Below are 101,991 nucleotides of genomic sequence, written 5' to 3' on the forward strand. Positions count from 1 at the left end.
GCCCCCCGCCCCCGACGCCGTCACCGCCGCGTCCCCGGCGCGGCCCGACGGGGCACGTCCGGGCGCCCTCGACGTGACGACGCTCGATACCGCCGCCGCCGCCCAAGCGGCCGCCGCCCAAGCGGCCGCCGCCCAAGCGGCCGCCGCCCAAGCCGCCGCCACCCAAGCCGCCCCCGCCCAAGCCGCCGCCGCCCAAGCGGCCGCCGCCCCGGTCGTCGGGCCGCGCGCGCTCCCCGCCGTCTTCGCGGGGCTGGAGCAGGGGGGGGCGCTGGTGGCGCTGCTCGCGGACGCCGACGGCCTCGTGCTCGCCGGGGAGGCCCGCGACGCGTTCGGGCGCGACCGGTCGGAGGAGCTGGCGGCGGAGCTCGCGGCGCTGTCCGGCGACGCGGCGCGAGCCCTTCGCCAGCTGCACCTCGGGGAGTGGGAGCGCGTGCAGGTGGAGTGCGAGGGGGCGACCCTGGCGCTGGCGCCGGGGGGAGGGGAGACCGTGACCCTCGTCGTGACCGACGCCCGCACGCCGGCAGGGGTCCCGCGGCGCCTCCTCGACCGGGCGCAACGCCAGGCGGCCGCATGGCTGGAGTCGCTGTGAGCACGCGCCCGCTCGCGCCCTCGGTGGCGAGTCTCGCCCGCTTGCGCGGGGTGCGGGGTGTCCTGCTCACCTCGCTCGACGACGCCATCCCGATCGAGGCGAGCGTGCACGTCGACGTGGATCCCGACGCGCTGGCCGCCTTCGCGGCGGCGCTCTATCGGCGCGCGCACGCGGTGGCGGAGAGCTCCGGCGCGGGAGCGGTGAAACTCGTGTCGCTCGAGGCGTTCGCCGGCCGCCTGGCGGCCGCGGCGCGGGGGACGCTGTTGCTCGTCGTTCTCGCCGAGCGCGAGACCAACTCGGGATTGTTGCGCGTGTCGCTTCAGCGCGCCCTGGAGGAGCTGGCCTGACGGGGGCCCCGTCACCAGCACGGAACCGATGCCGATCATCAACTACGCCTCGCGCGAGATCACCTGCAAGATCGTCTACTACGGCCCGGGGCGGTCGGGGAAGACGACCAACCTGCACTACGTCTACGACCGCGTCCCCGACGCCCGGCGCGGGGCGATGGTGTCGCTGGCGACCCAGAACGAGCGCACCCTGTTCTTCGACTTCCTCCCCCTCGACCTGGGATCGATCGCCGGATTCCAGACGCGGTTCCAGCTCTACACGGTCCCCGGGCAGATCTACTACCGCAGCACGCGCAAGCTCGTGCTGTCGGGCGCCGACGGCGTCGTCTTCGTGGCCGACTCGCAGCGACGCCAGCTGGACGAGAACCTGGAGAGCCTCCGCGACCTGCACGAGGTGCTGGCGGAGCAGGGCGTTGACGCGCGCGGGCTCCCACTCGTCCTCCAGTACAACAAGCAGGACCTGCCGCGGGAACTCGTGTATCCGGCGGACGAGCTCGATGACGCCCTCAACTTTCGCGGGGTTCCGAGCTTCGCCGCCGATGCCCTGGTGGGAAAGGGAGTCTTCGAAACGCTGCGCAAGGCGTCGGAGCTCGTGCTCCGCCGGCTGGGCGCGGGCGCCGGCGCGGGCGCTGGGAGATAGGACGTGCTCGACGGACGCTTTCGGTTCGACAACTTCGTGGTCGGCGCCGCCAATCGCCTCGCGGCGACGGCGGCGCGCGCCGTGGCCGAGGCCCCGGGAGCCGCCTACAACCCGCTCTTCATCTACAGTTCGTCCGGGCTCGGCAAGACGCACCTGCTCGGCGCCGTCGGGTACCATGCCCGTCAGCTGCATCCCGAGCTCGTCGTGGAGTACCTGACGCTCGACGACTTCGTGGCGCAGCTCCACCAGGCGATCGGGACGGGGCGCGCCGACACCTTCAAGCGGCGGTATTCGGGGGTCGGGCTCCTGCTGCTCGACGACGTCCAGTTCCTCACGGGCCGGGTGGAGACGCAGAGCGAGATCCTGCGGGTCTTCAATGCCCTGCAGGGGAGCGGGCGCCAGATCGTGATGACGTGCGACCGCGCCCCGACCGAGATCGCCGACGTGGACGAGCGCCTGGTCTCGCGCCTGGCCGGCGGCCTGATCGTCGACGTCGGCCCGCCCGATTACGAGACCCGCGTCGCGATCCTCCGGAACAAGTGCGCCGAGGGCGAGGTGCGCTTCGCGCCCGGCGTGCTCGAGGAGCTGGCTCGCAGCCCGGCAGGCAATGTCCGTGAGCTGCAAGGCGCGCTCAACCGGCTGATGGCGCACCAGTCGCTCCTCGATTCCCCGGTGGGCGTGAGCGACGTGTGGCAGGTGCTGGGCAAGGTGCGCGGCGCCGAGCCGCCGCCGGCCGACGAGTTCGAGCACTTCGTCAGCGACCTGGCCACCACCGTGGCCGCGTCGGTCGAGACGTGGCGCGTGCGCCTGGGCGAGCGCATCGCGCGCTGGTCGGGCGAGGGGTTCCGCACCGACCGGCTGGAGCGCGAGCTGGCGCGCGCCACGCCCCCCGACGTCGAGGCGCTGGAAGGGGCGTTCGCCACCGACGTGGAGCGCTTGCGCGCCCTCGAGTCGGAGGCCATTCGCCTCGACCCGCGCCATGCCGGGCTCGCGCTCTTCCGCGACCCGGCCCGCCTGGCCGAGGCCGAGGACTTCGTCGCACGCGCCCTGGCGACGCACGAGCCGCTCCCGGCCCCGCGCAAGGGATATCGCCTGCAGGACCTGGTGCGCACCTCGCGCAATCGCATGGCCATCCAGGCGGCGACGCTGGTCACCGAGGCGCCCGGCAGCCGGTACAACCCGCTCGTGATCCACGGCCCTTCCGGGTCGGGCAAGACGCACCTCGCGCACGCCATCGGGAATGCGCTGCGCCTCCGCGAGGGGGAGGGGCTGCGGGTCGCGTGCCTCAGCGGCGCCGACTTCGTGGACGGGTTGATCGACGCGCTGCAGCAGGGGACGGTCGAGCGCTGGCGCGCGCGCTACCGCGGCACCGATGTCCTCATCGTCGACGACATCCACGCCTTCGACGGCAAGGAGCGGACGCAGGACGAGTTCTTCCACCTCTTCAACGTGTTGCAGCAGGCGGGGAAGCAGGTGGTGCTCACGCTCGATCGGCCGCTCGGCGCGCTGGGCGCGTTGCAGCCGCGGTTGCGCTCGCGCTTCGAGGGCGGGTTGGTCGCGGAGCTGGGGGTCGTCGACGGGGTGGATCGCTGGGGGCGGGGGACCCCGGTCCCCGAAGGCGACGAAGCGGCGGCACCCACCATCGACGCCATGCTCGACGAGGCGCTCGCGCCCGACCCGGCGCTGGCCGCCGACGCGCACGAGGCCGGCCTCGCCCCCCTGACCCAGCCGCCCCCGCCGCTCGACTCCTTCTTCTTCGACGCCGAGAAGATCGTGGCCGAGTGGCCGGGGACCGAGGGGCTGGTCGTGGAGGAGCTCCGCTGATGGCGATCCGCGGCTCCCTGCGCGAGGCCTCGCTCCCCGACGTCCTGCAGCTGCTGGCCATGGGGAAGAAGAGCGGCTGCCTGAGCGTCACGCACAAGCACTCGTTCGGCAACATCTACTTCGACCAGGGGCGCATCAGCTTCGCCTCGATCGTGAACCGGCGCGACCGGCTGGGCGACCTGCTGGTCAAGAACGGGCTCATCTCCCCGGCGCAGCTCGAGGCGGCCATCGCCCTCCAGGGACGCGCGCCCGAGCGCAAGCTGGGCGAGATCCTCATCGCCGAGCACATGCTCGCGCGCGAGGAGCTGCATCAGTACATCAAGCACCAGATCGAGGAGGCGGTCTACTTCCTCTTCACCTGGACGCAGGGGACGTTCTCGTTCGAGGCCGACGTGCGCCCCGACGCGCAGGACATCGTGGTCTCGATCAACCCGGAGTCGCTCCTGCTGGAGGGGGCACGCCGGGTGGACGAGTGGAGCCTGATCGAGAAGAAGATCCCCACCTTCGACCTGATCTTCGCCCTCGACCGCGAGCACCTGGGCGGGAGCGAGGTGGTCCTCACCCCGGAGCAGGAGCTGCTCGTGCCGCTGCTCGACGGGCGCCGCGACGTGAGCGCGATGGTCGACGAGTCGGGGCTGGGCGAATTCGAGGTGGGCAAGGCGATCTTCGGCCTCATCACCGCCGGATTCGTGCACCGGGTGGGACGGACGCGCGCCCCCGCGCAGGTCAGCAACGAGGCGCGGGTGGCCGAGCACCGCAACCTGGGGGTCGCGTTCTACAAGACCGGGATGCTCGACGAGGCGGTGCGCGAGTTCCGCCGTGTCACCGAGCTCAGTCCCGGTGACGAGCACGGGGAGTTCCTCCTGGGGCTGCTCGCCCTGCGGCAGGGGCACCTCGACGAGGCGGTACGCACGCTGCGCGCCGCTGCCGCGCGCCCCGGGCCGCCCCGCGGTGCCACGTTCCTGAACCTCGCGCATGCGCTCGCGCGGTCCGGGCGCCTCGACGAGGCCCGGCAGGCGCTCGCGCGCGCCGAGCAGCTCCTCCCGCAGGATCCCGCCGTGCAGCTGGCGGTGGCGGTCCTGGCGCTGCGGCGGCACGACGTGGCCGGGGCCGATGCGGCGCTGCGCCAAGCGGCAGGGCTGGCCGGGACGCGGGGGCGCCCGGCCGCCTGGTTCCACTACGCCGGACTCGTGGCCGCCATCCTCGGCGACATCGATCGGGCCGTCGCCCTCCTCAGCGAAGGGGTCACCGTGCATCCGCATTCGGCGGTCCTGCTCAACAACCTCGCCGCCGCGCTCGAGCGCCGCGGGCGCTACGCCGAGGCGGCCGCCATCGTGGAGCGCGGGCAGCTCGAGGACCCGACGCTCCCGCAGCTGCACAAGAATGCGGGCGACCTGCACTACCGCGCCGGCCGCTACGACGAAGCCCTGGAGTGCTACCAGCGCGCGGTGCGCGTGGCGCCCGACCTCGGCGGCGACGTCTGGCTCAAGCTGGGCAACATCCGGTTCCGGCGACGGGAGCGCGACGAGGCGCTGAAGTGCTGGGAACGATCGCTCGCCCTCGCTCCCGACAACCCGATGGCGCGGAACAACATCGATACGGCGCGGCGGCTCGCCTGACGATGAGCGACATCTCGCCTTCCCCGCTCGAACTCCACGTCAACGTGGGGCAGGCGGCCGTGCGCCGTGACCACGGCGTCCTGTCGTGCATCGGGCTCGGCTCGTGCGTGGCGCTGATCCTCTACGATCGCGCGGCCCGCGTCGGGGCCGTCGCCCACATCCTGCTGCCCAACGAGGCCCTCTCGCGCGCGCGCGGGGGGCCGGCCAAGTACGCGAGCACCGCCGTCTCCTACCTGCTGGACGAGATGCGCGCGATCGGGGCCGTCGAGGCGCCCGACGCCCGGCTGGTGGGCGGCGCGAGCATGTTCACCGGCATCCTCAACGGCGCCGGGGTCAACATGGGCGAGCGCAACGTGCAGGCGACGCGGCGCGCGCTCGCCGCCGTGGGCGTGCCGATCATCGGCGAGGAGGTCGGCGGGAACCATGGACGCAGCGTCTTCCTCGACGTGGCCACGGGCGTGGTGCGCGTGACGTCGATCCGCCATGCCGAACGCATCCTGTAGTCCGTACCGCGTGCTGGTCGTGGACGACTCGCCGTTCATCCGGCGCGTCGTGCGTGACGTGATCGCCGGGGCCCCCGACTTCCAGGTGGTCGGGGAGGCCGGCGATGGGCACGAGGCGATCGGCCAGGTGCACGCCCTCGCGCCGGACATCGTGACCCTGGACGTGCGGATGCCCGGACTGGACGGGCTGTCGGCGTTAGGCTACCTGATGAGCGAGGCGCCCTGCCCGGTCGTGATGCTGTCGGCCCTGGACGACGGGGGGGACACGACGATGCGCGCGCTCGAACTCGGCGCCGTCGACTTCGTCCGCAAGCCCTCGCAGGGGGACTCCCTCGACCTGGCGACGCTGCGCGAACGGCTGCTGGGGGCGCTGCGCACCGCGATGCTCGCGCGCTACCGTTCGGTCCCCGTGCTGGCACGCGCGCGCGGGGCGCCGCCCCGCCCCCCCGCCGCTGGGGAGGGGAAGGGGGCGACGCACGTCGTGGTGGTGGCGGCCTCCACCGGCGGGCCGCGCGCGCTTGCCGAGATCATCCCCTCGCTCCCCCCCATCCGGGCGGCCGTCGTGGTGGCGCAGCACATGCCCTCCGGCTTCACCGAGAGCCTCGCCCGCCGTCTCGACACCCTCGCGGCGATGCCGGTTCGCGAAGCGCGAGACGAGGAGGCGCTGGTGGGCGGGTGCATCTATGTCGCGCCGGGGGGGCGCCACACGACGATCGAGGGACCGCCGTCGGCCCCGCGCCTCCGCGTGCGGTCCGGCTTCCCGGTGCACGGCGTGGCCCCGGCCGCCGATCTCCTGTTCGCCAGTGCGGCCGACGTCTTCGCCGCCCGGAGCGTGGCCGTCGTCCTCACCGGGATGGGGCATGATGGCGCGGCGGGGGCGCGACGCGTGCGCGACGCGGGGGGCATCGTCGTCGTGCAGGACGAATCGACCTCCATCGTCTTCGGGATGCCCCAAGCCGCGCTGGCCGCCGCCCACGAGGTCGCGTCCCTCTCCGGGCTGGCGGCGGCCATCAGCCGCGCCCTCCGCTCGCGGGGGTGCGAGATGAGCGACGCATGAGGGTGCGCCGGAACCGCCGGTGCGCCGGAACCGCCGGTGCCACGGAGTCCGCCAGCTGCCGCGCGGTCCGTGACGAGTCGAACGCCAGAGCGGTCTAGTTGGTGACCATGCCTGCCACCCTACCCCCTCCCAGCGACCGTGCGACGGACGCCGCCTCCGATGGCGCCGGCGTCGCGCCATCCCTGGTGCGGTTCCGCGATCGCGTCCGCGCGCGCAGCGGGATGGCCGAGCTGCTCGCCTTCCGGGTGGGCGCGGAGCGATATGCCTTCGACGTGCGGGCGCTCGACGAGGCGCTCGACGCGCCGCCGATCGATCGCGTCGCGGCACACGAGACGTCGATCCTCGCCGGGCTCTTGCGCCTGTCGGGGGTGACCATTCCCGTCTTCGATGCGGGGCGCCTGCTCGGCGCCGGTGCGTCGCAGGGAGGGCAGGTGCTGGTGTTGCGCGGCGCGTCTCGCCGCATGGCGCTCCTCGTGGACGACGTGGACGACGTCGTGGCCCTCGACCTCGGGGGCGTGAGGCCGCCGCCGTTCGAGGCCTCGGACGACCTCCTCCTCGGCGTCGTCTGGGACGGCGCGTCGCTGACGTCGATCCTCGACGCACGCGCCATCGTCAGCGCCTGCCAGCAGCGCCCAACCGGAGGGAGCGCATGAACACGAACGAGCAGGTGCTGCGGCTCGTGACGTTCGGAGTGGGGAACGCCTCGTATGCCGCCGACATCGCGTGCGTGGAGCGGGTCCTCCGCCACGAAGGGGTGCATGCGATTCCCGGCATGCCGTCGTGGATGGAAGGGGTGATCGCGTACCAGGGGCGCGTCGTGCCGGTGGTGGACTTGCGCCGGCGCTTCGGCCTCGCGGAGCGATCCGGGGGCGCCGGTGGGCGTCTCCTCGTCTTCACGTGGGGCGACGACGCGATCGCGGCGGCCGTCGACCGGGTCGTCGACGTGCGGACCATCGCCCCCGGGGAGCTAGCCCCCCCGCCGCGCCTGGCCAGCGGCCCGTCCGCTGCCTTCCTGCGCGGCATGGTGCGGCAGGGCGAGGCGATGGTGGTAGTCCTCGACCCCATGCGCCTCCTCTCGGATGAGGAGCAGGCGTCGCTTCACGACTGCATCGATGCACCCGCGGTCGAGGCGGCGGACGGTCGTGCGCCCGATGCCTGAGGCGCCCTCCTCCCTCGCGACCGCCGGCCCCTTGCGCGAGCAGTTCGACGAGCTGCGCTCGTCGCTGGGTGCGCCGGACGCGGCGGAGCGCCGCGAGGCGCTCAAGGCGGACATCATCGCCCTCTACAGGGCGATCGAGTGTGAGCTGACCGACCTGGCTGCGCTCAAGGACGACGTGAAGGGGCTCGTGCAGCAGTGGAAATCGCTCGACGCCCTCGATGCGTCGCCCGCACCCGCTTCCGTGGTCCACGCACCCTCGGCCGCCACCACCGCTCCCGACGCGCCCCACGCCGCGCCGCCGACTCGCGCCGACCACCTCAATGCGTCCACGTTCCTCGAGAAGGGGTGGAGCCTCCTCTCGCTCGGGGACCACGCGGGCGCCGAGCAGGCGTTGCTCCGCGCGCTGGAGCTCTCGCCGAACGACCCGCAGGGAATATCGCTCCTGGGGTGGGCGCAGATGCTCCAGGCCAAGTACGACGACGCGCTGCTGAATTTCCAGAAGGTCCTGATGCGCGAGCCGCAGAACTCGCTCGCGCGCATCAATGTCGGCTACATCTGCCTCAAGAAGCAGATCTTCGGCGAGGCCATCGAGCACCTCTCGAAGGCGATCCGGCTCGACAACGACCGCAAGGCGACGCTCTACGCCCACTACTACCTCGGGCTCCTGTACCTGGAGCGGGAGATGTACGAGGACGCACAGAACTTCCTGAAGAAGGCGCTCGCGCTGGGTCCCAACCTGATCGAGGCGTACTACGAGCTGGGGCGCGCCATGTACTTTGCGGGTGACCGCGAGGGTGCGATGGCCGCGTGGCGCGACGGTGCGCGCGCCAACAAGTTCAGTCCATGGGGGAAGCGCTGCGCCGAATTGCTGAGCGAGGTAGAAGGTGGAGGTTCGCCGCCGCGCTCGTCGTAGCCGCGGCCCTCGTCCCCGCCAGCGCCGCCACGGCACAGGGCCAGCCGCTCCGCCTGCAGGGCGGGCGATTCACCGTCGAGGCGAGCCGGGGCGATGAGACGCTCGCCCGATCCATCCTCGCCGCCTCGGTCCGCGGCGACACCTTTCCCGGGCTCCCCCGGCCGCGCGCCCCGCTGGTGATCCAGGTGGCCCCCGATGCGGCGACCTTCCGCGCCTGGGCGGGCGATGGGGCACCGGAGTGGGGGGCGGCGTTCGCCATCCCGGAGGAGGGGCGGATCCTGATGCAGGGGCGGCGTGCCTCGTCGCAGGCCGGGGACCCCATGCACGTCCTCCGGCACGAGCTGGCCCACCTGGCGCTCCACGAATACCTGGGCGACCTCCCGCCGCGCTGGTTCGACGAGGGGTACGCGAGCTACGCGGCGGGTGAGTGGGACCGCGAGCAGGTGATCGCGACCAACCTGGCCCTCGCCGTGCGTGGGGTCCCCTCGCTGGCGGCCCTCGATTCGGGGTTCTACGCCGGCGCGTCGAGGGCCGACGCGTCGTACGCCTTCGCCTTCCGCGCGGTGGCCGAGCTGGCGGAGCTGGACCCGCAGCGCGGGCTGACGCTCCTGCTGGGGTACTGGCGCGAGGAGGGCGACTTCGAACGGGCGCTCCGCCGGGCGTACGGGCTCACGCAGGGCGAGTTCGAGCGGCGCTTTCGCGACCGGACGCGCCGGCGCTACGGGGCACTCGCCCTCTTCGCCGACGTCACGATCGCCGCGCTGCTGATCGTCTTCGTGGCGGGCCCCTTCTATGTAATCCGGCGGCGGCGCGACAAGGCTCGCCTCGCGGCGATGCGGGCGGCCGACGCCGAGGCCGAGCGGCGCGAGCGGGCGAGCACGATCGACCTGCTCCTGCGGCAGGACGTCCCCGGGGGGGACGGAACCCCGTCCTCGCTCGACGCGCCCCCCGACGCGCCCCCTGATGCAGCCCCTGGCGGCGAGCGAGAGGAGCCAACATTGCGGGATGATTAAGCGTAAGCGCCGCAGAGATATTCGCTTGACACTCCCCGTCGAGCATCCGTATCCTTCCGCACATATGGCACAACCCAGCCCGTCGCCGCGCTCGCGGCCACTTTTGTTTTGGGGACTCGCGCTCGCCACGATCCTCGCCGGATTCGCGGACCTTTGGCGTGGTGGCGAGACGATCGCGCCGATCCTCCTCGTGATCGGCTATTGCGTCCTGGTGCCGATCGCGATCCTCAAGTAGCGCAGACCCACAGCACGCCGTCGGCGGGCGAATAGCTCAGTTGGTCAGAGCGCCTGCCTTACACGCAGGATGTCGGGGGTTCGAGTCCCTCTTCGCCCATTCGAGCAGGTTTCGCGGACCCCGGTTTTCGGGGAGGTGTATGCAATGAACAACCCGTTGGAGGACATGAACGTGAAGGCTCGGCAGCGCCCCGGTCGCCTCGTTGCGGCATTCCTCGTTGGGCTTGCACTGCAGGGCTCCGTGTCGGAGCTCGGCGCCCAGCAGCAGACGTTGCAGCGTGGCCAGACGCCTGGCCCCCGCTTCATGGTCCCGGTACTGCGGAGCAACGAACGCAGCCTCGGCGCCCAGGTGGCCGACCAGCTCCGTGAGCGCATGGGGGGCGACTTCATGATGCGCACGCTCTGGATCATCCCCAAGAGCGACATCGACAACGCGCTCGAGCAGTCCGGCTACTCCAAGACGGAGCCGCTCAACGCGAACGACGCCAAGCAGCTCGCGAACCTCATCCGCGCCGAGGAGTACGTGGAGGGGACGGTCACGAAGAGCGACGCCGGGTACGAGTTCGATGGCTTCCTCCTGCTGGTCCGCGGGGACGGCATGGTGCAGCCGCTCCCCAAGGTGACGGCGCCGAAGATGGGCGACATCGCCAAGGGGGTGTCGAAGGCCATCGAGGATGCGCGCAAGCCGCTGGACGACATCAAGAAGTGCACGCTCAACGCGCGCCAGAGCAAATACGCCGATGCCATCGCCGACGCGAACAAGGGCATCAAGGACTACCCGAACTCGGTGATGTCGCGCGTCTGCCTCCTCGAGATCGCGAACTCCCAGAAGTGGGGCGCCGACTCGATCATCAAGTACTCCGAGGACGTGCTGCGCCTGCACCCGCAGAACCGTCGCGCCCTGGCGCTCGTCGCCGACGCGTACGGTGAGAAGAAGATGGATGAGCAGCAGATCCGGGCGCTCACCACGCTCCTCGCGCTCGACCCCACCAACGCCCGCCTCACCGAGTCGGTCGTGAACATCATCGCGGCCAGCGGCAAGCCGGAGGTCGCGCGCCCGATCATCGACGAGGCGGTCAAGCAGAACCCGGGCGACCCGTCGCTCATCCGCCTGCAGTGGCGCATCTACCTGGCGCTGCGCGAGTACCAGCAGGCGGTGGCGATCGGTGAGGAGATGGCCAGGGCGGACACCGCGGCGGCCGACACGAGCTTCTTCACGCGCATCGCATCGGCCTACCTGCTGTCGGGCGACACCGTCAAGGCCGCCGAGGCCGCCGCGCGCGGGACGGCGAAGTTCCCGAACAACGTGGCCCTGTGGATGCTGCAGGGGCAGTTGGCCCGCCAGGCGGGGCAGGGGCCGCAGGCGCTGGTCGCGCTGCGCAAGGCGCTCGCCCTCGACCCGAAGGCCGAGGGGGCCAACATGCTGGTGGCCCAGACGTTCGTGGAGATGAACCAGCTCGACAGCGTGGTGCCGGCCCTCGAGGCGGCGCTCGCCGCCGGTGACGACAAGGCGACGGTGGCCGGGATGGCGAACACGGTGGCCAACCGCATTCGCCAGTCCTATGCGACGTCGAAGAATGCCGACGAAGCCAGGAAGGGGCTCGCGGTCCTCGACTTCGCCGAGAAGGCGAGCCCGACGCCGCAGACCTCCTTCCTGAAGGGCGTCTTCAACCTGCTCCTCGCGCAGAACCTCCTGCAGGAGGCCAACTCGGAGAAGAGCTGCGCCAAGACGAAGGAGGTCGGGGCGTACCTCACCGAGGCGCAGATCAACCTCCCGAAGGGGGCCGCCGCCTTCCCCGACCAGGCCAAGACGCTGCTCGAGGGGATGATGCAGTTGGCGCAGTATCAGGGGCAGATGGAGAAGGCCTACTGCAAGTAGGACGCTTCGCCGTGCCGCACGAGGAGAAGCCCGCCACCGGCATGCGGTGGCGGGCTTTTCGCATCCGGCCGCGTAGTCTTTCGCGCCCGTCGATCCCCTCGCGCGACGTGATGCGGGGCAATGTACGGGATGTGCATAACCGTGTTAGGCGTATGTACTTGACGCATCGTTCAGGGCGCGGCTAGTATGACGCGTCCATCCACTGGCCGCATGTCCTGGGAAAGCGCCTACCATGCGCCGGTTCTCGCGCGCGAGGTTGCTGAGTTGTTAGGCGACGCACGGCACGTCCTCGATGGCACGCTGGGCGGTGGCGGCCATGCGCTGGCGCTGCTCGAGCGTGGCACGCGGGTGACCGGCATCGATCGCGATCCGGAAGCCGTCCGAGAGGCGCACCAGCGACTGGCGCCGTACATCGCCGACGGTCGGCTCGCCGTGTTCCAGGGGAACTATGCCGACCTGGAGGCGATCCCCGAGCTGGCGGCGGCGCGCTTCGACGGGATCCTGCTCGATCTCGGGGTCTCGTCGCACCAGCTGGACGATGAGCGTCGCGGCTTCACCTTCCGCCCGGGGGCGATCCTCGACATGCGCATGGGCGAGGATGCCACGATGACGGCCGGCGAGTTCCTGAACACGGCGCCGGAGAGCGAGCTGGCGTGGGTCTTCCGCGAGTACGGGGACGAGCGCCGCGCCCCGCGCCTGGCGCGCGAGGTGGGGCGGCGCCGCGAGACGCGCCCCTTCGTCACGAGCGATGACCTGGTCGGGGCGATCCGCGGGGCGCTGGGTCCCACGACCGGGCCGGCCGACTTCGCGCGGCTGTTCCAGGCGGTGCGCATCGCGGTCAACCACGAGCTCTCGGGGCTCGAGCGCGCCCTGCCGGCCCTGCGCGCCCACCTCAACCCGGGCGGGACCCTCGCCGTCATCGCCTATCACTCGGGCGAGGACCGCCTGGTCAAGCACGCCTTTCGCGAGTGGAGCACGGCGTGCACCTGCCCGCCGCGGCAGCCGGTCTGCACGTGCCGGGGCGTGGCGTTAGGCACGCTGGTCACGCGCCGGGCGGTGACGGCGGCCGACGATGAAGTGGCGGTGAACCCTCGCGCGCGGAGCGCGCGGCTGCGGGCATGGCGAAGCGCCGCGTAGCGCGGCGCGGCCGCGTGCAGGTGGCGATCGGGCTCGCCGTCTTCGTCGTCGTGATGACCGGCGTCGTGTGGCGCCGCACGGTCGGCTACGCGCGCGCCGTCGCGATGCGGCAGCTCGAGGGCCAGGTGAAGGAACTCGAGGCGGAGCGCGCGAAGCTCATCACCGACATCCGGAGCGCCATGAGCATCGGGCGTCTCGGGCCCGTCGTCCAGGCCCGTCTCGGGATGCGGCAGGCGAGCGATTCCCAGACCATCCGGCTCCCGATGCCGGCGCCGCGCGCGAAGGACTGACGCATGCGGATCCCCTCGCGCCTCACCATCGTCCACGGCGTCCTGGTCGCGTTCTCCATCGCCCTCGTGGCCCGGGCCGGGCAGGTGCAACTCCTCCAGCACCAGCGGTGGGAGCAACGGGCGGCCCGCCAGCACACGGCCGAGGCGTCGCTCCCGGCACCGCGCGGCGAGATCGAGGACGCCACCGGCACCACGCTGGCGCGGAGCCGCGAACTGGTGCGCCTGAGCTTCGACCTCGACAACATGAAGGATCGGCGAGGCCTGTACCGGATGCTGCTCAAGGTCGGGGTCCCGCCGCTCCGCGCGCGCCCCGTCCTCGACCGCCGGCGCAAGTGGTACGACCTGCGCGAGCGCTTCCAGCCCTCCGACGTCGCCGCCCTCCTCAAGATGCCGGGGGTGCGTTCGGCGCCCGCGGGGGAGCGCGTCTACGTGCAGTCCGAGGGGACGCGCGAACTGCTCGGGCGCGTGAATCCCGACGGGGCCGCGATCGAGGGGCTCGAGCTGTTCCTGGATTCGCTGCTGCGCGGCGAACCCGGGCGCGCCCGGACCATGAAGTCGCCCAGCGGGCGGCGATTCGGGGCGCCGCAGACGCTGACCGAGCCGCCGCAACCCGGCCATACGGTGCGGCTGACGGTGAACCAGGTGCTGCAGGACATCTGCGACCAGGCGCTGGCCGACGCCACGCGGCGTCTCAATGCCGACGGCGGGGACATCGTCATCCTCGACCCGCACACGGGAGAGATCCGGTGCCTGACGAGCCACCGGCGCGGCGTCCCGGGAACCACTCCGTCGACCATCGTCGAGCCGTTCGAACCGGGGTCGACGCTCAAGCCGTTCCTCGTCGCCCGCCTCCTGGAAGCGGGAAGGGCGACACCCGACGAGATGATCCAGACCTACAACGGCGTGTACCAGGCGTTCGGGCGCCGCATCACCGACGTCCACAAGGCCCAGGCGATGACCGTCGCCGACGTCATCCGGTATTCGTCGAACGTCGGGATCGCGCGGCTGAGCGAACGGGTGAGCGACGCCGAGCTCTTCATGCTGTACCGCGACCTGGGATTCGGGACACCGACCGGCGTCTCCTATCCGTCGGAAGCGGCGGGGGTGCTGTACGAGCCGCGGCGCTGGTCCCGGCAGTCGCATCACTCGCTCGCCATCGGCTATGAGCTCAGCGTGACGGCACTCCAACTGGCGCTTGCATACGGCGCCATCGCCAACGGCGGGGAGTTGATGGCGCCGGCGCTGGTGAAGGAGATCCGCGACGCCGCGGGAACGGTGGTGTACCGGCACGCGCCGCGTCCCGTGCGGCGCGTCTTCCGCGAGGAGACGACGCGGGCCGTGATGGCGATGCTGGAGAGCGTCGTCGACAGCGGGACGGCGCAGGACGCCGGGCTCGCCACCTTCGACCTGGCGGGGAAGAGCGGGACGGCGCGCCGCGTGGTGGGCGGTCGGTACGGGCGCGGCGGGACCCTGGCGTACAATTCATCCTTCGTGGGGCTCTTTCCCGCGCGCAAGCCGCAGTATGTCGTCCTGGTGAAGTTCGACAACCCGCGCGGCACGTACTACGGCGGCAAGACGGCGGCGCCCGTCAGCAAGGCGGTGATCACGGCCGCCCTCGCGGCGCGCGATGCCTCGCTGGACTGGGCCAACCTTCCGCCGCAGCGCGTCTCGTACATCCCCCCGGCCGCGGAAGCGGCGCCGGCGGCCCTCGACGTCCTCCCCGACCGGGAGGTGGCCGATGGCGCCGTCGCGGGCGCCGGCGCGCGCGGAGCGGACGCCGCCCCGTGGACGGCGTCGGTCCCGCTCGTCGACACGGTGCCCGAGCCGGGGCCCCGAGCCCCGGCGCGCTTCGACATCTCGCACCCGCTCCGCGAGCAGGTGCCGCCGTCGCGGGTCGTCTCCGTCCCCGACGTCCGCGGGCTGCCGCTCCGGGTGGCGGTGCGGGAGCTGCACCGGGCCGGCTTCCGCGTGCAGCTGACGGCGGGGGGACGCGGGGGCACGTCGCCGGTGGCCGGCGCGGCGGTGCGCACCGGCTCCCTGGTGCGGCTGGGGCGGCCGTGACGTCGCTCGCATCCCTCGCGGCCATCGTCGACGCGCTCCGCGATGCCGGGGTCCTGGTCGAAACCCTCGGCACGCTGCCGCTCACGGCGCGGTCCGTCACCGATGATTCCCGCCACGTCGCCCCTGGCGCCCTGTTCATCGCCGTGCGCGGGAGCGTGCACGATGGGCACGACTTCCTCGCCGCGGCCGAGGGGGGAGGGGCGGCCGCCGCGATCGTGGAGGATCCGGGGCGCACGACGCTCCCGCGCATCGTGGTGCGCGACGGACGGCGGGCGGCGGCCGTGGCCGCCGCCGCTGCCCATGGATTTCCCGGACGCTCGCTGTCGTTCGTTGGGGTGACGGGAACGAGCGGCAAGACGACGACCGTCTCGATGCTGCGCCACCTGCTCGATGCCCCCGGGACCCCGGCGGCCTCGATCGGGACGCTGGGGGTCCTGGTGGGGAGCGAGGGGGCGCCGCTCCCCGGCGGGGCCGGCCTCACCACCCCCGGGCCGGTGGAGCTCCAGCGCCTGCTGCGCCTCCTGGTCGACGCCGGCATCCGGCGGGTGGCCATGGAAGTGTCCTCGCACGCGCTCGACCAGCGGCGCGTGGAGGGGGTCCGGTTCGACGCGGCGGTGTTCACCAACCTCTCGCGCGATCACCTCGACTACCACCCCAGCATGGAGGCGTACCTCGCCGCCAAGGCCCGGCTGGTGTCGCACATTGCGCCTGGCGGCATCGCGGTCGTCAACGACGACGTGGACACGTGGCGCAGCCTCCCCCCCGCGCCACGCGTGGTGCGCTACGGCGTCTCCAGCGCGCGCGCGGACGTCCGGGCGGCCGGCGTGACGTACACACCGGCCGGGAGTGCCTGGCGCCTCGTGACCCCCGCGGGCGAGGCACCGGTCACCCTCCCGCTCATCGGCGACTTCAACGTCGCCAATGCGTTGGGCGCGGCCGCCGCCGCATGGGCCCTCGGCCTGTCGCCCGCCGGCGTCGCGGCGCGCCTGTCGTCGCTCCCGCAGGTCCCGGGGCGCCTGGAGAAGATCCTCGACCGGCCGACGGTGCTGCGCGACTACGCGCACAAGCCCGATGCGATGGAGCGCGCGCTCGCGGCGGTGCGCCCGTTCACCACCGGACGGCTCATCGTCGTCTTCGGGTGCGGGGGCGACCGCGACCGGGGGAAGCGCCCGATCATGGGAGCGATCGCCGAGCGGCTGGCGGATGTCGTGATCGTCACCAGCGACAACCCGCGCACGGAAGATCCGGAACGCATCCTCGACGAGATCGAGGCCGGGATGCAGCGTCCGCACGAGCGCCTCGAGGACCGCCGCGCCGCGATCGCCCGGGCCCTGGCCATCGCCGCCCCGGGTGACGTGGTCGTCCTGGCGGGGAAGGGGCACGAGACGTACCAGATCCGCGGCACGACCTCGCATCCGTTCGACGAGAAGCGCATCGTGCACGAACTCGCCACGTCGGTCGCCGACGGAACGCCATGAATTTCTGGACACTGGATCGCCTGGCCCAGGCGCTGGCCGATGAACTGGACGGGGCACGCCCGGAGGGGCGGATCGCCCTCGGGCGCGTCGTCACCGACACGCGGATCGTCGCACCCGGCGACGTGTTCGTGGCGCTCATCGGCGAGCGTTTCGACGGCCACGACTTCTGCGCCGAGGCCGTGCAGCGCGGCGCCGTGGCCCTCGTCGTGTCGGAGCCCCGCCAGGTGCATGGCCTGGGGGTCCCGGCCTTCACCGTCGGGGACACCACGCGCGCGCTCGGCGCGTTAGGCAGCTACCGGCGCAGGGCGTGGCGCGGGCCAGTGGTCGCCGTCGCCGGCTCCAACGGCAAGACCAGCACCAAGGAGCTGGTGGCCGCCGCGCTGTCGAGCGTCCTGTCGGTGCATGCCACCCGCGGGAACCTCAACAACCAGGTGGGCGTACCGCTGACGCTCCTGGCCATTCCCGACGACGCCGACATCGCGGTGGTGGAAATCGGGACCAATCACCCGGGCGAGGTCGCCGCCCTCCGCGCGATCGTCGAGCCCGACATCGCCGTCGTCACCTCGATCGGCGAGGAGCACCTGGAAGGGTTCGGCGACATCGAGGGGGTGCTGCGCGAGGAGTGCTCGGTGTTCGACGGCGTGGCGCTCGCCATCACGCCGTCGGCCCAGCCGGAGGTGGCGCGCGAGGCCCGGACGCGCGCCGGACGCGTCGTCGAGGCGGGATGCGACCGTGGCGACGTGTACCCCGCGTCGTGGGGGGTCTCGGAGGACGGGCACGGGTGGGCGACGTTGGGCGACGTGACGCTCCGCGTCCCGCTCCTTGGCGCCCACAACGTGCGCAACGCGATGCTGGCCATCGCGGTGGCGCGCTCGTGCGGCATCGCCGACGCCGATGCCGTCCGCGGGATCGAGTCCATGCCCCCCCTCCGCATGCGGAGCGCGCTCGAGGCGCTGGGGAGCATGCGCCTGCTGAACGACGCCTACAATGCGAATCCCGCGTCGGCACGCGAGGCGCTCGCCATGCTCGACGCGATCGGGGGCGAGCGCCCGCGCGTGGCCGTGCTCGGCTCGATGCTGGAGCTCGGGCCCCAGGGCGTGGCGCTCCACGAGGAGATCGCGGCCCGGGCGCTGGCCTCGCGCGCCTCGGTGGTGGCCGGCATCGGGGAGTTTGTCGCGGCACTCCAGAAGCTCGCGCCAGGCGACCCGCGCGTCATCGTCGCTCCCGATGCCGAGGCGCTCTGGCCGTTGCTGGCCCCACGGCTCGCCCCCGACGCCATCGTCCTCCTGAAGGGCTCGCGCGGCACCCGGCTCGAGCGCCTCGTCCCGTTCCTTCGTGCGTTCGCTGGCGTTCCGGAGCCGGACTCGGCGCCCGCCAACGCTCACTGACCCCCGCTCCCCGCCTTCCGACCCCAGGGCATCGCGTGCTGCACTTCCTCCTCAGTCGCTTCGTCGCCGACTTCCCGCCGCTCCGGCTGATCAACTACATCTCGGTGCGGGCGGCGGCGGCGGCGGTCACCGCGCTCCTCCTCTCGTTCCTGATCGGCCCGGCAATCGTCCGACGGCTGCGCGCCATGCGCGTGCGCCAGGTGATTCGCGAGGGGACGCCGGAGACGCACCAACAGAAGGCGACGACGCCGACGATGGGCGGGCTCATCATCCTGGCGTGCTCGATCATCCCCACGCTCCTCTGGACGAGGCTCGACAATCGCTACGTCCTCCTCGCGCTGCTGGTGACCGTCTGGATGGGCGCGATCGGCTTCCTCGACGACTACCTCAAGCTCAAGCAGAAGCGGGAAGGGAAGAAGAACGAGGGGTTGGTCGAACGCTACAAGCTCGCGGGGCAGGTCTCGATCGGCCTCATCTTCGGCTTCATCCTCTGGAAGTTCCCGGTGTCGACGCTCCCCGGCGCCTCGACGACGCTCCCGTTCGTGAAGTACGTCCTCATCGTCCCCGCGACCGTCGGGCTGTCGTGGCTGTACGTCCCCTTCACGACGTTCATCCTGACGGGGACGAGCAACTCGGTGAACCTGACCGACGGACTCGACGGGCTGGCGGCGGGGCTGGCCGCGATCGCCATCGTCACCTTCGCCCTCTTCGCGTACGTGATGGGGCGCGTCGATGCCAGCGCGTACCTCCAGCTCTTCTACCTGCGTGGAGCGGGAGAGCTGACGGTCTTCTGCCTCGCGCTCGCCGGCGCCTGCATCGGCTTCCTCTGGTACAACACGCACCCGGCCCAGGTGTTCATGGGCGACACGGGGTCGTTGGCGCTGGGCGGCGCCATCGGCGCGATCGCGATCCTGCTCAAGAGCGAGTTCCTCCTCGTCTTCGTCGGCGGGGTGTTCGTCGCCGAGACGCTCTCCGTGATCATCCAGCGCGGCGTGTTCAAGTGGCGTCGCCGGCGGCATGGCATCGAGTACGCGCGGGAGCATCGGGTCTTCCTGCGCGCCCCGTTGCACCATCACTTCGAGCTCAAGGGGTGGAAGGAGTCGCAGGTCGTGGTGCGCTTCTGGATCCTCGGGATCCTGTGCGCCTTCGTCGCCCTCACCACCCTCAAGTTGCGCTGACCCGTATCCCCCCTCGTGATGACCGTACCCTACGACTGGACGCGCGGCGAGATCGCCGTGGTGGGACTGGGACGCAGCGGCGTCTCGGCGACGATGCTGCTGCGCCGGCTTGGCGCGCAGGTCTACGCCTCCGATGCCGGCACAACGCCGGCCGGGACGGATGCGTCGCTCCGGGCCATCGGGGCGAGCGTCCAGTCGGGTGCGCACGACCTGGCGCGCGTCGCCGGGGCCGCGCTCGTCGTCACGAGCCCGGGCGTCCCGCCGGATGCCGAGGCGCTGGTGGCCGCCCGCACGGCCGGCGTGCCGATCATCAGCGAGGTCGAGCTGGCGCTGGCCGCGATGCCGGGGCTCCGGTACGTCGCCATCACCGGGACGAACGGCAAGTCGACCGTCACCGCCCTCGTCGCCCACCTGCTGCGGAGCGTTGGGGTGGCGGCCGAGGCCGCGGGAAACATCGGCACGCCGCTCAGCGAGCTTGCCCTCCGGCCGACGCCCCCCTCGTGGGTGGCACTGGAGGTGTCCTCGTTCCAGCTCCACGACACGCCGTCGATGGCGCCCGCGGTCGGCGTCCTGACCAACCTTGCCCCCGACCACCTCGATCGCTACCCGAGCGTCGACGCGTATTATGCCGACAAGGAGCTCCTGTTCCGGCACGCGACGCCGGCGTCGCAGTGGGTGGTCAACGCCGACGACGAGGGCGTGATGGCGATGGTCAAGCGTCATCCGGGCGTCCAGCACCGGTTTGCCACGTCCGGCCGCCTCTGCGATGCGTTCCTCGGGGGGAAGGGGAAGCAGCAGCTGATCGTGCGCGACGAGACGCTCATGCTGCGTCGCGAGCTCCCGCTCCTCGGCGACCACAACGTCGCGAACGCCCTCGCGGCGGCGCTGGCCGTGATGGCGACCGACGACGCGCACGAGAGCCTCGACGATCGTGCCCGGCTCGCCGCGGCGCTGCGGGCGTTCCGGGCGCTCCCGCATCGACTGGAGCCGGTGGCCGAGGTGGGCGGTGTCCTGTGGATCGACGATTCCAAGGCGACCAACGTGGAGTCGGCGCGCGTGGCCATCGAGAGCATGACCCGGCCGGCCGTGCTGCTGCTCGGCGGGCGGCACAAGGGCGAGCCGTATACCGCGCTGATCGGCGCCATTGCGCGTCACTGCCGGATCGTCTTGGCGTATGGTGAGGCGGCGCCGCTCATCGAGGGCGACCTGGCCGGGCGCGCGGCCGTGCAGCGCGTCGACGGGGGCTTCGACGCCGTGGTGCAGCGCGCGCGCGAGCTGGCGCGCCCCGGTGACACGGTGCTCCTCGCCCCGGCCTGCTCGAGCTTCGACATGTTCCGGAACTACGAGGAGCGGGGACGCACCTTTGCGGCGGCCGCCCGCGGCGAGGGGTGATGCACGATCCGACGCAGGTGCGCGAGCGGTGGGCGATGAGCGTCGAGGCGCGCGCGCTCGTGCTGGTGACGGCGTTGCTCACCGCCTTCGGACTCGCGACCCTGTACAGTGCGAGCGCGTTCGTGGCGATGCAGGCGGACCACGCCTCGACGTACTACTTGTTCCGGCAGCTGGCGGGAGTCGGCGTGGGCATCGTCGCCTTCGCCTTCGCCGCCAAGTACGATGCCGACCGCTTCCAGAAGCTGGCATGGCCGCTCATGGCGGTCACGCTCTTCCTCATGCTCCTGACCGTCCTGCCGTTCACCAAGTCGATCGCCCCGTCCGTCAACGGCTCCAGGCGGTTCGTCTTCGGCGCGTCGGTGCAGCCGTCGGAGCTGGGCAAGCTGGCGGTGGTGATCTGGACGGCGATGCTGGTGCTCAAGAAGGGGGACCAGATGCGGCGCCTCACCAAGGGGTTGCTCCCGTTCCTCATGGTGGTCGGCGTGCTCGACCTGCTCGCCTTCTTCCAGCCCGATCTCTCGGTGGCGATGATGTTCACCCTCCTCATGGGAATCGTCCTGTTCGCCGCCGGGGTGCGGATCGGGCACTTCATCCTGCTGGGGATGATGGGCGCGCCGCTCCTCTGGCACGAGGTCGAGAAGCGGCAGTACGCCATGTCGCGCCTCCTCTCCTTCATGGGGTCGGGCGACGCGCCGGAGGCCATCAACTTCCAGCTGCGCCAATCGCTGATCGCGGTCGGCTCGGGCGGCTTCCTGGGGAAGGGGTTCGGGGAAGGGATGCAGCAGTACGGCTGGGTCCCGTTCGGGTACAATGACTTCATCGCCAGCAACATCGGCGAGGAGCTGGGCTTCCTCGGGATGACGTTCATCGTGATCGTGTTCGGGCTCTACACCTGGCTGGGGTTCCGCATCGCGCACCAGGCCCGCTCCCGCTTTCTCCAGTTGGTCGCCATCGGGCTCACCTGCACGACGTCGATCACGGCCTACCTGCACATCGGCGTGGTGATCGGGCTCCTGCCGACGACGGGGCTCACCCTGCCGTTCGTCTCGTTCGGCCGCTCGAACCTCCTGCTCAGCTTCGTCCTCACCGGGATCCTGGTGAACATCGGGAGCACGAGGGAGCGGGTCTACGGCGCGACGGCGACGTCGCCGGGGTAGGGGCGCGCGTGCGGGTACTCTTCACTGGAGGGGGGACGGGAGGGCACCTGTACCCGGCGCTGGCCATCGCCCGCGCCCTGGTGCGCTTGCGCCCGGACGTGCGCCCGCACTTCGTCGGGGCGACGCGCGGCATCGAGCGGGTGATCCTTCCCGACACCGAGTTCCCGCACACGCTGCTCGACCTGCACCCGGTGTATCGCTCGGCGCCCTGGCGCAACTGGCGCACGATGGCGGGGCTGGTGCAGGGATGGCGCCGCCTCGCGGCACTGGAACAGGACGCGCCGGCGCGGCTCGTGGTGGCGACGGGGGGGTACGCGGCCTCCGGCGCCCTGGCCTTCGCCGCGGCACACCGCATCCCGTACGTGCTGCAGGAGCAGAACTCGTTTCCGGGGAAGACCGTGGCGCTCTTCGCCCGCTGGGCGCGCGAAGTCTATCTCGGCTTTCCCGAGGCCGCCGGCGGGCTGCCGCCGGCGGCGCGCGCGCGGGCCATCGACACCGGGAATCCGATCGAGCCTCCCCCGGCCGTGCGTCCGGACCGGGAGATGCAACGTACGGTTTGGGGGTTCGACGCCTCGGTGCGCTTCGTGGTGCTGGCGTTCGGGGGGAGCCAGGGGTCGGCGGCGCTGAACGGGCTGGTGGATGGCTGGATCGCGCACGGGCTCCCGCCGGGGGTGGGCGTGATCTGGGGGACGGGGCGCGATCATTTCCAGCGGCACGCCGCTCGCGCCGGGCGGCACGTCGTCGTGCACCCGTACCTGGCGCCGATCGCCGAGGCGTACGCGTGCGCGGACCTCGCGATCGCGCGCGCCGGCGCCATGACCACCGCCGAGCTGTGCGCCTGGGGGATCCCGATGTTCCTCGTCCCGCTCCCGACCGCCGCCGCCGACCACCAGACGGCGAATGCCCGTGCGCTGGCCGAGGCGGGGGCGGCGCGGTGGATCGCGCAGCGCGAGGCGACACCGGCGCACCTGGCGGCGGTGGTGGCCGAGGTGGCCCGCGATGCGGCGCTGCGCGAGCGGTGGGGGATGGCGGCGGCGCAACGCGGGCGTCCCGATGCCTCGGCGCGCATCGCCGAGCGCCTCTCGGTGCTGCTGGACGCCACGGGGCGCTCGGCTTGAGCGGTGTTTTCGTGTCCCGCTAGATTCCGCACACGATGCGCCTCCTCGACACGACCGATCCCCGGCCGGTGCACTTCGTCGGCATCGCCGGCGCCGGCATGAGCGCCCTGGCCGAGCTGTTCGTTAGGCGCGGGATCGCGGTGAGCGGGTGCGATACCGCCGTCGAGGGAGCCGACGACCTGCGGCGCCTTGGCGTCGCCCTGCACGGGGGCCATGCCCCGGCGCACGTGGCCGAGGCGCGTGCCCTGGTCGTCACCTCGGCGCTGCGGCGGGACCACCCCGAGCTCGAGGCGGCGCGCGCCGCCGGCCTCCCCATCATCCGGCGCGCCGAGGCGCTGGGCGAGGCCGTGGCCGGCGGGACGCTCGTGGCCGTGGCGGGGACCCATGGCAAGACGACCACCACCGTCATGACGACCGAGGCGCTGGCGGCGGCGGGGTTGCACCCGACGGGAATCGCCGGCGGGCGCGTAAAGGCCTGGGGCGGGAACCTCCGCTACGACGGCGACACCCTGTTCGTCGTCGAGGCCGACGAGTACGACCGGTCCTTCCTCGCCCTGACGCCCACGGTGGCGGTGGTCACGAACGTGGAGGCGGACCACCTCGACATCTACCGCGACCTGGCCGACATCCGGGCGGCGTTCGAGTCGTTCCTGGCGCCGGCACGCACGATCGTGGTGTGCGGCGATGACGCGGGCGCGGCGTCGCTCGACGTGGCCACCGGTGCGCAGGTCCTGCGCTACGGCACGGACGACCGGCACGCCCGCGTGGTGGGTGCCCCGGTGTCGCGCGCGGACGGGCGCACCGTGGTGCGCGTGTCCTTCGACGGAGAGCCGGTCGGCGAGCTGCGCCTCCGGGTCCCCGGGCTGCACAACGTCCGCAACGCCCTGGCGGCGATCGCGAGCGGCTTGGCGTTAGGCGCCACGGTCGAGGCGATGCGCCCGGGGCTCGAGGCGTTCGGCGGCGTGGAGCGACGCTTCGAGCGCCTGGGGACGGCGGCGGGTGTGGAGATCGTGGACGACTATGCGCACCACCCGACCGAAGTGGCGGCGACGATCGCGGCCGCCCGGGTGGCCTTTCCGGGCCGGCGCCTCGTCGTCGCCTTCCAGCCCCACCTGTACTCCCGCACGCGCGACTTCGCCGATGGGTTCGCGCAGGCCCTCGCCACGGCCGACGCGACCTTCCTCACGGCGCTGTATCCGGCGCGCGAGCAGCCCATTCCGGGCGTGTCGTCGGCGCTGATCGCCGATCGCATGGCGGCGGGGGGGAGCGCCCCCGAGTGGCAAGGGGGGCGTGACGACGCCGCGGCGGCGCTCGCCGCGTTCGTCCGCGACGGGGACGTCGTGCTCACGATGGGGGCTGGTGACATCACGCGCACCGGGGCGGAGCTCCTGCACCGCCTGGCCGGACGAGGCGGGGCGTGAGGGACGTCACGCCGGCGGAGGGGATGGCGGCGGCGCCGCCCCGGCGCATCCGGCTGCGCTGGTACCTCCTGGGGATCGTGCTCGCGGCCCTCGCCGTCGGGACCATGCCCTGGTGGGGACATGATCTCGCGTTCTTTAGGGTACAGCAGGTCGAGGTGCGGGGGACGCGATATGCGCGCCCCGCCGACATCGCCGCCCGCCTCGAGGTGGACACGACCTTCTCCATCTGGGGCAACCTCGACTCGCTCCGGGTGCGCGCGGAGGCGCACCCGCAGGTGCGGAGCGCGCGCATCTCACGGCGCCTGCCCAGCACGCTCGTCGTCACGGTGGAAGAGAACCTCCCCATCGCCCTCGTCCCGGGGCCCAGCGGATTCAAGGTGTACGACGATAGCGGACGCCCCCTCCCGCTCGACCCGGCCCGCTGGGGGGTGGACCTGCCGATCGTCCCGCGAGCCGACACCGCGCTCTTCCGCCTGCTCGCGGACGTGCGCGCCGAATGGCCGGAGTACTATGCCCGTGTCAGCGAGGCGCGGCGCGTGGGCAAGGACGAAGTGTACCTGCAGCTCGTGGATGTCGGGGTGCGGGCGATGCTGGACCTGAGCACCGATCGCCTCCTCCAGCTATCTTCCGTCGAGGCCGACCTCGCGAAGCGCCGCCTGCGTCCCGTGGAGCTCGACCTGCGCTACAAGGACCTCGTCATCGCCCGACTTCCATGAACGTCGAACGACTGGTTGCAGGACTCGACATCGGATCCGCCAAGACGACGGCGATCATCGCCGAGGTCGTGGGTGACCTCCCGCGCCACCCCGGCATCAAGGTGCTCGGCGTTGGGCAGTCGCGCACGACCGGGTTGCGACGTGGCGTGGTGGCGGACATCGAGGAGACCACGCAGTCCATCCGCAAGGCAGTGAGCGACGCCGAGCAGATGGCCGGGGCCAAGGTCGACGCCTGCTACGTGGGGATCGCGGGCGAGCACGTCCAGGCGATGATCTCCAAGGGGATCGTGGCCGTGAGTGGCGACGAGATCACCCGGGGTGACGTGGAGCGGGCCAACGCCGTGGCGCGGGCCCAGGCGATTCCTCCCGAGCGCGAACTCCTGCACAGCATCCCGCAGGAGTACACGGTGGACAAGAACGAGGGGATCCGCGATCCGGTCGGGATGGTGGGGACGCGCCTCGAGACCGAGATGTACCTGGTCACGATCGGGAGTTCGCCGGCGCTCAACCTGCGCAAGGCGGTCGAACGCGCGGGCTACAAGCCGCTGCTGCTGGTGCTGGAGCCGCTGGCGTCGGCGCTCGCCGTCCTGACGGAGGACGAGAAGGAGCTGGGGGTCGCCCTCATCGAGATGGGGGCGGGGACGACCGACATCGCCGTCTTCCACGAGGCGAAGATCCGCCACCTCGGGACCGTGCCGTTCGGCGGGAACAACGTGACCAACGACATCGTGCACGGGCTCGGGGTGACGCAGGCCGACGCCGAGCGGCTCAAGGAGCGGTATGGCTGTGCGTACGAGCCGATGGTCGACCCGTCGGAGGTCATCACGCTGCCGAGCACGGTGGCGCAGGGCGATCGGCAGATTCCGCGCGAGTTGCTGGCGCACATCATCCACCAGCGCATGGATGAGATCTACGACCTGGTGATGCGCGACATCGAGGCCGCTGGCTACGTGGGGAAGCTCAGCGCCGGCGTCGTGCTCACGGGAGGGGCGGCGACGCTCCCCGGTGTGAGCGAACTCGCGGCCGAGGTGTTCGGGACCGGGGTACGGGTGGGGATCCCGTCGGAAAATATCAGCGGACTCGTCGATGCGGTGGAGGCGCCGCGCTTTGCGACGGCGGTGGGGCTTGCGCTGTATGCGGCGAGCCGCGTGGCGCTGGGCGCGGAGTCGCCGAGCGGGCGCAAGCTGCAGCTCAATGCACCCAATGTGGACAAGTTGGCGCAGCGCGTGAAGACGTGGTTGCAGGACTTCTTCTAGGACGCGAAGACGAGAAGACGAGAAGACGAGGGGGGCATCGTTAGGATGGGAGGGGCGGCGACCGGAAAGTGGGCCGCCCGTTGTGTTACAAAGATGATCTTCTCCCGGTGATTGTGGAGAAACATTGGTCGCACTCGCGACGCGAACGCGGCGCAGAACTTTGTCTTGCGTCACACGTAGCCGGAATGCGCGAACGCATTATATTCTGCCGCGAATCGAGGAGGCCGATGACGTGAGGTCGGCGTGATGTTCCGCGGTCGCGCTTGTGACGCCACGAGGCGACGCGACGTCGGCTCTTCGAACGGTGTCCCCATCGCTGTCCGACCATCCTCGCGAAAAGAGGAGCTGCGCGCGCCATGATCTTCGAATTCGAGGACAACGCATCACAGAACGCCCGCATGAAGGTCGTGGGGGTCGGGGGCGGCGGCGGGAACGCCGTGAACCGGATGATCGAGGAGCACCTCGAGAGCGTCGAGTTCATCTCGATCAACACGGATTCGCAGGCGTTGCTGGCGTCGAAGTCCGACGTGAAGATCCAGATCGGGAAGAAGCTGACGCGTGGCCTGGGGGCCGGCGCCCGTCCCGAGATCGGGCGCCAGGCCATCGACGAGAATCGTGACGAGGTCGGCCGCGTGCTGCAGAGCGCCGACCTCGTCTTCGTCACGTGCGGCATGGGCGGGGGGACCGGCACCGGCGCGGCGCCCGTGGTCGCCGAGCTCGCCAAGGAGGCGGGGGCGCTCACCGTCGGCATCGTCACCAAGCCGTTCCTGTTCGAGGGGCGCAAGCGGATGCGCCAGGCGGACATGGGAATTGCCGAGATGCGCAAGCACGTGGACACGATGATCATCGTGCCTAACGAACGCCTCCTGGCGGTCGTCGGCAAGGGGATCCCGTTCCAGGACGCGCTCAAGAAGGCGGACGAGGTCCTGCTCCACGCCACGCAGGGCATCTCGACCCTCATCTCCAAGACCGGCCTCGTCAACGTCGACTTCGCCGACGTGCGCACGGTGATGCAGAACGGCGGCTCGGCCCTCATGGGGACGGGGATCGGGCGCGGCGAGAACCGGGCGATGGAGGCGGCGCAGCAGGCCATCTCGTCGCCGCTGCTCGACAACATCTCCATCGGCGGCTCCACCGGCGTGCTGCTGAACATCACCGGCGGCGGCGACCTGACCCTCGGCGAGGTGACGCAGATCTCCGAGATCGTGCACGACGCAGCGGGCGATGAGGCCGAGATCATCTTTGGCGCGGTGTCCGAGCCGGCGATGCAGGGGGAGATCCGGGTGACGGTCATCGCCACCGGGTTCGACAAGGCGCTGGGGCAGACGGGAACGGTCGTGAACGTCCCACTCAGCCTGGGGCACGGCGCTGCGGCGAATGGGGAACGTGTGGCGGCGCAGGGGGGTATCCCGATGCCGAGGCCGGTCCCGGCAGCGGCGGCCGCCGCCGCGGCGTCCAACGTGATCCCGATCACGCAGCGGACGGGGCAGGGAGCGCGTTCCGTGGTTGGCGGGCAGACGACGCGCGCCGCCATTCCGAACGATCCCAATCGGCGTTTCGCGCCGCCCAGCTCACGCGTCAACGAGGAGATCGACCCGATGGACATCCCGACCTTCATTCGGAGGCAGATGGATTGAGCGGCTGGCGCGCTCGACTCGTGGTCTTCACGGCGATGGCGCTCCTGGCGGGGGGCGCCATCGCCGTCATGCGTCCGATTCCGGAGAAGCGGCCGGGGGAGGTGCTGACGGGGACACGCACCCCCACCTGGCTGGAGCAGGTCGACTCGCTGGCGCGCGGGGAGACGCTGGGGAGGCTGCTGGCGCGTGGCGGGCTCACCGACCAGGAAGCGGCGCAGGCGCTCGATGCCGCGACGACCATCGACCCGCGCCGCGTCCCGGCGGGGATGCGGGTGACGCTGGGGCGCGTGGAGGGGAGTGCGCCCAGCCGGATCGTCTTCCAGCTGGCGGTCGACCGCTTGTTGCACCTGACGAGAACCGACAGCGGCTGGGTGGGGCGCGAGGAGCGCCTGCCGTGGAAGGTCGACACGCTCGTGGTGCGCGGCGAGATTGCCCGCACGCTGTACGACGCCTTCAATGCGGGCGCCGCCACCGAGCTCCCCGCGGGCGCACGGGCCGAGCTGGCGTGGAACGTCGCCGACATCTTCGAGTATCGCCTCGACATGAGCCGCGACCTCCAGCCCGGTGACGAGTTCCGCGTCCTGTTCGAGCGCGAGCAGGGGCCCCAGGGCGCCGTGCGCGTCGGCCGCGTCCTCGCCGCCGGCTACAGCTCGGGCAACGCGTCGATCGACGCCATCCGCTTCGACGCGGGGAACGGGCGGGGGCGCTATTACGACGCGACGGGCAAGTCGTTGCAGGCGATGTTCCTCCGCGCCCCGCTCGAGTTCCGGCGGATCTCCTCGGTCTTCGGGATGCGGAAGCACCCCATCCTCGGCGTCTGGCGCGCCCACCGCGGCACCGACTACGCGGCCTCGTCGGGGACGCCGGTGCGGAGCATCGGCGATGGCGTGGTGGTGCGCGCCGGGCGCATGAGCGGCTACGGCAACGTGGTCGACGTTAGGCACGCCAATGGCTTCGTGTCGCGCTACGGCCACCTGCGCGGCTTCGCCCAGGGGGTGCGAAGCGGGAGCCGCGTCGGCATCGGCCAGACGGTGGGATACGTCGGGATGACCGGTCTCGCGACCGCGCCGCACCTGCACTTCGAGGTCCTGGTGGGGGGCGTGCAGCGCAACCCGCGCTCGGCGCTGGCCAGCACGGGAGGGGTCCCCCTGGCTGCGGCCGAACGCCCGGCGTTCGATCGGGCGCGCCAGACGTACCTGGCGATGCTGCAGCGTGCGTCGACGCAGGTGGCCGACTCCAACTGACCGGTTCACAGCGTCCGGCGTTCCCCGGGCGTAATTTCCCGTCATGATCTCCTGGTTGATCGCCCTCGCCGCCGGTGCGGCGGGCGCCGGCGCGGCGTACGCACGCGTCCGCGCCCACGGACGCCTCGTCCCCGCGCTCCTGCGCGCCCTCTCGGTCACGAGCCTGGCGGCGCTCGCCCTCAACGCCGTGGTCGGCGCGCGCCGCGTACCGCCCCCGCTGGTGGCGCTCGACGTCTCGGCGTCGTGGGGGCGGGGGAGGGACGCCGCCGCCTTCACCACGCTCGCGCGCCGGGCGCGGGAGGAGGGCGGGGATTCCCTCTACCTGTTCGGCGATTCGCTGCGGCTGGCGGGCGACAGCCTAACGACCACGGACCGCGCCTCGCGCGTGCGCCCCGCCGCGGAGCGGGCAATGGCGGCCGGGCGCCCGCTCGTCGTGTTCACCGACGGCGAGATCGACGATCCCGAGGCGTTGCGCGCGGTCCCGGCCGGGTCGCGGGTGGTGATCGGCCCGGCGGGATCCGGGGCCGATGCCGCGGTCGTGGACGTGCGGGCCCCTCGCGTGGCGTCGGCCGGCGATACCGTCGCGGTGCGAGTGACGGTGGGGGCGGGGACGGGCGCGGCGCCGGGCGGGACGTTGCGCCTGGAACTCGCCGGGCGGCGCGTCGCCTCGCTCCCGTTCGAGGCGCTCCCCGCACTCGGCGAGCGCACGGTCACGATGACGTTCGTCGTCCCCGCCGGGAATGGCCCGGCCGAACTGCGCGCCGTGATCGAGGTGGCGGGCGATGCCGAGCCGGGGAACGACGCCGCGTCGGCCGTGCTCGACCTCACGGCGGGGGCGGCGGCGGTCCTGGTGTCGACCTCCCCCGACCTGGACTCGCGCGAGCTGGCGGCGCTCCTGCGCGGGACGGTCCTCCTGCCGACCCGCGCGTACTTTCGCGTGGCCCCCGGGCAGTGGCGCGAGGACCAGGCGTTGCAGCCGGTGGGCGAGGAGGTGGTGCGGCGGGCGGTGCGCGAGGCGCCGGTGGTGGTGCTGCATGGGGACACCGCGCTCTTCGGCCCGCCGCGCGAGGTGACACGGGGGGCGCTGGCCCTGGTGGCGCCGCCGGCCGCCCCGCAGGGCGAGTGGTTCGCCACCGGCGCCCCGCTGTCGCCGATGAGCACGCCGCTCAGCGGGACGATGTGGGATTCCCTCCCGCCCCTCGACGTGTCCCCGGCGCTCCCGCCTAACGCGCAGTTCGACGTGCTGGAGACGCGTCGCGCGCGGCGGCTCGACCAGCGGGTGGCGATCGTCGGCTGGGAGCGCCCGCGCCGCGTGCTGGTGGCGGGCGCCTCCGGCTTCTGGCGGTGGCGCTTCGGCGGCGGCGTGGGGAGCGACGCCTTCACCGCCGTCTGGGGGAGCATCCTCGACTGGCTGGCCGGGGAGAGTGCCGACGCGCGCGCGGCCTACCCGGTGCCGGGGGCGGTGCGCGCCGGCGAGGTGATCCAGTGGCGGCGCGGCGCGGGGGGGGACAGCGTGGTGCGGGCCGCGATCGTTAGGCGCGACGGCGGGGGACGGGAGGATTCGCTCGTCCTGCGCTTCGGGAGCGGCAACGGGGTCACGCAGCAGCCGGCCCCGCCGCCGGGGCGCTACGAGGTCCGCACGCCCGGTGGGAGCTCGCTCCTCGTCGTGAATCCCTCGGCGGAGCTCCTCCCGAGACGCCCGACCGTCGCGGATGGTGCGATCGGGAGCGGGACGACGATGGGGGAGGCCCCTCGGGCGCGCGACGTCCCCTGGCTCTTCGCCGTGGCGCTCCTCGCGCTCTGCGCCGAGTGGCTCGCGCGGCGCCGCGTCGGGCTTAGGTAAGCCGCCCCGACCCCTTACCTTTGGGGGCATGGCCAGGCTCTTTCGGCGCTCGGGCGACCTCCCCAGGCGGTCGCTGTGGCAGCGCATCAAGGATATCGCCCTCACCGACGTGGGGGCGCTCGTGCGGAAGGGGGCGCGCGAAGGCTCCCTCGAACAGATCGAGGAGCTCCTCCTCGAGGCGGACTTCGGCGTCGCGACGACCCTGAAGCTGGTGGAGGAGGTCGACCGCCAGGCGCAACGCGGCAAGATCCGGACGCACGACGAGTTCCTGGCCGCGCTGCGCGCCGGGGTCGAGGCGGCCCTGCGAACGGGGAACGCGCACCCCGCGCTGGCGGCCGCCCCCACCCCGCCGACGGTGATCCTCGTCATCGGCGTCAATGGGGCGGGCAAGACCACCTTCATCGGCAAGCTCGCCCACCGCTTCCGCCAGGAGGGGAAGCGGGTGATCGTGGCCGCGGGCGACACCTTCCGCGCCGGCGCCATCGACCAGCTGCGGGTCTGGGCCGAGCGGACGGGGGCCGACTTCGTCGGCGGGAAGGCCGGCGGCGACCCCGCCGCCGTGGCTTTCGACGCGATCGACGCCGGCGTGACGCGCGGGGCCGATGTTGTCATCATCGACACGGCGGGCCGCCTGCACACCAGCGACAACCTCATGGACGAGCTGCGGAAGGTCGCGCGCGTCATCAAGCGGCGCATGCCCGAGGCCCCCCACGAGACGCTCCTCGTCCTGGACGGGACCATCGGGCAGAACGCGGTGGTGCAGGCCCGGACCTTCTCGGACGCGGTCCCGGTGACCGGCCTGGTGGTGACGAAGCTCGACGGGACGGCGCGCGGCGGGATCGTCGTGGCGGTGCACGAGGCCCTCGATGTCCCCGTGAAGTTCATCGGGGTCGGCGAGCAGCTGGCCGACCTCGAGCCGTTCGACGCCGCCCAGTTCGCGCAGGAACTGCTGGAAGAATAGGCGCGCCCCCTGGCGAGGGACGCCGGGGGGCGATCTCGACATCCGGTGGGAGTGACCAGTGGCCGTTCGACGCGACGATCGACTCGCCAGCACGCCGCGCATCACGCTGGACATGCCGGTGCAGTTCCTCAAGGGCGTGGGGGAGCGTCGCGCGCAGCTCCTGCGCAAGCTGAGGATCGACACCGCGCGCGACCTGCTGCTGCACGTCCCCCACCGCTACGAGGACGCCAGCACCATCACCCCGATCTCGGCCGTCGCTCCCGGGATGGACGTGACGGTCATGGGACGGGTCATCTCCAAGGGGATCCTCCCCACCCGCAAGGGGCTACGCATCTTCCAGGCCGTGGTGCGCGATGCCAGCGGGATGCTGGAGGTCTCGTGGCCCGGACAGGCGTTCCTCGACCGCACGATCGACAAGGACGACGTCCTCCTGCTCAGCGGCCCGGTCCGCTTCTACCACGGCCGGCAGCTGCAACCGAGGGAGTTCGTGAACCTCGGCGCCGAGGATTCGGGGAACGCCCACGGGCGCGTCCTCTCGGTGTATCCGGCCACCGAGGGCCTCACCGCCCGGCAGTTGCGCTCCCTCATCGACCAGCACCTCCCCTCGCTCCTCCCGCTGGTGCAGGAGCACCTCCCGGCCACGGTGGTGCAGGCGGCGGGCGTGCCGCCCCTGGCCGAGGCGCTGCGCATGGTGCACCGCCCCGAGTCGGTGGCCGAGGCGGCGCGGGGGCGCGACCGGCTCGCCTTCGACGAGCTCCTCTTCGTGCAGCTGCTCCACCGGCGCGCCAACGCGCTGGCCCGCGCGCCGCGCCAGGGGATCGTCTTCTCCCCCCGCCGCACCCTCACCACGCAGCTGCGCGAGTCGCTCCCGTTCACCCTCACCGGGGCGCAGGCGCGCGCGCTGCGCGAGATCGTCGCCGACATGTGCTCCCCCCGGCGCATGCACCGTCTCCTGCAGGGCGATGTGGGAAGCGGCAAGACGGTCGTCGCGCTCTTCGCGGCGCTCCTCGCGGTGGAGAACGGCTACCAGGCGGCGCTGATGGCGCCGACGGAGCTCCTGGCCGAACAGCATGCGCGCACCTTCGAGCGGCTGCTGGCCCCGCTGGGGATGCGGCCGGAGCTGGTCACCGGGAGCCTGGCGGCCGCCGAGCGCCGGCGCATCGACGAGCGCCTGGGCTCGGCCGCGCCGCTCATCGCCGTCGGGACCCACGCCCTCGTGCAGGAGCGGACGCACTTCGGCCGACTGGGGTTCGTCGCGATCGACGAGCAGCACCGCTTCGGCGTCGAGCAGCGCGCCGCGTTAGGCGCCAAGGGCGAGTCGCCCGACGTCCTGCTGATGAGCGCCACGCCCATCCCGCGCTCGCTGGCGCTGACGCTCCATGGCGACCTGGACGTCTCCATCCTCGACGAGCGCCCGCCCGGGCGCAAGCCGATCACCACCGCGCTGCGGCCGGAGTCGGCGCGCGCGCGCGTCCTCCAGTTCGTCGACGCGCAGGTGGCCAAGGGGCGGCAGGCCTACATCGTCTATCCCGTCATCGAGGAATCGGAGAAGACCGACCTCAAGGCGGCGACCACGATGGCCGGCGAGCTGTCGAGCGGTCCGTTCGCGGCGCGCCGCGTGGCGCTGCTGCACGGGCGCCTCCCCAACGACGAGCGCGACGCGATCATGCGCCGCTTTCGCGACGGCGCCATCGACGTCCTCGTCGCCACCACCGTCATCGAGGTCGGCATCGACGTCGCCAATGCGACGGTGATGCTCATCGAGCATCCCGAGCGCTTCGGCCTCTCGCAGCTGCACCAGCTGCGCGGACGGGTGGGGCGCGGGGCGGAGGAGTCGTTCTGCATCCTCCTGGGCGACGTGGGGCAGGAGGCGCACGAGCGATTGGTCCTCTTCGCGTCCACCGAGGATGGCTTCGAGATCGCCCGCGCCGACCTGCGCCTGCGCGGAATGGGGGACCTCTTCGGCGAGAAGCAGAGCGGCGACGTCCCGTTCCGCGTGGCCGACCTGCTGCGGGACGAGGCGCTCAACGACCGGGCGCGCGCCATCGCCGAGCGCCTCCTGGCCGACGATCCCGGGCTGACGCGCGCCGAGCACGCCGGGATGCGCGGGACGCTCACCTCGCGCTACGCGCGCGCGCTGGAGCTGTTTCGCGTCGGGTGACGGCGGGCGCGGGCGTCGTTTCGCGTCGGGAGACGGGGTGTGCGGGCGTCACTTCGCGTCGGGAGACGGGGTGTGCGGAAGTCACTTCGCGTCGGGAGACGGGGTGCGCGGAAGTCACTTCGCGTCGGGAGACGGGGTGCGTCGCCCCGCCGATGCGCGTCACGGCTGCCGGGCGGCGAGTCGCCGCTTGATGCGCTCCAGCTCGGCCGTCGTGCGATCGACGATGTCGTTGAGCCGGCGGATCTCCTCGTCACGCGCCTTCTCGCGCGCATCGGCCGACGTGCGCACCGTGGCGAGCAGCGACCGCGTGGAGTCGAGCGATTCCACCACGCGACGGAGGATGAGCGCCTCCGCATGACGAGGGAGGGCGGCGCCGCCGCTCAGGTACGCGTCGTAGAGCGCCATGGACTCGCGCGGCGTGACGTCGCGATTGGCCGGATCGGTCCTGAGGAGGGCGCGCCAGAAATCGCTCTCGGCGCCATCCGGCGTCCCGGCGTGCGCGACGCTGAACGCCGTCAGGAGCCGCTCGGCCTCGTCGAAGCGCCCGCCCTCGGCGGCGCGGAGGGCGCTGGAGAGCGTGCCGGGCCAGGGGGAGAGTGGGGCCGGGACGACGACTTCGGGGATCACCGGGGGGGGCATCGCGGGCGCCGGGCGCTGGCAGGCGAGGATCGCCGCGGCGATCGGGAGTGCGGCAATCCCGATCCCACGGTGCGCGCGTCCCGGCCGGTGCTGAGCGAACTGGGGACGGCTCATGCGACAGTCGACTCCTCGGGCTGGTGAAACGGCATCAGGCGAGTGGCGGCCGACGTGATGGGGAGGTGCAGGGTGAAGGTCGTCCCCACGCCGACGGTGCTCTCGACCCCGATATTACCCCCGTGAGCGGTCACGATCCCCTTGGCGATCGCCAGTCCCAGCCCCGTCCCCTTGATCCCCGTGGTCTGGTTGCTGGCCTGGTAGAACTTCTCGAAGACGTATGCCAGCTCGGTGGCCGGGATCCCGGCCCCGGTGTCGCGCACGCGCATCCGGACCAGCTCGCCGTCGCGTTCCACCTCGAGGTCCACGCGACCGCCGCTGGGGGTGAACTTGAAGGCGTTGGAGAGGAGGTTGCCGAGGACCTCGTTGATGCGCTCGGGGTCCCACCGCACGTCGGCGGGGAGGTCGATGGAGCGGGTGACGGTGAAGCCGACGTTCCGCTGGATGGCGAGGACGCGGAAGGTGCGTTCGAGGTCGCCGAGGAAGGCGGGGAGGGGGAAGGTGCGGGGTTCGACCTTGCCGCCGCCGGCCTCGAAGCGGGAGACGTCGAGGAGCTGGCGGACGAGGCGCGCGAGCGACTTGCTCTGGGCGGTGAGGGTGCTGACGATCTCGAGCTGCCGGGGATTGAGCTCGCCGTAGACGTTGTCCTGCAGCAGCTGCAAGTAGCCCATGACGACGTTGATGGGCGTCTTGAGCTCGTGGGAGGCGACCGAGATGAATTCGGCCTTGAGGCGGTCGAGCTCGCGTAGCTGGGTGGCCATGGAGTTGTACGAGGCGGCGAGGCGGCCGAACTCGTCGCGGCGCTGCGGCGCCAGCTGCAACGGGTGGCCGAAGTCGCCCTCGGCCACGGCGCGCATCCCGGCGTCGAGCTCGTCGATGGGGCGGCTCACCGACTGCGTGAGCCAGAGGCCCATGAGGACGGCGAGGAGGGCGGCGGCCGCGAGGAGGCGCAGGGAGGTGTTGCGTGACCGCACCGACTCGAGCGCGATCTCGTTGACGCGCTCGCGCGTGCGGTCCTGCAAGGACTGCTCGGAGAAGGCGAGGATGCGCTCGATGTCGTCGATGGCCGGGGAGATGGTCTTGTCGAGCACCGAGTCGGCCAGCGCGCCCCGCCCGGCCGCGGCGAGCTGGTAGGTGCGCGCCGACTCGTCGGCGATCAGCTGCAACGAGGCGTGCACCCGGCTGATCCCCGCCAGGCCGTTGAGCGCCCCGAGCGAGTCCACCAGCGACCGCACGGCCGCCAGCTTCTCCGTCACCTGCTGGCGCGTCGCCTCCTCGGGGAGGATCGACAGGTACTCCTTGGCCTGGTCGAGCTCCTGCACCGCCGTGCGCACCTTGCCCAGCACCACCGCCGCCTGGAACTCGACGTCGCGAATGCGCTCCGTGTCGGTGCGCAGCTGCCGCATGGACGCGAGGGAGAGCATCACCGGGACCAGCATCAGCGTGACGATGCTGCCGATGCCCAGCGCGAGACGCGTGCGCAGCATCATGGGCACACCCTCAGCCGGCGCGCCGTCCGCGGCGCGCATGCCGCGCCCGCGCATGCCGCGCCCGCGCATGCGGCACCCGCGCATGCGGCACCCGCGCATGCGGCACCCGCGCATGCCGCGCGCGCGTCCGTTGCACGCCCCCCGGTGCGTTCATAGCTTACGCCGATCATCGACCCCTTGAATCCGGCTCGTGTCCACTCCGTACGCTACCATATCCGCGCTTCCCGGGCACGTGGGGAGCACCGTCACCGTCCGCGGCTGGGCGACCCACCTGCGCTCGTCCGGCAAGATCGCCTTCATCGTGATGCGCGATGGGACGGGCGTCCTGCAGTGCGTCCTCGTCAAGAACCAGCTCCCCGCGGAGGCCTGGGCACGCTTTGCCGACCTGACGCAGGAAAGCTGCATCGCCGTGACCGGGGAGGTTCGTGCCGAGCCTCGTGCCCCTGGCGGGCACGAGATGGGGGTGACGGAACTCACGATCCTCGGCCGCTCGCCCGTCGACTACCCGATCCAGCCCAAGGAGCACGGGATCGACTTCCTGCTGGATCACCGCCACCTCTGGCTCCGCTCGCCGCGGCAGGTGGCGATCATGCGCATCCGGCACGAGGTGGAGCAGGCCATCCATGACTTCTTCTACGAGCGGGAGTTCATCCACGTCGACACGCCGATCCTGACCGCGGCCATCGGGGAGCGGTCCGGGCTCTTCTCGACCGAGTACTTCGATGAGGGGCACGCGTACCTGGCGCAAACGGGTCAGCTGTATGGGGAAGCGGCGGCGGCGGCCCTGGGGCGAATCTACACCTTCGGCCCCACGTTCCGCGCCGAGAAGTCCAAGACCCGGCGACACCTCACCGAGTTCTGGATGATCGAGCCGGAGATGGCCTTCTACGATACGCACGATAACATGCGGTTGCAGGAGGAGCTTGTGACTCACATCGTGCGACGCGTCCTGGAGCGTCGTCGCCCGGAGTTGCAGGAAGTGGAGCGCGACACGGCTCGCCTGGAGAAGGCCCTGGCCCCGTTCCCGCGCATCGACTACTCCGACGCCGTCACGACGCTGCAGGCCAAGGGAAGTGCGATCAAGTGGGGGGACGACCTGGGGGCGGAGGACGAAACGCTCCTGGTGGCCGACCATGAGACCCCCATCTTCGTCTGCAACTACCCCCGGGAGGCCAAGGCGTTCTACATGAAGGAGAACCCGGCCGACCCCCGCACGGTCCTCTGCGACGACTGCCTGGCGCCGGAGGGGTACGGCGAGATCATCGGCGGGTCGCAGCGCGAGGACGACTACGACAAGCTCCTGCAGCGCATCCGCGAGGAGGGGCTCCCCGAGGACGCGTACGGGTGGTACCTCGACCTGCGGCGCTACGGGACGTTCGTCCACTCCGGCTTCGGGATCGGGCTGGAGCGCACGATCGCGTGGATCTGCGGCACCCCCCACATCCGCGAGTGCATCCCCTTCCCGCGGATGATGCACCGCCTGCGCCCATGAGCGCGCCCGTGCCGCCGTTCGATGTGGGGGCGCGGTTCCTCGAGCGCTCCCGCTACTACCTGGGGGTGGAATACCCGGCGAAGCTCCGCGCGGCGCTCCTGGCGCTCCCGGCGGGGCGGCTCTGGTGGCGCCCGGATGCGGCGTCGAACAGCGCCGGCAACCTGGTCTTGCATCTGGCGGGAAACGTGCGCCAGTGGGTGGTGAGCGGGATCGGGGGGGCGCCCGACGTCCGCGCGCGGGACGCGGAATTCGCCGCCGAGGGCGGGATGGACGCCGCCGGGCTCCTGCAGCACCTGGAGGCGACGCTGGCCGAGGTCGACGCCGTCCTCGCCGCCCTGGGGCCCGAATCGTTAGGCGAGTCGCGCCGCATCCAGGGGCGCGATACCACGGTCCTCTCCGCGCTCTACCACGTCGTGGAGCACTTCTCGGGGCACGTCGGGCAGGTGATCCTCATCGCCAAGATGCACGCCCCCGGGGCGATCCGCTTCTACGAGAGTGCGAATGGGCTGGCGCACCCGACCTTCCTCGGCGAGGGGCGCAGCGACGTCGACTAGGAGGGGCGTGCCGTCGCCCCGGGGGGGCATGCCCGCGTCCGGGGACGGTGCCCGTGGCGGGCGCGCCTAACGCTCGCCGGCGGTGCGCTCCTGCGCCTTCACCTCGTCCCACAGCCCGTCGAGCACGGCCAGTCCGGCCGTCCTGACGTCGAGGCCGCGCTCGGCGGCCAGGCGCTCGATGGCCCCGAATCGGCGCGCGAACTTCGCGTTCGCCGTGTCGAGCGCCAGCGAGGCGTGGACCCCCGCCTTCCGGCAGAGGTTCACGACGGCGAAGAGGAGGTCGCCCAGCTCCGCCTCGAGGGCGGCGTGCGCGTCGTCGTGCTGGGGGGCGCCGTGGGGCGAGCGCCGCACCGGAGCGGCCGCGAGCTGGTCGCGCACTTCGCGCAGCTCCTCCTCCACCTTCTCCGCCGGCCCGTTCACGTCGTCCCAATCGAAGCCGACGCCGGCGGCGCGATCCTGCAGGCGGTGGGCACGGTGGAGCGATGGGAGCCCGGCGGGGAGCCCTTCCTCGATGGAGGTGCGCTTGCGTGCCTTGAATGTCTCCCAGGCGATTCGCTCGCCGTCGCCGTACAGGTGGGGATGCCGGGCATGCATCTTGGCGACGAGGCCGCCGGCCACGTCGCCGATGTCGAAGGCGCCGCGCTCCTCGGCCACCACCGAGTGGAACAGGACCTGGAGGAGGACGTCGCCCAGTTCCTCGCGCATCTGCGTCGCGTTCCCCTCGCGGAGGGCGTCGTCGAGCTCGTGCGCCTCCTCGATGAGATACGGGCGCAGCGAGTCGTGCGTCTGGGCGGCGTCCCACTCGCAACGGGCGCGGAGATCGCGCATCAGCGAGAGCGTATCTTCAAGCGTGGCTTTAGCTTGCATAGTATCCTCCGAGGGCCTATACTACCCGCCCCTCACGCCCTTGGTCAATGGACGCTGACACGCGACGCGCCTGGGTCGACATCGACCTTGGCGCGTTACAGCAGAATGCCCGTACGATGGCGCGCCGTGCCGGGAAGCCGATCCTCCCCATGGTGAAGGCCGACGCGTACGGGCTCGGCGCCGTCGCCGTCGCCCGCGCCCTCGAGCCGCTCGACGTGTGGGGCTTCGGGATCGCGGCGGTTCGCGAGGGCGAGGAGCTGCGGGCCGCGGGGATCCGCCGTCCGATCCTCGTCTTCACCCCGCTTCTGGCGAGCGAGTTCGGCGAAGTGCGGCGCCTGGGGCTCACGCCGACCTTCGGCGACGCGGCGGCGATCCGCGCCTGGGTCGAGAGCGGAGGCGGGGCGTGGCACCTGGCGATCGATACCGGGATGAACCGGGCCGGCGTCGCCTGGCGGGAGGTCGCCACGGTCGCCCCGCTCGTGGCGGCGCACCCGCCGGCCGGTGCCTTCACGCACTTCCATTCGGCCGAGCGCAACGACGGGTCGGTGGCCGTGCAGCAGCAACGCTTCCGCGACGCGTTGCAGCTGCTGGGGACGCCGATCCCGCTCCTGCATGCGGAGAACAGCCCGGGCGTCGAGCGTCAGTCGCCGTCGCCGTGGAGCCTCGCCCGCCCGGGGGTCTTCCTCTACGGCGTGGGAGGGGGCGAGGGGGCGGGGGTGTCGCCGCAACCGGTCGCCTCCCTCCGCGCTCGCATCGTGGAGCTGCGCACCATCGAGGCGGGGGACACGGTGAGCTACGCCGCGACGTACCGTGCGCCCGGGCGGCGGCGCATCGCCACGCTGTCGTGCGGGTACGCCGACGGCTACCGGCGGGCCTTCGGCAACCGCGGCATCGCGCTGGTGAACGGGCGGCGCGCCCTGGTGGCGGGCGTGATCACGATGGACATGACGATGGTCGACGTGACCGATGTTCCCTGCGCGGTGGGCGACGTGGCCACGCTCTTCGGCCGGGACGGGGACGAACAGCTCGACGTGAACGAGGCGGCCCGCGTGGCGGAGCTCTCGCCGTACGAACTCCTGGTCGGCCTCAAGCTGCGCGTCCCGCGCCGGTACACGGGGGGGACGGCGTGAGCGCATCCGTCGGCGGCCGGCGGGCGATCGTCATCGTGCTCGACGGGGTGGGGATCGGGGCGGCGCACGATGCCGTCGCCTATGGCGACGCCGGGAGCCATACCCTGGGGAACACCGCGCGGGCGGTGGGGGGCTTTGCGCTCCCGCATCTCGAGTCGTTAGGGCTGGGGACGCTCGACGTGCTCGCGGGGATGCGCGGCGACGTGGTGGCGCGTGCCGCCCGCACGACGCTGCAGCCCGCGTCGGCCGGGAAGGACAGCACCACCGGGCACTGGGAGCTGTGCGGGCTGCGGCTCGCGGTCCCGTTCCCGACGTACCCCCAGGGGTTCCCGGACGACGTGGTGACCGCCTTCGAGCGCCTAACGGGACGCCCGGTCATCGGCAACGTCGTCGGGAGCGGGACGGCGGTCATTGCCCGGTATGGCGCCGAGCAGGAGCGGACGGGGGGGGTGATCCTCTACACCTCCGCCGACTCGGTCTTCCAGGTGGCGGCGCACGAGGGCGTGGTCCCCCCGGAGGAGCTGTACCGGATCTGCCAGCGGGCGCGGGAGATGCTGGTGGCCCCGCACAACGTCTCGCGGGTCATCGCCCGCCCGTTCGTGGGGGAGGATGGCGACTACCGGCGGACCCCCAACCGGCGGGACTTCTCCCTGGCGCCGGTGGGGGAGACGCTCCTCGACGCCCTCGCCGAGGGGGGCGTGGCGCGGCAGGGGATCGGGAAGGTCGACGATCTCTTCGCGGGGCGCGCGATCACGTCGCACCACACGGCCGACAACGCCGAGGGGCTGGCCAGGATCCAGGCGTGGCTTCACGGCGCGGAGAGTGGGTTCCTCTTCGCCAACCTAGTAGATTTTGACCAGCTATTCGGGCACAGAAACGATGTCGCGGGGTTCTACGGGGCGCTGCGCCAGTTTGACCGTGCCTTACCGTCGCTGCTTTCCGCCTTGCGCGAGGACGACCTGCTTTTCATCACGGCCGATCACGGCAACGATCCCACCACGCCCTCCACCGACCATGCGCGCGAGCGCGTGCCGGTGCTCGTGGCCGGTCGTCGCGTGCGCCCGGTCCAGCTGGCGGAGCGCGCGACGTTCGCCGACCTGGGCGCGACGGTGGCGGAATGGTTCGCCCTCGCGTTCCGTGGGAGCGGGACGTCGTTCCTGGGCGAGGTCGTCGCGTGAGCCACCCCGCCGGCCCTGACCGCGCCTCGCTCGTGGCGTCTGCCCGCGACGCCATGGCGCGTGCATATGCCCCGTACTCCGGCTTTCGGGTGGGGGCGGCGCTGGCGGCGGACGACGGGCGGGTCTTCGTCGGCTGCAACGTGGAGAATGCCGCGTACCCGGCGGGGATGTGCGCCGAGCGGGGGGCGGTGGCGGCCGCGGTGGCGCAGGGAGCCAGGCGCTTCTCGGCCATCGTGATTGCCACCGAGGCGGAGCAGCCGACACCGCCGTGCGGGGTCTGCCGGCAGGTGCTGGTCGAGTTCGGGCCGGCGCTGGAGGTCGTGAGCGTCGCCTCGGGGGGAGCGACGGCGCGGTGGGACCTGCGCGCGCTCCTCCCCGCGCCCTTCACGCCGGACGCCCTGGCCCGCGCATGAAGCTCGGCCGCGTGATCGGGAGCGTGGTGGCGACCCGCAAGGATCCCTCGCTCGAGTCGCTCAAGCTCCTCATCGTGGAGAACGTGACGAGCGCCCTCGAACGGGAAGGCGGGTACGTGGTGGCAGTGGACAGCGTGGGAGCGGGGGTGGGCGAGGTGGTGTTGTACGCGACCGGAAGCTCGGCGCGCCTGACGGCGGTCACCAAGGACCGCCCGGTGGACGCCGTGATCATGGCCATAGTGGACAGCTTCGACATAGATGGACGTGTCACTCGACTGGCGTAAGCGCGCGCGCGTCGTGCTCCTCGGCCTCGCGTTAGGCGCGGGCGTCGTGGCCTGCGGCGAAGACCTGGAGAGCGGGGCGGCGTGCCCGGTGCTCTGCCCCGGGCAGAACCTCACCGTCTTCGACACGACGTTCGACGCGGTGAGCTTCGACACCACGGTGTCCGGAATCCCGGGCTTCGGCACGGAGGCCTCGATGTACCTCGCCACCCGCGGCGACACGCTCGACGTGCGCGGGGTGGTGCGGTTCGATTCCCTCCCGTCGACGTTCCAGAAGGCGTCGGCCGACTCGGCGATCACGCGGCTCGACAGCGCCTACGTCCTGTTCGCGGTCAACGCCACGGCGACGCGGGTGCGCGGGAGCGTGCGCATCGACCTGTTCGACGTGGACACCGCCGACGCCGACACGGTCAATGCGGTGGTGGCCTCGCTCTTCCGCCCCGACCGCCTGATCGGCGGGACGACCTTCGACTCGGCGCAGGTCAAGGACTCCATCAAGGTGTACCTCGACAAGGCCAAGCTCCTGGCCAAGGTCACCGGGAAGCAGCGGTTGCGCCTTGGCGTGAAGGCGACATCGGCGACGGGAGCGGAGGTGGAGCTCGGGACCATCGAGGGGGGGCGGTCGTCGCTCCTGCGCTTCGACCCGGCCCCCGAGGACACCGCGATCAAGGCGCTCACCGTGGCACCGACGTCCAGCACGCCTCCCGGCGACGGCATCATTGCCGGCGACTACCTGGACTACACGCTGGTGGTGGCGGCGCCTCCCGCACCGAGCGGGGCGCTGCTGAGCGTCGGCGGGCTCCCGAACCGTCGCGGCTTCCTTCGCTTCGACGTTCCCTCGCGCATCCTCGATTCATCGACGGTGCTGCGGGCCTCGCTGATCTTCACGCAGCAGCCGAACCGGGGAATCGGCGCCCGCGACACGCTCGCCCTCGTCCCCGAAGTCTCGCTGGCGGGCGAGGACGTGACCGACCTGACGCGCGCCGCGCTGCTGCTGGGCGGGTTCGCCTTCGACACGCTTCGTGTTGCGCCTGGCGATAGCGGGACGCGGGTGCTGGAGGTGGCCACGGCCCTCCGGCAATGGGCGGCCATGTCGTCGTCCACCATCAAGCAGCAGCGGGCCATCGTCCTGCGCAGCACGCGTGAGGCCACGAGCACGTTCGACATCCATATCTCCTCGCGGGAGGCGCCGCCGGCGCTGCGCCCGCGGCTGCGCGTGAACTACGCGCTGCGCTCCAGCTTCGGGATCCCGTGATGCGCGCACCATTCGTCAGGCTCGTGGCGGCCGCGGTCGCTGTCGCTACCGGCGCGTCAGCGGCCCGGGCCCAGGGAACGCTCAGCACGCAGGGATTCGGCTACCCGCTGGGTGGGCTGAGCGCACGCGCGGCGGCCACCGGGGGGGCGTTGGGGGAGTTCGATCACCTCTCGTCGCGCAACCCCGCGGCCCTCGGCGGGTGGGGGCGCTCGGGACTGTACTTCCAGTACGATCCTGAGCTGCGGAGCCTTTCGGCGGGGGCGAACGACGAGCGCACCACGATCGCACGGTTCGGGACCGTAGCCGCCGGATTCACGGTGGGGACGCGCTGGGCCATCGGCCTCTCCAGCCATTCGTTCCTCGACCGCACCTTCGCCACGTCGGTGCGTTCGGGCCAGCGCCTCGGCGACGACAGCCTCTCGTATACCGAGCGCTTCTCGTCCAAGGGGGGCATCGGGGACAAGCGGCTCGCCGTCGCGTACCAGGCGCACCGGATGCTGGCCCTCGGGGTCGGGCTGCACCTGTATTCCGGGGAGAACCGGCTCAACCTCGTCAGGCGGTTCGACGACAGCGTGCGATACGGGACGCTGGACCGCGACATCACGTTGTCCTACACCGGGAGCGGCGCCTCGGCGGGGGTCGTCTTCACTCCCGTTCCGCGTTTCGCGCTGGCGGCGTCGTTCCGGCAGGGGGGGACGCTGAAGCTGCGCGTCGTCGACACCGTCCGCACCGAGGCGAAGGTCCCCGGCCGGTTCGGCGTGGCGGCCAGGGTCGAGCCCCTGACAGGGCTCACGCTCCTCGTCGGCGCCGACCGCGACGAGTGGTCCAGGATGAATGGGCTGGGGACGGCCGCGGCGGCGGCGCGCGATACGTGGGAGTACTCGGCTGGCGCCGAATTCGCCGGGCAGCGCACGCGCAGCGCGGCGTGGACGTATCGTCTCGGCTACCGGACGCGCGACCTCCCGTTCGCCGCGGCGGGCAGCACGGTGACCGAGAAGGTCATCAGCGGGGGGGCCGCCATCCCCGTGGCCGGCCCGCGCGCCACGATGGAAGTCGCGCTCCAGCGGGCCGCGCGCGATGCCGCAGGGACCGTGCGCGAGCGCGCATGGCTCCTGAGCCTGGGGCTGTCCATTCGCCCATGACGGGGGATGACCACGCCGGCGTCCGAAGCCCCGCTGCTGCTCGTCGTCGACGACTCGGAGGCCAACTGCGAGCTGGTGCGTGAGCAGCTGCGCTCGTTAGGCTTCCGCTCCGTCGCGGCGTTCGACGGTCCGGCCGCCCTCGACGCCGCGTTCCTGCACCGGCCGGACCTCGTTCTGCTCGACGTCAACATGCCGGCCGGCGACCTGGGCGTGGACGACGGGGGGACCGGCTACGAGGTGTGCCGCCGCCTCAAGCGCGATCCCCGCACCGCCGCCACCCCGGTCATCTTCATCACCGCCCTCAACGACGACGACGACCGCCTGCGGGCGATCGAGGCGGGAGGGGACGACTTCCTGGCGAAGCCGCACAACCGCCTCCTCCTGGGGGCCCGCGTCCGCTCCCTGCTCAAGCTCAAGGGGGCCACCGCCGCGCTCGAGGACTCGTACCGCCGGCTGCGCGAGCTCGAGCGCGTCCGCGACGACCTGATGAAGATGATCGTGCACGACCTCAAGACGCCCCTGACGTCGATCCTGGCGACGCTGGAACTGCTGGGCGATGGGGACCTTGGGGCGCTGAGCGAGCGGCAGCGCGACGCGGTGGCCGACACGCAGGTCAAGGCCGAGGAACTGCTCTCCCTCATCAACGACCTCCTCGAGGTGCGGCGCATCGAGGAAACCGCGATCGCGTTGCACCTGGAGGAGATCGACGCCACGGGGCTGCTCGACGAGATCCTGCGCGACTGGACCCTCCGCTTCCAGCAGGAGCGCACGGTCGCCGCCGCCGAGGTGGCCGCCGGGACCCCGCGCGTTCGCGGCGACCGCGGGATGCTCAAGCGGGTCTTCGGCAACCTGATCCAGAACGCGCTCGTGCACTCGGGGACCCCGATCGCGCTCACGCTCGTGGCGCGCCCCGATCCGAGCGGCGTGCGATTCTCGGTGGTCGACACCGGGCCGGGAATCCCGCCCGAGTATCACGACGTCATCTTTCGCAAGTTCGAGCAGGTGCGCCTGGCCAACGTCCCCCGCGTCAGGACCTCGGGTCTCGGGCTCGCCTTCTGCCGCCTCGTCGTCGAGGCGCACGGGGGGCGCATCTGGGTGCAGAGCAGCGAGGGAAAGGGGAGCGCCTTCCATTTCATCCTCCCCCCGGATCCCGCGCCGGCACCGGAGGGAGCGGCGACGGGACGATGAAGGTCTACCTGCGCACGTTCGGCTGTCGCGCCAACCAGTACGACTCCGAGTCCGTCCGGGCCATGATCGAGCGGGGAGGGGGCGAGATGGTGGAACGCCCGGCCGACGCCGACATCGCGATCTTCAACTCCTGCGCGGTGACCGCCGAGGCGGAGGTGGAGCTGCGCAAGGGCATTCGCCGCGCGGCGCGTGCGCGCCCCGAGCTGCGGACGCTGGTGATGGGATGCGCCTCGGCGCGCGACGACGGGACCCTCCGCGCGCTCCCCACGGTGACGCAGCTGGTGGCCGGGGCCGACCTGGCGGCGATTGCCGGCGCCCTGGAACTCCCGCCCGAATCGTTAGGCGTCGCCCGCCAGCAGCACGGAACGCGCGCCCTCCTCCGCATCCAGGACGGGTGTGACGAGCACTGCACCTTCTGCGCGACGACGCTGGCGCGCGGGGCCAACCGCTCGCGTCCCGCCGACGAGATCATCGCCGAGGCCGAGCGGCTGGCGGAGCGCCACCCGGAGATCGTGGTCACCGGGATCCACATCGGGACGTACGGCGCCGATATCGACAGCACGCTCGGACACCTCCTGGTGCGCCTGGTGCGCGCCGTCCCCGCCGCACGCTTTCGCCTCACCTCGGTCGAGGCCACGGAGGTGGACGATCGCCTGCGCGAGCTCCTGGCGGAGCCGGCACACCTCGTCCCGCACCTGCACGCCCCCCTGCAGTCGGGGAGCGACCGCATCCTCCGGCGCATGGGGCGGCACTGGTACACCGCGTCCGGCTACGCCCGGGCGGTGGAGCGACTCGCCGCGGCGCTCCCCGTCCTGGGGCTCGGTGCCGACCTGATCGCGGGCTTCCCGGGGGAGGAGGAGGCGGACCACCAGGAGACGCTCGCCCTCGTGGCGTCGCTCCCCTTCACGTACCTGCACGTCTTCCCCTTTTCCCGCCGCCCGGGAACCGCCGCCGAGCGGCTCCCCGGGCACCTGCCGAGCGAGGTGGTGCAGCGGCGCGCACGCGAGCTGCGCCAGGCCGGCGACGCCAAGGCCCGCGCCCACCGCGCGCGCCGCCTCGGGGCGGTGGCCGACGTCGTCGTGGTGCGGGGCGACATCCGGGAAGGGCTCACCGAGGATTATCTTACCGTGGCCATGGCCGACCCCCCGCCGCCGCGCGGGGCCCGGCTCCCGGCGCGCCTCGAGGGAGACGCCGACCGGCTGGTGGCGGTCCCCCTCGTCCCGATCACTCCGGCATGACCCACGACGCCCGTTCGACGGTCTACATCGAGACCTACGGCTGCCAGATGAACGTGAGCGATTCCGAGCTGATGCTCGGCAAGCTTGCAGCTGCCGGATACGCGCCCGTCGAGTCGCCGGACGGGGCGGACGTGATCCTCCTCAACACGTGCGCCATCCGCGACCACGCGGAACAGCGGGTCATCGGGCGGCTGGGGGAGCTCAAGCGGGCCATGAAGGCGGGGACGGTGGTCGGGGTCGCGGGGTGCATGGCGCAGCGCCTGGGGCCCGAGCTCCTGTCGAAGGCCCGCCACGTGAGCCTCGTGATCGGCCCCGACGGCTACCGCGCCCTCCCCGAGCTCGTGGCGAAGGCGCGCGACGGCGAGCGGGCGGTGCAGACCGCCTTCGACATGGAGGAGCACTACGAGGACTTCGCCCCGCGCCGATTCGACAAGGTGAAGGCGTGGATCCCCGTGCAGCGCGGGTGTGACTACCGCTGCACGTACTGCATCGTCCCGTACACGCGGGGCGCGGAGCGGAGCCGCAAGCTCGAGGACGTGGTACGCGAGGCGCGGCAGGTGGTGGAGGAGGGGATCAGCGAGGTCACGCTCCTCGGGCAGACGGTGAACTCGTACCACGACGGCAGCCACGACTTCGCCGACCTGCTGCGCGCCGTTGGCGCGGTGCCGGGCGTGCGCCGGCTCCGCTTCACCTCACCGCACCCCAGCGACTTCAGCGACGCCGTCATCGATGCCATGGCGGAGGTGGCGGCGGTGTGCGAGCACGTGCACCTGCCCATGCAGTCGGGGGCGACGAGCATGCTCAAGCGCATGCTGCGCCGCTATTCCCGCGAGGACTACCTGGCGTGCGTGGAACGCCTCCGGACCCGCGTCCCCGGGATCGGCCTGACGACCGACATCATCGTCGGTTTCCCGGGCGAGACGGAGGCCGAGTTCGCGGAGACCCTCTCGGCGGTGCGGGAGGTCGGCTTCGACGACGCCTTCACCTTCAAGTTCTCGCCGCGCGAGGGAACGCCCGCCACGCGCATGCCCGCGGAGTGGACGGTCCCCGACGAGGTGGCGTCGGAGCGCCTCGAGCGCCTCATCGAGGTGGTGCGCTCGGGTGCGCGCGAGAAGAACCTGCGCCTCCTGGGCCAGCGACGCGAGGTCCTCGTGGAGAAGCCGGCGCGTCGGGGCGAGTTGCTGCAGGCGCGGTCTCGCGACTACAAGACGGTGCTGATTCCGGGAAACGAGTCGCTGGTCGGGCAGTACGTCACGGTGGAGCTGACCGGGACGACGGGCTCGACCTTCACCGGAGCCGTCGTCCGCGAGCGTCAGCCCCTCCCGGTCGCCGGCTGAACCGGCATCGCGGCGACGGGGCGCCCAACGGAGTGTCACTGGGCGTCCCCCTCGGCGTGGCCCTGGGCGTGCCCCTGGGCGTGCCCCTGGGCGTGCCCCTGGGCGTGCCCCTGGGCGTGCCCCTGGGCGTGCCCCTGGGAACGCCGGCCGCCGTCGCCGCTCCCGAAGCCAGTGTGCCACGCCTCACGCCGCACGCGGGAGGTGCACCCTCGCGTGACCAGTGCAGGGTCCTCGATCGTCAGGGGTGAGGCGGCTTGGGGTCGGTCGCCCACTCGGTCGACGTCCTCGGTCGACGTTCTCGTCTCCACCCGCGGCCTGATGCACAACGCGCTGGAAGAAGTGGTCGGTGAAGTCTACGAGCGGCTGGCACGGGGGCGCGCGCGCTTCTGCCACTGTGCGCAATGCCGGGATGACATCATCACGCTCACGCTGAATCAAGCTCGTCCCAGGTACATCAGCAGGTCGCTGATCGGCTCAGCGGTCACGCGGGTGGCGCTGTCGCATGAGCAGGTGCGGGCCGAGTTGGCCGTGCTCATGCTCGAGGCCATCGGCACGGTGGCCGCGCGTCCGCGTCACCCCCTTCGCGCCAGCGCCACGGAGGCGACGCCGGGCTAGGCCCCTTGGTCGGGAGGGCCATGCCGCTCGTCGTCATGGCATTCGGGGCGTACGCCGCCGGTCTCCTCGCGGGATTCGGCGGCGTCGTCGTCGTGGGAATGGGTGCGGCGGGCGTGGGCGGCGTGCTCGCCGCTGCATTCCGTCGCTGGAGCCACGCGGCGCTCGCGCTCGCCCTGGCGGCGGGGGCGTTGCACGGCACGCAGGCGCTGCACGGCGACCGGCGTTGCGTGCGGACGGTGCGCGCCGACGGGTTCGCGACGGTCCGGCTCGCGTCGGACCTGTCGCCCGCGACGCCGGCGTGGGGACGGGTAGAGCGCCGGGGATGCGGCGTGCGGATGCGCATCCGGTCGCGGACCACGTCGGCCGCTGCCGGGAGCACCGTCGCCGTCAGCGGGAGCTTCGCGCGGCGTGGCGCCTCGCTGGAGCTGCGACAGGGGACGGTGCGCGTGCTGCGGCCCCCCGGGCGGCTGGCCCGGTGGCGCGCGTGGACCGGCCGGCGCATCGACGCCCTCTACGGCACCGACGCCCCGCTCGCCCGCGCGCTCCTCCTCGCCGACGCCGACGACATCGACCGCGCGGTGCGCGATCGGTTCGCCGACGCCGGGATCATCCACATGCTCTCCGTGTCGGGATTGCATGTGGGAATCATCGCCGGCGCCGTGCGCGCCCTGGCCGGCGCGGCGCGCGCCGGTGCGCTCGGCGCCGATCTCGTGTCGTTAGGCGTCACGCTCGCCTTCGTCCTCTTCATCGGGGCGCCGCCACCGGCCGTTCGCTCGGCGGGGATGCTCGCCCTGGGGGTGGTGGCGCGCCTGCGCCAGCGCCCGACTGCGCCCTGGGGGATCTGGGCGGTGTCCTGCGCCGTCCCCCTCGTCGAGCCGCGCGTCGTGCTCGACCTCGGCTGGCAGTTGAGCGTGGCCGGGATGGCGGGGCTCCTGGCCAGTGGCGCCGTCAGCCGGCGCGTGACGGCGTCGCTGCGCGGGTGGCGCCGGACGGTCGTGGAGTCGATGGTCGCCACCACCGTCGCATCCGCCGCCACGGCACCGCTCGTGGCGTGGGTCTTCGGCCGCGTGAGCCTCGCCGCAGTGGTCACCAACGTCGTCGCCGCCCCGCTGTTCGGCCTCGCCCAGCCCCTCCTGTTCGCGTCGCTCGTCGCCCTCCCCGCGCGAGCGGTGGCGTCGCTCCTGGCCGAAGCGGCGCGCAGCGCGCTGGCGCTCATCGACCTCGTGGCGCGGGGCGGGGCCGCGCTCCCCCTCGCCGTGGTGCGCGCCGAGCCCGACGCCGCGACGGCGCTCCTGCTTGGCATCGCCGCCCTCGCGGGGGTGGTGGCGCTCGTCGGCCGCTGGCGCCGTCGCCCGGCGCTCGTCTCGCTCGCGGCGCTGGCGCTCGCCACGTGGTGGCCCACGCTGCGTCCGGGACCGGGGCGGCTCGAACTGCACGCCATCGACGTGGGGCAGGGCGACGCGCTCGCCCTCCGGTCTCCGCGAGGACGCTGGTTCCTCGTGGACGCGGGTGGGGGTGGGCGAGGTGGTGATGCGGCACAATCGGTCATCTGGCCGTACCTGCGGCGCCATGGCGGCGACGTCGTCCATCTCTCCCTCTCCCATCCGCACCTCGACCACATCGGCGGCGCGGCGACTCTGATCACCCGGGCGGCCCCCGACACCATCTGGGACGGGGCCTACGTGACCGGCAGTGAGGCGTATCGGGAGATGCTGCTCGCCGCCCGGCGCGAGCGGCGGCCGTGGCGCAGGGTTGCGGCTGGCGACTCGGTCGGGTTCGACGGCGTGTCGATCGTGGTGCTCGCCCCCGACTCGGCGTGGCTGGCCGGACTGACCGATCCCAACGAGGCGAGTGTCGTGCTGCGCGTGTCGTACGGGGGAGTGCGCTTCCTCCTGACCGGCGACGCGGAATCCGGCGAGGAGGAGTGGCTCCTGCGGCGGTACGGGGACGCGCTGCGCGCCGACGTGCTCAAGGTCGCGCATCACGGGAGCCGGACCAGCACGACGCCTCCATTCCTCGACGCGGTGCGGCCGCGCGTCGCGATCGTCTCCGTGGGGGCGGGAAACAGCTATGGCCACCCGTCGCTCGAGGTGTTGCAGTCGCTCGACGAGCGCGGCATCCACCTGTTGCGCACCGACGACGACGGCACCATCGTGACCTCGACGGACGGCTCCGATGTGGAGGTCCGCGCCGATGGGCGGCGCTGGAAATACCTGCGCCCGCCCCCCTGAGTTCGGATGGCGATGCGACCACCCGGGAGGACACACGAGCGCACATGCTGTTGCGGGTGATGAGATCGATGACCGGGGAGCCCGATTCGCTCCCGGCGGCCCTGTTGGAGCAGTTTCCGGAGCTCGGCGCGATGCGCGTGCGCCGCGGCGGCGTCCTTCCGCGGCTCGGGGGGTGGTGCCTGGGGCAGGCCACCGTCGCCGGGATCACGGTGGGGCGCACCGTCTGGCTCGGCCGGAACGTCGTGCCCTCGGCGGAACTACTCTTGCACGAGCTTCGCCACGTTCACCAGTTTGAGTCCGTGCGGGCGTTCGCCCTGCGCTACGTGTGGGAATCCCTGCGGCGCGGGTATCATTCGAACCGATTCGAAGTGGAGGCCCGTCAGTTCGCCGTCGAGCGGACGCGCCCCCCGCGCGAAGTCCCCTTCACCGAGGGCGTGTAGACGTGGTCAAGCACACCGACACCTCCGTCGTCACGATCGAGCGATTCATCATCGAGCAGGAGAAGCTGTACCCCGATGCCACGGGGTCGCTTTCCTCGATCCTGTACGACATCGCGCTGGCCGCCAAGATGATTTCCAGCAAGGTGCGCCGCGCCGGGCTGGTCGACGTCCTCGGGGCCCTGGAGACCGAGAACGTCCAGGGGGAGATCCAGCAGAAGCTCGACGTCTTCGCGAACGAGACGATCGTGAAGGCGATGGACCATACGGGGCGGCTCTGCGCCATGGCGTCGGAAGAGGAGCCGGACATCATCCCCATCCCCGAGAGGTTCAAGTGCGGGAGCTACGTCCTCCTCTTCGATCCGCTCGACGGCTCGTCGAACATCGACGTGAACGTCCCGGTGGGGACCATCTTCTCCGTGATGCGCAAGATCACGCGCGGGGCACGCGGTGAGATGGAAGACATGCTGCAGCCCGGACGCCGGCAGGTCGCCGCCGGCTACATCATCTACGGCTCCAGCACGATGCTCGTCTACACGACGGGGCAGGGGGTGCACGGCTTCACCCTGGACCCCTCCATCGGCGAGTTCCTCCTGTCGCACCCCGACATCAGGATGCCGGCGCGCGGGCGCTACCTGTCGGTCAACGACTCCTACGAGCAGTACTGGGACGAGAACGTGAAGGCGCTCATGCGCCGCTATCGCGGGCTCGACGGGAAGCAGAAGGCGATGAACGTGCGCTACGTCGGTTCGCTGGTGGCCGACTTCCATCGCAACCTCCTCGGTGGGGGGATCTTCGCGTACCCCGCGAACCAGAAGTCCCCCAGGGGCAAGCTGCGCCTCCTCTACGAGTGCAATCCGCTGGCCTTCATCGCCAAGGAAGCGGGGGGGGCGGCGTTCGATGGGGCGCAGGACATCCTCGACGTGCAACCCACCGAACTGCACCAGCGCTCCCCGCTGTACATCGGAAGCCGGGACGACATCGACACGGCGCGCGAGGTGCTGGGGCGGCAGCTCGCCGAGGTCGGGTAGCGCCGCGTCACCGGGCAGCGCGACGCGGGACGGGGCGGGGTTGCCCCGTCCCGTTCTCCGTTCCACGGACGCTATGCCGGCGCCCGTGCCCGTGTAGCTTTCGCCCATGTCCAAGCCCATCGACGAGCGCCTCTCTCCCGCCGGCATCCCGACCAGGCCGGTGTACCGCCCCGACGACGTCGCCGGCCGCTATGAAGAAACGTTAGGCGATCCGGGGCGCTTCCCCTTCACCCGCGGCGTGCAGCCGACGATGTACCGCGGGCGCCTCTGGACCATGCGCCAGTACGCCGGATTCGGGACGGCCGCCGAGACGAACGAACGCTTCCGGCACCTGCTGGCGGCGGGGCAGACGGGGCTCTCGGTCGCCTTCGACCTCCCGACCCAGATGGGGATCGACAGCGACGCGCCGCGAGCCCGGGGCGAGGTGGGGCGCGTGGGGGTGGCCATCGACACGGTCGAGGACCTGCACGTCCTCCTGCGCGACCTCCCCCTGGACCGGGTCTCGACCTCGATGACCATCAACGCCACGGCGGCGACGCTGCTGGCGATGTACATCGTGGTCGCCGAGGAACGCGGGCTGTCGCGCGCCCAGGTGAGCGGGACGATCCAGAACGACCTGCTCAAGGAATACATCGCCCGCGGCACGTACATCTATCCCCCCGGGCCGTCGCTGCGCCTGATCGCCGAGATCTTCCGATTCTGCGCCGCCGAGGTGCCCAACTGGAATCCGATCTCGATCTCGGGCTATCACATTCGCGAGGCGGGGGCCACGGCGGTGCAGGAACTCGCCTTCACCTTCGCGAACACGATCGAGTACGTGCAGCGGGCCATCGACGCCGGGCTCGCGGTCGACACCTTCGCCCCGCGCCTGTCGTTCTTCTTCGCGGCGCACAACGACCTCTTCGAGGAGGTGGCCAAGTTCCGGGCGGCGCGCCGGATCTACGCCCGCCTCATGCGCGAGCGCTTCGGCGCCAGCGACGCCTCGTGCCGCCTGCGCTTCCACACCCAGACGGGCGGGGTGACGCTCACGGCGCAGCAGCCGCTCAACAACGTGGTGCGGGTGACGGTGCAGACGCTGGCGGCCACGTTAGGCGGGACGCAGTCGCTGCACACCAACGGCTACGACGAGGCGCTCGCCCTCCCCACGGCCGAAGCGGCGACGCTCGCGTTGCGCACCCAGCAGATCGTCGCCTACGAGTCCGGGGTGGCGTCCACGGTCGACCCCCTCGCGGGGTCGTACTACGTCGAGGCGCTCACCGACGCGCTCGAAGCGCGCACCATGGAGCTGCTGGACAAGGTGGACGCCATGGGTGGCGCGGAGCGCGCCATCGCCGCCGGCTTCTTCCAGGAAGAAATTGCCCGGAGCGCGTACGCGCACCAGCTGCGGGTCGAATCCGGCGAGACGGTCGTGGTCGGGGTCAACCGGTTCGACGATGGCAAGGAGCCGCCGATCATCCCGTCCCCCGACTACTCGCGCCTCGAGGGAGAACAGGTGGCGCGACTGCAGGCGGTGAAGCGGGGGCGCGCCGCCGCGCGCGTGCACGCCGCCCTGGCGGCGCTGTCGAGCGCGGCGGCCTCGTACGCCGATGGAGCCGAGGGTGAGGGAGGGGCCGTGGCGACCGAGACACAGGGGGGGCTCCCCCCGTTGATGCCGCTGATCATCGACGCAGTGCGCGAGCGCGCGACGGTCGGGGAGATCAGCGACACACTGCAGGCGCGCTGGAGCCTCTACCGCCCCGCCTAGCGGATGGCGCACGGCGGAAGGGGGCAAGTCGGCGCCGCCCCGTTCGCGCGTGGACCGGCGCCGCGGGCCAGCTGGACGGTTGAGCCGCGCCGTCGAGTCGGCTAAGTTATTGATGCTGTAACGCTTGCACCCCTGGACCCTCGCATGCCGACCTACGAGTTCCGCTGCCCCGACGGCTCGATCATCGAGCGATTCTTCAAGATCTCGGAAGTGCCCAGCGAGATTCCCGCCCCCGACGGCTCCGGGATGGCGGTGCGTGTCATTTCCGGTGGCGCCGGCCTGATCTTCAAGGGGTCGGGTTTCTACATCACGGACTACGGAAAGGACGGCAAGAAGGACCAGCGCGCCGCGTCGTCGCCGAGCGCCGATCGCGATTCGGCATCGGGGAGCTCGGGTGGGGCATCGTCGAGTGGGGCGACCTCGAGCGGCTCGTCGGCGAGCACACCGGCGAGCGGCGCGTCGTCTCCCGCCACATCCTCGTCGCCCGGGTCGGCGAAGCCGAGCGGCGGCGAATGACCCCGGAACAGATCCTTCGCGACGCGCTGCGCGACGCGGCGCTGGCCGCGGGCGCGCCCGCCGACTTCCAGCCGCAACTCGAACGGCCGCGCGATCCCGCGTTCGGCGACTGGGCCAGCAATGCGGCCATGCTCCTGGCGCGTCACCTGAAGCGCAAGCCGCTGGAGATCGCGCAGGACCTGGTCGCGCGTCTCGACGTCGCGCGGGCCGGCGTCTCGGAGGCGTACGTGGCCGGCGCCGGATTCATCAACTTCCGCCTGGCTGCGGGGGCCGAGGCCGCGGGGCTGGCCGACGTCCTGGCCGCCGGGAGCACCTACGGGCGCTCCAACGAGGGAGAGCAGCACGTCGTGAACGTCGAGTTCGTCTCGGCGAACCCGACCGGGCCGCTGCACGTCGGCCACGGCCGCCAGGCTGCCATCGGCGATGCGGTCTCGACGCTCCTCGAGTGGACGGGATGGCAGGTCACGCGCGAGTTCTACTACAACGACGCGGGCGTCCAGATCGCCAACCTCGCGCGGTCGGTGCAGGCCCGCGTCCGCGAGCTCACGACGGGCGTCGCGGAGATCCCGGAAGGCGGGTACCACGGCGAGTACATCCGGGAGATCGCGCGCGACTACGTGGGCGCCTACCCGGGCGATGCCGCGGGGAACGACCTCGAGGCCATCCGCGCCTTCGCCGTCGCCGCGCTGCGCCACGAGCAGGACAAGGACCTGCAGGCGTTCGGTGTCCGGTTCGACGTGTACTACCTGGAGTCCTCGCTGTATACCGACGGCAAGGTGGACGAGACCGTCCGCCTGCTGGTGGATGGGGGGCACACGTTCGAGAAGGACGGGGCGCTCTGGCTGCGCACCACCGACTACGGCGACGACAAGGACCGCGTGATGCGGAAGTCGGACGGGACGTACACCTACTTCCTGCCCGACGTCGCCTACCACCTGGCCAAGTGGCGCCGCGGCTTCGCCCGCGCCATCAACGTGCAGGGGGCGGACCACCACAGCACGGTGACGCGCGTGCGCGCGGGACTGCAGGCGTTGGGCACGGGGATCCCCCGGGGATACCCCGAGTACGAGCTGCACCAGATGGTGACCGTCATGCGGGGCGGTGAGGAGGTCAAGATCTCCAAGCGGGCCGGGAGCTACGTGACGGTGCGCGACCTCATCGACGAGGTGGGACGCGACGCGGTGCGCTACTTCCTGCTCATGCGCAAGTCGGACTCGCAGCTGGTCTTCGATGTCGACGTGGCACGTGCGCAGAGCGAGGAGAATCCGGTCTACTACATCCAGATGGCGCACGCGCGGCTGTGCGGGATCTTCCGGGTCGGCGAGATCGCCCCGGACTCCATCACCGGCGCCGGGGTCGAATGGGGGGCGCTGGTGGAGGACGATGAGCGTGAGCTCGTGAAGGCGCTGCTCGGCTTCCCCGGGCTGGTGACGGCGGCGGCGCGCACCCTCGCACCGCACCTCGTGGCCACGTACCTCCTGGATACGGCACGGCTCGTCCATACGTGGTATCACAAGCATCACGTCCTCGGCGAGCCGGAGCCCGTGCGGTCGGCCCGCCTCGCGCTCGCGCGCGCCGCGCAGGTGGTGCTGGCCAACGGCCTCGCCATCCTCGGCATTTCGGCGCCGGAGCGGATGTAGGAGGCTTGGACGGGCGACGGGCGACGGGCGACGGGAGGGCGCGCTGCGCGCGCGAGCCCGTGCGCCGGAGCCCGTCGACCGTGAGAGCACGCTTCGCCTGCTGCAACTGCGCCTCGCCTCAACGTCTCCCGTCTCCCATCCCATGTCCGTCCTGGTTGTCGGCTCCGTCGCCCTCGATTCCGTCGAAACTCCCTTCGGCAAGGCAGAGGATGTCCTGGGGGGCTCGGGGACGTTCTTTTCCGCCGCCGCGAGCCACCTGACGCCGGTGCAGCTGGTGGGCGTCGTGGGGAGCGACTATCCGGTGCAGCAGCTCGAGCCGCTGGGCGCGCGCGGCGTCGACCTCCGTGGCGTCGAGCGGGCCGAGGGCGAGTCGTTCCGCTGGCGAGGGCGCTACCGCCACGACCTCAACTCGGCGGAGACGCTCGAGACGCGGCTGGGGGTGTTCTCGCACTTCCGCCCGAAGATCCCGGAGCAGTTTCGCCGCGCGCCGTACGTCTTCCTGGCCAACATCGACCCGCGCTTGCAGCTGGACGTGCTCCGCCAGGTGGAGCGTCCCAAGCTCGTGGCCTGCGACACCATGAACTTCTGGATCGAGAGCCGGCGCACGGACCTCCTCGAGCTCCTGAAGCACGTGGATGCGCTCCTCCTGAACGACGGCGAGGCCCGGCAGCTCACGGAGCACTCCAACCTCGTGAAGGCGGCGCGGTGGATCCTGGCGCGCGGGCCGCGCATCGTGATCATCAAGAAGGGGGAGCACGGGGCGTTCATGTTCACCTCACACTCGGTCTTCTTCGCCCCCGCCTATCCGCTCGAGGACGTCTTCGACCCCACGGGCGCGGGCGATTCCTTCGCCGGGGGCTTCATGGGGTACCTGGCGCGTACCGGCCAGGTCGACGAGGAGCACATGCGCCGCGCCGTCGTCTACGGATCGGCGCTCGGCTCGTTCGCGGTGGAGAAGTTCTCGATCGATCGCCTGCTCGAGCTCGATCACGATATCATTCGGGAGCGGCTCAACGAATTCCGCCGCCTCGTCGCCTTCCAGGAGGAACTGCCCGCGTGACCACGTCGCCGCAGGACCGCGGGGGGATGAGCTATCGCTCGGCCGGGGTCGACATCGACGCCGCCGACGACGCCAAGACCCGCATCGGCAAGCTCGTCGAGTCCACCCGCACCGCCGGCTGCATCGGCGCGTTCGGGTCGTTCGGGGGGATGTTCCGCGCGCCCACCAGTGGCAGCCCGATCCTCGTCGCCAGCGCCGACGGCGTCGGGACCAAGATCAAGGTGGCCATCGACTCCGGCCGCCACGACACGGTGGGGCACTGCCTCGTCAACCACTGCGTCAACGACATCCTCGCCCAGGGAGCGACGCCGCTCTTCTTCCTCGACTACGTGGCCTTCGGCGCCCTCGAGCCGGCGGTGGTCGAGGCGGTCGTCGCCGGGGTCGCCGCCGGGTGCCGCGAGAACCAGTGCGCCCTGATCGGCGGCGAAACCGCCGAAATGCCCGGGCTCTACACGCCGCCGGACTACGACCTCGCGGGCTTCATCGTGGGCACGGTCCAGGAGGGAGCCACGTTGGGCGCGGAGCGCGTGCGGGCGGGCGACGTCCTCGTCGGCTTCGAGAGCTCGGGGCTGCACACCAACGGCTATTCGCTCGCCCGGCGCATCGTCAGCGACCGGTTGCGGCTGTCGGTGGGCGACCCGTTCCCGGGCGAGGACGGGGCGACGGTCGCCGACGTCCTGCTGCGCGTCCATCGCTCCTACCTCGCCGCGGTGCGCCCCGTCCTGGGGCGCGTCCGTGCGCTGGCGCACATCACCGGGGGCGGGCTCCCCGGCAACCTGAACCGGGCACTCCCGCCCACGCTCGACGCCATCGTCGATCCCTCCTCGTGGGAGATCCCGAACGTCTTCCGGGTGCTGGAGGAGGCGGGCGGCGTGGCGCGCGACGAGATGTTCCGCGCCTTCAACATGGGGGTGGGGATGGTCGTCGTTGCCGACGCGGCCGACGTGTCGTCGGTGCTGCAGGCGGCGGCCGAAGCGGGAGTGCGCGCCTGGCGCCTGGGGCACGTGGCCCCGGGCACCGGCCAGGTGCAACTCCGGGCGGCGCGATAGGCAACCGGCCGCCTCACGCAACGGAGCGATTCGACATGGGGCGCAGCAGATTCACCCGATGGCAGCTGGCAGCCGGGGCCCTCGCCCTGGCGCTCTCCGTCGTATCCGGCGACGCGCGGGCGCAGGGGGGAACCATCGACCCCCAATGCATGGGCGGGGGAACCGCGGGGCTCGTCACCCGCGACGCCTGCCAGAAGGCGATCGACCTGTTCCAGTTCGTGGCCCCGCAGCTGGCGGGGACCCTCGTCGGAGGGAGCGCCGTCCAGGGCGAGCACTCCACACTGCGCGGACTGGGGCACTTCTCCGTGGGCCTTCGCGCGAACGCCGTCCGGGCCAGGCTCCCGCAGGTCGACCAGCACACGCCGTCGGTCACCGGCGCCGTCGCGAGCGACTACGCCGTCGACGAGCGGTGGATCGCGGCCCCCGTCCTGGATGCGGCCATCGGGATCTTCCGCGGGATCCCCTTCGCCGGGACGCACGCGCTGGGGCTGGACGCCCTCGTCAACCTCTCGTACATCCCCGAGGTCGACCGGGGCGACTTCTCCGTCAGGCTCCCCGACGGTTCGCTGAAGCTCGGCTTCGGCGGGCGTCTCGGGCTCCTGCGCGAGACCTTCCTCACCCCCGGCGTCTCGTTCACCTGGCTGCAGCGCGACCTTCCGACCGTCGACGTCACGGGGCGCGCCGGCGGCGACGAGCTCGACGTGCGCGACGTGCGCGTCTCGACCACCGCCTGGCGGCTCGTGGGCGGCAAGAGCTTCTCGGTCTTCGGGATCGCTTTCGGGGGCGGGCAGGATCGCTACGACACCGAGGCGAGCGCCCAGGTCACGATCAACCACCTCGGTCCCAGCGTGAGCTCGGGGGTGATCTCGGCGCGGCAGGAACTGACCAGGACCAACTTCTTCGGCAGCCTCTCGCTCAACCTCGCCCTGCTGCGGGTCGTTGCGGAAGCCGGGCGCTCGAGCGGGGGGACGATCGCCACCTACAACACCTTCAGCGGCCACGACCCGGCCGCCGCGCAGACCTACGGCTCGTTGGGGCTGCGCTTCACCTGGTGACGCATGGGACGGCGCACGAAGGACGGGGAGGGCGCAGACGGCGCCGCCGACGTGCGCTTCATGCGGCGGGCCCTTGCGCTCGCCGAGCGGGGATGGGGACAGGTCTCGCCCAACCCCCTCGTCGGCGCCGTCGTGGTGCGTGACGGGAAGGTCGTGGGCGAAGGGTACCACGCTGCCTTCGGGCGCGACCATGCGGAGGTGGTGGCGTTAGGCAGGGCGGGGAACCAGGCGCGGGGGAGCACGGTCTTCGTCACCCTCGAGCCCTGCACCCACCACGGCAAGACGCCGCCATGTACCGACGCCCTGCTCGCCGCCGGGGTACGGCGCGTGGTGGTCGCCGTGCGCGATCCGCACCCCGTGGCCGCGGGGGGGGTCGAGCTGCTGCGGGAACGGGGGGTCACCGTCGACGTCGGCACCTGCGAGGCGGAGGGGCGCGAGCTGAACGCCCCCTTCCTGCACGCCGTGACCAGCCCTCGTCCGTGGGTGACGCTCAAGCTCGCGATCTCCGTGGACGGGGCCATCGCCGATCACACGCGCCGTCAGGGGTGGCTCACCGGCGCCGAGGCGCGCGCCGAAGTGCATCGCCTGCGCGCGAGCCACGATGCCCTGGGAGTCGGGATGGGGACGGTCCTCGCCGACGATCCCGCCCTCACCGTCCGCGACGCCCGGGCCCCGCGCGTCCCCCCGCTTCGCGTCGTTTTTTCGCGCACCGGGCGCCTCCCCGTCACGAGCGCGCTGGCGACCACCGCCCGCGACGTCCCCGTCGTCGTGGTGGCGCGGGAGACCGATCCCGCGTACGAGGCGACGCTCAACGAGATGGGGGTCGAGGTGGTCACCACGTCGACGCTGGACGACGCCCTGCGCGCCCTGCGGATGCGTGGCGTGCACTCGATCATGGTCGAGGGGGGGGCGAGGCTGGCCGGCGCGCTGCTATTCGAAGGATTCGTCGATCGGCTGGTCGTCTTCACCGCTCCGGTCGTGCTCGGCGCGGGCGCGCTCAACGCCTTCCTGCTCGCCCCGGCGCAGCGCGCCGAGTCGGCGCCGCGCATGCGGGTCGTGCGGCGCGAGAGCTTCGGCGACGACCTCATGACCGTCTATGCGCTCGACCAGGGTCGCGCGCGGGAGAGCACGTGATGTTCACCGGTCTCGTGGACGACGTGGGAACCATCACCGCGGTCGAGGAGAACGAGGCGGGGCGCGAGTTCCGAATCGCCTGTCGCTACCAGGACCTCGTTCCGGGCGAGAGCATTGCCTGCCAGGGGGCGTGCCTGACGGTTCGTGAATGCGGCGACGGCTGGTTCACGGTGGCCGCCGTGGTCACGACGCTGGGCCGCACGTCGATCGGCGATTGGGGGGTCGGACGCCGCCTCAACCTCGAGCGCTCGCTGCGCGCGGGCGACCGGCTGGGGGGGCACATGGTGCAGGGGCACGTGGATGGCGTCGGCGAGGTCGTCGCGGCGGCACGACAGGGCGACGCATGGCTCATCGACATCGCGGTCCCGCCCGAGATCGCGGAACTCCTCGTCCCGCACGGTTCGGTGTGCGTGGACGGGGTGAGCCTGACCGTGAACTCGCTCCCCCGTCAGGGGGTTCTTCAGGTGTCGATCGTCGAATACACGCTTCGCCACACGACGCTGGGCGAGCTGACCACCGGTGACCGGGTGCACCTGGAGGGGGACGTGGTGGGGAAGTACGTGCGATCGCTGGTCACCCCCTACCTCCCGGGCGGCCCGCGCCGGTAATCCCCGTGTCCGGCGGGCGGCGGGCGTCGTTTTGGCCTTGCCCCTCAACGGGTTACGTTTCCTCCATGGCATTCGGAACTGTTCAGCAGGCAATCGAGGACATCCGCAGCGGCAAGTTCGTCGTGGTCGCGGACGATGAGGACCGTGAGAACGAGGGCGACCTCGTCTGCGCGGCGGAGTTCGTCACGCCCGAGATGGTCAACTTCATGCTGCGCGTGAAGGGGATGATCTGCGTCGCCCTCCCGCCGGAGCGCGTTGCCCAGCTCGGGCTCGCGATGCAGGCGCGCGAGAACACGGAGTCGATGAAGACCGCCTTCACCGTCTCCATCGACGGTGCCCCGCGCTACGGGGTGTCGACCGGTATCTCGGCATCCGATCGGGCGACGACGATCCGCATCGCGGCCGACCCGACCAAGGGAGCCGACGACATCCGCACGCCTGGACACGTGCACCCGCTGCGCGGGCGTCACGGCGGGGTGCTGCAACGGGTGGGGCACACCGAGGCGGCGATCGACCTCTGCCGCCTGGCGGGGGTGCAGCCGGCCGGCGTGATCTGCGAGATCCTGAACGACGCCGGGCGGACGATGAAGCGCGACGAGCTGGACGTCTTCGCGCTGGAGCACGGGTTGACGTTCATCACGGTCGCCGACCTGGTGGCCCACCGCCTCACGAACGAGCGGCTGGTGCATCGCGAGGCGGAGGCCCGGCTCCCGAACGACCTGGGGGGCGACGGGTGGCGCATCGTGGGCTACCGCAACGACGTCGACGAGCGCGAGCACGTGGCGTTGGTGTACGGCGACCTGGGGAACGGCGAGGACGTCCTCGTGCGCATGCACTCGAAGTGCCTGACGGGCGACGTCTTCCACTCGCGGCGGTGCGACTGCGGCTGGCAGCTGCACAAGGCGATGGAGATGATCGCGGCCGAGGGGCGCGGCGTGGTCGTGTACCTGGACCAGGAGGGGCGTGGCATCGGGCTCCTCAACAAGCTCCGGGCCTACGAGCTGCAGGACCAGGGGCACGACACGGTCGAGGCGAACGAGAAGCTCGGCTTCAAGTCCGACCTCAGGAACTACGGCGTCGGGGCGCAGATCCTCCTCGACCTCGGGCTCAAGTCGATCCGTGTCATGACGAACAATCCCACGAAGCTGGTGGGGCTCAAGGGATACGGCCTCGAGATCGTCGACCGCGTGCGCATCGCCGCCCCGAGCAACGAGGAGAACGCGTCGTACCTCGAGACGAAGCGGACCAAGATGGGACACCTGCTCAACACCTGATGCCCGAATACACCGGCTCGCCCCATGGGGCAGGGCGCCGCATCGCGATCGTCGTCGCGCGCTTCAACGAGACCATCACCCAGCGGCTCCTCGACGGGGCGCTCGATGCGCTCACCCGCCATGGCGTGGCGTTCGACGATGTCGACGTGCTCTGGGTCCCGGGGGCGTGGGAGGTCCCCTTCGCGGCGCGCCGTGCGCTGGGGAGCGACCGCTACGACGCGCTCGTCGCCCTGGGCGCGGTGATCCGCGGCGACACCCCGCACTTCGACTTCGTGGCCGGCGAGTGCGCCCGTGGCCTGTCGCAGGCGTGCGCCGACCTGGACTTCCCGATCGCCTTTGGCGTCCTGACGTGCGACACGATGGAGCAGGCGGAGGCGCGGGCCGGCGGCGCCCACGGCAACAAGGGGTGGGACGCGGCGCTTGCCGCACTCGAGATGGCGGACCTGTTCGGACGACTCGATGCCGCTGACGAAGCGTGAGCAGCGGCAGCGCCGCCGGGCGCGCGCTCGGGCGGTGCAGGCCATGTACGCCTGGGACGTGGCCCACGCCGGCTCGATTGCCGGGGTCACCCAGCGCGTCTGGGACGACATGGCGTTAGGCGCGGCGGAGCGGGCCTTCGCCGAGCCGCTCATCCGGACGATCGAGCTCCACGGCGACGACATCGACGCGCAGCTGGCCGACCTCACCACCAACTGGCGCCTCGAGCGCATCGGCGCCATCGAGCGTGCAGTGCTGCGCGTGGGGGCGGCCGAGCTCATGTGGGGCGGGAGCGAACGCCGCGAGTACACCCCGCCGCGCGTGGCCATGCAGGAGGCGGTCCTCCTCGCCGAGCGCTTCGGGAGCCCGGAGAGCGCGCGGTTCGTCAACGGCGTCCTCGACGCGCTGGCGCGGAAGCTCGGGAGGATCTAGTTGCGGCTCCTGCTCGTCAACTGGCAGGACCGGGAGAATCCCCAGGCGGGTGGCGCCGAGATCCACCTGCACGAGATCTTTGGGCGCCTTGCCGGGCGCGGGCACCAGGTCACGCTCCTCTGCGGCGGGTGGCCCGGCTGTCCGCCACGCGCCACGCTCGACGGGATCGAGGTGATCCGGGTGGGGACGCGCTACACCTTCCCTTTCCTGGCCCGCGGCGCGTACCGCCGCACGCTGCAGCCCCGCGGCTTCGACGTGATCGTCGAGGACATCAACAAGGTCCCGCTCTACACCCCGCGCTGGGGGCACACGCCGGTCGTCGGGCTCGTCCCGCACCTGTTCGGCGGGACGGCGTTCCAGGAGCTCCCGGCCCCCGTCGCGGCCGTCGTCTGGCTGGCCGAGCGCCCCATCCCCCGCGTGTATCGCGACGTCCCGTTCGAGGTCATAAGCCAGAGCACGGCCGACGACCTCGTGGTGCGCGGCATCGCGCGCCACCGGGTCGAGGTGATCTACTGCGGAATCGACGCCAGCGCGTACACGCCGCGGCCCGGGACGCGCTCGCCCGATCCGCTCTTCGCCTACGTGGGGCGGCTCAAGCGGTATAAGCGAGTCGACCTCATCATTCAGGGATTCGCCCGACTCGGCCATCCCCGTGCGCGTCTCGAGATTGCGGGAGCGGGCGACCACCGGGAGGCACTGGAGCGGCTCGCCCGGTCGCTTGACCTTGGCGATCGGGTGCGGTTTCTTGGGCGCATCGGCGAGGACGAGAAGGTGGCCCTGATGCGGCGGGCGTGGGCGCTCGCGTTCACCTCGCCGAAGGAAGGGTGGGGCATCACGAACCTCGAGGCGGCGGCGTGCGGCACGCCGGTGGTCGCCTCGAACTCTCCGGGGATTCGCGAATCGGTGCGGGACGGCGAGACGGGATTCCTGGTCCCCCACGGCGACGTGGAGGCCCTTGCCGCCGCCATGTCACGACTGGTGGCGGCGCCGGAGCTGGTCGAGAGGCTGGGCGCGGCTGGACGCCGTTTTGCGGAGCTCTTCACGTGGGAGCGCTCGGCGCGCGAGACCGAGGCGCACCTCATGCGCATACTGGAACAGACGGGAGGTTAGTCGTGGACGTCGTGTTTCAAGCACACAACGCGGTCATCTCCGATCGCATGAAGGACCGAGCCACCCGCGCGGTGCGGAAGATCGCCCAGCGCCTCGATCGCGTGGTCGATGTGACCGTGCGCTTCCACCAGGACGGCCCGGTGCGCCGGGTGGAGCTTCGGCTGAACGCGCCGGGGCGTCGCGACCTGGTGTCGGCCGGGGAGGCACGCTACTACGGGCCGGCGCTGAACATCGCCATCGCCCACCTCGAGTCCCAGGTGGGACGCGAGCGCCAGAGCCCCAAGGAGAGGGGGCGTCGGCTCGCCCGCGTGTGAACCGGACCGTCACCGTCGGGCGCCTCTTCGAACGCCTCAAGGACGCGCTGCAGCTGGAGCAGCTCGGCGGCTCCTTCGGGCACGAACGCGATGTTCCCAATCCGGACCTGTCGAGTCCGGGGCTGGCCATCGCGGGCTTCGTCGCGCGCTTCATGCACGAGCGGCCGCAGGTCTTCGGCGAGACCGAGATGACGTATCTCAACTCGCTCGCCGAGGGCGACCGCCGTCGACAGCTGGAGCTCTTCTTTTCCTTCTCGATTCCCTGCGTCTTCGTGACCAAGGGGCTGGAACTGGCGGCGCCGATGCTCGACATCGCCATCGCGACCGGCGTTCCCGTCTTCCGTTCCTCGCTCAAGACCAACGAGTTCTATCGTCGCGCCAAGCCGCTGGTGGAGGACATGTTCGCCCCGACGGCGACCCTGCACGGGTCGCTGGCCGACGTGTACGGCGTGGGGGTCCTCTTCACGGGGGCGAGCGGGATCGGGAAGTCGGAATGCGTCCTCGACCTCGTGGAGCGCGGGCACCGCCTGGTGGCCGACGACGTGGTGGTGGCGCGGCGGCGCGGCAACGACATCCTCATCGGGAGCGGGCACCACCTGCAGCGGCATTTCATGGAGATCCGCGGCGTCGGGCTCATCGACGTCCCGTCGATCTTCGGGATCCGCTCCGTGCGCCAGCAGAAGCGCATCGAGGTGGTGGTGCAGCTGATGGAATGGACCGAGGATGCCGTGGTGGAGCGCACGGGGCTCGAGGGCGAGCTGACCAGCATCCTCGGGGTCGAGCTCCCGCTGATCACCGTGTACCTGAATCCGGGCAAGAACATCACCGTCATCGCCGAGGTGATCGCCATGAACCACCTGTTGCGCTACGCGGGGGTCCACCCGGCGGAGACGTTCAACCAGCGCCTGATGGGCCACATGCAGCAGAAGGCGGCCGACGTGCGGCGCTACCTCATCCAGGACGATGAGTAGCCGCCGGGCGATCGTGGCCGGGCACGGGGACTTCGCCGCCGGGATGGTCTCGGCGGTGGTGCAGATCACCGGCCGGGACGACGTGTTCGTGGCGATGACGGCGCGCGGGTTGAGCGCGCAGGACGTCGAGCGGGGGATGCGCACGGCGGCGACGGAGGGGGTGTCGGTGATCTTCACCGACCTGCCGGCCGGGAGCTGCACGATGGCTGCCCGCCGGCTGCAACGCGACCGGCCGCAGCTGCAAGTCGTGACCGGCGCCAACCTGGCGGCGCTCCTCGACTTCGTCTTCAGCGAGGCCCCCGATGCCGCGGCCGCCGCAGCCGAGGCGGTGGAGAAGGGGCGCCAGTCGCTGATGGTGGCCGGTGGCGGGCCTGGCGGCCGGGGAGGCTCGCGTGGCGCTTGAGCTCTATCGCATCGACGACCGCCTGATCCACGGGCAGGTGGTGGTCGGGTGGGGGCAACCCCTCGACCTGCGCTTCATCGTGCTGGTCGACGAGGAGGTCGCGGCGAGCGACTGGGAGCAGGAGCTCTATCGCATGGGCGTCCCGCCGGAAATGGACGTCTACTTCGAGTCGGTCGAGAGCGCGGGGACGCGGCTCGCCGCGTACCAGCGCGACCCGCGCCCGGGGCTCCTCCTGACCGGCGACATCGAGACAATGGCCCGCCTGGTCGAGTCGACGGGAACGATCCCGACCGTGAACCTCGGCGGGATCCACCACAAGGCCGGACGGGTGCAACGCCTGCGGTACATCTTCCTCTCGCCCGCGGAGGAGGCGGCGCTGCGCGCCCTGCAGGCGCGTGGCGTCGCCGTCTCGGCGCAGGACGTCCCCGCCGCGCGCCCGCTCCCCCTCGAGGAGGTGCTGGCCGGGGAGGGCAACCGATGAACGTCGTCGAGATCGGGGTCGTGTCGCTCCTCGGGGCGGTGCTCGGGCTCGACGTGGTGAGCTTTCCGCAGGCCATGCTGTCGCGCCCGCTCGTCGCCGCGACCCTCACCGGCGCGCTGATGGGCGAGCCCGAGCGCGGGTTGATGCTGGGGGCGTTCCTCGAGTGCTTCGCCCTGGAATCCCTCCCGGTCGGCGCGTCGCGCTACCCGGAGTGGGGGTCGTCGTCGGTGGTCGGGGGGACGCTCGCCTCGCTCCCGGGGGCCTCGGGGGCGGGGGCGTTGCTCCTGGCGGTCATCGTGACCCTCACCTGGGCGTGGGTCGGCGGCTGGTCCATGGTGCAGCTGCGGCGGCTCAACGCGGCGTGGGCACGGACGCGCCACGAGGCCGTCGCGCACGGCTCGCGCCGGACCATCGTCGGCCTCCAGTTGTACGGCATGACCGCCGACCTGGCGCGCGGCGCGGTGATGACGGCCATCGGGATCACCATCGGCGCCCCGCTGATGCGCCTCGCGATCCCGCTCTGGTCCGTCTCGGATGCGCGCACCCTCGCCGTCCTCATGGCGCTTGGGGGGATCGTCGCCATGAGCGCGATTCACAAGGTGTTCCACACCGTCCCCGGCGCCCGCTGGTTCCTCCTGGGTGGCCTGGCCATCGGCACGCTCCTGCTCGGGGAGGCGCGATGACGGCGACCGTGACCCTCCCGGTGCGGACGCGGGTGGCGATGTTCTTCCGAATGCTCGCCATCCAGGGCGCGTGGAATTACGAGACGCTGGTCGGGAACGGGATCGGCTTCTGCATGGAGCCGGCGCTGCGGCAGCTCCCGGGGGGGCGCGAGGGTGAGGCGTACCGTGCCGCGCTGGCGCGGCAGGCGCAGTACTTCAACGCGCACCCGTACATGGCGGCCGTGGCGGTGGGGGCGCTGGCCCGCGCCGAGCTGGAGGGGGTGGAACCGGCCCGCATCGAGCGCTTCCGCACGGCGATGTGCGGCCCGCTCGGGAGCGTCGGCGACCGGCTGGTGTGGGCGTCGTGGCTCCCGCTCTGCGCCCTCGTGGCGCTCCTCGCCTTCGCCCTCGGCGCCGGTGCCGCCGCCAGCGTCCTCACCTTCCTCATCGCGTACAACGCCGGACACGTCGCCCTTCGCATCTGGGGGATGAACGTGGGGTGGCGCGAGGGGCTCCGGGTCGCGAGCGCCCTGGCGAACCCGGTGTTGCGGCATGGTCCGGTGCACATCGCGCGGGCCGGCGCCCTGGTCGCGGGCGTCACCCTTCCGTTGCTCGTCGAGCGGCTCGTGGGCGGCGGCCGCGCGGCCCAGGGGGAGGTCCTGGCGGCGGTGCTGGTCGGTGGCTTCCTCGTCACGCGGCGCCAGGGACGGGTCGAAGCCTGGAAGTGGTCGTTAGGCGTGCTCGCTCTCTTCGCCCTCTACTCGGTGCTCCGGTAATGGTCGAACGTTCCGTCGAGGTCGTCAACAAGAACGGCATCCACGCGCGCCCCGCCGCCGAGATCGTGAAGACGGCGGGGAAGTTCAGGAGCCACATCACCCTGGCCCGGGAAGAGCTCGAGGTGAATGGCAAGAGCATCATGGGGGTGATGATGCTGGCCGCCGAGTGCGGCTCGCAGGTGCAACTGCGCGCCGAGGGCCCCGATGCGCAGGAGGCGGTCGAGGCGCTCGCCTCCCTCATCTCCAGCAAGTTCGGCGAGCGCTGACGCCCCATGGATCGCGCCATCGTCGGCATCTCCGCCTCCCCGGGCATCGTCCTCGGCCCCGTCCACCTGCTGCGGTGGGAGGTGCCGGACGTCCCGCACCGGATCATTCCCGACGAGGACGTCGAGCGCGAGATCGCCCGCTACCTCGACGCCATCGCCCGCGCCAAGGTGCGCCTCCAGTCGGTGCGCGAGCGCGCGGAGCGGCATGCCGGTCCCGAGGAAGCGGCGATCTTCGAGGTCCAGATCGCCATCCTGGGCGACGCGGAGCTGCACGTGCGCGTCGAGTCGTACGTCCGGCAGAACCTCTGCGCCGAGAAGGCGTTCGACCTGGTCCTCCTCGAGTGGCGCCAGCAGTTCGCGAAGGCGCCCAGCCCCCTCATGCGCGAGCGCGTCAGCGACCTCACCGACGTGCACATCCGCGTCCTCTCGGTCCTCCTCGGGCTGCCCGATCACGACCCGGTGGACGTTCCCAAGGGGGCCAACGCGATCCTGGTGACGCACGACCTGACGCCGAGCCTCACGGTGCAGCTCGATCGCGAGGCCATCGCCGGGATCGCCACCGACTCGGGGACGCGGACCTCCCACGTCGCGATCCTCGCCCGCTCGTTAGGCCTCCCGGCGGTGGTCGGGCTCCGCGAGGCCACCACGCGCCTCAAGGGCGACGAGTACGTGGTGCTCGATGGCTCCAGCGGCATCCTCGTGGTCAACCCGAGCGCCGCCGAGATCGACACCTTCCGCAACCGGGCGGTGGCCGAGGCGCTGACCGAGGCCGAGCTGATGAAGGCCGCCGACCAGGAGGCGATCACCACCGACGGCGTCCGCATCACCATCCGCGCCAACGTCGACCTCCCCGACGAGGCAGAGCAGGCGGCGCACTCCGGGGCCGACGGGGTCGGCTTGATGCGCACCGAGTTCCTCGTCGTCGGGCGCGCCACCATGCCCGACGAGGAGGAACAGTACCGCGCCTACCGTCGTGTCGTCGAGGCCTTCGGCGGGCGCCCGGTCGTCATTCGCACCTTCGACGTCGGCGGCGACAAGCTCCCCGTGGGCGGCTTCCCCACCGAGCCCAACCCCTTCCTCGGATGGCGGGCCATCCGCATGTGCCTCGACGAGCCCGAGATCTTCAAGGTGCAGCTGCGCGCCCTCCTGCGCGCCGCCCTCCACGGCGACGTGCGCATCATGCTCCCCCTCATCATCTCGGTCGACGAGGTGCGCGAGGCGCGCCGCCTCCTCGCCGAGTGTGCGCAGGAGCTGGAGGCCCGGGGGTGCCCGTTCCAGCGGGCCGTCCCCCTCGGCATCATGGTCGAGACGCCGGCCGCGGTCGTCGGAGCCGATGCCTATGTCGAGGACGTCGCGTTCTTCTCCATCGGCACCAACGACCTGGTGCAGTACACCCTCGCCGTCGATCGCGGCAACGCCAACCTCGCCGGCCGCTTCACCCCGTTGCATCCGTCGGTCCTGCGCCTCATTCGGCGCACGGTGGACGTGGGGGAGCAGCACGGGCTCGACGTCTCGGTGTGCGGCGAGATGGCCTCGCAACCCCTGATGGCCTTCGCCCTCATCGGCCTCGGGCTCCGCTCCCTGAGCGTGAACCCGCGCAGCGTCCCCCTCGTCAAGCGCATCGTCCGCGGCCTGAGCACCTCCTTTGCCGCCGAAGCCGCGGGTGCCGCCATGCAGGCGCGCACCGCCGTCGAGGCGGAGCGACAGCTCAAGTACCGTCTGCTCGCCGCCTTCGGCGACGCCCCGTTCCTGCGCGACGGCGTGCTGTAGGACCGCGCGCGGCCGTCCGTTGCCGCGCTCCCGCGCCCTCGGTTATCGTTGAGCATCCTGGTCGCCGGCCGTCGCCCGACAGCCCATCCCCACGTCCCTCCTCGCGAGTTCCCCGTGGCCGAACGTCACCTCTTCACGTCCGAATCCGTCACCGAAGGGCATCCCGACAAGGTGGCGGACGCCATCTCCGACGCGGTGCTCGACGAGCTCCTGCGGAGTGACCCGCATTCCCGGGTCGCCTGTGAGACGATGGTGACGACGGGGCTGGCGACCATCTTCGGCGAGGTCACGACGACGGCGTGGGTCGACCTGCGCGACATCGTCCGCCAGACCATCAAGCGCATCGGCTACACCGAGGCGGGGATCGGATTCGACGCCGACTCGTGCGGCGTCCTCAACGCCATCGGCCGGCAGTCGCGCGACATCGCGCAGGGCGTCGACACGGGCGGCGCCGGCGACCAGGGAATGATGTTCGGCTACGCGTGCGACGAGACCGAGGAGCTCATGCCGCTCCCCATTACGCTCGCGCACCGCCTGACCAAGGCGCTCTCCGAGCGTCGCAAGGACGGCACCCTCCCGTGGCTCCGCCCCGACGGCAAGTCGCAGGTGACGGTCCTGTACGAGGACGGGCAGCCCATCGAGGTCGAGACCGTCGTCATCTCCACCCAGCACGCCGACGCGGTCTCCAACCGGAAGATCCACGACGGCGTGACGAAGGAGATCATCGAGGCCGCCATCCCGGTCGAGCTGCGTGCGCGGCGCATGCGGAAGTTCATCAACCCCACGGGACGCTTCGTCATCGGCGGCCCGCAGGGCGACGCCGGGCTCACGGGTCGCAAGATCATCGTCGATACGTACGGCGGGATGGGGCGCCATGGCGGCGGCGCCTTCAGCGGCAAGGACCCGTCCAAGGTCGATCGCTCCGCCGCCTACGCGGCGCGCTGGGTCGCCAAGAACATCGTCGCCGCGCGGCTGGCCCGGCGTGTCGAAGTGCAGTTCGCGTACGCCATCGGCGTCGCCGAGCCGGTCTCGATCATGGTGGACACCTTCGGGACCGGGGTCGTGACCGACGCCCGCATCACCGAGGCGGTCCGCAAGGTCTTCCGGCTCACCCCGCGCGACATCATCCGCGCGCTCGACCTGCGCAAGCCGATCTACACGCCCACCTCGGCGTACGGGCACTTCGGGCGCAAGCCGGAGAAGCTCGGGCGCGGCAAGCACGCCGCCACGCTGTTCAGCTGGGAGCGCCTGGACAAGGTTGCGGAGCTGAAGCGCGCGGTGCGAGAGTAGGGAAGCGGCATCCCCGGAGGCAGCATGAGCACGATGGTGGAGGTGGCGGTCGCCCGCCTTGGCCTGGACGGGAGCACCAACACGTACGTGGTCATCCTGCGCGAGGTGGGCGGTGAACGGGTCCTCCCGATCTGGATCGGACAGGCCGAGGCCGAGTCGATCCTGCTGGAGATGAACCACGTCAAGAAGGAGCGCCCCCTCACGCACGACCTGTGCAAGTCGCTCATCCTCGGACTCGGCGGGACGCTCCGACAGGTGCACATCACGCGCGTGCAGAAGGCGACGTACTACGCGGAACTCCTCATCGACCGCGAGGCCGAGGAATACCGCATCGACGCGCGGCCGTCCGACAGCATCGCCATCGCCCTGCGCGTCCCCGCGCCCATCTTCGCCGACGAATCGCTCCTCGCCGTTCCGGGCGAGGAGGCGCCCAATGCCGAGGAGGAAGAAGGCGAGGAGGCGTTTCCCCCGGCGCCACCCGTGCAGAGCACCGAGGAGATGACCGCGGAGCAGCTCAAGCAGTACCTCTCGAGCCTCCGCCCCGAGGACTTCGGGAAGTTCCATCTCTAGGTGCCTTCCCCCCTCCTGTCGCCCCGTCCCTGACATCCGGTTGCCTGTGATCGCCCGCGGCTTGCCTTGCGTCGCCCCCACGCCCGTCATGCGAGCCGTGGCAGCCGCCACGCGTGCGATGGCCGGCTTCGCCCTGGCCACGCTCGCCCTGGCCGCGCTCGCCCCGGCCGCGCTCGCGCTGCTCGCCACGGACGCCGAGGCGCAGCCGCCGCTTCGCCTGCGCGGAACGGTCGTGCGCCAGACGCTCGACGGCGTGGTGCCTGTCGCTCGCGAGCCGGTGACGCTGCACCGCGTGAGCGCCCGCGAGGCGGGGGCGATCGATTCGGCGGTGACCGATGCGCGCGGCCGCTATGCCTTCCGGGTCAGCGCCCCCGACTCGCAGGCGATGTACCTCGTCTCGGCGCACTATGGCGGGATCGCGTACTTCTCGGCGCCGGTTTCCGCCGGGGCGACGCCCGGCGTGATGGGCGACTCGTCGGAGATCGTCGTGTACGACACCACGTCGGCCGACGTCCGGTTGCAGCTGCGGGGACGCCACTTCGTCGTCTCGTCGCCCAGCGCCGACGGGATTCGCAGCGTGATCGACGTCCTCGAGATCGAGAACGACACCGTGCTCACGCGCGTGGCGGGGCCGTCGAAGCGCGCCACGTACTCGCTCCTTCTCCCCGACGGCGCGCGAAACGTGCGGGCGTCGCAGGGGGAGATGGGGGAGGGGAGTGTCGACGTTCGGAATGGGCGCGCCGACCTCTACGCCCCGCTCTCGCCTGGCCTGCGCCAGCTCGTCCTCACCTACGACCTCCCGCCGGATGTCTTCCCGCTCGCGATTCCGCTGGAGCGCAGCGTCAGCGTCCTCGAGGTGCTGCTCGAGGAGCCGGGAGCCACGGCTGCGGGCGCCGGGCTCGTGAGCCAGGGGGGCGTGAGCGTCGACGGAAAGACGTTCACGCGCTTTCTCGGGCAGGACGCGAAGGCAAACGCCGTCGTGACCCTCGCCGTGGTCGGGGGCGGCGCCGGCGCGCCCCTCCCGACGTGGCTGGTTCCGCTGGTGCTGGCCCTTGTCACGTTAGGCGCGATCGTGGTGCTGTCGCGACGCGCGTCGCCAGGACGTCGTGCGCCCGTGCGCCTGGCGCAGCGCGCGGGGGCGGATGCGCGAGCGGGGAGTGGGGCGACCAACGCGCACGCGGAGGCCGCGCTCGCTTCCGTCGGCGGGGCCGCGAGCGCCGGTGAGGTGACCCGGCTCACCCGGCAGCTCGCGGCGGTCGACACGATGCTGGAGCCGGAGGGCTCCGTCGCTCCCGCCGCGCGGGGCGAGCTGGCGCGCTATCGGGCGGCGCTCAAGACGCAGCTGGTGGACGCGCTTGCGCATCGTTCCCACGACCGGTAGGTTCCGCGGCACAATCGACCTGCGGACGGCGGACACGGAAACCGGTGCGATGCCGGTGCGGCCCCGCCACTGTAACGGGCAGGAACGGTTCACCCAGCATGCCACTGACTCTGTCGGGAAGGCGGGTGGACGGCCCGGAGCCAGGAGACGACCATCGTCCGCGCCACACAGTAGGGTCCTCGGGGGAGGGCCGGTGGGGTGCGTGATGCCGTGATGGCGCGCGCGCGTTCGCGGACATTCCCCGGCTTTCCGAGTGCGAATGTCCGCATCTTTGTTTCGGGTCAGGCCAGGGTGGTGCCGGCGCATTCCGCCGGTCCTCGTGTGGGCGGCGGCCGCCGCCTGCGGAGGGCGAGACGGCGGGACGCCGCGCCCTCCCGACGCGGTCGATGACTACGGCGCCGCCATCGTCCCCGCCGCGCCGGCGCGGCGCATCGTCTCCCTCAATCCGACGACGACCGAGCTCCTGTTCGCGTTAGGCGCGGGGGATCGCCTCGTCGGGCGCTCGCGATGGGACCAGTGGCCGCCCCAGGCGCAACGCGTCGCTGAGGTGGGCGACGCCATCCGCCCGAGTGTCGAACGCATCCTCGCGGCGCGCCCCGACCTGGTGATCCTCTACGCGAGTGGCGACAACCGCGCCGCTGCCGCGACCCTGGTCGAGGCCGGGATTCGGGTGGTCGCGCTCCGCATCGATCGCATCGCGGACTTCGAGCGAAGCGTGCGCATCGTCGGCGCCCTCACGGGTCGCGCAGACGAGGCGGCGGGTGCCGTCGACTCGTTGCGCCGCTCGCTCGACGCGGTACGGCTGGCCCTCCGTGACGCGCCGCGCCCGCGCGTCTTCCTGCACGTGTGGGACAACCCGCTCATGGCCATCGGCGGCGGGAGCTACCTGTCGGAGCTGGTCGAGGTCGCCGGCGGCCGCAACGTGTATGCCGACCTCCTCGAACCGTCGCCGCAGGTGTCGTTCGAGGACCTCCTGCGCCGCGACCCCGACGTGATCCTCGCCGGTCCGACCGAAGTGGCACGACTCACGACCGATGCGCGGTGGCGTGCGCTGCGCGCCGTGCGCGACGGGCACGTGATGGCCTACGACACCACCCTCGTCTCCCGGCCTTCGTTGCGCCTGGGCGAGGGGGCGCGGTCGCTCGCCGCCCTCCTCCACCCGGGCGTGGCCATCCCATGATGCCGCGCGCCGGGATGCCGCGCGCCGGGGTGCCGCGCGCCGGGTGGACGCTGCTCGTGGTCGCGATGCTGGCGGCCTCGCTCCTCGCCCTCATGCTGGGGGCGACGCCGATTGCCCCTGGCGACGTGTGGGACGCACTCGCCGGGCGAGGCGATGCGGCCACCCGCGCCATCGTGCGGACCGTGCGCCTCCCCCGCGTCCTGCTCGCCCTCCTCGTCGGCGGGGCGCTCGGGATGAGCGGCACCGTGATGCAGGGCACGCTGCGCAATGGGCTCGCGGAGCCCTACCTGCTCGGCGTCTCCGGTGGGGCGGCGGTGGGGGCGGTGCTGGCAGTGGCGGGAGGCTTCACGGCCCCCCCGGCCGTCGCCCTCGCGGCGTTCGTCGGCGCGTTGCTGGCGGTGGCTGGGGTGCTCGCCCTCGCACGGGCCACCGGGGGGGAGGGCGATACGCGCATCCTCCTCATGGCGGGTGTCGTCATCGGCGCCTTCGCCAATGCCGCCATCATGGTGGTCATGGCGGCTGCGGCTCCCGACGTGACCCGCAATGCGCTCTGGTGGATGATGGGGTCGGTGGCGGCCGCCGGATGGCGGGACGTCTTGCTGCTGGCGGTCGCGCTCGCTGCCATCGGCGTCCCGCTCCTGCACCGGGCGCGCTGGCTCGATGTCCTCGCGCTGGGGGGCGATTCCGCAGGGGCGCTGGGACTCGACGCCCCGCGAGCCGCGCGGCACTTCTTCATCCTCGCCTCTCTCCTGGCCGCCGCCACCGTCGCCGTCGCCGGCCTGGTGGGGTTCGTCGGGCTCATCGTCCCGCACCTGGCGCGCCTCTTCACCGGGGGGCGTGCGCGCGCGACGCTCGTGGCGTCCGCCATGTGTGGGGGGGCGCTGGTGGTCGTGGCCGACCTGGCGGCGCGGACGGCGCGTGCGCCGGCCGAGCTCCCGTTAGGCGCGGTGACCGCCCTCCTGGGTGTCCCGTTCTTCCTCTGGCGGCTGCGGGTGGGGCGGTGATCACCGTCGAGGCGCTGCGCGTCCGCTACCCCGCCGCGGGGGACGATGCCCTGGGCGGCGTGAGCTTCGGCGCGTCACGCGGTGCGGTGACCGCCGTCGTGGGCCCCAACGGGAGCGGCAAGAGCACGTTCGTCCGCGCCCTCCTCGGCCGCGTTCCGGTGGCCGGCGGGGGGATCTTCGTGGACGGCGAGTCGGCCGCGTCGATCCCGCGCGAGCGCCTGGCCCGGATGGTGGCGGTCGTGGGCCAGCGTGAGGAGCCGGCCTTCCCGCTCCTGGTGGGCGACTACGTCGCGATGGGGCGCTTCCCCTGGCAACGGGCCTGGGCGGCGCCGTCGGCCGCCGATCGCGGGGCCGTGGCCCGCGCCCTCGCCAGCGCCGACGTCGTGCACCTGGCGGCGCGCCGGACCGACACGCTGTCCGGCGGCGAGTGGCAACGGGTGCGCATCGCCCGCGCCCTCGCCCAGCAGACCGACGCCATCGTCCTCGACGAACCCACCTCGTTCCTCGACATCGCGCACGAGATGGCCTGCTTCGAGCTCCTCGCGGCGCTCGCACATGCCGGACGCTGCGTCCTGATAGTCAGTCATCAACTCAACCTCGTCGCGCGCTTTGCCGACCGGGTGGTCCTCCTCTCCCGCGGCCGCGCGGTCGCGTACGGACCCCCGGCCGACGTGATGCGTGGCGAGACGCTCGAGCGCGTCTACGAGTGGCCACTCGTGGTCTCGCGTGATCCGGCCGTCGGTGCACCGACGCTCGTCCCCCTGCGCAAGCCGCACGCCCCGATTCCCTGACGACATCCCTCCTGATGCCCCTCCAGCTCCTCCGTCCCGCACCCGCTGCCGGCCACGGCGCCCGCAGCGTGCGACCGACTCCTGCCCGCCGCCTCGCGCTCCGTGTCGCGCTCCGTCTCGCGCTCCGTCTCGCGCGGCGTGACCTCGCCGCGGTGGCGCTTGCCGCCGTCGCGCTTCCCGCCTCGCCCTTCGCCGCCCTGCAGGCGCAGGCGTCTGGCGATACCACCCGCCTTCCCCCGGTCGTCGTGACCGCCGATCGGATGGCGCGCTCCATCGGCGCCACCACCGCCTCCGTCACCGTCATCGAAGGCGCGGCGCTGCGCGCCGCCGGCATTTCGCAGTTGGCCGACGCGTTGCGCGCCATTCCGGGGATCAGCATCGCCCGGGCCGGCTCCAACGGCGCGCAGGCGTCGCTCTTCCTGCGCGGCGGCGAGAGCGACTATGTCCGCCTCCTCGTCGACGGCGTCCCGATGAACGATCCGGGCGGAGCGATCGACCTCGGTGCCGTCACGCTCGACAACGTCGAACGGATCGAGGTCGTGCGCGGCCCGGCGAGCGTCCTGTACGGCAGCGACGCGGTCACCGGGGTGATCCAGGTCTTCACGCGCAGGGCCGCTGCGCCGCTCGAGGCGCGACTTGCGGCCCGGGCCGGGAGTTACGGCACCCGCGTGGCCGATGCGAGCGTCGGCGCCCGCGGTCCCTTGGGGAGCCTCTCGCTCGGACTCGCCCACCACGCCACGGATGGCATCCTCGCCTTCAACAATGCCTATCGCAATGACGTCGCGTCGTTGCGGGGCGAGGCCCAGGTGGCGTCGGTACGCTCGGCGTTCTCCGTGCGCCACAGCGACAACGCCTTCCAGTACCCCACCGACGGGGCAGGGGCCGTCGTGGATCGCAACGCCCAGCGCGGCGAGCGCCGCTTCTCGGCTTCCGCCGACCTCGCACGCGCGCTCGGCAGGCGCGTGGAGGGGATGCTCTCGCTCACCGCGCTCGAGGCGCACGGGCGGACCAGCGACCCGTCGGATGGCGCTGGCGACACGGTCGGCTTCTACGCGTATCGCTCGGCCGGGGTCGTGCGCCGTCGCGGCGCCGACGCGCGCTTGGTCATCCGTCCCGCGGCCGGTCACGCCATCTCCCTGGGAGGCGAGTACGCCGCCGAGCGGCAACGCAGCGCCGACAGCTCCAACTATGATGTGTCGCTGAATCGGTTCGCGGCATCGCGCATCACCCGTGCCGTGTACGGGCAATGGGTCGGCGACGTGGGGCGTGCCTCCTTCACGGTGGGCGGACGCCACGACGACAATGAGACGTACGGCAGCTTCCGCACTGCCCGTGTCGGTGCCGCCGTTCGCCCCTGGGTCGGGGCCCGGGTGCGGGCGTCCGTCGGGACCGGCTTCAAGGCACCGACCTTCCTCGAGACGTTCTCCAGTGCCTTCTCGGTCGGGAATCCCGCGCTCACCCCGGAGCGCTCGCGCTCGTGGGAGGTCGGCATCGAGCAGTCGTTGGGGGGCGGCCGCATGCAGCTGGCGGCTACGGTCTTCGACCAGCGGTTCCGGGACCTCATCCAGTACACGTGGACGTCGCCCACCGCCCCCAACTACTTCAACGTGGCCGCGGCGTCGGCGCGGGGGCTCGAGGTCGAGGCCAGCGGCGACGCCGCCCGTGGCGTCGCCCTGTTCGCGAACGCTACCGTCCTTCGCACGCGGGTCGACGACGCCGGTTTCCAGTCGGGCGCCGGGGCCACGTTCGTGCGAGGGGAGCGACTCCTTCGCCGTCCACCCCTCACCGTCTCGGCGGGGGCGCAGCTTCGCCGGTTCCGCCATGTGCGGCTCGACCTGTCCGTGCTGCGCGTGGGCCCCCGGGACGATCGGGACTTCGCGACCTACCCCGCCACTCCCATCCGGCTCGATCCATACACCCGCGTCGACCTCGGCGGGGAGGTCGACCTGGGGCGTGGCGGCGGAGTGTGGCGGTCGTCGGCGCTGACCCTGCGCATCGACAACGCGCTGGGCGCGCGCTACCAGGAGATGGCCGGCTTCGCGGCTCCCGGGCGCGTCCTGCTCGCCGGCTTCCGCCTCGGCACGCTGCGGTAGCCCGGCGCTATCTTGGAGGATGCCGCTGGTGACCACCGACGCGGTCGTCCTTCACGGGTTCGACTACCTCGAGAGTTCGCGCATCATCCGCCTCGCCACGCGCGACGCCGGCCTCCAGTCGGTGATCGCGCGTGGCGCGCGTTCCTCGCGGCGTCGCTTCGGCACGGGCCTCGACCTCTTCGCCAGCGGCACCGCGCACCTGCAGGTGCACCCGGGCCGTGAGCTGCAACAACTCGTCGGCTTCGACCTCACCAGCGCGCGCCGGGCGCTCGCCGCCGACCTGGAACGGTTTGTCGCGGCGTCGGCCATCGCCGAGCTCATCCTGCGGTTCGCTGCGGGCGACGAGGCGGGCGAACTGTTCGCCGAGCTCACGCACGCGCTCGATGCGCTCGAGGCCGCCCCCCCCTTCCGTGCGCGTGACGTCGGGCTGGCGGGGGCGTGGCGCCTGGTGGTGGCGCTCGGCTTCGCCCCGGCGCTCGATCGCTGCAGCGTGTGCCACGCCCCCATCGTCGACGATGCCTCCGTCGCGTTCACGCGCTCCGCCGGAGGGGTGGTCTGCGACGCGTGTGCCGCGTCGGCCCCGCGAGGGCGCCCGCTCCCGGCGGAGGCGCGTGCCGCCCTCCGCGCCTGGACCGCGGGCGCCGACCTCGCCGTCGAGGATGCGGCCATGCGCCGCGCGCACCTGCGCCTCCTCCGTGAGTTCCTGGAGCACCATCTCGGCGATGGGCGGGCCCTGCGGGCCTTCGAGGCGTGGGAGCGCGGCATGGGCGCCGCGGCGGGATACGCCGGATGATCATCGGGACCGCCGGGCACATCGACCACGGCAAGACGGCGCTCGTGCGCGCCCTCACCGGGGTCGACACCGATCGCCTCCCCGAGGAACGGCGCAGGGGGATCACCATCGAGCTCGGCTTCGCCCCGCTCGCGATCGACGGCGTGGGGACGGTGGGGGTCGTCGACGTGCCGGGGCACGAGGCATTCGTGCGCACCATGCTCGCCGGCGCCACCGGCGTCGACCTTGCCCTCCTCGTGATTGCGGCTGACGAAGGGGTGATGCCGCAGACGCGGGAGCATCTCGCGATCCTCTCGCTGCTCGGCGTGCGCGCCGGCGTGGTCGCCCTCACCAAGTGCGACCTCGTCGACGGCGAGTGGGCCGCCCTCGTACGCGACGAGGTGCGCGCGCTCCTCGCCGGCACGCCGCTGCGCGAGGCCCCGGTCGTCGAGACGTCGGTCGTGACGGGGCAGGGCCTCGACGCGCTGCGCAACGTGCTGCGCGCGCAACTCCTCGCCCTCCCCGCGCGTGCCGCGGCCGATCTCTTTCGCATGCCCATCGACCGCGCCTTCAGCGTGAAGGGGACGGGGAGCGTCGTCACGGGAACCGTCTGGAGCGGGACGCTCGATGCGCGCGTCGCGCTCCGGCTCTTTCCAGTCGATCGCGCGGTGCGCGTCCGCGGCATCCAGCGCCACGGCCTCCCGACGGATCGCCTGTCGCCGGGGAGCCGTGGCGCCGTCGCCCTCGCCGGGGTCGAGCTCGGCGATCTCGCACGCGGAGGGCTCCTGGTCGAGGAGGGCGCGTGGGCCCCTTCCCGTGTCGTGCGCGCCGACGTCGCCCTCCTCGACGACTTCGCGCGCCCGCTTCGTCCCCGGGAGTGGGTGCGGCTCCATTTGGGGACCAGCGAAGTGGGGGCCCGTGTCGTCAGCGCCGGAGGGGCGCTCACCCCCGGCACCACGCGTGGCGCCCGGCTGGTGCTCGATGCCCCCCTGGTGGCGCGCGCCGGCGACCGCTTCGTTCTCCGGCTCCCCTCGCCCCCGCTAACCATCGGGGGTGGGATCATCGTGGATCCCGCTCCCGCGCATCGCCGGCCGCGCCCCTGGCCGGCCGGGCTCACGCCCACGCAGCGACTCGTCCGGATCGTCCAGGAGGGGGGCGAGCGTGGGGTGTCCATCGCCTCGCTCCCCGTCCGCCTGGGCTGCGCCCCGGGCGATCCCCCCGGACTGGTGCGCGCCCTTCCGGAGTTGATTCGCGCCGGCGACGAGCTGTTCGATCGCCAACTCGTGGACACCCTCTCCGACCGGCTCGTCGCGGCGGTCGCTCGCTACCATGAGGAGCATCCGCTCGACGAATGGGTCCCGCGAGCGGCGCTCCGTGCCCGCATGGGGTGCAGCGAATCGCTGCTCTCCCTGACCCTTGCACAATGCAGTGCGGCCGGGACGGTGGAGCAGGGGGGAGGCGGCTTCCGTCGGACCGGGTGGTCGCCGGTCATGAGCGAGACCCTCGGCCGCGAGCGGACATGGCTGCTCGAGCGGCTGTCGAGTGCCTGGGGCGAGCCCCCGTCCGTGGCCGAACTGCGTGCCGAGCGGGGCGGCGCCGATCCCGTCCCCCTCCTGCGGGCACTGGAACGCGAGCAGCTCCTGGTCCAGGTGGAACCCGACCGCTTTTACCCGCACGACGCGGTTCGCGAGCTGACCGCCCGGCTCCGTGCGGCCATGGCGCCGGGACGGGTCTACGCCCCGGCCGAGCTGCGCGAGATCATCGGTACGTCCCGGAAATACCTGATTCCCTTCCTGGAGTACTGTGACCGGCAGCGCATCACGGAACGGCGCGACGGGGGTAGGGTATTGGGGAGCTAAATGCGGATGAACGTTGCTTGACAGCCCCCACGCGCATTCCTATGTTCGCGCCGAGTTGCAGAACGTAAACAGTCATCAGGAGTTAGCTCCCGCACCCTCTACTTTGTCAGTTCGGAGATGGACACATGACGCTACGATGGGCAGCACGGTTCCTGGTGCTCGCTCTCTGTGCGTTGGTGACGCGGGCGGCGGCGGCCCAGGCGACAACACAATCGAGTCGTGATCCGGTGTCGGGATCGAGCCTGGGGCAGAATTACCCCAACCCGTTCAATTCCGAAACGACCATACCCTTCTCGATCGGTGATGCGCCGAGTTGCAGTGACGCGGGGCGGCAGTATCGGGTCTCGCTGAAGATCTACAATGTGCTCGCACAGATGGTGGCGGTCCCCGTCCTGCAGGGCGGATCTTCCAGCATCGCGGGCGGGCAACCGCTGAGCAACGTGTTACTCACGTGCGGCCAGTACACGGCGTACTGGGACGGCAAGTACCTGTCCAACGGTCGTGAGGTGGCCTCGGGGATCTACATGTATCGCCTCGAGGTGGACGGCAAGGCGATCTTCCGCAAGATGATCGTCATGAAGTGAGCATGATCCGGGCGCCGCGGCTTCCCAAGGGAGGCCGCGGCGCCCGACATTTCGGCCGTGCCCCGGCATGCACGCCGCCATCTCGGCATGACCCCTGACGTCGCGTCCGGCGATGTGCGCCCGACGGACGCCATTTCGGCCACCGGCGTGCGGCATCGGGATTGCCCTCCCGTCAGTGGGCCGCAGGATTCCCTCGGCTCGCGAACTCCATCCGACCCGACGCGTCGATGATCAATCCCGATCGCCTCACCGTGAAGTCGACCGAAGCGCTGAACGAGGCGCTGGCCCTCGCGCGCCGCAGCGGCAATCCGCTCGTCTACGATCTTCACCTCCTGCAGGCGCTCCTGATGCAGGACGAGGGGATCGTCGTCCCCATCCTGCAGAAGGTGGGGGTCAATGTCCCGACGTTGCGCGAGGCGGTCGAGCGCGAGATGGGACGCTACCCCAGGCAGAGCGGCGCCCAGCCCTCGCTCTCGCGCGAGTTGAACCAGATCATCGACCGCGCCGAGGAAGAGGCGCGCGGGCTCGGCGACGAGTTCATCTCGACGGAGCACCTCCTGCTGGCCCTGACCGACGTCAAGGGGACCGAGAGCAAGGGACTGCTCTCGACTGCCGGCGCCGACCGCGCCGAGGTGCTCGCGGCGCTGCAGGCCGTGCGCGGGTCGCATCGGGTCACCGACCAGAATCCCGAGGAGAAGTACCAGGCGCTCCAGCGCTTCACCCGCGACCTCACGGAGCAGGCGCGCAAGGGGAAGCTCGACCCCGTCATCGGGCGTGACGAGGAGATCCGGCGCGTGATGCAGGTGCTCTCGCGGCGCACCAAGAACAACCCGGTCCTGATCGGCGAGCCGGGGGTCGGCAAGACGGCGATTGCCGAGGGACTCGCCCAGCGCATCGTCAATGGCGACGTGCCCGAGGGGCTGCGGAACAAGCGCCTCATCTCGCTCGACCTGGGGGCCCTCATCGCCGGGGCCAAGTACCGCGGCGAGTTCGAGGAGCGCCTCAAGGCGGTGCTCAAGGAGATCACCGACGCCGAGGGGCTGTTCATCGTCTTCATCGATGAGCTGCACACGATCGTTGGTGCCGGCAAGGCCGAGGGGGCCATGGACGCCGGCAACATGCTCAAGCCGATGCTGGCGCGCGGCGAGCTGCGCGTCGTCGGGGCCACCACGCTCGACGAGTACCGCAAGCACGTCGAGAAGGACCCGGCGCTCGAGCGCCGCTTCCAGCCGGTGTACGTGGGCGAACCCACGGTCGAGAGCACGATCGCGATCCTCCGCGGGCTCAAGGAGCGCTACGAGGCCCACCACGGGGTCCGCATCACCGACGGCGCAATCGTCGCCGCGGCGACCCTCTCCCACCGCTACATCGGCGACCGCTTCCTCCCCGACAAGGCGATCGACCTGGTCGACGAGGCCGCCTCGCGCCTGCGCATCGAGATCGACTCCATGCCGCAGGAAATCGACGAGGTGGAGCGCCACATCGTGCAGCTGGAAATCGAGCGCCAGGCCCTGCAGAAGGAGGTCGACCCGGCCGCCGTCGAGCGCCGCCAGGTGCTCGAGCGCGAGCTGGCCGAGGAGAAGGAGCGTTCGGCCGGGATGAAGGCGCAGTGGCAGCGCGAGAAGGAGTCGTTAGGTGCGGTGGGGAAGATCAAGGAGGAGATCGACCACGCCAAGACCGCGGCCGAACAGGCCACCCGCACCGGCGACCTCGGGCGCGCCGCCGAGATCCAGTACGGGACCATCCCCCAGCTCGAGCGCCAGCTCAAGGAGGTCGAGGGGCAGCTGGCCTCCCGGGCCGGCGAGGGGCACCGCTTCCTGAAGGAGGAGGTGACCTCCGACGACATCGCCGAGGTGGTCTCGCGCTGGACGGGGATCCCCGTGACCCGGATGATGGAGACCGAGCGCGAGCGGCTCGCGAAGCTCGAGGACGAGCTGGCCAGGCGCGTCGTCGGGCAGCGCGAGGCGGTGGAAGCCGTCTCGAACGCCGTGCGCCGCTCGCGCGCCGGCCTGCAGGATCCCAATCGCCCCATCGGCTCGTTCATCTTCCTCGGCCCCACCGGCGTCGGGAAGACGGAGACGGCGCGGGCCCTGGCCGAGTTCCTCTTCGACGACGAGCAGGCGATGGTGCGCATCGACATGTCGGAGTACATGGAGAAGCACGCCGTCGCGCGCCTCATCGGCGCGCCCCCGGGCTACGTGGGCTACGAGGAAGGAGGGCAGCTGACGGAGGCCGTGCGTCGCCGGCCGTACCAGGTCGTGCTGTTCGACGAGATCGAGAAGGCGCACCCCGACGTCTTCAACATCCTCCTCCAGATCCTGGACGACGGTCGGCTCACCGACTCCCAGGGGCGTACCGTCGACTTCCGCAACGTCGTCATCATCATGACGTCGAACGTCGGCTCCTCGTTCATCCTGGAGCACGCCGGCGGCGACTGGGCGATGGTCGAGTCGCAGGTGACGGCGGCCCTCCGGCAGCAGTTCAAGCCGGAGTTCCTCAATCGCGTCGACGACATCATCGTCTTCCGGCCGCTGGGGCGCGAGCAGATCGGGTACATCGTCGAGTTGCAGCTGGCACGTCTCCGCAAGCTCCTCGCCGAGCGCAAGATCACGCTCGAGCTCACCGACGACGCGAAGACGCTGGTGGCCAACGAGGGCTACGACCCGGCGTTCGGGGCGCGCCCGCTCAAGCGGGCCATCCAGCGGCTCCTGCAGAACCCGCTCGCCCTCGCGATCCTCGAGGGAAGGTTCAACGACGGCGACACGATCCGCACCGAGGTGGGGCCCGACGGCGCCCTCGCCTTCACCCGGGGCGGGTAGCGCCGCGTGCCCCCGCTTCCCGATGAGGCCCACATGCAGGCGGCGCTCGCGCTCGCGCGCGACGCCGCGGCGGCGGGAGACGTTCCGGTCGGCGCCGTCGTGGTACACGACGGGCGAGTGATCGGCGCCTCCGGGAACCGCACGCTCCGCGACCAGGACCCCACCGCGCACGCCGAGATCGTGGCGCTGCGGCAGGCGGCGGCGGCGCTCGGGAGCTGGCGGCTGGCCGGCTGCACCCTGTACGTGACGCTCGAGCCGTGCGCCATGTGCGCCGGCGCGCTGGTCCTGTCGCGCATCGACCGCGTGGTGTTCGGGGCGTGGGACGACAAGGCCGGGATGTCGGGCTCCGTCGGCGACATCCTCCGTCACCCGCGCCTGAACCATCGCCCGGAAGTGCGGGCCGGCGTCGAGGGCGAGGCGTGCGGGGCGCTCCTGCGCGACTTCTTCGCGGCGCGGCGCCCGGCGCTGGCCGAAGAGTGAGTCCCGTGCCTTGCGGCCGCCCCCGGCCGTGCGAGGGTACGGCACCTCCCGCTCGTTGACTACCGAATTGCCACGGGATATCCTTCGCGTCTGTTTTGGACAGGTGTCCGAGTGGCTGAAGGAGCCGGTCTCGAAAACCGGTGTACCGGCAACGGTACCGTGGGTTCGAATCCCACCCTGTCCGTGACGCAACGCGCCGGGGCGGCTTCCCGGCGCGTTGCGCGCTTGAAGCGCGTGGCCTCCGGGCCGGTGCCGCCAGCGTCCGCGGCGCCCCGGCCCCGGTTCGCCGCCGGGACCGCACGGCACGAGCACGGCACGAGCACGGTAGTCGCACCACGAGGGACGGGTGGCCGAGTGGTTTAAGGCGCACGCCTGGAAAGTGTGTGTACGTTAAAAGCGTACCGAGGGTTCGAATCCCTCCCCGTCCGTCCGGGCCCAGGGCCCGCACACGGCCCCCCGCCTCCGCGGGGGGCCGTTCGCGTTAGGCGCCCGTTCATGCGCCTGTCATGCACCCCCCGCAGATTGCCCCCTCCGGGTCCCGGTGGCATCTTCGCCCAGGCCCCGCCCGCCGCCCCTGCGGCTCGCGCCCGCACGCCCTGCCTCCATCCACGCTGCCCATGCCCAATCTCGCCGCGCTCCACCCCCAGGTCGTCCACCTGGTCATCGGACTCCTGATCGTCGGCGTCCTCTTCCGGTTACTCTCCCTCACGGGGAAGCTCTCGTGGACTGGCCCCGCCGCCACCGCCCTCATCCTGCTGGGCACCGGAGCATCCGTCGCCGCCGTGAAATCGGGGCTGGACGCTCACGGCCCGGTCGAACGCGTCCCCGGCGCGCGCCCCATCGTGGTCGAGCACGAGGAGCTCGGTGAGAAGACCCGCAACATCTTCCTCGTCGTGAGCCTCCTCGAGCTGGCCACCCTGGCGCTGAGCGGCAAGGGACAGCGCGTCCTCCGGCTCGGCTCCGCGGCCCTCGGGCTCTACGGCCTGACCGTGCTCTACGAGACGGGTGAGGAGGGCGGAGAGCTCGTCTATTCGTTCGCCGGCGGCGTCGGCATACGCACGGGCGACCCCGAGGACGTCAGCCGTCTCCTGCTGGCCGGGCAGTACCACCAGGCGATGCTCGACCGGAAGAACGGGAAGGGGGCCGAGGCCGCGGCGCTGATCTCCGACATCGCGCGCCGCTTCCCGAACGACACCAGCGTCATCCTGATGCACATCGAGTCGACGCTGCGCGACCGCAACGATCCGGCGGGGGCCTTGGCCGCCCTCGACACCTTCCAGCCCCCGGCAGACAATCGACGCCTGGTCATCAGCGCGGGGATGCTTCGGGTCGATGCGCTGGCCGCGGCTGGCCAGAAGGACTCCGCCCGAGCCGTCCTGACAGCGTTGATGAAGGCCGTCCCCGACAATCCGCGCCTCAAGGCCAAGCTGGACTCGCTGCAGTAGGACGGGGGAGGGAGCGTGGTGCCAGGGGGGCGGCCGCTCCAACGGGCGGGGGAACCACGCCATGTCGCCCCGGGGCAACGCGCTTCGGGGCAACGCGCTCGGGGGCAACGCGCCCGCGGGGGCGGGGAGCTCCCCCCGTCGTGACCCGGCTCACCCCATGACTGCGTCCCGTGGCACACCTCCTGCTCTCTCAGCCGCCCGGGAAGGTCCCAATTCGCTGGTGACCGCGGCGCGCAGGGGGGCCCGGGAGGTGCCGAGGGATGGCGCGCCCCGAGCCTCGAGACGCGCGGGGGGCGACGCCGACATGGAGCCTGTTCAGTGACCGAGAATCGACATCTCACGCAGCTCGCCCGCATTGCCCTGCTGGTCACCATCGGGGACCTGGCGACGAAGGCGGCGGCCATGCAGTTCCTGGCCGGTGACGCCACGTCGTTCGCCCCGTGGCTGCGCTTCGCGGTCGTGCACAACGACCAGGGAGCGTTCGGCTGGTCGATCGGTGTCTACACCTGGCAGGTCAACCTCGCGCTGACGCTGGCGGCGATCGTCCTCATGGTCCCGGTGAGCCGCGATCTGGCGCGCGTCGACCGCTCGGCGCCACGCGCCCTCGGGCTCATCGTCGGCGGCGCGCTCGGCAACTTCGCCAGTCTCGTGACGTCGCCGTACGGCGTGGTCGATTTCATCGAGCTCGACTTCACGAACCTGGGAGTCGCCTTGAACGTCGCAGACGTGGCCGCGTATGCCGGCCTGGCGATGATCCTGCGCACGGGGGGCCTGCTGGTGGCGGCGCTCTGGCGCGACGTACGGGTGCACGAGCTGCGTCATGTCACGGAGGTCCGCGACGTCTTCGCCGAGAAGGCGCTGATCGAGGAGGGGATGTACGCGGCGCCGCGTCGCAACGCTCCGCGAGTCGACCGCGAGGTGGCCGTCGCCGATTGGAGTCACTTCGTGCGTCCCGCGGGGGTCCCTCTGGGCGACGAGACGCCGGCGGAGGAGGCAGATATCCTGGAGATCCGCACCACCCCCGGTCGTCTCGGTGTGGTGGGTGAGATCTCGCCACGGCGCGGCGTCATGGGCGACGAGCATCCCCGCGTGCGCGATCGCTAGGCGCCCGGTGGCGGCGCACCACGCCGCCGCGTGACCCGCCTCGCGCGACGGGGCGGGCGCTTCATTTTGCGGTTTGCGCGGCGCATATTGGCCGCTCATGGCACCTACGCGAACGATTGCGCTCGATGCGCGCGCCGTGGCGCGCACCCTGCGCCGCATGGCTGACGAAATCGTCGAGCTGTTCGACGGCACCGACGACGTCATCGTGGTGGGGATCCAGCGACGGGGCGTCCAGTTGGCCGATCGTCTCGTCCAGATGATCAGCGAGCGGGAAGGGGTCCAACTCCCGCGAGGCGCCCTCGACATCACGCTGTATCGCGACGACCTGCAGACCGTCGGGCCGCGCCCGGTCGTGGGGAAGACGCACCTCCCCTGGGCCGTCGATGGCAAGCGCGTCGTCATCGTGGACGACGTGCTCTACACGGGGCGGACCATTCGCGCCGCGCTCGACGAGCTGGCCGATTTCGGGCGCCCCGCGCGCATCGCCCTCGCCGTCCTCGTCGACCGAGGCGGGCGCGAGCTCCCCATCCACGCCGACATCGTGGGGAAATCGATGACGGTGCCGACGGGGGGACGGGTCGACGTCATGGTCGCCGAGCTCGATGGAGACGACTCGGTCGTCCTGGTGCCGGCGGAGGGCGCGTGAAGAGCCCGGATCTCGGCAAGGACCTGCTGGGACTGGAGGAGCTGTCCCCCGAGCAGATCCAGCTCCTTCTCGACACCGCGGGGCCCTTCAAGGAGATCTCGCTGCGGGCCATCAAGAAGGTCCCCACGCTGCGCGGGGCGACGATCGTGAACCTCTTCTTCGAGGCGTCGACCCGCACGCGCGTCTCCTTCGAGTTCGCCGAGAAGCGCCTGTCGGCCGACACGGTCAACGTGGCGGCCAGCGGCTCGAGCGTGGCGAAGGGCGAGACCCTGGTCGACACCGCGCGGAACCTCGAGGCGATGAAGATCGACATGGTGGTCATTCGCCATGGCGCCTCCGGGGCGGCGCGCTTCCTCGCCGATCGCATCGAGTCCAATGTCGTCAACGCGGGCGACGGGACGCACGAGCACCCCACGCAGGGGCTCCTCGACCTGCTGACGCTGCGCGACCACTTCGGGCGGCTGGCGGGGGTCAAGGTGTGCATCTGCGGCGACGTGCTGCACTCGCGCGTCGCACGCTCCAACATCTGGGGCTTGCGCAAGATGGGCGCCGACGTCGCCATCTGCGGTCCCCGCTCGCTCCTGCCTAACGCGGTGGAAGCCCTCGGCGTCACCGTCTTTCGCCGCATCGAGGAGGCGATCGAGTGGGCCGATGCCCTCAACATCCTCCGCTTGCAGCTGGAGCGCATGCAGGCCGGCTACATCCCCTCGCTGCGGGAGTACAACCGGGTCTTCGGGGTCACGCGCGAGAAGCTCGAGCGCGCCCCCCGCGACATCCTCATCATGCACCCCGGTCCCATGAACCGCGGGGTCGAGATCGACTCCGACGTCGCCGACGGCCCGCACAGCGTCATCCTCGACCAGGTCACCAACGGCGTCGCCGTCCGCATGGCCGTGCTCTACCTCCTGGCCGGCGGCCGCCCAGAACTGGCCGAAGCCGCCAAGAGCTGACTCTCGTCCTCTCGTCTTCTCGTCTTCTCGTCTTCTCTTCTTCGATGAACGTCCTCCTCCGCCACGCTCGGGTGCTCGACCCGTCCTCCAACCTCGACGTCACCGGCGACGTGCTGGTCGTCGACGGCCGCATCGAGCATGCCGGCGCCCCGCTGGGCGAGGTCCGGCGCGACGGTGACCTCGTCGAGATCGACTGCACGGGGCAGATCGCCTCGCCCGGCTTCGTCGACGTGCACTGCCACCTGCGCGAGCCGGGGCGCGAAGATGTCGAGACCATCGCCACCGGCGCGCGTGCCGCCGCCGCCGGTGGTTTCACCGCCGTCTGCGCCATGCCCAACACCGACCCGGTCACCGACAACCAGGCGGCGGTCGGCTTCATCATCCGGCAGGCGATGCGTGCCGCCGCGGCGCGCGTCTACCCGATCGGTGCCATCTCGGTGGGGCAGAGGGGGGAGGCGCTCGCGGAGTTTGGCGAGATGGTCGGCGCCGGCGCCGTCGCCGTCAGCGACGACGGGAAGCCCGTGGCCAGTGCGCAGCTCATGCGGACGGCGCTCGAGTACGCGCGCACCTTCGAGATCCCGGTCGCCGACCATTGCGAGGAGCCGACCCTCGCCATGGGCGGGGCGATGAACGAGGGGGTGGTCTCGGCGCGCCTCGGCCTCAAGGGCATTCCAGCCGAGGCCGAGGAGATCATGGTCATTCGCGACATCCTCCTCGCTCGACGCACGGGTGGTCACGTGCACCTCTGTCACATGTCGACCAAGGGCTCTGTCGAGCTCATCCGTTGGGGGAAGGAGCGCAACATCCGGGTGACGGCGGAGGTCTGCCCGCATCACCTGTCACTCACCGAGGAGGCGGTGGAGGGGTACAACACCAACGCCAAGATGAATCCGCCGCTACGCACCGCCGAGGACGTGGAAGCGCTCAAGGAGGCGGTGCGCGACGGGACCATCGACCTCGTGGCGACCGACCACGCCCCCCATCACTACGACGAGAAGGAGCGCGAGTTCGCCGACGCGCCCAACGGGATCGTCGGGCTCGAGACGGCGCTCGCCGTCCTCGTCACGAATCTCGTCGTTCCCGGGATCGTCAGCTACGCCACCCTCGTCGACCGCATGTCGTGCGCGCCGGCGCGCATCTTCCACCTTCCGGGCGGGACGTTGCGCCGCGGGAGCGTGGCCGACATCACCGTTTTCGATCCGGCCGCCCGATGGCAGGTCGACCCCGCAACGTTCCTCTCGAAGGGACGCAACACGCCGTATGCAGGAAAGACATTGACCGGGCGAGCCACGTGTACCATAGTGGCCGGGCGGATCGTCCATCGGCAGGCGAGTTAGGGTGAGGTGGTGATGGCGGCACCGGGAGCGTTCGCAGCCAGGCGCGAGATCGTCACGGTCTGCCGGCGATTGTACGAGCGCGGGCTGATCGCCGGTCCCGATGGCAACGTCTCGGTGCGTATCGCTCCCGATCGCATACTCGTCACTCCCGCAGGGAAGTCGAAAGTGGACGTGCAGGGGGCCGACCTCGTCGAGCTCACGCTCGATGGCCGGCCGGTGCGCGGCTCCACGCGTGCGTCGTCCGAGGTGCAGATGCACCTGCGCATCTACCAGCGCCGCGCCGACGTGAACGCGGTGGTGCACGCGCATCCGCCCACGGCGACCGGATTCTCCGTGGCGGGCGAGTCCTTTGCCGCGTGCATCCTCCCCGAGGTGATCTACCAGGTCGGTTGGGTCCCGCTGGTGCCGTACGCGACGCCGGGGACCGAGGCGCTGGCCGACGCCTTCGAGCCGTACCTGGACGACCACGACGCCTTCCTCATGGCGAACCATGGGGCGACGACGGTCGGGACATCGCTCACCATCGCGCACCAGCGGATGGAGAGTCTCGAGCACAGCGCGCGCATCGTGCTCACCGCACGACTGCTGGGACGCGTGAACACGCTGACCCCGGCACAGGTAGAAGCGTTGGTCCAGGCGCGACGACGCGCCAAGCCGGGCGAGACCTATCCCGGCTGCCCGATTCCGTGAGAGCAGGCCGAGAGGAAGAGGTATGACGAACTTCGAAACGAACCCGATCGACGCCCTCGAGGGGCTCCTCGCGGAACGCCGCCGCTACGAGGGGTGGCTCGCCCAGCTGGAGGAACGGCGCACCACGTCACCGGCTCACGTCGTGGATCGCGTCCGGAGTGACTACCTCGGACGACTCGAGGGGGTTACGCAGCAGCTGCGCGGGCGTGCCTCCGACCTCGAGCGCTCCGCCTCCGGACTCCGGGAGCGCATCGCCACGCTCGCGGCCGAAGAAGGGGTGCGCCGTGACGAGCGGGCCGAGCTCGAGCTCCGCGCCCTCGTCGGCGAATTCGACGCCGAGCGGGCTCAGCAGTCCATGGGCAGCTGCGACGAGGCGATCGGGCGTCTCAGCGCCGAGCGCACGGGACATGAACGCGAGCTCTCGCGCATCACGGAGGTCCTGGCGATGGTCACCGCTCCGCCGGCGGCGCCGACTGCCGTTCCCTCCGCGGTCGCGGCTTCCGCGTCGCCGCCCCCCGTCGCCGCGGCAGCGGTGCCTGACGAAGGTGCTCCTGCCGCGTCCGCCGAGACGTCGGAGGAGCTCCCCCCGTCTGTTCTGGAGACTCGGACGCTCGCGTCGCCGGAGCCGTCTGCGATGGACGAACTGGCTTTCCTCCAGTCGGTCGTCGATGCGCCCCGGGAACTTCAGGGTGAGCCGGCCGCCGCCGCCACCGAGCCCGAGCTTCCGGCACCACCGGCGTCCCCCCGCGGCGAGGAGCGAGTCGACCTGCTCCCGCCCCCCGTCCTCACCGCGCCACGGCGCCCCACGCCGCTCTCCTCGAACCTTCCCCCGACCTCGCGCGAGAACTTCGCGGCGGGTCCCGCGGGCTCGGCGCTCACGCCGGGGAGCATGCCGTCGTTCCTGAAGGACATGCCCACCGAGCAGGTCAAGACGCTCAAGTGCCAGGAGTGCGGGACGATGAACTACCCCACCGAGTGGTACTGCGAGCGTTGCGGCGGTGAGTTGGCCGCGATGTGAGGCAGGGGGGCGGGCGCAACGAGAGCGGGGCGATCCGAGTGGATCGCCCCGCTTTGTCTGGTACGAGCGCCGGTGCCCTACTTCGCGGCGTTCGCCTTCTTGGCGAGGCGGCTCTTGTGCCGGGCAGCGGTATTCCTGTGAATCAGTCCCTTGCGGGCGGCGCGGTCGAGCAGGGAGACCGCCGTCTTCTGCTGCTCGGGCGTGGCGCCGGCGTCCTTCGCCTTCTTCAACGCCGTGCGAAGCGCCGAACGCTGGGCGCGATTGCGCACGGTCGCGGCGCGGGACTTCCGCATGTTCTTTTCGGCGGAGGCGATATTCGGCACGAAGAAACTCCGGTGGAGCGGTGTTCAGGTGGGTTGGTTGCGAGCCATGAATCCTATTGGCACATAGGGGCCATGTCAAGGAAAGACAGTGCTTTGACTCTCGTTCCCCCCCGCGCTACCTTGCCCGTCCTTCCGCACCACCCCAGCTCATCGTTCGGACCCCATTGGATAAGCTGCAAGAGTTCCTGCTCGTGGCGCCGGTCCTGCTGTTCTCCATGGTCGCCCACGAGTTCGCTCACGGGTACGCGGCGCTCAGGCAGGGGGATCCCACGGCATTCCAGCTCGGGCGCCTGACCTGGAACCCGGTCAAGCACATCGACCCGTTCTTCACGATCATCCTCCCCCTGGTCACCTTCTTTACCGGGGGCTTCATCTTCGGCGGAGCCAAGCCCGTCCCGGTCACCCCGCGCAATTACCGCAACTACCGGCGCGGCGACATCATCGTCTCCATGGCGGGGATCGCCACCAACCTGGTCCTCGCCGTCCTCTGCACCGGCGTCATCGCCCTCCTCGGCCTCATGGGGCGCGCCCTTCCGGTGGCCACCGATACCCTGGCCATCCTCCAGCGGATGTTCATCACCGGCGTGGTCTTCAACCTCATCCTGGCGATGTTCAACCTCCTCCCGATCCCGCCGCTGGATGGGTCGCACGTCATGAAGTACCTCCTCCCGCCGGCGTGGGCCATCCGCTACCAGCAGGTGGGGATGTACGGAATCTTCATCCTCATGATCCTCATGATGACGCGCCTCGGCGCCCCGCTCCTGTCGGCCTGGATGGCGCCGGTGAACCTCGTCGGGGGAACGCTGCTGCGCGCGGTCTCGCAGTTCATCCTCCCGAGCCAGTTCACGCTGGGGATGTGATGACGTCGATCGCGGTCGATCACGACAACGCCTTCGTGGTGGAGCTTTCGGAGTTCCAGGGCCCCCTGGACCTCCTGCTGGGGCTCATCCGCGACGAGAAGGTCGACATCTACGACATCCCCATCTCGCGCATCGCCGACCAGTTCCTGGCGCGCGTCCGCACGCTCGGACTGGACCAGGCGGCGGATTACCTCGAGATGGCGGCGCGCCTCCTCCGCATCAAGGCGCAGATGCTCCTGCCGCGCAACGACAGCGAGGACGCCTGGGAGGATCCGCGCGCCGAACTCGTCAGGCGCCTGCTGGAGTACCAGCAGATGCGCGAAGTCGTGGACGTCCTCGAGGAGCTCGCCGAGGAGCGGCGCTCGCGCTTCGCGCGCGCGTACATCGCGCCCAGCGGTGTCGAGCCGCCACCGGCGCCGCTCGCGTTGTCGCTGGCGGAGCTCCTCTCGGCGATGGACCGCGTCCTGCGCGTGGCGAAGGACCCCGCGGTGCACGACGTGATCCCGCGAGCGCTCGACGTGGACGGGGCCATCGCCACCGTGCGCGGCGTCCTCCTGCTCAAGGAGCGGGCGCGCTGGCGCGACGTCGTCCGGCAGGGGGCCGAGCGCTGGGAGATCCTCTCCGCCCTCCTCGCCCTCCTCGAACTGGCCCGCCGCGGCGAGCTCAAACTCATGCAGGCGAATCCGTTCGCCAACGTGTTCATCACTCGTGAATCCCCTGGCCAAGCTGCTTGAGGCGGCGCTCTTCTCGAGCGCGCGCCCCGTCCCCAAGGAAGAACTGGCGGCGCTCGACCCGGAGTCGTCGCCGGCCGCCGTGCAGGCCGCACTCGACGAGCTGCGCGAGACCTACGACAACGAAGGGCACGGCGTCGAGCTCGTGGAGCTCGGCGAGGGATGGCAGATCCTCACCCGGCCCGAGTACACCGAGGCGATCGAGCGCGCGCAGCTGGCGGTGCGGCCGCACCGCCTCTCGGCGGCCGCGCTCGAGACGCTGGCGATCATCGCCTACCGGCAGCCGATCGGGCGGGCCGAGATCGAGGAGATCCGCGGCGTGAACGTCGGCGGGGTGCTCAAGTCGCTGCACGAGCGCGGCCTCATCGACGTCACCGGACGCGGCGAGGGGATCGGACGCCCGCTCTTGTACGGCACCACGCCGCTCTTCCTCGAACAGTTCGCCCTGCGCCACCTCGAGGAGCTCCCGCGGGCCGATGAACTCGCGGTGGCGCTCCGCGCCGAGCCGAAGCCGATCTGATGAACGAACCGATGCGCATCCACCGCGCCCTGGCGCGCGCCGGGGTCGCATCGCGCCGCCACGCGGAGGCGCTGATTGCCGAGGGACGCGTGCTGGTCAACGGCCTCCCGGCACGGATCGGGCAGGTCGTCGATCCCGCCAACGACCGTGTGCAGGTCGATGGGCGTGAGGTGGTGCTCGGCGCGCCGCGCGCGCGCTGGATCGTCCTCAACAAGCCGGCGGGCGTGATGACGACGCGGCGCGACCCCGAGGGGCGTCGTACCGTCTTCGACCTCGTCCCCGACGTCCCCGGGCTGACGTACGTCGGGCGTCTCGACTTCCTGACCGAGGGCGTCCTCCTCCTCACCACCGACGGCGAGGCCGCACACCGCCTCACGCATCCGAGCCGCGAGGTGGAACGCGTGTACCTGGCCACCGTGCGCGGCAACGCGAAGCGCGCGGCCGAGGCGGCACGCACCGGGGTGGAGCTGGAGGATGGCATCGTGCATCCCGCGTGGGTCAACGTCCACCCGCTGGAGCGGCGGCGCTGGGGATTCGAGATCGCGATCCGCGAGGGACGCACGCGCGAGATCCGCCGGCTGTGCGCCGCCCTCGGGCTGGAGGTGGAGCGCCTGGTGCGCACGCAGTGCGGCCCCGTGCGCCTGGGGATGCTCGAGGCGGGCGCGTGGCGTGAGCTGAGCCCTCGCGAGGCGGCGATGCTCGAGGTGCTCACCGGCACCGAGGTCGCGGCCGGGACGCGGCCACGGAAGCGCGAGGCGCGCTCGGGGGGGGACCGCCCCCCCGCTCGCCCGGTGCGCCGGGGGGGAGCCGAGGGGCGTGGGGCGCGCGAAGGCGACGCCGGGCGTCCCGCGACGCAAGGGCGTGGCGAGGGAACGCGGCCCCCTGGCCGATCGTCTGCAGCGAGGCGGCGCCGGCGCGGCGAGTGATCGCACGGGCCGGTCGCCGGGCGCAACGCGCGGAACCGCGCGCAAGTACGGTGTAAGAGCCAGAAACCCGTCGACCTACAGGAGAACGCGCACGTGGCAACACAAGCGGCAACGGACATGGCGCTGGTGCAGGCCGTCGAACGCGAGGTCGGGAAGCGCGTCGTCGGTCAGGAATACATGGTGGAGCGCCTCCTGATCTCGCTCCTCACCGGGGGCCACGTCCTGCTCGAGGGAGTCCCCGGGCTCGCGAAGACGCTCACCGTGCGCACGCTGGCCGAGACCATCCACACCACGTTCCAGCGCATCCAGTTCACCCCGGACCTCCTTCCCGCCGACGTCCTCGGAACGCAGGTCTTCGACCAGTCGACCGGGAGCTTCTCGATCAAGCGCGGCCCCATCTTCGCCAACATCGTCCTCGCCGACGAGATCAACCGCGCCCCGGCCAAGGTGCAGGCGGCCCTCCTCGAGGCGATGCAGGAGAAGCAGGTCACGTTAGGCGGCCAGACGTTTCGTCTCGAGGAGCCGTTCCTCGTGCTGGCCACGCAGAACCCCATCGAGCAGGAGGGGACCTACCCGCTCCCCGAGGCGCAGGTCGACCGCTTCATGCTCAAGCTGCGCGTGGGTTACCCATCGCGCGAGGAAGAGAAGGAGATCATGCGCCGCATGGCGAGCGGCGAGCCCATCGCCATCGACGCCATCGCCTCGCCGCAGGCCATCCTCGAGGCACGGCACCGGATCACCGAGCTGTACATGGACGAGCGCATCGTCGACTACATCGTCGACCTCGTGCACGCCACGCGATACCCCGCCGACGCCAGGCTCAAGGACCTTGCCCCCCTGATCGAGTTCGGCGCCAGCCCCCGGGCAACCATCGCCCTGGCCCAGGCGTCGCGCGCCCACGCCTTCCTGCGGGGACGCACCTACGTCACGCCGGACGACGTCAAGGCGATCGCGCCCGACGTCCTCCGTCACCGGATCCTCACGACGTACGAGGCCGAGGCGGAGAACGTCTCGAGCGACGACATCGTCACGCGGATCCTCGACACGGTGGAAGCACCGTAATCCCGCCGATGTCCGCGCCAGCCCCTGTCGAGCGCCGTCGGGCGGTGGCGATCTCCCCGGAGATCCTCCGCCAGGTCAAGCTGATCGAGCTGCGCACCCGGCGACTCGTCAACTCGGTCTTTACCGGCGAGTATCGCTCCATCTTCAAGGGACAGGGGATGGAGTTCGCCGAGGTCAGGGAGTACCAGCCGGGCGACGAGGTCCGGTCGATCGACTGGAACGTGACCGCGCGCATGCGGCGCCCGTTCGTCAAGCGGTACATCGAGGAGCGCGAGCTCACCCTGATGCTCGTCGTCGACCTGTCGGGCTCCGAGCGCTACGGGACGGTGCGGCGCTTCAAGTCCGAGCTGGCGACCGAGTTGGCGGCCGTCCTCACGATGTCGGCGGTGCGCAACAACGACCGGGTCGGGGCGCTCCTCTTCACCGATCGCGTCGAGCATTTCGTCCCCCCGGGCAAGGGGCGCCGCCACGCCCTTCGCATCCTGCGCGACGTCCTCGTGCACGAGCCGCGTGGCACGGGGACCGACATCCCGCTCGCCCTCGACTTCCTCCGCGGCGTCCTGCGGCAGCACGCGATCATCTTCATCGTCTCGGACCTGCTGGACCCCGACGTCGAGCGCCCCCTCAAGCTCCTGGCCCAGCGCCACGACGTGGTGGCCGCCGTGGTCGACGATCCGAGCGAGCTGGAGCTCCCCGACGTCGGGATGGCCCGCTTCGCCGATCCCGAGAGCGGCGTCACGATCGACGTCGACACGAGCGACCCGGCGGTGCGCGCGTCGTACGCCGAGCAGGCCGCCGGCGAGCACGAGGCGCGGCGCCAGCTCCTGCGTCGCCTGGCGATCGACGAGATCCCGATCTCCACGGCGGGCGGATACCTCGAGCCGCTGCTGCGCTTCTTCCGGACGCGCGAGCGGCGAGTGGCGCGCGGATGAGCCGTCGTCCTCGCCGCGCGATCGCCCTGCTGGTGGGGGGGTGGGCGCTGCTCTCCGCCCGCGAGCTGCAAGGGCAGGGGGGGCGCCCGGGCGCCGCCGGGGGGAGCGCGGGGGCGATCTCGCGCGGCGTCCTGGTCCTCCCCGAGACGGTGACCGTCGGCGATCCGTTCCGCGTCGTGGTCCGGGTGCGAGCCCCCCGGGGGGCGACGCTCGACTTTCCCGAGGCGCCCGACTCCGGGACCGGTGTGGAGCCCCTCGACCCCGTGGTCGTCACGACGGCGGGCGACTCCTCCGCCACCGAACAGGCGGCCACGTATCGCCTCGCGGCGTGGGACGTGGGCGTGCGAGCCATCCGCTTCCCCGACGTCGTGGTGCGCGAGGGTGCTGCGGTGCGACGCGTGGCGGTCGGTCGCGAGCTCTCGGTCGTCGTGGCGTCGGTCCTCCCCGCCGATTCTTCCGAGCGCGTGCCGAAGCCCGCGCGCCCGCTCTTCGAATTCGGCCCGCCGTGGTGGTGGTGGGGGCTCGTCGCCCTGGCCGCGTTAGGCGTGGTGGGCGCCCTCTGGTGGCTCTGGCGCCGGCGCCGGCAGGCAGCGCTCCCCCCGCACCGCACCCCGAAGGAGCTCGCCGACGAGGAGTTCGCGCGGATCGCGGCGATGGAGCTGGTGGCCAGCGGGGAACGGGGCGCCTACGTGGCGCTCATGGCCGACGTGGTCCGGGACTACCTCGCGCGCGTCGTCGCGGCGGCCGCGCCCTCGCTGACCACGTCGGAGCTCCTGCAGCGCCTGCGCGGCGACACCCGGCTTCCGCTCGCGCGCCTCGCGCGGCTGCTGCAGGAGGTGGACCTGGTCAAGTTCGCGGGGGTCCCGATCGACGCCGGGCGCGCCGAGCTGGCGGGCGACGAGGCGCGCGGGGTGGTGGAGGAGGTCCACCAGGCCTTGCAGCCGGCGGAACAGCGGGAGGCGGCATGAATGCGGTGACGACCGACTGGCCCTGGATGCTCCCGGTTGCCGTCGTCCTCGTGGCGGGGGCGGTGCTGGCGGTGGTGGCGGCCGTCAGGCGCAAGCGCTTGCGGCTGGCACGCATGGGCGAGGCGCCGCTCCTCGCCCGCCTCACGCCGGCCGGCGCGCTGGCGTCGTCGCCGTGGCGCGCCGTGCGCCTGGGCGGGGTCGTCCTCCTGGCCGGCGCCGCCCTCGCCGGCCCGCGCTGGGGAATGGAACCCGCCATCGTGAGCGGTGAGGGGATCGACGTCGTCCTCGCCCTCGACGCCTCGCTCTCCATGCTCGCCACCGACGAGCGCCCCAACCGCCTGGAGCGGCTGAAGCAGGAGGTGCGCCGCTACCGGGACCTGTCGCGCGCCGACCGCGTGGCGATGCTCGCCTTCGCCGGCCGCAGCTACATCCTGACCCCGCTCACCGTCGACGACGGCGCGCTCGAACTCTTCCTCGACAACCTCGACCCCAGCATCGTGGGCCAGGCGGGGAGCTCGCTCGCGCGCGCCGTCACGCAGGGGACCGACCTCCTCCTGTCCTCGCCAGGCGGGAGCGACCGCGCCCTCGTGATCATGAGCGACGGCGAGGCGTTCGAGCCGGTGGAGGACGTGCGGGCGGCGGCGGCGCGCGCCGCGCAGAACGGGATCGCGATCGTCACCGTCGGCTTCGGCACCACGCAGGGGTCGACGATTCCCGTCAAGGAGAACGGGACGGTTGCCCCCAAGCGCGACGAGAACGGCCAGGTCGTGATTTCCCGCTACACGCCGGAGATGCTCCAGGCCATCGCCGACGCGGGCAACGGGACCTTCATCGGTGCCGAGGTGACGGACAAGGCGGCCCGCGTGCGCGCGGCCCTCCGGAACCTGCGTGCCACGACGCGCCGGGTCGCCGCCGGCGCCACGCGCACCCCGCGCTTCCAGTGGTTCGTCGCCCCGGCCCTGTTGCTCCTCCTCGTCGATACCTGGCGCGCCGAACGCCGCCGACGCGGCCCGCGCCCCTCCGCCGCCGTCGCCGCGGCAATGGCCGGGACGGTCGCGATGTCGGGGTGCACCTGGTCGGGAAGCGTGCCGCGTGAGGCGGCGCGCGAGTACGCCATGGGGCGCCACGCGCGAGCGGCCGCGCTCTATCGCTCGGCGATCGCCAAGGGCGATGCGCGCCCGGAGCTGATGTACAACCTCGGGACCGCGCTCGTCGCGGCCGATTCGCTCCCGAGCGCGATCGAACCCCTCGAGCGCGCTGCGCGCGTCGAGGAACCGGAGCTCCGCTTCCGCGCCTGGTTCAACCTCGGCCTCGGGCACCTGCGGCGCGGCCTCGCCGGCGCCCCGGCGGCGGACAGCACGCGCGAGGCGCTCGCGACCACGCTCGAGACGTACAAGCGCGCCCTGATCCTGCGCCCCACCGACCGCGACGCCAAGTGGAACTACGAGCTGGCGCTCCGCCAGCAGCAAGAGAACGGCGGGGGCGGGGGAGGGGGAGGCGGCGGGGCGAATGCCAGCCAGCAGGATCGCGGCGAGGCCGATACACCGCGGGCGCAGCAGCAGGGCGGTGGGCTGGGCGAGCAGCAGGCGGAGCAACTCCTCGATGCGGCGGCGCGCGAGGAGCGGGGGGTGCAGGGGCGCAAGCAGCGGCAGAGCCGTCCCCAGCCGCCCCCGGGAGGGAAGGACTGGTGAGCGTCGTCGCGTCGCGCCTTCCGTCGCGCCTTCCGTCGCGCCTTCCGTCGCGCCTCCGGCGTCGGGGCCGGTGGCTGGCGGTGGCGGGGCTCCTGCTCCCCGCTGCCACCACGGCGCAGCAGGGCGCCACGCCCCCCGCCACCGACGCGCGCCCGGCGATCGTGACCGAGGGACGCATCGACCCGCGGAAGGACGTGAACTTCAGCGCACTCGCCCTCCCCACCACCGTCTACGTGGGGCAGCAGGTGACGTACCAGATCGGCGTCTTCCTCTCCCCCGAAGTCTCGCAGCGGCTGAGGCGCAATCCGGAGTTTGTCCCGCCGGATGTCCGGTCGATGCTCGCCTACGACCTCCCGTCGCCGGCGCGCCCGCTGCGCCGCGACGAGGGCGGGCGATCGTACGACGTGCACGTCTTCCAGCGCGCCCTCTTCCCCCTGACGGCGGGGACGCACGTCCTCGCCCCCGCGCGCCTCACGTACTCGCTTCCGCTCTCCAACGCCTTCTTCAGCCGCGAAGAGAGTCACGCCGCCCGCACCAGCGCGGTGACCGTCGTGGCCAAGGAGCCCCCGCCGGCGGGGCGCCCGGCCGGGTATGACGGCGCGGTCGGGCGGCTCGTACTCGGGGCCCGCCTGGACACCACCGCCGCGCGCGTCGGCGACCCGGTCACCCTCGTCGTGAGCGTGCGAGGCACCGGCAACGTCTCGCTCTTTCCGCGACCCCACCTCGCCCTCGCGTGGGGCGATGCCGTCAGCGGCGCCGAGCACGTGAGCATCGACTCGGGGACGGCGCTCATCCAGGGGCGCAAGGACTTCGAGTGGATCGTCACGCCGCGCCGGGAGGGGAGGCTGGAGGTCCCCGCCGTGCGCTACCCCTTCTGGAATCCCTACACCGAGGCGTACGAGGTCGCCGTCACCGCCGCGATCCCGCTGACCGTGGGGGGCGGCACCCTCGCCGCGCGCGTCGACGCGACCGCCGACACGGCGCCTCGCCTCCCCGTGCGTGCGCGCTATCGCGGCCCCATCGCGCCGCCGCTTTCCACGGCGCCGGCCTGGTGGGCGCTGCTGGCGGTCGTCCCGATCCCCGCGCTGGCGCTGGGCGCACGGCAGCGCCCGCGGCAGCGGCGCACGCCCCCGCCGGCGGCGGGACTCCAACAATTGACAACATCTGCGGTCGTCCCGCCGGCGGCGGTGCGGCGGGCATTCGCCTCCGCGGTCATGGCCCGCACGGGGATCGGCGCTCGCACCATGACCGACACGCGGAGCTTCGTCCGGACGCTCCGGCACGTCGGGGTCACGGCGGAGACGGCCCAGCGCGCCGCCCACGTCCTGGCGGAGATCGACGAGGCGACGTACGCGGGCGCGGGGACGCCGCCCTCG

96 protein-coding genes, 3 tRNA genes, 1 pseudogene and 1 other annotated feature are annotated in these 101,991 nt (G+C 71.7%); of the genes and pseudogenes, 95 read left to right on the forward strand and 5 right to left on the reverse strand.

All coding sequences use genetic code 11. The features are described 5' to 3' along the window. The 30 genes from ABS52_12005 to ABS52_12150 form a co-directional block, all read left to right on the forward strand. A partial coding sequence (locus ABS52_12005; GenBank protein ODT02729.1) for a hypothetical protein occupies window positions 1–589 on the forward strand: 589 nt, incomplete at its 5' end. Next, window positions 586–936, forward strand: a complete 351-nt coding sequence (locus tag ABS52_12010) for a hypothetical protein (protein ID ODT02730.1) — start codon at window positions 586–588, stop codon at window positions 934–936. The genes ABS52_12005 and ABS52_12010, both read left to right, overlap by 4 nt. Before the next feature lie 28 nt (window positions 937–964). Next, on the forward strand, window positions 965–1,576 hold the full coding sequence (locus ABS52_12015) for a gliding-motility protein MglA (protein ODT02731.1): 612 nt from the start codon (window positions 965–967) through the stop codon (window positions 1,574–1,576). 3 nt (window positions 1,577–1,579) lie between these two features. Then, the gene (locus tag ABS52_12020; protein ID ODT02732.1) at window positions 1,580–3,400 is read left to right on the forward strand and encodes a hypothetical protein; all 1,821 of its coding nucleotides are present in this window, start codon (window positions 1,580–1,582) and stop codon (window positions 3,398–3,400) included. Beyond that, the gene (locus ABS52_12025) at window positions 3,400–5,019 is read left to right on the forward strand and encodes a hypothetical protein (GenBank protein ODT02733.1); all 1,620 of its coding nucleotides are present in this window, start codon (window positions 3,400–3,402) and stop codon (window positions 5,017–5,019) included. The genes ABS52_12020 and ABS52_12025 overlap by 1 nt, the downstream gene beginning before the upstream one ends. 2 nt (window positions 5,020–5,021) lie before the next feature. Continuing rightward, window positions 5,022–5,522, forward strand: coding sequence for a hypothetical protein (locus ABS52_12030; GenBank protein ID ODT02734.1), 501 nt, complete (start codon window positions 5,022–5,024; stop codon window positions 5,520–5,522). Then, a complete protein-coding gene (locus tag ABS52_12035; GenBank protein ODT02735.1) occupies window positions 5,503–6,579 on the forward strand; it encodes a hypothetical protein in 1,077 nt (358 codons plus the stop codon). Before ABS52_12030 ends, ABS52_12035 begins: the two co-directional genes overlap by 20 nt. Before the next feature lie 185 nt (window positions 6,580–6,764). Continuing rightward, window positions 6,765–7,232, forward strand: a complete 468-nt coding sequence (locus ABS52_12040; GenBank protein ID ODT02736.1) for a hypothetical protein — start codon at window positions 6,765–6,767, stop codon at window positions 7,230–7,232. Then, on the forward strand, window positions 7,229–7,738 hold the full coding sequence (locus ABS52_12045) for a hypothetical protein (GenBank protein ODT02737.1): 510 nt from the start codon (window positions 7,229–7,231) through the stop codon (window positions 7,736–7,738). The genes ABS52_12040 and ABS52_12045 overlap by 4 nt, the downstream gene beginning before the upstream one ends. Then, a complete protein-coding gene (locus ABS52_12050; GenBank protein ODT02738.1) occupies window positions 7,692–8,651 on the forward strand; it encodes a hypothetical protein in 960 nt (319 codons plus the stop codon). The genes ABS52_12045 and ABS52_12050 overlap by 47 nt, the downstream gene beginning before the upstream one ends. 176 nt (window positions 8,652–8,827) lie before the next feature. Continuing rightward, window positions 8,828–9,664 carry a hypothetical protein gene (locus ABS52_12055; protein ODT02739.1) on the forward strand — a complete coding sequence of 279 codons (837 nt, stop codon included), beginning with the start codon at window positions 8,828–8,830 and terminating at the stop codon, window positions 9,662–9,664. Window positions 9,665–9,924: 260 nt separating this feature from the next. Then, window positions 9,925–9,998: transfer RNA gene (locus tag ABS52_12060), tRNA-Val, on the forward strand. A 45-nt stretch (window positions 9,999–10,043) separates the two neighbouring features. Beyond that, window positions 10,044–11,777 (forward strand): hypothetical protein, encoded by a 1,734-nt coding sequence (locus ABS52_12065; GenBank protein ODT02740.1) that lies wholly within the window; start codon window positions 10,044–10,046, stop codon window positions 11,775–11,777. Between the two features lie 210 nt (window positions 11,778–11,987). Then, complete coding sequence (locus ABS52_12070) at window positions 11,988–12,914, forward strand: 16S rRNA (cytosine(1402)-N(4))-methyltransferase (protein ODT02741.1); 927 nt, start codon at window positions 11,988–11,990, stop codon at window positions 12,912–12,914. Then, on the forward strand, window positions 12,896–13,204 hold the full coding sequence (locus ABS52_12075; protein ODT02742.1) for a hypothetical protein: 309 nt from the start codon (window positions 12,896–12,898) through the stop codon (window positions 13,202–13,204). The genes ABS52_12070 and ABS52_12075 overlap by 19 nt, the downstream gene beginning before the upstream one ends. A 3-nt stretch (window positions 13,205–13,207) precedes the next feature. Then, window positions 13,208–15,265, forward strand: coding sequence for a hypothetical protein (locus tag ABS52_12080; protein ODT02743.1), 2,058 nt, complete (start codon window positions 13,208–13,210; stop codon window positions 15,263–15,265). After that, on the forward strand, window positions 15,262–16,743 hold the full coding sequence (locus ABS52_12085; protein ID ODT02744.1) for a UDP-N-acetylmuramoyl-L-alanyl-D-glutamate--2,6-diaminopimelate ligase: 1,482 nt from the start codon (window positions 15,262–15,264) through the stop codon (window positions 16,741–16,743). The genes ABS52_12080 and ABS52_12085 overlap by 4 nt, the downstream gene beginning before the upstream one ends. After that, entirely contained in the window at window positions 16,740–18,131 is a 1,392-nt protein-coding gene (locus ABS52_12090; GenBank protein ODT02745.1) for a hypothetical protein, read from the forward strand. The genes ABS52_12085 and ABS52_12090 overlap by 4 nt, the downstream gene beginning before the upstream one ends. A 35-nt stretch (window positions 18,132–18,166) precedes the next feature. Continuing rightward, on the forward strand, window positions 18,167–19,309 hold the full coding sequence (locus ABS52_12095) for a phospho-N-acetylmuramoyl-pentapeptide-transferase (GenBank protein ODT02746.1): 1,143 nt from the start codon (window positions 18,167–18,169) through the stop codon (window positions 19,307–19,309). An 18-nt stretch (window positions 19,310–19,327) separates the two neighbouring features. Then, window positions 19,328–20,701, forward strand: a complete 1,374-nt coding sequence (locus tag ABS52_12100) for a UDP-N-acetylmuramoylalanine--D-glutamate ligase (GenBank protein ODT02747.1) — start codon at window positions 19,328–19,330, stop codon at window positions 20,699–20,701. Beyond that, window positions 20,701–21,858 carry a hypothetical protein gene (locus tag ABS52_12105; GenBank protein ODT02748.1) on the forward strand — a complete coding sequence of 386 codons (1,158 nt, stop codon included), beginning with the start codon at window positions 20,701–20,703 and terminating at the stop codon, window positions 21,856–21,858. Before ABS52_12100 ends, ABS52_12105 begins: the two co-directional genes overlap by 1 nt. Before the next feature lie 8 nt (window positions 21,859–21,866). Continuing rightward, window positions 21,867–22,976 (forward strand): hypothetical protein, encoded by a 1,110-nt coding sequence (locus ABS52_12110; protein ID ODT02749.1) that lies wholly within the window; start codon window positions 21,867–21,869, stop codon window positions 22,974–22,976. A gap of 35 nt (window positions 22,977–23,011) precedes the next feature. After that, complete coding sequence (locus ABS52_12115) at window positions 23,012–24,397, forward strand: UDP-N-acetylmuramate--L-alanine ligase (GenBank protein ODT02750.1); 1,386 nt, start codon at window positions 23,012–23,014, stop codon at window positions 24,395–24,397. Window positions 24,398–24,420: 23 nt separating this feature from the next. Next, window positions 24,421–25,113 (forward strand): hypothetical protein, encoded by a 693-nt coding sequence (locus ABS52_12120; GenBank protein ID ODT02751.1) that lies wholly within the window; start codon window positions 24,421–24,423, stop codon window positions 25,111–25,113. Continuing rightward, window positions 25,110–26,369: a cell division protein FtsA gene (locus tag ABS52_12125; protein ID ODT02752.1), complete on the forward strand. Its 1,260-nt coding sequence runs from the start codon at window positions 25,110–25,112 to the stop codon at window positions 26,367–26,369. The genes ABS52_12120 and ABS52_12125 overlap by 4 nt, the downstream gene beginning before the upstream one ends. Window positions 26,370–26,725: 356 nt before the next feature. Then, entirely contained in the window at window positions 26,726–28,006 is a 1,281-nt protein-coding gene (locus tag ABS52_12130; protein ID ODT02753.1) for a cell division protein FtsZ, read from the forward strand. Continuing rightward, window positions 28,003–29,250: a hypothetical protein gene (locus ABS52_12135; protein ODT02754.1), complete on the forward strand. Its 1,248-nt coding sequence runs from the start codon at window positions 28,003–28,005 to the stop codon at window positions 29,248–29,250. Before ABS52_12130 ends, ABS52_12135 begins: the two co-directional genes overlap by 4 nt. A 43-nt stretch (window positions 29,251–29,293) precedes the next feature. Continuing rightward, window positions 29,294–31,093, forward strand: coding sequence for a hypothetical protein (locus ABS52_12140; GenBank protein ID ODT02755.1), 1,800 nt, complete (start codon window positions 29,294–29,296; stop codon window positions 31,091–31,093). Between the two features lie 28 nt (window positions 31,094–31,121). After that, window positions 31,122–32,054, forward strand: coding sequence for a signal recognition particle-docking protein FtsY (locus ABS52_12145; GenBank protein ODT02756.1), 933 nt, complete (start codon window positions 31,122–31,124; stop codon window positions 32,052–32,054). 112 nt (window positions 32,055–32,166) lie between these two features. Beyond that, window positions 32,167–34,215 carry an ATP-dependent DNA helicase RecG gene (locus ABS52_12150; GenBank protein ID ODT02819.1) on the forward strand — a complete coding sequence of 683 codons (2,049 nt, stop codon included), beginning with the start codon at window positions 32,167–32,169 and terminating at the stop codon, window positions 34,213–34,215. 159 nt (window positions 34,216–34,374) lie between these two features. On the opposite strand, the gene ABS52_12155 is transcribed toward ABS52_12150, so the two are convergent. Next, window positions 34,375–34,968, reverse strand: coding sequence for a hypothetical protein (locus tag ABS52_12155; GenBank protein ODT02757.1), 594 nt, complete (start codon window positions 34,966–34,968; stop codon window positions 34,375–34,377). Then, on the reverse strand, window positions 34,965–36,527 hold the full coding sequence (locus tag ABS52_12160; GenBank protein ID ODT02758.1) for a hypothetical protein: 1,563 nt from the start codon (window positions 36,525–36,527) through the stop codon (window positions 34,965–34,967). Before ABS52_12160 ends, ABS52_12155 begins: the two co-directional genes overlap by 4 nt. Window positions 36,528–36,648: 121 nt before the next feature. Here ABS52_12160 and ABS52_12165 point away from each other — a divergent pair, with 121 nt between their 5' ends. Together ABS52_12165 and ABS52_12170 are read left to right on the forward strand one after the other, a co-directional pair. After that, window positions 36,649–37,950 (forward strand): asparagine--tRNA ligase, encoded by a 1,302-nt coding sequence (locus ABS52_12165; protein ID ODT02759.1) that lies wholly within the window; start codon window positions 36,649–36,651, stop codon window positions 37,948–37,950. Further along, on the forward strand, window positions 37,947–38,504 hold the full coding sequence (locus tag ABS52_12170) for a hypothetical protein (GenBank protein ODT02760.1): 558 nt from the start codon (window positions 37,947–37,949) through the stop codon (window positions 38,502–38,504). Before ABS52_12165 ends, ABS52_12170 begins: the two co-directional genes overlap by 4 nt. Window positions 38,505–38,570: 66 nt before the next feature. Here ABS52_12170 and ABS52_12175 read toward each other — a convergent pair whose 3' ends face one another. Continuing rightward, entirely contained in the window at window positions 38,571–39,371 is an 801-nt protein-coding gene (locus ABS52_12175) for a hypothetical protein (GenBank protein ODT02761.1), read from the reverse strand. Between the two features lie 47 nt (window positions 39,372–39,418). Between ABS52_12175 and ABS52_12180 the strand changes: the two genes are divergently transcribed. The 9 genes from ABS52_12180 to ABS52_12220 are packed head-to-tail and all read left to right on the forward strand — an operon-like array spanning window position 39,419 to window position 48,533. Beyond that, window positions 39,419–40,501, forward strand: coding sequence for an alanine racemase (locus tag ABS52_12180; protein ODT02762.1), 1,083 nt, complete (start codon window positions 39,419–39,421; stop codon window positions 40,499–40,501). Next, a complete protein-coding gene (locus ABS52_12185; protein ID ODT02763.1) occupies window positions 40,498–41,679 on the forward strand; it encodes a phosphopentomutase in 1,182 nt (393 codons plus the stop codon). Before ABS52_12180 ends, ABS52_12185 begins: the two co-directional genes overlap by 4 nt. Before the next feature lie 53 nt (window positions 41,680–41,732). Continuing rightward, on the forward strand, window positions 41,733–42,092 hold the full coding sequence (locus tag ABS52_12190; protein ODT02764.1) for a cytidine deaminase: 360 nt from the start codon (window positions 41,733–41,735) through the stop codon (window positions 42,090–42,092). After that, window positions 42,089–42,376, forward strand: coding sequence for an ethanolamine utilization protein EutN (locus ABS52_12195; GenBank protein ID ODT02765.1), 288 nt, complete (start codon window positions 42,089–42,091; stop codon window positions 42,374–42,376). The genes ABS52_12190 and ABS52_12195 overlap by 4 nt, the downstream gene beginning before the upstream one ends. Continuing rightward, window positions 42,351–43,628 (forward strand): hypothetical protein, encoded by a 1,278-nt coding sequence (locus ABS52_12200; GenBank protein ID ODT02766.1) that lies wholly within the window; start codon window positions 42,351–42,353, stop codon window positions 43,626–43,628. The genes ABS52_12195 and ABS52_12200 overlap by 26 nt, the downstream gene beginning before the upstream one ends. Next, complete coding sequence (locus ABS52_12205) at window positions 43,628–44,770, forward strand: hypothetical protein (protein ODT02767.1); 1,143 nt, start codon at window positions 43,628–43,630, stop codon at window positions 44,768–44,770. The genes ABS52_12200 and ABS52_12205 overlap by 1 nt, the downstream gene beginning before the upstream one ends. Before the next feature lie 6 nt (window positions 44,771–44,776). After that, on the forward strand, window positions 44,777–45,958 hold the full coding sequence (locus ABS52_12210; GenBank protein ID ODT02768.1) for a hypothetical protein: 1,182 nt from the start codon (window positions 44,777–44,779) through the stop codon (window positions 45,956–45,958). Then, a complete protein-coding gene (locus ABS52_12215) occupies window positions 45,955–47,196 on the forward strand; it encodes a hypothetical protein (protein ID ODT02769.1) in 1,242 nt (413 codons plus the stop codon). The genes ABS52_12210 and ABS52_12215 overlap by 4 nt, the downstream gene beginning before the upstream one ends. Next, complete coding sequence (locus tag ABS52_12220; protein ID ODT02770.1) at window positions 47,193–48,533, forward strand: tRNA (N6-isopentenyl adenosine(37)-C2)-methylthiotransferase MiaB; 1,341 nt, start codon at window positions 47,193–47,195, stop codon at window positions 48,531–48,533. The genes ABS52_12215 and ABS52_12220 overlap by 4 nt, the downstream gene beginning before the upstream one ends. 35 nt (window positions 48,534–48,568) lie before the next feature. On the opposite strand, the gene ABS52_12225 is transcribed toward ABS52_12220, so the two are convergent. Beyond that, window positions 48,569–48,841 carry a hypothetical protein gene (locus ABS52_12225; protein ODT02771.1) on the reverse strand — a complete coding sequence of 91 codons (273 nt, stop codon included), beginning with the start codon at window positions 48,839–48,841 and terminating at the stop codon, window positions 48,569–48,571. Between the two features lie 10 nt (window positions 48,842–48,851). Here ABS52_12225 and ABS52_12230 point away from each other — a divergent pair, with 10 nt between their 5' ends. The 45 genes from ABS52_12230 (at window position 48,852) to ABS52_12450 (ending at window position 92,602) form a co-directional block, all read left to right on the forward strand. Then, window positions 48,852–49,148 carry a hypothetical protein gene (locus ABS52_12230; protein ODT02772.1) on the forward strand — a complete coding sequence of 99 codons (297 nt, stop codon included), beginning with the start codon at window positions 48,852–48,854 and terminating at the stop codon, window positions 49,146–49,148. 20 nt (window positions 49,149–49,168) lie between these two features. Further along, window positions 49,169–51,379, forward strand: a complete 2,211-nt coding sequence (locus tag ABS52_12235) for a DNA internalization-related competence protein ComEC/Rec2 (GenBank protein ODT02773.1) — start codon at window positions 49,169–49,171, stop codon at window positions 51,377–51,379. Between the two features lie 44 nt (window positions 51,380–51,423). Continuing rightward, window positions 51,424–51,819 (forward strand): hypothetical protein, encoded by a 396-nt coding sequence (locus tag ABS52_12240; protein ID ODT02774.1) that lies wholly within the window; start codon window positions 51,424–51,426, stop codon window positions 51,817–51,819. Window positions 51,820–51,821: 2 nt separating this feature from the next. After that, window positions 51,822–52,847, forward strand: a complete 1,026-nt coding sequence (locus ABS52_12245) for a fructose-bisphosphatase (GenBank protein ID ODT02775.1) — start codon at window positions 51,822–51,824, stop codon at window positions 52,845–52,847. A gap of 106 nt (window positions 52,848–52,953) precedes the next feature. After that, window positions 52,954–54,591 (forward strand): methylmalonyl-CoA mutase, encoded by a 1,638-nt coding sequence (locus tag ABS52_12250; protein ID ODT02776.1) that lies wholly within the window; start codon window positions 52,954–52,956, stop codon window positions 54,589–54,591. Between the two features lie 144 nt (window positions 54,592–54,735). Beyond that, window positions 54,736–55,107, forward strand: coding sequence for a hypothetical protein (locus ABS52_12255; protein ODT02777.1), 372 nt, complete (start codon window positions 54,736–54,738; stop codon window positions 55,105–55,107). After that, window positions 55,104–56,747: an arginine--tRNA ligase gene (locus ABS52_12260; protein ID ODT02778.1), complete on the forward strand. Its 1,644-nt coding sequence runs from the start codon at window positions 55,104–55,106 to the stop codon at window positions 56,745–56,747. The genes ABS52_12255 and ABS52_12260 overlap by 4 nt, the downstream gene beginning before the upstream one ends. Before the next feature lie 142 nt (window positions 56,748–56,889). Then, entirely contained in the window at window positions 56,890–57,807 is a 918-nt protein-coding gene (locus tag ABS52_12265) for a sugar kinase (GenBank protein ODT02779.1), read from the forward strand. A gap of 26 nt (window positions 57,808–57,833) precedes the next feature. Further along, window positions 57,834–58,856, forward strand: a complete 1,023-nt coding sequence (locus ABS52_12270; protein ID ODT02820.1) for a phosphoribosylformylglycinamidine cyclo-ligase — start codon at window positions 57,834–57,836, stop codon at window positions 58,854–58,856. 35 nt (window positions 58,857–58,891) lie between these two features. Then, window positions 58,892–59,911, forward strand: a complete 1,020-nt coding sequence (locus ABS52_12275; GenBank protein ID ODT02780.1) for a hypothetical protein — start codon at window positions 58,892–58,894, stop codon at window positions 59,909–59,911. A 3-nt stretch (window positions 59,912–59,914) separates the two neighbouring features. Next, a complete protein-coding gene (locus tag ABS52_12280; protein ODT02781.1) occupies window positions 59,915–61,045 on the forward strand; it encodes a riboflavin biosynthesis protein RibD in 1,131 nt (376 codons plus the stop codon). Next, the gene (locus ABS52_12285; protein ODT02782.1) at window positions 61,045–61,653 is read left to right on the forward strand and encodes a riboflavin synthase subunit alpha; all 609 of its coding nucleotides are present in this window, start codon (window positions 61,045–61,047) and stop codon (window positions 61,651–61,653) included. Before ABS52_12280 ends, ABS52_12285 begins: the two co-directional genes overlap by 1 nt. A 65-nt stretch (window positions 61,654–61,718) precedes the next feature. Next, window positions 61,719–62,927 carry a bifunctional 3,4-dihydroxy-2-butanone 4-phosphate synthase/GTP cyclohydrolase II gene (locus ABS52_12290; GenBank protein ODT02783.1) on the forward strand — a complete coding sequence of 403 codons (1,209 nt, stop codon included), beginning with the start codon at window positions 61,719–61,721 and terminating at the stop codon, window positions 62,925–62,927. Beyond that, entirely contained in the window at window positions 62,927–63,406 is a 480-nt protein-coding gene (locus tag ABS52_12295; protein ID ODT02784.1) for a 6,7-dimethyl-8-ribityllumazine synthase, read from the forward strand. The genes ABS52_12290 and ABS52_12295 overlap by 1 nt, the downstream gene beginning before the upstream one ends. A gap of 34 nt (window positions 63,407–63,440) precedes the next feature. Further along, window positions 63,441–63,836: a transcription antitermination factor NusB gene (locus ABS52_12300; protein ODT02785.1), complete on the forward strand. Its 396-nt coding sequence runs from the start codon at window positions 63,441–63,443 to the stop codon at window positions 63,834–63,836. Beyond that, window positions 63,837–64,946 carry a hypothetical protein gene (locus ABS52_12305; protein ODT02786.1) on the forward strand — a complete coding sequence of 370 codons (1,110 nt, stop codon included), beginning with the start codon at window positions 63,837–63,839 and terminating at the stop codon, window positions 64,944–64,946. It begins immediately after the preceding gene. A gap of 2 nt (window positions 64,947–64,948) precedes the next feature. Continuing rightward, a complete protein-coding gene (locus ABS52_12310) occupies window positions 64,949–65,260 on the forward strand; it encodes a hypothetical protein (GenBank protein ODT02787.1) in 312 nt (103 codons plus the stop codon). Then, window positions 65,257–66,231, forward strand: a complete 975-nt coding sequence (locus ABS52_12315) for an HPr(Ser) kinase/phosphatase (protein ID ODT02788.1) — start codon at window positions 65,257–65,259, stop codon at window positions 66,229–66,231. Before ABS52_12310 ends, ABS52_12315 begins: the two co-directional genes overlap by 4 nt. A 13-nt stretch (window positions 66,232–66,244) precedes the next feature. Continuing rightward, the gene (locus ABS52_12320; GenBank protein ID ODT02789.1) at window positions 66,245–66,634 is read left to right on the forward strand and encodes a hypothetical protein; all 390 of its coding nucleotides are present in this window, start codon (window positions 66,245–66,247) and stop codon (window positions 66,632–66,634) included. Beyond that, window positions 66,594–67,115, forward strand: a complete 522-nt coding sequence (locus tag ABS52_12325; protein ID ODT02790.1) for a hypothetical protein — start codon at window positions 66,594–66,596, stop codon at window positions 67,113–67,115. Before ABS52_12320 ends, ABS52_12325 begins: the two co-directional genes overlap by 41 nt. After that, window positions 67,112–67,798, forward strand: coding sequence for a hypothetical protein (locus ABS52_12330; GenBank protein ID ODT02791.1), 687 nt, complete (start codon window positions 67,112–67,114; stop codon window positions 67,796–67,798). Before ABS52_12325 ends, ABS52_12330 begins: the two co-directional genes overlap by 4 nt. Then, window positions 67,795–68,553, forward strand: a complete 759-nt coding sequence (locus tag ABS52_12335) for a hypothetical protein (GenBank protein ID ODT02792.1) — start codon at window positions 67,795–67,797, stop codon at window positions 68,551–68,553. Before ABS52_12330 ends, ABS52_12335 begins: the two co-directional genes overlap by 4 nt. After that, window positions 68,553–68,819 (forward strand): PTS sugar transporter subunit IIA, encoded by a 267-nt coding sequence (locus tag ABS52_12340; protein ODT02793.1) that lies wholly within the window; start codon window positions 68,553–68,555, stop codon window positions 68,817–68,819. Before ABS52_12335 ends, ABS52_12340 begins: the two co-directional genes overlap by 1 nt. 6 nt (window positions 68,820–68,825) lie before the next feature. After that, window positions 68,826–70,589, forward strand: coding sequence for a phosphoenolpyruvate--protein phosphotransferase (locus ABS52_12345; protein ID ODT02794.1), 1,764 nt, complete (start codon window positions 68,826–68,828; stop codon window positions 70,587–70,589). Window positions 70,590–70,703: 114 nt separating this feature from the next. Then, window positions 70,704–71,879 (forward strand): methionine adenosyltransferase, encoded by a 1,176-nt coding sequence (locus ABS52_12350; GenBank protein ID ODT02795.1) that lies wholly within the window; start codon window positions 70,704–70,706, stop codon window positions 71,877–71,879. Window positions 71,880–71,912: 33 nt separating this feature from the next. Continuing rightward, on the forward strand, window positions 71,913–72,449 hold the full coding sequence (locus tag ABS52_12355) for a hypothetical protein (GenBank protein ODT02821.1): 537 nt from the start codon (window positions 71,913–71,915) through the stop codon (window positions 72,447–72,449). An 88-nt stretch (window positions 72,450–72,537) separates the two neighbouring features. Beyond that, complete coding sequence (locus tag ABS52_12360; GenBank protein ODT02796.1) at window positions 72,538–73,830, forward strand: hypothetical protein; 1,293 nt, start codon at window positions 72,538–72,540, stop codon at window positions 73,828–73,830. A 36-nt stretch (window positions 73,831–73,866) separates the two neighbouring features. Then, window positions 73,867–73,979 (forward strand) — a binding site (cobalamin riboswitch). A gap of 170 nt (window positions 73,980–74,149) precedes the next feature. Further along, window positions 74,150–75,010 (forward strand): hypothetical protein, encoded by an 861-nt coding sequence (locus ABS52_12365; GenBank protein ODT02797.1) that lies wholly within the window; start codon window positions 74,150–74,152, stop codon window positions 75,008–75,010. Beyond that, window positions 75,007–76,014 (forward strand): hypothetical protein, encoded by a 1,008-nt coding sequence (locus ABS52_12370; protein ID ODT02798.1) that lies wholly within the window; start codon window positions 75,007–75,009, stop codon window positions 76,012–76,014. The genes ABS52_12365 and ABS52_12370 overlap by 4 nt, the downstream gene beginning before the upstream one ends. Beyond that, window positions 75,990–76,805, forward strand: coding sequence for a hypothetical protein (locus tag ABS52_12375; protein ID ODT02822.1), 816 nt, complete (start codon window positions 75,990–75,992; stop codon window positions 76,803–76,805). The genes ABS52_12370 and ABS52_12375 overlap by 25 nt, the downstream gene beginning before the upstream one ends. 152 nt (window positions 76,806–76,957) lie before the next feature. After that, on the forward strand, window positions 76,958–78,898 hold the full coding sequence (locus ABS52_12380) for a hypothetical protein (GenBank protein ID ODT02799.1): 1,941 nt from the start codon (window positions 76,958–76,960) through the stop codon (window positions 78,896–78,898). 19 nt (window positions 78,899–78,917) lie between these two features. Further along, a complete protein-coding gene (locus ABS52_12385) occupies window positions 78,918–79,691 on the forward strand; it encodes a DNA repair protein RecO (GenBank protein ODT02800.1) in 774 nt (257 codons plus the stop codon). Beyond that, window positions 79,679–81,529, forward strand: a complete 1,851-nt coding sequence (locus ABS52_12390; protein ID ODT02823.1) for a selenocysteine-specific translation elongation factor — start codon at window positions 79,679–79,681, stop codon at window positions 81,527–81,529. The genes ABS52_12385 and ABS52_12390 overlap by 13 nt, the downstream gene beginning before the upstream one ends. 227 nt (window positions 81,530–81,756) lie before the next feature. Then, a complete protein-coding gene (locus tag ABS52_12395) occupies window positions 81,757–82,113 on the forward strand; it encodes a hypothetical protein (GenBank protein ODT02801.1) in 357 nt (118 codons plus the stop codon). Between the two features lie 227 nt (window positions 82,114–82,340). Next, window positions 82,341–84,932: an ATP-dependent chaperone ClpB gene (locus tag ABS52_12400; protein ID ODT02802.1), complete on the forward strand. Its 2,592-nt coding sequence runs from the start codon at window positions 82,341–82,343 to the stop codon at window positions 84,930–84,932. 33 nt (window positions 84,933–84,965) lie between these two features. Next, window positions 84,966–85,412, forward strand: a complete 447-nt coding sequence (locus tag ABS52_12405; protein ID ODT02803.1) for a tRNA-specific adenosine deaminase — start codon at window positions 84,966–84,968, stop codon at window positions 85,410–85,412. 97 nt (window positions 85,413–85,509) lie between these two features. Beyond that, window positions 85,510–85,596: transfer RNA gene (locus tag ABS52_12410), tRNA-Ser, on the forward strand. 156 nt (window positions 85,597–85,752) lie between these two features. Next, window positions 85,753–85,840 (forward strand) — tRNA-Ser (locus ABS52_12415). A gap of 189 nt (window positions 85,841–86,029) precedes the next feature. After that, window positions 86,030–86,857, forward strand: a complete 828-nt coding sequence (locus tag ABS52_12420) for a hypothetical protein (protein ID ODT02804.1) — start codon at window positions 86,030–86,032, stop codon at window positions 86,855–86,857. A 318-nt stretch (window positions 86,858–87,175) separates the two neighbouring features. Further along, complete coding sequence (locus tag ABS52_12425) at window positions 87,176–87,961, forward strand: hypothetical protein (protein ID ODT02805.1); 786 nt, start codon at window positions 87,176–87,178, stop codon at window positions 87,959–87,961. Window positions 87,962–88,058: 97 nt separating this feature from the next. Then, the gene (locus tag ABS52_12430) at window positions 88,059–88,607 is read left to right on the forward strand and encodes a bifunctional pyr operon transcriptional regulator/uracil phosphoribosyltransferase (GenBank protein ID ODT02806.1); all 549 of its coding nucleotides are present in this window, start codon (window positions 88,059–88,061) and stop codon (window positions 88,605–88,607) included. Next, entirely contained in the window at window positions 88,604–89,557 is a 954-nt protein-coding gene (locus ABS52_12435) for an aspartate carbamoyltransferase (protein ID ODT02807.1), read from the forward strand. Before ABS52_12430 ends, ABS52_12435 begins: the two co-directional genes overlap by 4 nt. Window positions 89,558–89,601: 44 nt before the next feature. Beyond that, window positions 89,602–90,894, forward strand: coding sequence for a dihydroorotase (locus tag ABS52_12440; protein ID ODT02808.1), 1,293 nt, complete (start codon window positions 89,602–89,604; stop codon window positions 90,892–90,894). 12 nt (window positions 90,895–90,906) lie between these two features. Next, the gene (locus ABS52_12445; protein ODT02824.1) at window positions 90,907–91,584 is read left to right on the forward strand and encodes a hypothetical protein; all 678 of its coding nucleotides are present in this window, start codon (window positions 90,907–90,909) and stop codon (window positions 91,582–91,584) included. Window positions 91,585–91,606: 22 nt separating this feature from the next. Then, a complete protein-coding gene (locus ABS52_12450; protein ID ODT02809.1) occupies window positions 91,607–92,602 on the forward strand; it encodes a hypothetical protein in 996 nt (331 codons plus the stop codon). A gap of 77 nt (window positions 92,603–92,679) precedes the next feature. On the opposite strand, the gene ABS52_12455 is transcribed toward ABS52_12450, so the two are convergent. Continuing rightward, the gene (locus tag ABS52_12455) at window positions 92,680–92,925 is read right to left on the reverse strand and encodes a 30S ribosomal protein S20 (GenBank protein ODT02810.1); all 246 of its coding nucleotides are present in this window, start codon (window positions 92,923–92,925) and stop codon (window positions 92,680–92,682) included. Between the two features lie 164 nt (window positions 92,926–93,089). On the opposite strand from ABS52_12455, the gene ABS52_12460 reads away from it, so the two are divergent. The 9 genes and pseudogenes from ABS52_12460 to ABS52_12500 all read left to right on the forward strand — a co-directional run bounded on the left by ABS52_12460 (window position 93,090) and on the right by ABS52_12500 (window position 101,991). After that, entirely contained in the window at window positions 93,090–93,785 is a 696-nt protein-coding gene (locus ABS52_12460; GenBank protein ID ODT02811.1) for a hypothetical protein, read from the forward strand. Next, window positions 93,785–94,519 carry a hypothetical protein gene (locus tag ABS52_12465; protein ID ODT02812.1) on the forward strand — a complete coding sequence of 245 codons (735 nt, stop codon included), beginning with the start codon at window positions 93,785–93,787 and terminating at the stop codon, window positions 94,517–94,519. Before ABS52_12460 ends, ABS52_12465 begins: the two co-directional genes overlap by 1 nt. Further along, window positions 94,494–95,036 carry an SMC-Scp complex subunit ScpB gene (locus ABS52_12470; GenBank protein ODT02813.1) on the forward strand — a complete coding sequence of 181 codons (543 nt, stop codon included), beginning with the start codon at window positions 94,494–94,496 and terminating at the stop codon, window positions 95,034–95,036. The genes ABS52_12465 and ABS52_12470 overlap by 26 nt, the downstream gene beginning before the upstream one ends. Continuing rightward, complete coding sequence (locus ABS52_12475; GenBank protein ODT02814.1) at window positions 95,036–95,962, forward strand: hypothetical protein; 927 nt, start codon at window positions 95,036–95,038, stop codon at window positions 95,960–95,962. The genes ABS52_12470 and ABS52_12475 overlap by 1 nt, the downstream gene beginning before the upstream one ends. 117 nt (window positions 95,963–96,079) lie before the next feature. Further along, entirely contained in the window at window positions 96,080–97,024 is a 945-nt protein-coding gene (locus ABS52_12480; protein ODT02815.1) for an ATPase, read from the forward strand. A gap of 8 nt (window positions 97,025–97,032) precedes the next feature. Then, window positions 97,033–97,956 carry a hypothetical protein gene (locus ABS52_12485; GenBank protein ID ODT02816.1) on the forward strand — a complete coding sequence of 308 codons (924 nt, stop codon included), beginning with the start codon at window positions 97,033–97,035 and terminating at the stop codon, window positions 97,954–97,956. Next, window positions 97,953–98,924 carry a hypothetical protein gene (locus ABS52_12490; protein ODT02817.1) on the forward strand — a complete coding sequence of 324 codons (972 nt, stop codon included), beginning with the start codon at window positions 97,953–97,955 and terminating at the stop codon, window positions 98,922–98,924. The genes ABS52_12485 and ABS52_12490 overlap by 4 nt, the downstream gene beginning before the upstream one ends. After that, a complete protein-coding gene (locus ABS52_12495; GenBank protein ODT02818.1) occupies window positions 98,921–100,615 on the forward strand; it encodes a hypothetical protein in 1,695 nt (564 codons plus the stop codon). The genes ABS52_12490 and ABS52_12495 overlap by 4 nt, the downstream gene beginning before the upstream one ends. Beyond that, window positions 100,612–101,991 (forward strand): annotated as a pseudogene (locus ABS52_12500) (hypothetical protein). Before ABS52_12495 ends, ABS52_12500 begins: the two are co-directional and overlap by 4 nt.

This window comes from Gemmatimonadetes bacterium SCN 70-22, from assembly GCA_001724275.1.
Taxonomy (GTDB): Bacteria; Gemmatimonadota; Gemmatimonadetes; order Gemmatimonadales; family Gemmatimonadaceae; genus SCN-70-22.

Excerpts from the sequence above, each read along its gene's own strand:
- ABS52_12015 (ODT02731.1), top strand. The coding sequence starts at position 965 with ATGCCGATCATCAACTACGCCTCGCGCGAGATCACCTGCAAGATCGTC.
- ABS52_12025 (ODT02733.1), top strand. The coding sequence starts at position 3,400 with ATGGCGATCCGCGGCTCCCTGCGCGAGGCCTCGCTCCCCGACGTCCTG.
- ABS52_12030 (ODT02734.1), top strand. The coding sequence starts at position 5,022 with ATGAGCGACATCTCGCCTTCCCCGCTCGAACTCCACGTCAACGTGGGG.
- ABS52_12035 (ODT02735.1), top strand. The coding sequence starts at position 5,503 with ATGCCGAACGCATCCTGTAGTCCGTACCGCGTGCTGGTCGTGGACGAC.
- ABS52_12045 (ODT02737.1), top strand. The coding sequence starts at position 7,229 with ATGAACACGAACGAGCAGGTGCTGCGGCTCGTGACGTTCGGAGTGGGG.
- ABS52_12050 (ODT02738.1), top strand. The coding sequence starts at position 7,692 with ATGCACCCGCGGTCGAGGCGGCGGACGGTCGTGCGCCCGATGCCTGAG.
- ABS52_12065 (ODT02740.1), top strand. The coding sequence starts at position 10,044 with ATGAACAACCCGTTGGAGGACATGAACGTGAAGGCTCGGCAGCGCCCC.
- ABS52_12070 (ODT02741.1), top strand. The coding sequence starts at position 11,988 with ATGTCCTGGGAAAGCGCCTACCATGCGCCGGTTCTCGCGCGCGAGGTT.
- ABS52_12075 (ODT02742.1), top strand. The coding sequence starts at position 12,896 with ATGGCGAAGCGCCGCGTAGCGCGGCGCGGCCGCGTGCAGGTGGCGATC.
- ABS52_12080 (ODT02743.1), top strand. The coding sequence starts at position 13,208 with ATGCGGATCCCCTCGCGCCTCACCATCGTCCACGGCGTCCTGGTCGCG.
- ABS52_12090 (ODT02745.1), top strand. The coding sequence starts at position 16,740 with ATGAATTTCTGGACACTGGATCGCCTGGCCCAGGCGCTGGCCGATGAA.
- ABS52_12100 (ODT02747.1), top strand. The coding sequence starts at position 19,328 with ATGACCGTACCCTACGACTGGACGCGCGGCGAGATCGCCGTGGTGGGA.
- ABS52_12105 (ODT02748.1), top strand. The coding sequence starts at position 20,701 with ATGCACGATCCGACGCAGGTGCGCGAGCGGTGGGCGATGAGCGTCGAG.
- ABS52_12115 (ODT02750.1), top strand. The coding sequence starts at position 23,012 with ATGCGCCTCCTCGACACGACCGATCCCCGGCCGGTGCACTTCGTCGGC.
- ABS52_12120 (ODT02751.1), top strand. The coding sequence starts at position 24,421 with ATGGCGGCGGCGCCGCCCCGGCGCATCCGGCTGCGCTGGTACCTCCTG.
- ABS52_12125 (ODT02752.1), top strand. The coding sequence starts at position 25,110 with ATGAACGTCGAACGACTGGTTGCAGGACTCGACATCGGATCCGCCAAG.
- ABS52_12130 (ODT02753.1), top strand. The coding sequence starts at position 26,726 with ATGATCTTCGAATTCGAGGACAACGCATCACAGAACGCCCGCATGAAG.
- ABS52_12140 (ODT02755.1), top strand. The coding sequence starts at position 29,294 with ATGATCTCCTGGTTGATCGCCCTCGCCGCCGGTGCGGCGGGCGCCGGC.
- ABS52_12145 (ODT02756.1), top strand. The coding sequence starts at position 31,122 with ATGGCCAGGCTCTTTCGGCGCTCGGGCGACCTCCCCAGGCGGTCGCTG.
- ABS52_12150 (ODT02819.1), top strand. The coding sequence starts at position 32,167 with ATGCCGGTGCAGTTCCTCAAGGGCGTGGGGGAGCGTCGCGCGCAGCTC.
- ABS52_12155 (ODT02757.1), bottom strand. The coding sequence starts at position 34,968 with ATGAGCCGTCCCCAGTTCGCTCAGCACCGGCCGGGACGCGCGCACCGT.
- ABS52_12160 (ODT02758.1), bottom strand. The coding sequence starts at position 36,527 with ATGCGCGGGCGCGGCATGCGCGGGCGCGGCATGCGCGCCGCGGACGGC.
- ABS52_12170 (ODT02760.1), top strand. The coding sequence starts at position 37,947 with ATGAGCGCGCCCGTGCCGCCGTTCGATGTGGGGGCGCGGTTCCTCGAG.
- ABS52_12175 (ODT02761.1), bottom strand. The coding sequence starts at position 39,371 with ATGCAAGCTAAAGCCACGCTTGAAGATACGCTCTCGCTGATGCGCGAT.
- ABS52_12180 (ODT02762.1), top strand. The coding sequence starts at position 39,419 with ATGGACGCTGACACGCGACGCGCCTGGGTCGACATCGACCTTGGCGCG.
- ABS52_12190 (ODT02764.1), top strand. The coding sequence starts at position 41,733 with ATGGCGCGTGCATATGCCCCGTACTCCGGCTTTCGGGTGGGGGCGGCG.
- ABS52_12195 (ODT02765.1), top strand. The coding sequence starts at position 42,089 with ATGAAGCTCGGCCGCGTGATCGGGAGCGTGGTGGCGACCCGCAAGGAT.
- ABS52_12200 (ODT02766.1), top strand. The coding sequence starts at position 42,351 with ATGGACGTGTCACTCGACTGGCGTAAGCGCGCGCGCGTCGTGCTCCTC.
- ABS52_12205 (ODT02767.1), top strand. The coding sequence starts at position 43,628 with ATGCGCGCACCATTCGTCAGGCTCGTGGCGGCCGCGGTCGCTGTCGCT.
- ABS52_12210 (ODT02768.1), top strand. The coding sequence starts at position 44,777 with ATGACCACGCCGGCGTCCGAAGCCCCGCTGCTGCTCGTCGTCGACGAC.
- ABS52_12215 (ODT02769.1), top strand. The coding sequence starts at position 45,955 with ATGAAGGTCTACCTGCGCACGTTCGGCTGTCGCGCCAACCAGTACGAC.
- ABS52_12220 (ODT02770.1), top strand. The coding sequence starts at position 47,193 with ATGACCCACGACGCCCGTTCGACGGTCTACATCGAGACCTACGGCTGC.
- ABS52_12230 (ODT02772.1), top strand. The coding sequence starts at position 48,852 with ATGCACAACGCGCTGGAAGAAGTGGTCGGTGAAGTCTACGAGCGGCTG.
- ABS52_12235 (ODT02773.1), top strand. The coding sequence starts at position 49,169 with ATGCCGCTCGTCGTCATGGCATTCGGGGCGTACGCCGCCGGTCTCCTC.
- ABS52_12240 (ODT02774.1), top strand. The coding sequence starts at position 51,424 with ATGCTGTTGCGGGTGATGAGATCGATGACCGGGGAGCCCGATTCGCTC.
- ABS52_12250 (ODT02776.1), top strand. The coding sequence starts at position 52,954 with ATGTCCAAGCCCATCGACGAGCGCCTCTCTCCCGCCGGCATCCCGACC.
- ABS52_12255 (ODT02777.1), top strand. The coding sequence starts at position 54,736 with ATGCCGACCTACGAGTTCCGCTGCCCCGACGGCTCGATCATCGAGCGA.
- ABS52_12260 (ODT02778.1), top strand. The coding sequence starts at position 55,104 with ATGACCCCGGAACAGATCCTTCGCGACGCGCTGCGCGACGCGGCGCTG.
- ABS52_12265 (ODT02779.1), top strand. The coding sequence starts at position 56,890 with ATGTCCGTCCTGGTTGTCGGCTCCGTCGCCCTCGATTCCGTCGAAACT.
- ABS52_12270 (ODT02820.1), top strand. The coding sequence starts at position 57,834 with ATGAGCTATCGCTCGGCCGGGGTCGACATCGACGCCGCCGACGACGCC.
- ABS52_12275 (ODT02780.1), top strand. The coding sequence starts at position 58,892 with ATGGGGCGCAGCAGATTCACCCGATGGCAGCTGGCAGCCGGGGCCCTC.
- ABS52_12280 (ODT02781.1), top strand. The coding sequence starts at position 59,915 with ATGGGACGGCGCACGAAGGACGGGGAGGGCGCAGACGGCGCCGCCGAC.
- ABS52_12285 (ODT02782.1), top strand. The coding sequence starts at position 61,045 with ATGTTCACCGGTCTCGTGGACGACGTGGGAACCATCACCGCGGTCGAG.
- ABS52_12290 (ODT02783.1), top strand. The coding sequence starts at position 61,719 with ATGGCATTCGGAACTGTTCAGCAGGCAATCGAGGACATCCGCAGCGGC.
- ABS52_12295 (ODT02784.1), top strand. The coding sequence starts at position 62,927 with ATGCCCGAATACACCGGCTCGCCCCATGGGGCAGGGCGCCGCATCGCG.
- ABS52_12330 (ODT02791.1), top strand. The coding sequence starts at position 67,112 with ATGAACGTCGTCGAGATCGGGGTCGTGTCGCTCCTCGGGGCGGTGCTC.
- ABS52_12335 (ODT02792.1), top strand. The coding sequence starts at position 67,795 with ATGACGGCGACCGTGACCCTCCCGGTGCGGACGCGGGTGGCGATGTTC.
- ABS52_12340 (ODT02793.1), top strand. The coding sequence starts at position 68,553 with ATGGTCGAACGTTCCGTCGAGGTCGTCAACAAGAACGGCATCCACGCG.
- ABS52_12345 (ODT02794.1), top strand. The coding sequence starts at position 68,826 with ATGGATCGCGCCATCGTCGGCATCTCCGCCTCCCCGGGCATCGTCCTC.
- ABS52_12355 (ODT02821.1), top strand. The coding sequence starts at position 71,913 with ATGGTGGAGGTGGCGGTCGCCCGCCTTGGCCTGGACGGGAGCACCAAC.
- ABS52_12360 (ODT02796.1), top strand. The coding sequence starts at position 72,538 with ATGCGAGCCGTGGCAGCCGCCACGCGTGCGATGGCCGGCTTCGCCCTG.
- ABS52_12370 (ODT02798.1), top strand. The coding sequence starts at position 75,007 with ATGATGCCGCGCGCCGGGATGCCGCGCGCCGGGGTGCCGCGCGCCGGG.
- ABS52_12385 (ODT02800.1), top strand. The coding sequence starts at position 78,918 with ATGCCGCTGGTGACCACCGACGCGGTCGTCCTTCACGGGTTCGACTAC.
- ABS52_12400 (ODT02802.1), top strand. The coding sequence starts at position 82,341 with ATGATCAATCCCGATCGCCTCACCGTGAAGTCGACCGAAGCGCTGAAC.
- ABS52_12405 (ODT02803.1), top strand. The coding sequence starts at position 84,966 with ATGCAGGCGGCGCTCGCGCTCGCGCGCGACGCCGCGGCGGCGGGAGAC.
- ABS52_12420 (ODT02804.1), top strand. The coding sequence starts at position 86,030 with ATGCCCAATCTCGCCGCGCTCCACCCCCAGGTCGTCCACCTGGTCATC.
- ABS52_12430 (ODT02806.1), top strand. The coding sequence starts at position 88,059 with ATGGCACCTACGCGAACGATTGCGCTCGATGCGCGCGCCGTGGCGCGC.
- ABS52_12440 (ODT02808.1), top strand. The coding sequence starts at position 89,602 with ATGAACGTCCTCCTCCGCCACGCTCGGGTGCTCGACCCGTCCTCCAAC.
- ABS52_12445 (ODT02824.1), top strand. The coding sequence starts at position 90,907 with ATGGCGGCACCGGGAGCGTTCGCAGCCAGGCGCGAGATCGTCACGGTC.
- ABS52_12450 (ODT02809.1), top strand. The coding sequence starts at position 91,607 with ATGACGAACTTCGAAACGAACCCGATCGACGCCCTCGAGGGGCTCCTC.
- ABS52_12465 (ODT02812.1), top strand. The coding sequence starts at position 93,785 with ATGACGTCGATCGCGGTCGATCACGACAACGCCTTCGTGGTGGAGCTT.
- ABS52_12475 (ODT02814.1), top strand. The coding sequence starts at position 95,036 with ATGAACGAACCGATGCGCATCCACCGCGCCCTGGCGCGCGCCGGGGTC.
- ABS52_12480 (ODT02815.1), top strand. The coding sequence starts at position 96,080 with ATGGCGCTGGTGCAGGCCGTCGAACGCGAGGTCGGGAAGCGCGTCGTC.
- ABS52_12485 (ODT02816.1), top strand. The coding sequence starts at position 97,033 with ATGTCCGCGCCAGCCCCTGTCGAGCGCCGTCGGGCGGTGGCGATCTCC.
- ABS52_12490 (ODT02817.1), top strand. The coding sequence starts at position 97,953 with ATGAGCCGTCGTCCTCGCCGCGCGATCGCCCTGCTGGTGGGGGGGTGG.
- ABS52_12495 (ODT02818.1), top strand. The coding sequence starts at position 98,921 with ATGAATGCGGTGACGACCGACTGGCCCTGGATGCTCCCGGTTGCCGTC.